The organism is Alkalibacterium sp. s-m-28 (assembly GCF_054658175.1).
This window is the reverse complement of record NZ_BAAGIQ010000001.1, coordinates 1-115,343: the sequence shown is the minus strand read 5'-3', so window position 1 is coordinate 115,343 and position 115,343 is coordinate 1. Positions and strand designations below refer to the sequence as shown.

The following is a 115,343-nucleotide window of genomic DNA, read 5'->3' as shown; positions in this document are numbered from 1 at the left end:
GAAGGATATGAAAAAGTACTTGCCGTGACGATTTCAAGTGGACTGAGTGGAACGAACAACATGGTCCGCATTGTGGCTGAGCAGTACGAAGGGCTGGATATATTTGTTTTTGATACTAAAAATATCGGTATTGGTGCAGGTTTTTCTGTTGTGGAAGCAGCACTTCAGGCAGCAAAAGATATAGAATGGGATACAATCAAGGCTAATCTCCAGAAGGGCATTGAAAAAGCGAAAGTTTTCTTTCATGTGCCTACACTTGAGTACCTTCAGAAAGGCGGACGAATCGGTCTGGTTCAATCAGTTCTCGGAAGCATGATGAACCTCAAACCGATCATTACGTGTAATGAAGATGGGATCTATCACACTGTAGCTAAAGTTAGAGGTAAAGCGAAGTCTGTGAACAAAACTATTCAGTTAGTTGAAGAGTTTGCTTCTACAGCTAAAAAGTACAATCTGGCAGTTGCTTACGGTGGGAGAACTGCTCTAAAAGAAGCTGAAGCAATCAGACAGGAGCTGAAGGCCAAGCTTCCTGATTATGAACAGTTCTTCTTTGATCAAGTCAGTCCAGCACTGGGTGTCCACACTGGACCAGGTCTGATTGGTATTGGCGTTCAGATCTTAGACTAATAGAAATATTATGAAACAGACGCAGTAAAGACTTCCTTTATTGTGTCTGTTTTTTTCTGTTATAATGTAGGAACGTGAATCAGACTAGGAGTGAATCGAGTGCTAGCAGAAACAATATGGCGAAATAATACAATCGGTGACGATCAGGCAATTTCAGATCTCGCTGCTGAAATGAACCAGTCAAAAACTTTCATACGCTTATGTATGGCTAGAGGACTGACGACTAAAGAAGACATCAGTCACTTTATGACGCCGACAGCGGAATGGTTTCATGATCCTTTTGAACTGAAGGATATGGACAGAACAATTGAACGGATTCAGAAAGCCATCGAGCTCCATCAGAAAATAACAATTTATGGCGATTATGATGCGGACGGAGTTACAAGCACAACTATTTTATATGAAGCGATCGAGATGCTCGGGGGGAATGTCGACTATTTTATTCCTAATCGGTTTGTTGAAGGGTATGGCCCGAATATCAATGCATTTGAACGCTTAGTTGAACAAGGTACTGAGCTGATCGTGACTGTTGACAATGGGATCGCTGGACACGATGCGATTAATAGAGCGAATGAACTAGGGATCGATGTCATCGTAACCGATCACCACGAATGCCCGGAAAATCTTCCACAAGCTTACAGCATTGTACACCCTAAGCATCCTGAAGGCAGTTACCCGTTTAAGGAACTCGCAGGGGCCGGTGTCAGTCTGAAAGTAGCGCACGCCCTTCTTGGAGAATTGCCCGAAGAAATGATCGAACTGGCTATGATCGGAACGATAGCAGATGTAGTGTCTCTAACTGATGAAAACAGGGCGCTCGCTTACTTCGGCTTGAAGTTGATCAGACAGACCCAGAGAGTTGGGCTTCAGAGTCTATTAAAACAAGCTGAAATCTCCAGGGAAGACATTGATGAAGAAACGATCGGCTTCAGGCTTGCTCCTCCTGTCAACGCCGTAGGACGTTTAGGGGATGCCACGATGGTTGTCGACCTTCTCACTACATATGATGAGAAAAAAGCAGAGGACCTAAGTAGAAAAGTGATGGAGAAAAATAGTGAAAGAAAAAATATAGTCAGTCAAATTACCGGCGAAGCATTATCTAGAGTTGATGCACAGCAAAATGATCAAGTTATTGTATTAAAAGACGAGAATTGGCATCAAGGGGTGCTGGGTATCGTGGCCAGTAAAGTGACTGAAAAGACTGGAAAACCAGCTCTCATATTTTCTGTTGACCAGGACACTGGGATAATGAAAGGCTCAGGTAGAAGCGTGTCCGGTTTCAATCTGTTCGACTGTATGCAGCAGACCAGTCATCTCCTGAGAAATTTTGGTGGACACGAAATGGCCTGTGGTGTCAGCCTTGAGTTGACCAATCTGGAAACCTTCTACGACGCACTCCAGAAAAGTGCGAAGAATCTAGCGGGAGATAGGGCACTGAAGACTGAACTGACAATTGATGTTACGGCAGAATGGGAAGATCTGTCCATCGACCTGATTACGGAACTTGATCAGCTCAGACCATTTGGCCAAGATAACAGAAAACCTCTATTTAATATTTCTTCTGTCGTCCCAGAAGGGGCTCGCTTGATAGGGGCGAATCAGGATCACTTAAAATCGCTCGTTACTAAAAATGATACTAAAATGGATATGATCGCATTTGGCGCTTCAGACTGGTTTGAAGTGTTCAAATCCCAGCCGGAAATAGATATTGCTGGATATGTGTCGATCAATGAATGGAATGGAAACAGAAAGGTTCAGATCCAGGCTGTCGACTTCAAATCCAGAGAAAAAATAGCCATCGACAGACGCCAGTCAACTTTAAAGTCGGAAGTGTTCCTCGATTCTGAAGGCCATTATGTATTCTTTCAGAAAGCAGTATATAATAAGTGGCAGGAACAGATTCATCCAGAAGCTACCTGTCAGTTGGTGGACATGAGCACTGAGTTATATTCGGTCAGCAAAACGACTAAAATAATTGTTGTTGATACTCCAGACCAACTCGAACTTTTCCGGACTGTGTACAGGAATTATGTGAAGCAGTCTTTCTACTTGTATCTTTATTCTCCAAATGAGTACTATTTTAAAGGCATGCCGAAACATTCAACGTTCTCATCTTTGTATAAATGGCTGCGAACAAAGGAAACAGTCGATCTGTCAAAAGACACCAGGGAACTGGTGACTAAGCTCAACATCGATAAAGAAGTCGCTAAATTCATGTTAATGGTGTTTTTAGAGAACGAATTTGTTACAATAGAGGATGGAAAGGTGAGAGTCGTTGCCGATCCGGACCCGAAAAAACTGGAAGACACCAAGACGTATAAAAGACGGCTGGAACAGATTGCTGTTGAAGAAAAATTGGTTTACAGCTCTTTTAACGAATTGATGACTGCCATAAATGACACAAACTAAGTATGTGTAAACATAACGGAGGATTATAAATGGATTTTAAACAATATATTGCTGATGTACCTGACTTTCCTGAAGGGGGGATTGTGTTTAGAGATATTTCTCCACTGATGGCCGATGGTGAAGCTTACAGAGAAGCAACCAGACAGATCGTTGAATACGCTAAAGGAAAAGGGGTCGAAATGATCGTCGGTCCTGAGGCCAGAGGGTTCATCGTCGGCTGTCCTGTTGCCAATGAACTGGGAATTGGATTTGCACCCTGCCGTAAAAAAGGAAAGTTGCCTAGAGAAACTGTCGAAGTGAGTTACGGACTTGAATACGGCAATGATATCCTTCAGCTCCATAAAGATGCGATCAAACCAGGTCAAAAAGTGCTGATCACAGACGACCTGCTTGCTACTGGAGGGACCATAGCTGCAACGATCGAACTTGTAGAAAAGCTGGGTGGAGAAGTTGTCGGTGCGGCATTCTTTATTGAACTTGCTGATTTAAAAGGTCGCGATAAAATTGAAGGCTATGACATTTTTAAATTAATGACTTACTAAATACTGAAAACCCCCTCTCGAGTGAGAAGGGGTTTTTTATTAGAATATATGGCTTCTATATAAAGAAATAACTTTTCCGAGAATTTTTACATCATTAAGGATGATAGGGTCAAGTGCATCATTTTCGGGCTGAAGTCTGATATGATTCTTTTCTTTGTAGAATCGTTTACAGGTTGCTTCATCATCTTCAGTCATGGCAATGACAATATCTCCATTACTTGCACTTTCCTGTTTTCTAACGATAACCTGATCGCCGTCTAGAATACCAACATTCATCATACTATCTCCACGGATAGTCAGCATGAACAGATTGCCTCTGTCTAGCTCCAGGTCATTTGGAATCGGGAAATAATCTGTAGCTTCCTCAATAGCAAGGATAGGTTCGCCGGCAGTGACTACTCCTAGTAGAGGTATTTTGTCCTCTTCATCTATTCCCAGTTTATCCAATCCGGCTTTAGTGAACTCGATCGCTCTTGGTTTCGAGGGGTCTCTTAGGATGAATCCATTTTTTTCAAGACGTGCTAAATGTCCGTGAACTGTTGACGTTGAAGAGAGAGCTGTCGCCATCCCGATTTCTCTCACAGTGGGAGGATACCCTTTCTTCTTCACCTGGTTATATATATATTGTAGAATTTCAATTTGTCTTTCACCTTTACGGCCTCTAGTGGTCATTACTCACCCTCACTTTCGGAATAATTTATATGAACAACTGTTCTATTGTTATCAGTATAGCATAGGGCAGACGCTAATTCAAACGGATGTTCGAATAAAGGAAGCAGGTTTCGATCGAATCTTATCTACCACTTTTTAATCATGAATGTTATGATATAAGGTGTAGGACTTGCAAGAAAAGAGAACTGAGGAGGATTCTATGTTAGAAAAGAAAAAACTTGACAGAATAAATGAACTCGTACGAAAAGAAAGAAGCGACGGTCTGTCTCAGGAAGAAAAAGATGAACAGAAAGGGTTGAGAGAAGAGTATATTCAAGCTTTCAGGTCCGGCATGAAGAATCAGATCGAAGGGATGAAAGTTGTGGATCCTGATGGAAATGATGTCACACCAGATAAAGTGAAAGAGATTCAGAAAGAAAAAGGCCTGCATGGCCGGGATGAGTAAAGAGCCTTATTGGTAATAACTGCAGAATAGATTGAAATAAAGCGCTAAAAATAGTACAATAACAGAGTAAGTTTAAATTTTAAACAAACGAAAGGGTTGAAGTTCATTGTTCGATAAAACAGATCAAATGGCTGTCGATACGATTCGTACATTAAGTATTGATGGAGTACAGGCAGCCAATTCAGGTCATCCTGGGTTACCTATGGGAGCAGCTCCTATGGCATATACATTATGGACCCGTCACCTGAATGTTAATCCGAAAAATTCGAGATGGTTCAATAGAGACCGTTTTGTCCTTTCAGCAGGACACGGCTCTATGCTATTATACAGCCTTCTTCATCTGTCAGGTTATAACGTGTCTATTGATGACCTTAAAAACTTTCGTCAATTGGGAGGGAATACACCAGGACACCCTGAAGTGCATATCACAGATGGTGTCGAGGCAACTACTGGTCCTCTAGGTCAAGGCGTAGCTAATGCAGTAGGAATGGCAATGGCAGAAGCACACCTGTCTGCTACCTATAATAAAGGTGACTATAACATCGTTGACCACTATACTTATGCACTGTGTGGAGACGGAGACCTTCAGGAAGGTGTTTCTCAGGAAGCTGCTTCTCTGGCTGGTCACTTGAAATTAGGCAAACTGATTATGCTTTACGATTCCAACGATATCCAGCTTGATGGACCGACTTCAAAAGCGTTCACTGAAAATGTCGGTATGCGTTTTGAGGCTTACGGATGGGAACATATCCTGGTTGAAGATGGAAACGATTTAGAGGCCATCGATGCTGCAATAACTAAAGCGAAAGAATCCACCGATAAACCAACACTTATCGAAATCAAAACAGTCATCGGATTCGGAGCAACAAATGCCGGTACGCACAATGTTCACGGTGCACCACTTGGACCTGAAGGGGTAAAAGCTGCTAAGAAAGCATACGGCTGGGAAGGCGAAGACTTCTACGTACCTGAAGAAGTCACTAAGCGATTCAAAGAGCACATGATCGATAAAGGTCAGGAGCTAGAAGATAAGTGGAACAGTCTACTTGATGAATACCGCAGTGCTAATGGTGAACTTGCGAATCAGTTCGACCAGGCTTTATCTGGAGAGCTTCCAGAAGGATGGGATGCTGAACTGCCTTCATTTTCTGAAGAAGATGGAGCAGATGCAACACGTAACTACAGTGGAAAAGTGCTGAATGCTATTGCTGAAGCTGTCCCTAACTTCTGGGGTGGATCTGCCGACTTGTCAGGATCGAACAAGACTATGATCAGTGGTGTTAAAGACTTCCAGGCTGGTCAGTATGACGGACGCAACATCTGGTACGGCGTAAGAGAATTTGCTATGGCAGCTGCTCTAAACGGCATCCTGCTTCATGGGGGAACGAAATCTTACGTTGCTACATTTTTCGTCTTTACAGATTATCTGAGACCAGCGGTACGTCTGGCTGCACTATCTGAAATTCCGGCTATCTATGTCATGACACATGACTCAATTGCCGTAGGTGAAGACGGACCGACTCACGAACCTGTAGAACAGCTATCCAGCTTCAGAGGAATGCACAATCTGACTGTTCTTCGTCCGGCTGACGGTAACGAAGTAGCTGCAGCTTGGGAAATTGCTGTGACATCAACTAACCGTCCAACTATGCTTGTGCTGACTCGTCAAAATCTTCCTGTTCTTCCTGGAACTAAGGAAACAGCGAGACAAAATGTCAAGAAAGGTGCTTATGTCCTTTCTCCGTCTGAAAGCGACACACCTGATGGTATCCTGATTGCTACTGGATCTGAAGTAACATTAGCTGTTGAAGCGCAGAAAGAGCTGAAAGCACAAGGGCACGATGTATCAGTAGTCTCCATGCCAAGTTTCGATCTGTTCGAACTTCAGTCTGATGAGTACAAGGAATCTGTTCTTCCAGCTGCTGTAAAAAACAGAGTAGCTATCGAAATGGGATCTCCATTCGGCTGGCACCGCTATGCTGGACCTGAAGGTAGGATTCTTGCGATCGACAAATTCGGAGCAAGTGGTAATGGTGAAGCTGTTGTTGAAGCTTACGGATTTACTTCTGAAAATGTTGTCAACACGTATCTTTCAATGAAATAATGTAACTGAAAAGTCTGAAAGCCACCTGTATTCCTGCTGGAGCACAGGTGGCTTTCAGCATGTTGTGAATAAAAACCGGAAGACGGGCTGGCCAGTACTTCCCTCTCTAAGTCAATTGATGGTATAAAATAGCTTTTTAACATATAAAGGTTTATTTCTCCACATTTATTGTGTAAAATAGTTCAGTGAGCAGATATGTCTATGTCTGCTGTATGGTTACAGTATCGATTTTTGAAAGGAGTGAACAAGATGAGCACAGGCCTTGCTATTGTACTAATTATTTTAGCTCTGATCGCCGGACTGGTCGGAGGATTCTTTATTTCCAGAAAATATATGATGGACTATTTTGAAAAAAATCCGCCAATCGACGAAAACATGCTGCGTATGATGATGCTTCAAATGGGACAGAAACCTTCTGAACGTAAGATCAATCAGATGATGAGTCAAATGAAATCTCAGCAGAAGAGCGCAAAGAATAAAAAGAAAAAATAAGTAAGGGACGGACAGAATAAAACGCTGTCCGTTAACATTTGACACAATATGACAATATGTCATATTGCTTTCACAATCGACTAAGCTAATGGGAGACGACGATATGGGGATATTTAAACGACTGAGCTGGTTTTTCAAACAGGAGAAAAAATCCTATCTGGTAGGAATAGGTGCACTGATCATCGTAGCGCTGCTCCAGCTGATTCCACCGAGAATTATAGGCATTGTAGTCGATGAAATAGATATGGGTATAATCACACAGGAATCGCTGCTTACGTGGCTGCTGATTCTGTCTTCCACTGCAATCGGTCAGTATGCTCTAAGGTATTTATGGCGGGTGCGTATCTGGGGAAACGCTGCTAAACTTGAACAGATCGTGCGTAAGCAGCTGTTCAATCATTTTACAAATATGGATAATGAGTTCTTCCAGAAATACCGTACAGGTGACTTGATGGCACATGCAACAAATGACCTTCGTGGTCTTAGAATGGTTGCAGGTGGAGGGATTCTTACGATGGCTGATGCAATCAGTGTCGGTCTGACCACTTTGCTGGCAATGATTTTTTTTGTAGACTGGCGCCTGACACTTCTGGCGATCATTCCACTGCCATTATTAGCCATGACGTCTCGTGTGCTCGGGAAAAAGCTTCACCTGCGATTCAGAGACGCTCAGGCTGCCTTTTCGCATCTGAATGATAAAGTTCAGGAGAGTATTCAGGGGATCAAGGTAATCAAGACGTTTGGACAGGAAAAAGAGGATATAGAGCAATTTTCAAAACAGACTGACAATGTCGTTGAAAAGAACAGATCAGTATACAAAATCGATTCACTTTTTGATCCGGCGATTACGTTTATCATGGGGATTTCATATTTCCTGACGATACTTGTAGGAGGCTGGCTGATTTCAGACGGAGAAATATCTGTCGGAGATTTCGTGACGTTCATCAATTATATCGGAATGCTCGTTTGGCCGATGTTTGCTATCGGACGTCTGTTCAACATTATTGAAAGAGGATCTGCCAGTTATGACCGGATCGAAAATCTGCTTAGAGAAGAGACATCAATAGTGGAACGTCAAGGGGCGATAGACAAACCGGTTTCAGGAGAGTTGTCTTTTGAACTTGATTCCTTTTCCTACCCTGATGAGGAAGGGACCACCCTTAAAAACATCCACTTCACGCTTGAAGCTGGCGGGACATTAGGTGTCGTTGGTAAAACGGGAGCAGGTAAAACAACGATTCTTAAGTTGCTTCTCAGAGAATATGATGGGTATAAAGGCAGGATCAGGTACGGGGGATATGACATACGTGATTATACCCTCGATGCGTTATTGAAACATATAGGCTATGTGCCTCAGGATAACTATCTGTTTTCAGATACGATAAGAGAAAATATCCGCTTTGCAGATCCGACCTTGTCTCAGGAAGCTGTCGAAGCGGCAGCTAAACTTGCCGATATTCATGATGATATTCTTGCGATGCCGAATGGATATGACACGGAAGTAGGCGAGCGGGGCGTGTCACTTTCCGGGGGGCAGAAACAGCGAATTTCAATTGCCCGGGCTATCCTCATCAATCCGGAACTGATGATTCTTGATGATTCACTATCGGCTGTCGATGCGAAGACTGAGGAAAGTATCCTGTCAGGGCTGAAAGAACTGCGCAGAGGACAGACGACGATCATTGCGGCTCACCGTATCAGCTCAGTCATGCACGCTGAAGAGATCATCGTTGTCGAAGACGGTGAAATTGTCGAGCGCGGGACGCACAATTCGTTGCTTGCACAGGATGGATGGTATAAGGATATGTATGAACAGCAGCAGCTGGTAAGGGAACTGGAAGGGGGAGAGGGCTAATGGAACAGCAGGAACTACAGAAAAGACGAACGATTCCGTTTAACGAACAGATGAGTATACTGAGACGCATCCTTACATTTGCCTCACCTTACAGAAATCAGTTTATACTGGCTATATTTTTCAGTGTAGCTCTTGCAGTAACTAATGCGGCACTCCCCCGAATCATTCAGGTTTTCATTGATAACCACCTGACAGTCGGTGGCGTGACGATTCAGACGATTCTCTTCTTCGCATCTCTTCACTTTGGTGTGACGATCGTTAGAATGACTGTCTGGTATTTCGAATTGTATATCTTTAATATGGCTTCAGAAAAAACAGTACAGAACATAAGAAATCAGCTGTTCACCAAACTTCATAATCTAGGCATGCGATTCTTCGATCAGACCTCTACTGGCTGGATCATTACGCGAGCTACAAATGATACTGAAGCAATGAAGGACTTCTGGCACGTATTTCTGACGATCATACAAGGGGTGTTTGGGGTCATCATCTCCCTTGGGGCAATGTTCCTGCTGGATGTAACTGTGACACTGTGGATCCTTATCTTTGCACCGGTCCTGCTACTGGTCATCAGATTCTATCAGGTCTATAGCTCACGCACTTACCATGAAATGAAATCCAAGCTGAGCCTGCTGAACACAAAACTTGCAGAAACCATTAACGGGATGTCAGTGATTCAGCAGTTCAGACAGGAAAAACGGCTTCAGAAGGAATTTGAAGAGACAAACCAGTCCTACTTCAATTCTCGTTTCTCCATGGTCAGAATCAACGCCTTGCTTCTGAGCCCGGTCATTAACATGCTGTATACTCTTGCTGTTGTTCTGATCCTGGCACTGTTCGGGTTCGACGCGTTGACCAGCCCGATTGAAGTAGGAATCATTTTTGCCTTCACATCATATGCAAATGATTTCTTCAGACCATTGACCCGGCTGATGGATAGTCTGAGTCTGTTCCAAGACGGAGTTGTTTCAAGCAGCCGCATCCTTACAGTTATGGATAACGAAGAGTATGTGCCGGAGCAGGACGACGATCCTGAAGCGCAGATCACTGACGGCAAGATAGAGTTCAAAAATGTAAGCTTCTCATATGACGACGAGAATTACGTTCTGAAAGACGTTTCGTTCACTGTAAATCCAGGAGAGACTATTGCGCTTGTCGGTCATACAGGGAGCGGAAAGTCTTCGATCATAAACGTGCTGATGCGTTTCTATGATTTCCAGAAAGGGGACGTGCTGATCGATGAGCAGTCCATCAGATCCTTCCCTATGCGGGAGCTGCGTCAGCGTATAGGTCTGGTCCTGCAGGATTCCTTCCTTTTCTACGGAACAATCAAGGACAACATCCGTTTGATGAACGAGGCTATTACAGATAGAGAGATAATTGAAGCGGCACGATTTGTTCAAGCCGATCAGTTTATCGAAGAACTTCCAGGTCAATATGATGCGCGGGTTGTTGAGAGAGGGGCCAGCTTCTCCAGTGGTCAGAAACAGCTGATCTCATTTGCCAGAACGATTGTAAGGGACCCTAAAATCCTAATCCTCGATGAAGCAACAGCAAATATCGATACAGAGACGGAGTCGCTCATTCAGGAAGGTCTGGAACGCATGCGTCAGGGACGAACGACTGTGGCGATCGCTCACCGACTGTCTACGATCAGAGATGCTGATCAGATCTTGGTACTAGATAATGGACATATTATAGAACGCGGGACCCATGACGAGCTGATTGAACGTGGCGGTTCATACAGAGATATGTACGAATTGCAGAACATCGGTCTGCAGTGATAGAAATATACTAGCAAATAAAAAAAGCCTTATCCACATCAGCCGGTAAACTGGTTGATCTCTGGATAAGGCTTTTTTCTTATTTATGGTCTTCAGAATCTAGAGAGACGAACGCATCCTGTATTTTTTCGGAATAATAAGCAGTGACGTCCTTGATGCCTTCTATTTTACGTTCAACCATGAACGGTTCTCCGAAGCGTACGGTTGCTTTCTGACGTTTCAGCAGGTCTTTGAATGTATACGGGCCGTGATAGACAACAGGTACAATCGGTTTTTTACTCATTTTTGCTATCGTAACAGCGCCACCTTTAAGTTCAGTGGAATGTCGTGTTCCTGTGGGGAAGATCACCAGGCCAAGATCGGTTTCCTTCAAAATCTTGACTGGGGTCTTGATGGCACTTGGGCCAGGATTTTTACGGTCAACAGGGAAAGCGTTCATTTTTGTAATCAGCCACTTAAAGAGTGGGTTCTTGAAAAGTTCTTTTTTTGCCATGAAACTGAATTGCTTGGGCGAGGCGGCAAGTACTAAATATACCGGATCGATCCATGAGCGATGAGGTGCTATAAGAATATAGTTATCGTCTTTAGGCAGGTTTTCCTTGCCCTGGACTTTATATCGTCCGTTTAAAGTCAGTATAAGCAACCTTACAATTAATCTTACAAATGAAAAAAACACTAGAGTCCACTTCCTTTTTAGGTTCTCAGTATAGTATGCGATAGAACTGGAAAATGTGCAAGAAAAAAATTAACTGAGAGTTGCATTTTAAGAGTATATGTAGTATACTTATAAGCGGTGCAAAAAGCACCAAATTTCACACCTGAGTGGATGGATTGAATGGTGCTCTATTGCCATGGAGTGTTCAAACAGATGAAGCTCGGGGAGGAAAAATATAAAACCAAATGGAGGAATGACAAATGGCAGTTGTATCAATGAAACAATTATTAGAATCAGGTGTTCATTTCGGTCACCAGACTAGACGCTGGAACCCTAAGATGAAACCATATATCTTTACAGAAAGAAACGGCATCTACATCATCGACTTGCAGAAGACTGTTAAGCTGATCGATCAAGCTTACAACTATGTCCGTGATATTGCAGAAGATGGCGGAACAGTTCTTTTTGTAGGAACTAAAAAACAAGCACAAGATGCGATCAAAGAAGAAGCTCAAAGAGCTGGCGCTTACTACATCAACCACCGTTGGTTGGGTGGGACGCTAACTAACTGGGATACAATTCAGAAGCGTATCAAGCGTCTGAAACAGATTGAAAAAATGGAAGAAGACGGAACATTCGATGTCCTTCCTAAAAAAGAAGTCGGTATCCTGATCAAAGAACGCGATCGACTTGAAAAATTCTTAGGCGGAATCAAAGATATGCCTAAGCGTCCTGACGTGTTATTCGTTGTTGACCCAAGACAAGAGCACATTGCTGTTAAAGAAGCTCAAAAACTTAATATTCCAATCGTAGCAATGGTAGATACTAACTGTGATCCAGATGAGATCGACGTTATCATCCCTTCAAACGACGATGCTATCCGTGCAGTAAAATTACTGACTAAAACAATGGCTGATGCTGTTATCGAAGGAAATCAGGGAGAAGAAGGCTTTGAAGAAGAAGCAAAATCTGATTCTCTAGATGAAATCGTTGAAGTCGTCGAAGGCGATAACGAGTAATCATCGCTTTTACCGGATCGATATACGACTAAGGAGGAATTTTTGTGGCAAACATTAAAGCAGCTCAAGTAAAAGAGTTACGTGATAAAACAGGCGTTGGAATGATGGATGCGAAAAAAGCATTAGTGGAAACTGATGGAGATTTAGACGCAGCTGTCGATTACCTGAGAGAAAAAGGTGTATCTAAAGCAGCTAAGAAAGCAGACCGTATTGCGGCTGAAGGACTGGCTAACGTTCACATCGAGGGTAACGTTGCGGCTATCGCAGAAATCAACTCAGAAACAGACTTCGTTTCTAAAAACGATAAATTCCAGAACCTTGTTAAAGGTATTACTAAAACTGTAGCAGCAAACAAACCTGCAACTATAGAAGAAGCACTTGCTTTGGATATGGGTGGAGACTCAATTCAGGATACAATTACTGAAGCGACTCAGACTATCGGTGAGAAGATCACTCTACGTCGTTTTGCTGTTGTAGAAAAAACTGACAATGATGTATTCGGCGACTACGAGCACATGGGTGGACGCATTACTGTTCTTTCTATTATTGAAGGAACCGATGATGTAGAAGTCGCTCGTAACGTATCTATGCACATTGCGGCAATCAATCCTAAATTCATCACTCGTGAAGAAATCTCTCAGGAAGAAAGAGATCACGAACTGAACGTGTTGACTGAACAAGCTAAAAATGAAGGAAAACCTGCAAATATCGTTGAAAAAATGGTACAGGGACGTCTCAACAAATGGCTAGCAGAAGTAAGTCTTGTTGATCAGCCATATGTTAAAGATCCAGACAAAACTGTTGGTGAGTACTTGAGCGAAAAAGGTGCATCTATCAAATCATTCATCCGTTACGAAGTGGGAGAAGGAATTGAGAAACGTACTGAAGACTTCGCTGCAGAAGTTCAAAGCCAATTAGGCAATAAATAAGTTTGTAGATATGGAGCAGGGGTATTTGATCCCTGCTCTTTTTTTGCAAGCTATCTCTATTACTAAATACATAAGGATTCTGACAGAACGGAGGCCATATGATTTCACATAAAGATCAGCTTAATACTCAATACGACGTAATTATCGTTGGTGCAGGTGCAGCCGGTTTATCAGCGGCGATTCAGGCAGATGATACAGGTGCCTGCCCTGTTATTTTTGAGAGCATGCCGGGTGTGAAAGGGAACAGCATTAAAGCATCTGCGGGAATGAACGCTTCACAGACAAAATTTCAGCAGGCCCAGGGGATTGAGGACAGTCATTCACTTTTTTATGAAGAGACACTGGCTGGCGGAAACCGGACAAACGATGTAGAGCTGTTGTCCTATTTTGTTGAAGAATCGCCGAAAGCAGTTGACTGGCTTGACTCAATGGACATTACTTTGTCCAGTCTCACAACTACAGGCGGAATGTCTGTTAAACGAACACATAGACCATCTGATGGATCTGCTATCGGAGGATACTTGATGAAAGGTCTGATGCGTATAGTCGAAGAACGAGGGATCCCTCTGTTTACTTCTGCAGAAGTCATTCGTCTGTCGACATCAGAAGATTCGAATCTGATCAACGGCGTTTATGTAGCTATAGACCGGCAAGGTGAAAACTTAGTCAGGGCCAGGGCTGTTGTCATAGCAACTGGTGGTTTTGGCAGTAATTATAAAAAAATAGAAGAAGTGGCTCCTGACCTTGTTAAGCTTATCACTACAAATCATGAAGGAAGTCAAGGAAGTGGGATCGACATGGTCAAGGCGGTCGGAGGAAGTATCAGAGATCTTGATCAGATTCAGATCCATCCCACCGTCCATCAGAGAAGTCGATTTTTATTGACAGAGGCAATAAGAGGCGAAGGAGCCATACTCATTTCTTTGTCAGGGAAACGGTTTGTCAACGAAATGGACCGTCGAGATGTGGTATCACACGCTATTATAAACTGTCCAGAACAGAAAGCGTTCCTGATTTTCGATGAACAGCTAAAAGAAAGAGTGCCCGCGGTCGGGTTCTACGAGTCAAAAGATATGGTGTTAAAAGCAGAGACGTTGTACGGACTGGCTGATCAGATCGGTGTACCAAAAGAAGTATTAGCAGCAACGATTACAGAATGGAATCAGGCCGTCGCCTATGGAACAGATGACCTGTTCGAACGGACTACTGCCATGGAACATCCCATTCAGACAGGTTCGTTTTATGCCATAGAAGTGGCTCCAGGAATTCACCATACCATGGGTGGTGTCAGAATCAATACAAGGTCTGAAGTGATTGATGAAGATGGCAGAAAGATCAGTGGCTTGTATGCAGCCGGAGAAACGTGCGGGGGACTGCATGGAGAAAACAGGATAGGTGGCAATGCAATTGCTGAAACCATCGTGTTCGGAAGGCAGGCTGGAAAGCAGGCGGCAGAGTACGTACAAAAAAGTGCAGGGGATTATGGTTTTTAATTTAACAAAATAGAACGCTAATTATTTTAAAACGTCGCATAGCTGCACGGAATAACTGTCAATTTTTAATGACCTTGCACTTGTTATGTGGTAGAATAAAAATGTATGAATTATGGAGGGAACGATTATATGGATGAACCGAAGTACAAGCGAATCGTACTGAAATTAAGTGGAGAAGCTCTTGCTGGAGATGCTGGATTCGGCATAGAGCCGCCAACTATACATGAAATCTGTCAGGAAATTAAAGATGTACATGAACTTGGCGTCGAAATCGCCATCGTAGTAGGCGGCGGGAATATCTGGCGTGGTCATGTTGGAGCTGAAATGGGTATGGAGCGCTCACAGGCAGATTATATGGGGATGATTGCTACGATCATGAATGCTCTGGCCCTACAGGATTCACTTGAAAATGCCGGTGTACCGACTCGTGTTCAGACGTCTATTGAAATGCGTCAGGTTGCTGAACCATATATTCGCAGAAAAGCTATGCGTCACCTTGAAAAAGGCCGTGTCGTCATTTTCGCCGGAGGTACTGGCAGCCCGTACTTCTCAACAGATACAACTGCAGCGCTTCGAGCCGCAGAAATGCAGGCTGATGTCATTATGATGGCCAAGAACAATGTCGACGGGGTTTATTCGGCTGATCCGAATATTGATGCCAATGCCGTTAAGTTCGAAGAACTGACTTATCTGGATATCATAAATAAATCACTTCAGGTAATGGATACCACAGCGTCCTCTTTAAGTATGGACAACGATATTCCATTAGTCGTATTTAATCTGAATAAAAAAGGTAACATTAAACGTGTAGCCCTAGGAGACACGATTGGGACAACTGTAAGGAGGAAAAAACAGTGACTGAAGCAATCTTAAAAGACACACAGGGAAGAATGAAAAAAGCGGAGCAGGCCTATGTAAGGGAACTTGGAAGCATCCGTGCAGGACGTGCTAACCCGAGTCTGCTGAATCGCATCAACATCGAGTATTATGGTGTACCTACGCCTTTGAACCAGATAGCGCAGATTTCAGTACCTGAAGCACGCGTTCTTCTTATCACCCCATACGATAAAAATGCACTCGGTGACATTGAAAAAGCACTGAATCAGTCTGATATCGGAATTCCGCCGGCAAATGACGGGAACGTCATTCGACTTGTCGTACCGGCACTTACGGAAGAAAGAAGAAAAGATATAGCAAAGCAGGTAGGCAAAGAAGCTGAAAATGCGAAAATTGCTGTAAGGAACATTCGCCGTGATGCAATCGATTCATTGAAGAAAGCAGAAAAAGATGGAGAACTGACTAAAGATGACCTTCATCACTATGAAGAGGAAGTTCAAAAGCTGACAGATGACAGTGTCAAAGCTATCGACAAGCTATCTGCAGAAAAAGAAAAGGAAATTTTAGAAGGATAAAAAAAGGAGAGTAGCTGAAGCACTTTTAAGGAATGTATCACATCATCCTTAAAGAGCAGAGCTGACTCTCCTTTTGCTTTATAGTTTACTGATAATGTATTTGTTCACTAATTTAGTAACAACTGAAGTAACGACTATGCTGATAATGTACTTTCTTAAGCGTCTCATATGCAGGTCCTCCTTAATATTAAATTAACACTTTTCTGTTAGCTTACTTATAGTATAGCAAATCTCCATAAATACAGAAAACAGAACATTTTAAAATATTCATAAACACCTTCTGAATTTCTGTAGCAATTTAAATAGATTTTTACTACAATAGAAGAGATGTATATTTATTTCTAGGAGGGTATGGTGCATCAGGCACCAATAAATATGGTTGAAAATGAAGAAACAAATGCACCTGCACACGTCGCCATGATCATGGACGGAAATGGACGATGGGCAGAACGACAAGGGAAAGCGCGGAAATTTGGGCACCAGGAAGGCATGGAAGCAGTCAGACGAGTGACTATCAGAGCCAGTGAACGTGGAATCAAAGTGCTCACACTTTATGCGTTCTCAACCGAGAACTGGAAACGTCCTCCCCAGGAAGTTCATTTTCTTATGCAGCTGCCGATTCGTTTTTTTGATCGGTTCGTACCGGAACTGCAGGAAAAGAATGTGAGAGTCAACATGATCGGTTTCGAAGAAAAAGTTCCTTCCTCAACAAGAAAAGCGATTCAGAAAGCAATGGATCAGACGAAAGATAATGATGGAATGATTCTGAATTTCGCATTCAATTACGGCAGTCGTGCAGAAATTGTCAGAGCGACTCAGTCATTATGTGAACGGGTTTTAAATGGCGAAATTAGTATTAGTGAAATAAATGAGGAAGTGATCGAGCATCATCTGCTTACGCAGTCAATTGCACCTTATCAGGATGTGGACCTTCTGATCAGAAGCAGCGGAGAACAGAGGTTAAGCAATTTTCTTCTCTGGCAGAATGCGTACAGTGAATTTTATTTTTCAGATCTTCTCTGGCCTGATTTCACCGGTGATGTACTGGACGAGGCCCTTTTGAGCTATATAAACAGACAGCGGAGATACGGGGCTGTCTAAACTACTATGAAAGCTGAGGATGAAGATGTCTAAACGTATATTAACTGCACTTATTGCACTAGTATTATTCATACCATTGTTTATATTTGGGTCATGGCCCTTAGAGTTGCTGGTGGGATTAGTTGCGCTTTTTGCACTGATGGAGTTTGTTCAGATGGAAAAGATGAGCATTCGCTCCTTTCCAGCCATTCTGTCGGGTCTTATTGTATTGAGTATGGCTCTCAGTCCGAGAGTGAACGAGCTTTTTTCAGGTGATATCCTTACGCCTATCATCATATTGCAAGGCTTGATACTGCTGGTATATTCTGTATGGAATCCTGATTTAAAAATCAGGCAGATCGGTTCTGTGTTATTGATGACGGTTTATATAGGAGTCGGTACTGCTTCGTTAGTATCGTTAAGACAGTATAGTCTGACCTTTGTCCTGCTTGTATTACTAGTAATCTGGGCAACTGATACTGGAGCTTATCTCATTGGTGGAAAAATTGGAAAAACAAAATTGGCGCCTAGTATATCTCCAAATAAAACAATTGAAGGATCAGCCGGTGGAACGATTGCTTCTGCCATAGTCAGCGCTATCTATCTTATTTATTTTCCGATAGCGGACTCTTACATCCTTTCTATTCTCTTTATGATGGTGCTCTCAGTAGTAGGGCAGTTAGGAGATCTGGTTGAGTCAAAGATAAAGAGAGAGTACGGTGTCAAGGACTCAGGAAAGATACTCCCAGGACATGGTGGGATACTGGACCGGATCGACAGCCTGCTTTTAGTACTTAATGTGTTATTTGTCATCAGATTATTACGATAGAAGAAGGAGACCTTTATGATTCAGACTATTCTTGCGTTTGCCCTTGTATTTGGGATTATTGTCATTATTCACGAATTTGGTCATTTTTATTTTGCAAAACGAGCAGGCATTCTAGTAAGAGAATTTGCTATCGGATTTGGACCGAAAATCTTTCATCATCGCAAAGGGGAAACAACCTATACCATCAGGCTGCTTCCTGTTGGCGGATATGTCAGGATGGCAGGATATGAAGAGGAAGCTGATATACGACCCGGCATGACCGTCAGTTTATCCTTGGATGATCAGGATAAGGTCGAAAAAATCGATCTACAGTCTAAAGACGCGTCGCTGGATACTGTACCTTTGGAAGTGACTGATTTCAATTTTAATGAAGATTTGTTCATAGCCGGACGTGTCGGATTTGATACTGAAGTTAAAAGATATGAAGTCAATCGGGACGCTCTTTTAGTAGAAAAAGACGGGACATTGCTTCAGATTGCTCCGAAAGATCGTCAGTTCCAGAGTGCGTCACTTGGCAACCGGATGATGACCAATTTTGCCGGTCCGATGAACAACTTCATACTGGCAGTCATTGCATTTACAGCCCTCGCTTTCTTGCAGGGTGGGGTTCCTTCTCAGGAGCCTCTTATCGGAGCAGTTGAAGAAGGTTCTCCTGCGGCTGAAGCCGGTCTTGAAGAAGGAGACCGTGTTCTTTCCATAGATGATGAAGAAGTCGGCTCTTGGAAAGAAATGCTCATGATCATTCAGGACAGTCCAGAAGAAGCTATGACTTTCGACATCGAAACAGCCGATGGAGAACGTGTCCAGCAGACGATCACGCCATACAGTTATGATTCAGGCAATGAAGTAGTGGGGCGAATTGGCATCGAGAGATTTGTAGACGACAGTCTGACTGCCAGATTGACCTTCGGATTCACAGAAACATGGTTTATCATTACTCAAATATTTACCTTACTTGGATCATTCTTTACCGGCGGTTTCAGTGTTGACCAGCTTGGTGGACCTGTTGCAATTTATGCAACAACTGAAGCTGTTGTTCAAGCGGGAATATTCGGACTCATCAGCTGGATCGGATTTTTAAGTGTGAATCTCGGTATCATGAACTTGCTTCCCATTCCCGCGCTTGACGGAGGGAAACTGCTGCTCAACCTCATTGAAGCGGTACGCAAGAAACCATTGAGTCAGGAAAAGGAAGGGTATATTACACTTATCGGTGTCCTGTTCCTTCTAATCCTCATGTTACTAGTTACATGGAATGATATTCAGACATTCTTTTTAAATTAACCACTAAAGGAGACAGTCGTTTATATGAAACAGTCAAAATTATTTGCACCTACATTAAGAGAAGTTCCAAATGATGCTGAAGTGATTAGTCATCAGCTGCTTTTGAGAGCAGGATACATCAGACAGGTATCTTCAGGGGTATACAGCTATCTACCACTGGCATACCGCGTCATCGAAAACATCAAAGCCATTATACGTGAAGAACTGGATGCGATTGAGGGTTCAGAAATGCTTCTTCCGGCACTACTTCCTGCAGATTTATGGAAGGAATCCGGACGGTATGAAACATACGGGGAAGATCTGATCAAGCTTAAAGATCGTCACGAGCGTGATTTTATTCTTGGACCGACTCATGAAGAAACATTTGCCAAACTGATCAGTGAAGAAATCAAATCTTACAAGAAGCTTCCGCTTCACCTCTATCAGTTCCAGACTAAATATAGAGATGAAAAGCGTCCCCGTTTCGGTTTGATGCGCGGAAGAGAATTCATCATGAAAGATGGCTACACATTCCACGATAATTATGAAAGTCTGGATGAAGCTTATGATCAGATTGCCCAGGCCTATACAAAAGCATTCGAAAGACTCGGGCTGAATTTCCGCTCGATCATCGGTGATGCAGGGGCTATGGGAGGAAAAGACTCCGTAGAATTTATGGCTCTAGCTGATGCTGGTGAAGATACCGTTGTGTATTCCGACGGCAGTGACTACGCAGCCAACCTGGAAATGGCGTCAAGTGCATACAAGCAGTCACCTAATACAGATGTTCTGCTTGAAATGAAAGAAGTGGACACGCCCGATACGACAACGATTCAGGAGCTTTCTGAGTTCCTTGATTTACCTAAAGCTCAGCTTCTCAAAAGTGTGCTCTACATGGCAGATAATGAGACGCCTGTTCTTGCGATCGTTAGAGGCGATCAGGAGGTTAACGATATCAAGCTTAGAAACGCTATCGGAGCTGAAGAGGTCGTGCCTGCAGAGGATGACCAGATCAAGTCTATCTTCAAGACAGTACCTGGTTACGTTGGACCGGTCGACCTCTCTGATGAAGTTCGAATTATCGCAGACCTGCATGTTCAGGATGTGGTCAATGGCGTAACTGGAGCGAATAAAGAAGGGATTCACCTAACCAATGTCAATCCAGGGCGAGACTTTTCGGTTGAAACATTTGCCGATATCCGTACAGTTAAGGAAGGCGACCCTTCTCCTGACGGGAAAGGCAGCCTGAAATTTACCAAGGGAATTGAAATCGGGCACATCTTTAAGCTGGGAACACGTTACAGCGACGCTATGAATGCTACCGTTCTGGACAGTAATGGCAGACAGACGCCAGTTATTATGGGAAGCTACGGCATCGGAGTCAGCCGACTGCTTTCAGCTATTGCTGAACAGTATGCCGATGATAAAGGACTGGTGTGGCCAGCCGCTGTTGCCCCGTTCGATCTGCATATTATCCCTGTCCAAGTGAAAAATGACGAGCAGAAAGAACTGGCTTTCCGCCTTTATGATGATTTCAAGTCTAAAGGCTATAAAGTTCTTCTGGACGACCGTAATGAGCGTCCTGGTGTTAAATTCACAGATGCAGAACTGATCGGTATTCCGGTACAGCTGACTGTTGGTAAAAAAGCAGCTGAAGGTATAGTAGAAATAAACATCCGCAAGACTGGTGAAATGGTCGAAGCCAGACTAGATGAAGTGCTGCAGACCATCGATATTCTGATGAACAATCAGAACTAATTAAATGATTAAAATGAAAACTGAGGCATTTACTGTCTCAGTTTTCTGTTCTATAATCGTAGGAAAGTGACAGGAGAAAGAAGGATTTACTTTGAGTTTAAATAAAACTGAACTGTTTCAGACACTTCTTAAACAGACAAAAGTCGAATTAAGTGATGAAGATAAAGAATGGATACATAAGGGTGAAGTTGAATCAGTCACCGTCTATAAACGAGAGAAGAAATGGGACCTTGTTCTGACATTTCCGAACATTCTGCCTTACCGTCTCTATCTGACCATCAGTCACGCCATCCGAGAATCGTTCAAGGCGATTTGTGAAGTGAACCTGACTGTCCGGACTAGCGAGCCAACTATCACTGTGGAAAAAGTGAGAGATTACTGGAATGAAGCGTGCAAGCAAAGTGGAGTGGATTCACCAATTTGCAACCAGGTTTTTTCAGAACGTTTTCCTGTTTTTAAAGATAAAAAATGGCTGTTCATAATTGACCAGGAGCTTGTTTTCGACAAATACGACAAAGATTTCCTGCCTCAGATCAGCAAGGCCTATCACAAACTGGGATTTCCTGAAACCTTTTCAGTCAGGGCTTTAGTAGATGCTCAGGCTAGTCAGGATAAGGTCAATGAATTCAAACTTAAAAAAGAAGAAAATGACCAGCTGATGGCTCAGGAGTATACGAAAATGATCGAAACTGCCGAAAAGAAAAAAGAGCAGTCCAGAGAAGACAGTCATAGTGGCCCGATCAAACTGGGACGGGCTATCCCAGCTAACGAAGAAGTCAAGCAAATGATCGAAGTTGTTGAAGAAGAGCGACGCATCACGCTTGAAGGATATGTATTCGACTCTGAAGTCAGAGAACTGAGATCCGGAAGAAAACTGCTTCTGATGAAGATTACCGATTATTCTTCATCTTTTACCTGTAAACGGTTCTCAAACAATGAATCAGACGAAGCTCTTTTTGATGCGATTAAACCCGGTATCTGGGTAAAGGTCAGAGGGAGCATTCAGGAAGACACATTCATGAGGGATCTTGTGATGAACGTACAGGATATTACTCAGACCTTCCATGCTGAAAGAGAAGATACGTTCGAAGGGGAAAGCAAGCGCATTGAGCTGCATGCCCACACAAATATGAGTCAGATGGACGCGATTTCCGGGGCGACTGCACTGATCGAACAGGCGGCCAAGTGGGGACATGAAGCCATTGCGATTACGGACCATGGAGGTGGTCAGTCATTCCCAGAAGCCCATGGTGCCGGTCAGAAAAATAATATAAAAGTCATTTACGGGCTGGAGGCAAATCTGGTCGATGACGGAGTGCCGGTGGCTTATAATGAAAGCCACCTTAACCTGAATGAATCGACTTATGTCGTATTCGACGTTGAAACTACAGGGCTCTCAGCTATTTATGACAGCATAATTGAACTTGCGGCTGTAAAAATGCACAAAGGAAATGTGGTGGAAGAGTTTCAGGAGTTCATCGATCCGGGTCATCCGCTGTCAGAAACGACCGTTCAGCTGACCGGCATTACCGATGATATGGTACGGGGATCCAAGACCGAAAAAGATGTCCTGGAGCGGTTCAGAGCTTTTTCTGAAGACACGATTCTTGTTGCTCACAATGCCTCATTCGATATGGGCTTTCTGAACACGGCATACAAGAAACACAAGATGGACGTATCGACCCTTCCGGTCATCGATACACTTGAATTTTCACGGTTCATCAACCCGACATTCAAAAGTCATCGACTCAATACGCTGGCCAAGCGCTTCAAAGTCAATCTTGAACAGCACCACCGTGCGATCTATGATTCGCAGACGACCGGTAATCTACTCTGGATCTTTGTCAAGAAGGCGCAGGAAGAACACAACATCCATTATCACGATGAATTAAATCAGTTCATGGGTGAGGGGGATGCGTATAAACGCTCCCGTCCGAGCCATGTGACCTTATGGGCAAGTTCACAGTCCGGACTGAAGAATCTATTCAAACTGATTTCAACGTCACTAGTGGATTATTTTTACAGAGTCCCCAGACTGCCTCGTTCTGTACTGGAAAAACACAGGGAAGGCATTATAGTAGGATCTGGCTGTTCAAAAGGGGAAGTCTTTGAAGCGATGATGCAAAAAGGCTATGAAGAAGCCCGAAGAGTTGCGGAGTTTTACGATTATCTGGAGATCATGCCCAAAGAAGTATACAGTGACCTGATTCAACGGGAGCTGGTCAGAAGTGATGCTGATCTGGAAGATATTCTGACCAACATGATCAAACTGGGTGAAGAGCTGGACAAGCCGGTCATTGCGACTGGGAATGTCCACTACATTCATCCGGAAGATGCTGTTTACCGTGACATCCTGATGGAGACACAGTCATCAGTTGCTTCGTCACCAGGAAATAATCCAGCTGTTCATTTCAGGACAACAAATGAAATGATGGACGCGTTCCGCTTCCTCGGAGAAGACAAGGCCCGCGAAGTCGTCATAGAGAACCCGCAGCTACTCAATCGTCAGATCGAAGACGGCATCACTCCAGTGAAGAAAGATCTCTTCACTCCTAAGATGGAAGGTGCGGAAGAAGAGATCAGACAGATGAGTTACGATAAGGCTCACAGTCTCTATGGTGATCCGCTTCCGGAAATCATCGAAGCCCGGCTTGAGAAAGAGCTGGACAGTATCATCGGAAACGGGTTTTCCGTTATCTATCTGATTTCTCAGAAACTGGTGCATAAGAGTATTGAAGATGGGTATCTCGTTGGTTCAAGGGGATCGGTTGGCTCGAGCTTCGTTGCTACGATGACGGGGATCACAGAAGTCAACCCAATGCCTCCACATTACCGATGCAACAGCTGTCAGTACTCTGAGTTCTTTACTGAAGGAGAAGTGGGGTCGGGGTTCGATCTTCCGGAGAAAGCCTGCCCGAACTGTCAGGCTGACTTATACAGAGACGGACAGGATATTCCGTTTGAAACCTTCCTGGGATTCAAAGGAGATAAAGTCCCTGATATCGATTTGAACTTCTCAGGAGAGTATCAGGCAACAGCGCACCACTATACAAAAGAGTTGTTTGGGGAAGAATATGTTTACAGAGCCGGTACGATCGGTACGATTGCAGACCGGACTGCTTTTGGATTCGTTAAAGGTTTCGAGAGGGATCATCAGCTGCATTATAGATCAGCCGAAATCGACCGTCTGTCCAAGGGGCTGACAGGTGTCAAACGGACAACTGGGCAGCACCCTGGTGGAATCATCGTTATTCCGGACTATATGGATGTCTATGACTTCAGTCCAGTGCAGTATCCAGCAGATGATCAGGAATCTAAATGGAAAACGACGCATTTCGATTTTCATTCCATTCATGACAATGTGCTAAAACTTGATATCCTGGGACACGATGATCCGACAATGATCCGTAAGCTGCAGGACCTTTCAGGAATCGATCCTCTGGATATCCCTGTCAACGATCCTGGCGTCATGAAACTCTTCAGCGGCACAGAAGTTCTCGGAGTCACTGAAGAACAGATCTATTCAAAAACAGGGACCTTGGGTGTTCCGGAGTTCGGGACACGATTCGTTCGTCAGATGCTTGAGCAAACCAATCCGACGACCTTTGCTGAGCTGCTTCAGATCTCCGGACTGTCACACGGAACGGATGTCTGGCTGGGCAATGCTGAGGAACTGATTAGATTGCATAACATCCCTCTGGCTGAAGTAATCGGGTGTCGTGATGACATCATGGTCTACCTTCAGCATCAGGGATTAGAAGATGACATAGCCTTCAAGATCATGGAGCATGTTCGTAAGGGTCGAGGGATACCGGATGAGTGGCAGGCCGTCATGCGTGAAGAAGACGTGCCGGAATGGTATATCGATTCCTGCCTGAAAATCAAGTATATGTTCCCTAAAGCCCACGCAGCTGCCTACGTCCTTATGGCACTTCGGGTCGCCTACTTCAAGGTGCATTATCCGCTTTACTACTATGCCGCATACTTTTCCATCAGAGCCAGTGACTTTGATCTGGAAGCGATGTGCCAGGGGAAAGACGGCATCAAGTCAAGAATGAAAGAAATTACGGATAAAGGGATGGATGCCAGTACGAAGGAAAAGAACCTGCTGACGGTACTGGAACTGGCTAACGAAATGGTCGAGCGAGGCTTTGAATTCAAGATGGTCGATCTGGACAAATCACACGCTACTGACTTTATCATTGAAGACAATGCACTGATCGCACCATTCAGAGCTGTCCCATCTCTTGGAGCAAGTGTAGCAGGAGCGATCGTAGAGGCTAGAGAAGACGAGCCTTTCCTTTCAAAAGAAGATCTTTCAAGAAGAGGGAAAGTCTCAAAAACCGTAATGGAATATCTAGAAACGAACCAGGCCTTAAAAGGACTTCCAGACGAAAATCAGCTTTCTTTGTTCGACATCTAGTCTGATGCCGTTAAAGTTGCCTTGTTTAGGCAGGTGTGGTACACTAGTAGACGAATCGAGCAAGATAGACCGTGTAAAGAGTGAGCGAATCCGCTCACTCTTTTTCACAGCCTTGACGAATGCTGCGACAACATCGTACTCATTTGAGAGGAGAGTGAAGTGTTTGAATACAATAGACAAAGTAAGAGAACTGTCAGAGCCATTGGCAGATGAATTAGGATATGAACTAGTTGATGTGGAATACGTTAAAGAAGGTAAAAACTGGTTTTTAAGATTATATATCGATAAAGAAGCAGGTGTCGATCTTGATGACTGTGCCCTGTTCAGCGAAAAAGTTGGAGAGACACTGGATGCCATTGAACCAGACCCGATTCCGCACGCTTATTATCTGGAAGTGTCCTCACCGGGAGCGGAACGTCCTTTAAAAACAGAAGAAGATTTCGAGAAAGCTGTCGGTAAGTACATCTATGTGGCATTAAATGGTGAAATTGGAGGATTCGATGCCTATGAAGGTCATCTGAAATCCTACGACGGCGATGAACTGGTTATGGAAGTTATGATCAAGACACGCCGGAAAGATTTGGTTCTGTCTAAAGGTCAGGTCGCTAAGGCGAGATACGCCATCGAATTTTAATTCAGATAAAAAGTAACTACTTTATAAAGGGGTATAAATATGAGTAAAGAATTGGCAGCTGCTCTTGAGACACTTGAACAGGAAAAAGGCATCTCCAAAGAAATCGTGATCGATGCACTGGAAGCTGCACTCGTTTCAGCTTACAAGCGTAACTATGGGACGTCCCAGAACGTTGAAGTGAACTTTGACGAAGATACCGGTACGATTACGGTCAACCAGGTTAAAGAAGTGGTAGAAGATGTGTATGACTCTCAGCTGGAAATCAGCCTGACAGAAGCACGTGAACGAAACAAAGCTTACGAAGTAGGAGATAAGATCAAGTTTGAAGTGACGCCTAAGAACTTCGGACGGATTGCAGCTCAGACAGCGAAGCAAGTGATCATGCAGCGAATGCGTGAAGCCGAGCGTTCAATAATCTACAACGAATATATTGCCTATGAAGATGATCTGATGACGGGCACCGTCGAGCGTCAGGACAGCAAGTTCATCTACATCAACTTAGGAAAAGTGGAAGCTGTTCTTTCTAAGCGTGATCAGATTGAAAATGAAACGTATGCAACACATGACCGTATCAAAGTATACGTCAGCAATGTAGAGAATTCGACAAAAGGACCTCAAGTCTTTGTCAGCCGGACACATCCGAACTTGATCAAGCGTCTGTTTGAACAGGAGGTGCCGGAAATCTACGATGGCATAGTAGAAATCGTATCGATTGCAAGAGAAGCTGGTGACCGTGCGAAGATTGCTGTGTCGTCCCGAGATGAAAATGTCGACCCTGTCGGAACGTGTGTTGGACCAAGAGGGTCTCGTGTACAAGCCATCGTTAATGAGCTGAACGGCGAAAACATGGATATCGTCGAATGGGACAAAGACCCTTCAGTTTATATCAAAAATGCTTTAAATCCGGCTCAGGTCATTGATGTTCAGTTTGATGAAGATCAGCATTCATGTGTGATCGTTGTCCCGGACTATCAGCTGTCACTGGCTATCGGTAAGCGTGGACAGAATGTTCGTCTGGCAGCTAAATTGACTGGCTTCAAGATCGACATCAAATCCGAATCTGATATGGAAGCTCTTGCCAAAGAAGCAGAAGAGCTTAAAGACGATTCTTTCTTTAATGCTTTGAACGATGACAGCGAAGAAGCAGTGCAGCAGGCAGATGCCTTAGCTGATGCAGATACACTGTTTTCTGAAGATGAGACGATAGAAGTTGAAGCACTTGATGAAGAAGAAGTCTCTGACGCAGGAGATTCTACTGTGTATGCTCAAGATAACGATCAGCCTGATGCACAGCCGGGAGAACCTGTCATGGAAACAGACTTTCAGTCTGGTGAACTTGACTCAAACGATGCAGAAGATCTGATCGAATTTGCTGAAGAAAGAGACGGCAGAGGCGAAGAGGATGCAACCGAAGCATCAATGGAAGAAATCGAAGAAGCGACATTCTCAGAAGATGATGAGAACCTGGGAAGTTAAGAGATCAATTAAGGTGGGCAGTCATGCAGAATCGTAAAGTACCAATGAGAAAATGCATTGCATCTGGAGAAATGAAGCCTAAGAAAGAGATGGTACGTCTGGTCCGAAGCAAGGACGGAGCCGTATCCATCGATCCTTCGGGCAAGAAGAATGGCAGAGGAGCCTACATCTCCCTCGACACTGCGCTGGTTCAGAAAGCGAAAGACAAAAAACTGATCAGCCAGGCGCTGAACGCAACGATCGAGCAGTCGTTTTATGATGAGCTGATCGAGTATATCGAGTACAGACAAGCGCGGATGGAAATTGAAAATGAACAATAAACAACGTGCATTAAATCTGATAGGCCTGTCCCAGAGAGCTGGTCAGCTGATATCTGGAGAAGCCTTGGTGCTTCAGGCAGTCAGATCTAAAAAAGCAAAAACAGTATGTTTAGCATCAAATGCAAGTGAGAACACGAGAAAGCAATTTTTGAATAAGTGTGAGCATTACGACGTCCCAGTTGTAACAGAGTTCTCCAGAGAAGAGCTCTCTCATGCTTTAGGGAAGGATCGGACAGTATGTGCCCTTTTAGATAAAGGATTTGTGCATTCCCTTCAAAAATTGCTGTAAAATGAATGGGAAGGTGATTAAATGGGCAAAAAAAGAGTCTATGAATTCGCGAAGGAAAATGATGTACCAAGCAAGAAAGTACTGGAAACAGCAGAAGGTCTAGGGATCAAATACAGCAGTCACATGTCGACAATGAACGATGGGGATGTGGACAAGCTGGCTAAAGCAATTAAAGAACCGGTTAAACCTCAGAAAAAAGCTGAATCTTCCCAGTCTGGGTCAAAAGTATCTGCTCAGAATACAAGCAGATCGGACAACAGTAGGACTGGCCAGGCGAATCAGAATGCAAACCGCAATCAGCAGAAAAAATCGACTGCTTCAAATAGGTCACAGCAGAACAACCGACCGGCTCAATCGAACAAATCGAATCAGTCTGCCAACTCAAACAGACCGAACAACCGACCAAACAGTAAGTCTTCTGACAACCAGCCAAGCAGCAAGTCAGAAACTAAATCCAACAATAGAAAAGGACAATCCAACATAAATAAGTCTAATACTAAACCATCATCACAAAATAGAAATACGAATAAGAAACCGGACGCTAACCGTGCAGGGGCAGATGCTCCTAAACGTACTACTGACGAGAAACAGAAACAGCAGTTCGACAATAAGAAAAAACGCAACTCGCGTCAGCACCGCGGGATTCATGGCGGACCTGCAGGACGCAAGCGTAAAGGAAAAAAGAATCAGAAGTCACAGACACCTGCGACCCCACGTAAATTCAAAGAGCTTCCAAAAGTTCTTGAATATACTGACGGCATGACGATTGTAGAGCTGGCTAAGAAGATTCACCGTGAACCAGCTGAAATCGTCAAGAAGCTGTTCATGATGGGAGTCATGGCTACTCAGAACCAGTCTCTGGATAAAGAAACAATTGAACTTCTTGCAGCCGAATACGGTATGGATACAGAAGAAAAAGTTCAGATCGATCTGACTGACTTCGATACCTTCTTTGAACAGGAACCAGTAGAAGAAAACCTTGTTACCCGTCCGCCGACTGTTACTATCATGGGACACGTCGATCACGGAAAAACGACTTTACTTGATACTCTTCGAGAAACTAATGTAACAGAAGGGGAAGCTGGCGGAATCACTCAGCATATCGGTGCCTATCAGGTTGACGTAAACGGCAAGCTGATCACTTTCCTGGATACACCAGGACACGCTGCCTTTACTACTATGCGTGCGCGAGGAGCAGACATCACAGATATCGCAATCATCGTTGTTGCGGCTGATGACGGGGTTATGCCACAGACGGTTGAGGCGATCAACCATGCTAAAGCAGCTGGTGTGCCGATCATCGTAGCTGTCAATAAAGTTGATAAGCCGGGTGCCAATCCGGACCGCGTGATGCAGGAACTCACCGAATACGAACTTGTTCCAGAAGACTGGGGCGGAGATACGATTTTTGTTCAGATTTCAGCACTATTCAACCAGAATCTGGAAGAACTGCTCGAAATGATCCTGCTTGTTGCAGAAGTAGAGGAGCTGAAAGCTGATCCTGAACGTCTGGCTATCGGTACTGTTATCGAAGCAAGACTGGACAAAGCTAAAGGACCTATTGCTACCCTGCTTGTTCAGGAAGGAACACTTAGACAAGGTGAGCCAATCGTTGTCGGGAATACGTTCGGACGTGTCCGTACTATGACAAACGATAAAGGGCGCCGAGTAAAAAGTGCTGGACCTTCTACACCAGTAGAAATCACTGGATTGAACGAAACACCACAAGCCGGAGACCGCTTCGTTGTCTTTGAAGATGAGAAGACGGCACGTCAAGTAGGTGAATCCAGAGCGTCTGCAGCAACAGAAGCGCAGCGTTCGACTACAAATAAAGTAACACTTGAGAATCTATTCGACAGTCTGGAAGAGGGAGAACTTAAATCAGTTAACGTTATCGTTAAAGCTGATGTACAAGGTTCGGTTGAAGCTCTGGCTGCCAGTCTTGAAAAAATCGAAGTTGAAGGCGTTAAAGTCAACATCATTCACACTGGAGTTGGAGCCATCAACGAAAGTGATATTACTCTGGCATCTGCAAGTTCTGCCATCGTTATCGGGTTCAATGTTCGTCCGACGATTCAGGCGAAAGAAAGTGCAGACCGCGAAGAAGTGGATATCCGTACTCACCGTGTCATCTATGATGCGATTGATGAAATCGAAGCTGCAATGACAGGGATGCTGGATCCTGAATTCGAAGAGAAAGTTACCGGTCAGGCTCAAGTACGTGAAACTTACCATGTGTCTAAAGTAGGAACGATTGCCGGATGTTTTGTTACTGACGGTGTGATCAAGCGTAACAGTTCAGTTAGACTGATCAGAAATGGTATTGTACAGTATGAAGGGGAACTTTCAAGCTTGAAACGATTCAAAGATGATGCAAAAGAAGTAAGAAACGGATATGAGTGTGGATTGACGATCGAAGGCTATAACGATATCAAGGTTGATGACGTAATCGAAGCGTACGAAATGGTTGAAATCGAAAGAAAATAAACATATCTCATCAGATCCGAAACTATTTAAAAAGGACAGGTGAATACATTGCCGAACTATAGAGTAGGTAGAGTATCTCAGGAAATTCAGAAGGAAGTAACAGACATTCTCCGTAAACGAGTAAGAGATCCCAGAGTTGATGGAGTGACTGTAACAGGTGTAGACGTCACAGGCGATCTTCAACAGGCTATGATTTTTTACAGCACATTGTCTGAAGACGAGAGTGAAATAAAAAGCACTCAGGAAGGTCTTGATAAAGCAACTGGACTGGTTCGTAAGGAACTGGGCAGCCGTCTGACTCTGTATAAGACACCTGAACTGAAATTTTCAAGAGATGAATCGATTGCTTATGGAAACAAGATCGACTCACTTCTCAATCAAATAAAAAAAGAACATGAGGAATAAGTTTCTCTAACCAAATAAGCGATCGACTGAGCAGTAAAGAAGAGAATCTTTGTTTTTAAACATCGATTCTCTTTTCTTTTGCCAGTACATAAACAAGCAGGTCAGAAGGAGGAAATCATGGAAGGGATACTGCCTATATGGAAAGAAGCAGGAATGACCAGTCATGACGTGGTATTCAAGCTGAGAAAGATTTTAAAGACAAAAAAGGTGGGCCATTCCGGAACCTTGGATCCAGATGTGGACGGGGTACTTCCAGTAGCAATAGGAAAAGCCACTAAAATGATCGAGTACATGATGGACTCTGACAAGATCTATACAGGAGAAATTACACTGGGTTACTCGACTACGACTGAAGACCGCTCCGGCGAGATTGTCGACACGAGACCAGTTACAGAAGGTGTTTCTCGCGAGTCAATCGATGCGGCGCTTGCTGCGCTGACCGGGGAGATTGAACAGACCCCTCCAATGTATTCCGCAGTTAAAGTCAACGGAAAAAGACTTTATGAGTATGCCAGAAAAGGGATCGAAGTCGAACGTCCGACACGGACTATTGAGGTGCATGATTATCAGAGGACGTCAGATCCAGTATTTGATGAAAAGGAACAGACTTTAAGTTTCACTTTTGAAGTCCGTTGCGGAAAAGGGACATATGTGCGTACATTAGCCGTAGATTTAGGCCAGGCCCTGGGTTATCCCTCGCACATGTCTCAGCTTACACGTATCTCCAGCGGCGGCTATTCCAGCGAACAGGCCTTAACTTTAGCTGAGGTAAAGCAGCTTATGGAAGACGATAAATTAGACGAGGCGCTGTTTCCACTGGAGAGTGCGCTGACCGAAATAAAGAAACACGACCTTACGGATGAAGAATATGCTAAGGTCAAGAATGGTGCACTACTGGATAAAGCAGACTATATACTGGATGAATCCGACCGACTTGTTTTTATGAAAGAGAACAAAGCGGTTGCTATTTATGGCTCACATCCAAGTAAAAGTCAGTTTATCAAACCGATAAAAGTCTTACGAAATGAATAGTAGGTGGAACTCATGGAAATAATTAACATTCATCACCCATATGATAAAAAAGATATATACTCTGGCGATATCGTTCTGATCCTGGGTTTCTTTGATGGAGTGCACCGTGGACATCAGGCCGTCATTAAAAAAGGCGTACAGATAGCTGCTCAAAAAGGAATGAAATCGGCAGTCATGACATTCAACAGACACCCGGCTTTCGTTTACCGCAGCTTCGATCCGGATAAGCATAATTATCTGACCCCGCTAAATCGAAAAGAAAAGATCATGGAAAATTTAGGCGTTGATATCCTCTATGAAGTCGATTTCACGTCCAGTTTCGGCCGCTTATCACCACAGGAGTTTGTAGATGAATATATCGTAAACTGGCATGCTAAAATCGTCGTTGCCGGGTTTGATTATACTTACGGCAAAGCCCACTTAGCCAATATGGATACCTTGCATGAGTATGCAGATGGGCGCTTTGATATTATTAAAGTTGAAAAAATGCAGGATGAACGGGACAAAATCAGTTCGACTCGCATCAGACGCTATATTGGTGAAGGACAAATCGAACGCGCGAACAATCTACTGGGATACGTCTATGAAACCAGCGGCTTCGTGATTCACGGGGATGCCAGAGGAAGAGATCTCGGCTATCCTACGGCAAATATCTATCCACACCCGTACGTCATGGTGCCTAAACGTGGCGTCTATGCTGTCAGAATGCTTGTCAATGAAAAATGGCATGACGGCATGGCTTCTATAGGTTATAATCCGACATTCGGTCATCGGCCGAGCTATTCGATCGAAGTCCATCTCTTTGACTACAGCGAAGAAATATACGGTGAGGATGTTTCTATTAAATGGGTCTCGTATCTGAGAGACGAAATCAAGTTCGATTCTGTCGATGCTCTTATTGAAAGACTGGACCAGGACGAGATAGAAGCAAGGGATTGTTTGGCAAAGGTCAAAATAAATCAGATTTAATTGTTGACAGACAAGTGTCTATTTGATAAATTATAAATGTGTTAGCACTCGGTTTGTTCGAGTGCTAATTTAATGAATGAATTGAAGCGGTGTGAGTGTTCAGCTAGTAAACCATTACGTTTGAAGTCTGTCTTCGTGCCAAGGAGTGATGCACATGTTGACAAAGAGGCAAATAAATATACTTGATGCTCTCATCAGACTCTATACGTCTACAGGGCATCCAATCGGGTCGAAAACAATCATGACTGAAACGGCTATCGATGCCAGTTCCGCAACAATCAGAAATGAACTGAGCTTTCTTGAAAAACTTGGATTCATCCAGAAAACTCATTCGTCTTCAGGACGTGTTCCGTCGATGAAAGGGTACCGGTATTACATCGATCATCTCGTGAAACCTCAGGAAGTAGCGAAGGACAAGCTGCAGATCATTAATGAAGTCCTTGGTAATCATGTCAGGCAGATGGATGATATCATGAATCAGTCAGCCAAGCTGCTGTCCGACTTGACCAGTTATACTGCGATCGTTCTTGGGCCGAAAGCCGAGTCCAGTCGCCTGACCGGATTCAGACTGGTTGCCTTGAATGATAATCTGATCATGGCAATCGTTCAGACAGATGGCGGACTGATCGAGAATAAAGTCTTCAGACTGCCGAAACCGATCGATGAGTCTGGTCTGGTCAAAGTGGCCAATATATTCAATCAGCATCTGGTCGGCCTGCCTTTAATGGAGGTCGCTAGAAAACTGGAACAGGATATTCCGTTCTTGATCAGAAAGTATGCGTCCAATGCGATGGATATGTATCTGTCGCTTGAATCGGCGTTCAATGCTTCTGCAGAAGACCGTTATCATGTTTCCGGCAAGATGAATCTGCTGGATTTCACTGAAGATATGGACAAACAGCAGCTTAAATCCTTATATTCTCTACTGGACAATAAAGGAAACCTCAATGTGCTGATCGATCCGATTCATGAAGATTTCGTCGTGAAGATAGGTGACGAATTCGACAACGAACTGTTTACCAACTTCAGTCTGGTGACCGCAGCATATCAGGTCAGCGGCCATGGCCGAGGGATACTTGCCGTGTTAGGTCCGACCAGCATGTCCTACGATGAGACATTCGGCGTGCTGGATGTATTCAGAAAACAGCTGACACACACATTATTAAATTACTACCTGGAATAATAAGGAAAAGAGGAATGTCACGTGGATGAAAAAGATGAAAAAGAGTTGAATGAAGACGTATCGTCAAAACAGGAAGAAACAGCTGACGAAGACGTTCAGCTTGAAAACGATGATCAGTCCACAGAAGAAGAGAGCAGCGGCTCTTCTGAACTGGAAGAAAAGCAGAAAGAACTGGACGACATGACAGACAGGTATTATCGTCTTCAGGCAGAACTGGCAAACATCCGCAGACGTAATCAGCGGGACCGCGAAGATCTTCTTCGCTACAGCTCACAGTCTCTGGCGAAAGAACTGCTTCCTGCACTGGACAATATCGAACGTGCTCTGAGTATCGAAGTCGATACTGAAGCAGGGGAGAACCTGAAAAAAGGTATTGAGATGGTATACAACAGCCTTCAGCAGGCGTTTGAAAAACAAGGCATCGAAGTGATCGATCCAGTTGGGGAACCATTTGATCCTAACTATCACGAAGCTTATACGCAGGTGCCGGCAAATGAAGGCCAGGGCAGCAATGAAGTGGCCCAGGTGTTTGAAAAAGGCTATAAACTGCACGATCGTGTATTACGTGCAGCCAAAGTATCAGTTACATTATAAAAAATTCTATAGAAAGCAAAAGGTGATTTGAATATGGGTAAAGTAATCGGAATCGACTTAGGAACAACAAACTCAGCTGTTTCTGTCCTTGAAGGCGGAGAAGCTAAAATTATTCCTAATAAAGAAGGAAACCGTACAACACCATCTGTTGTATCATTTAAAAATGGAGAAATTCAAGTAGGGGAAGTGGCTAAGCGTCAGGCTATCACAAACCCGAACACTGTCATCTCTATCAAACGTCACATGGGTGAAGATTTTAAAGTTGAAGCTGAAGGCAAGACGTATACTCCTCAGCAGGTGTCAGCATTCATTCTTCAGCACCTGAAAGATTATGCAGAAGACTACCTCGGTGAAGACGTAACTAACGCAGTCATCACTGTTCCTGCATACTTCAATGATTCACAGCGTCAGGCTACAAAAGATGCTGGTAAAATAGCAGGTTTAGAAGTTGACCGTATCGTAAACGAACCGACTGCTGCTTCACTTGCTTATGGTCTGGATAAAGTAGATAAAGACGAAAAAATCCTGGTATTTGACTTAGGTGGCGGAACATTCGATGTATCTATCCTTGAACTGGGAGACGGCGTATTCGAAGTTATGGCAACTGCCGGAGACAACCACTTGGGTGGAGACGACTTTGACGAAAAAATCATCGACTATCTAGTTGCTGAATTCAAGAAAGAAAACGGCGTTGACTTAAGTAAAGATAAAATGGCTCTTCAGCGTCTGAAAGATGCAGCTGAAAAAGCTAAAAAAGATTTGTCAGGTGTATCTTCTACACAAATTAGCTTGCCATTCATAAGTGCAGGAGAATCAGGTCCATTGCACCTTGAAATGACTCTGACGCGTGCCAAGTTCGACGAAATCACTGATGACCTGGTAACACGTACGAAGAATCCTGTTCGTCAGGCACTTAAAGATGCAGGACTATCCAAATCTGACATAGACGAGGTCATCCTTGTTGGAGGATCAACACGTATTCCAGCTGTTGTTGAAGCTGTTAAAGCTGAAACAGGAAAAGAGCCTAACCGTTCTGTAAACCCTGATGAAGTTGTTGCTATGGGGGCAGCTGTCCAAGGTGGAGTTATTTCAGGAGAAGTAAAAGACATCGTTCTACTTGACGTAACCCCTCTATCATTAGGAATCGAAACAATGGGCGGAGTATTTACTAAACTGATTGAGAGAAATACTACGATCCCAACAAGTAAATCTCAAGTATTCTCTACTGCTGCAGACAACCAGCCTGCGGTTGACGTACACGTGCTTCAAGGTGAGCGTCCAATGGCTAAAGACAACAAAACACTTGGCCGTTTCCAGCTGACGGATATTCCACCAGCACCACGTGGTGTGCCTCAAATCGAAGTTTCATTCGATATCGACAAGAACGGTATTGTAAATGTTTCTGCTAAAGATTTGGGAACAGGTAAAGAACAGAAAATCACAATCAAATCTTCATCTGGTCTTTCTGAAGAAGAAATTGAGCGTATGGTGAAAGAAGCAGAAGAAAACGCTGAAGCAGACAAAAAACGTAAAGAAGAAGTTGAACTGCGTAATGAAGCTGACCAGCTTGTCTTCCAGATTGACAAGACTTTGAAAGAGCTCGAAGGTAAAGCTGACGAAGCGGACATCAAGAAAGCTGAGGAAGCTCGTGACGAGCTGAAAACTGCACTTGAAAACGATGATATTGATGAAATCAAGACGAAGCGTGACGCACTGAATGAAATCGTTCAGGAAATGTCAGTCAAACTATACGAACAGGCTGCAGCTCAGCAGGCGGAAGCTGAAGGAGCAGAAGGCGATGTTCAGACAGACGACAACGTTGTCGATGCAGACTTTGAAGAAGTAGACGACGAAGAATAATTGAAGTAAGATTAGAAGAGAAGAAAGCACTTTTAAAGCACCACAAACAAGTGCTTTCTTTCTTTTTGAAAAGAGATACAGAGCCCCTGTAGCTGCTGTGCAAGAAGCCTAACAGTCGTAGGACTCAGCTCTACAGAGACGCGTGACAGTAGCAATGGAGGGATAGTATGCCTGAAAAAGAAGATTTTTATGACCTACTAGGAGTTTCTAAAAATGCTTCTAAAGATGAAATTAAAAAAGCTTACCGAAAGCTTTCTAAAAAATACCACCCGGATATCAGTGACGCTCCAGATGCCGACGAGAAGTTCAAGCAAATCTCAGAAGCCTATGAAGTGTTGAGTGATGACCAGAAGCGTGCAGCATACGATCAGTATGGACATGCCTCAACAGATCCGAACTTCGGTGCAGGCAGTGGCTTTGGTGGCGGGTTCGGCGGTGGCCAGGGTGGCTTCGGCGGCGGATTCGAAGATATCTTCGATCAGTTCTTTGGTGGGGGAGGTTCAAGACGCCGTAATCCGAATGCACCCCGTCAAGGTGAGGATCTGCAGTATGTCATGGATCTTAAGTTTGAAGAAGCTGTTTTTGGTAAAGAAACAACGATTCGATACAATCGTGAAGAAACGTGTGATACGTGTGCCGGATCCGGAGCAAAACCAGGTACCAGCCCGCAGACCTGTTCGCAGTGTCACGGTGCCGGTGCGGTAAACGTTGAGCGTAACACACCGTTCGGACGTGTCATGACTCAGCAGACCTGCCCGACATGTAATGGGTCCGGACAGGAAATCAAAGAGAAGTGTACGACCTGTCATGGAACAGGACACAATAAAAAACAGCATTCTGTTAAAGTGACTGTACCTGCCGGTGTTGAAGACGGCAATCAGATGCGCGTACAGAATCAGGGAGATGCCGGAGTCAACGGTGGACCTTATGGTGATCTGTATGTCGTATTCCGAGTCAAGCCTTCTGAACTGTTTGACCGCAGAGGATCAGAAATATATTACGAGCTACCGATCAATATCGTTCAGGCTACTTTGGGTGATGAGCTTGAAGTGCCGACTGTACATGGCAAAGTGAAGTTCAAGATCCCGGCTGGAACTCAGCCAGGTACAACGTTCAGACTGAGAGGCAAAGGTGCACCAAGACTGAGAGGAACAGGCAATGGAGACCAGCACATCAAAGTCCGTGTCGTTGTTCCTGAAAAAGTCACTGAAGAACAGGCTAAACACCTGAGAAGCTTTGCACAGGCCAGCGAGTATGAGGACGTGGTCGAGCAAGGGGATGGCTCGTTTTTTTCGAAAGTAAAGGACGCCTTTAAGGATAAGAATAAATAAAGTGATACGCGCTCTCATTAAAGCAGGCCAGTATGTCTGTATTAATGAGAGCGTGATTTTTATCGTATAAATGATATAATCGATCAGCTGAAGATGTGAGTCAATAAATGTGAAAGCATTCAGGTTATAATGTGTCACAACAGAGACCAAGATCATTCAGGAGGTCAGGCAGACATTGTACTCTCTTGCCATCGTTGGTATAATAGTAAGGAATGTTTTTAGAGGAATGAGGAAAATATAGCAATGGATAAAAAACAAGCAAGAGAACGACAGAAGAAAATCAGAAACTTTTCGATCATTGCCCATATCGACCACGGGAAATCTACGCTGGCTGACAGAATTCTTCAGTTGACTCATACAGTGGCTGACCGTGAAATGCAGGATCAGCTCCTTGATTCCATGGATCTGGAAAGAGAACGTGGAATCACGATCAAGCTTAATACAGTTGAAGTACAGTATCAGGCTAAAGATGGGGAAACTTATATCCTTCATCTGATCGATACACCTGGACACGTCGACTTCACATACGAAGTCTCACGTAGCCTGGCTGCCTGTGAGGGAGCCATTCTAGTGGTAGATGCGGCACAAGGCGTTGAAGCACAGACGCTGGCTAACGTCTATCTTGCACTGGATAATGAACTGGAAATCCTTCCGATCATCAATAAGATCGACTTACCTGCTGCAGATCCTGAGCGTGTAAGAAAAGAAATTGAAGACATCATTGGACTGGACGCAAGTGAAGCTGTCCCAGCCAGTGCTAAAAGTGGAATAGGGATCGAAGAGATCCTTGAACAGATCGTGGAGAAAGTACCTGCACCAGAAGGGGACATCGACAATCCGCTGAAGGCTCTGATCTTTGATTCTGCCTATGATGCCTATAGAGGGGTAGTCCTGAACATCCGAGTGATGGAGGGTACACTCAAAAAAGGTGATACGATTCAACTGATGAGTAACGGCAAGAAATTTGAAGTCACTGAAGTTGGTGTGCATTCACCTAAGCCAGTCGAAAGAGACGCGCTGATGGTTGGAGACGTCGGATATGTCACAGCTAACATCAAGACCGTCAAGGATACCCAAGTAGGGGATACGCTGACTTTAGCCAACAATCCGACAGACAAGCCGCTGCCTGGTTACCGTGAAATGGTGCCGATGGTATTCTGCGGCATGTACCCGACGGATTCTTCAAGATATGAAGACTTGCGTGAAGCGCTTGAACGTCTTCAGCTTAATGATGCAGCACTGAAATTCGAAGCAGAAACGTCTCAGGCTCTAGGATTCGGATTCCGTTGTGGATTCCTTGGCATGCTTCACATGGATGTCATCCAGGAACGTCTGGAGCGTGAATTCAACCTTGATCTGATTACAACAGCACCATCTGTTATTTATCACATCAACAAGACCGATGGCGAACAGATCACTGTTTCAAACCCTGCGGATATGCCAGAACCACAGGAAATCGAATCAGTAGAAGAGCCTTACGTCAAAGCGACGATTACCGTACCAAATGATTATGTTGGTGCCGTAATGGAAATCGCTCAGCGTAAGCGTGGCGACTTCATCACGATGGAATATCTAGACGACATTCGAGTCAACGTCATGTACTACATGCCGCTGTCTGAAATCGTTTATGACTTCTTCGACCGTCTGAAATCAAGCACTAAAGGCTATGCGTCACTGGACTATCAGGAAGCCGGATACCGCGTCAGTAACCTGGTCAAGATGGATATCCTGATTCACGGAGAAAAAGTCGATGCCTTGAGCTTCATTGTGCACAAGGACTTCTCTTACGCCAGAGGACGCTCAGTTGTGGAACAGCTGAAGCAGACGATTCCAAGACAGCAGTTTGAAATTCCAATTCAGGCTGCCATTGGTCAGAACATCGTGTCCCGCTCAACCGTTAAAGCCTACCGTAAAGACGTTACGGCCAAGTTGTACGGAGGAGACGTCACCCGTCGTCAAAAACTTCTGAAGAAACAGAAAGCCGGTAAGAAGAGAATGAAGAACGTCGGAAACGTGGAAATTCCGCAAGAGGCGTTTATGTCTGTTCTTAACTTGGATGACGAATAAGTGTATTGAAAAGTATATTAGTCACTTAACTGAATCAAATAAGCCTTCAACCTTTTGACAACAAAATGGTGGAAGGCTTATTTATTCATTTGTAAAAAATGTAAAATGTAAATTTCATATAGAGCAGTTTGAAGTTAAGGTTAGGAGTAATGTTATAACGGGAGAAAATAATTTATTACTTAACGATTATTATATACTTCTTCTTAATCAGAAAGACTCTTAAAAGATGTTGAAATATGGTACAATGGACAGGACATTACTGGAAAGTAGGGATAAAGATTTAATGGATAATGACAGCTTCAGGAGTATCATTCTGCTGGTTTTACTTGTATTGTGTTCAGCGTATTTTTCTTCTTCAGAGACAGCCTTTACGTCAGCTAATCGTATCAGGCTGAAGAATGAAGCGGAAAATGGGGATGAGCGCTCCAAAAAAACGTTGAAACTTTCGGAAAGTTTCGATTCTGTTTTATCGACAATTTTGATAGGAAATAATATTATGAATATTGCGATGTCAGCTATTGCGACCTTGTTATTTGTGGACTGGTTTCCGGTATACGGGCCAACTTTAGCAACGATTGTTATGACTGTCATCATTCTTTTGTTCGGGGAAATCACGCCGAAAACAATAGCTAAGGAAAAATCAGAGCAGCTGGCGAAAAGTTCTGCTCCGATGATTCATTTTCTTATGCTCGTGTTCAAACCTGTTCTGTGGCTTCTTCAGAAATGGAAAGTCATGCTGGACAAGATCTTCAATTTCGAAGGCGAAGAAGTTATCAGTGAGGACGAACTGCTTTCAATTGTAGATGAAGCCGAGAGCGGCGGAAGTATAGAAGATCATGAACATCAGCTAGTCAGATCTGCAATCGAGTTCGATGACCTTGAAGTGTCGTCAATTCTGATGCCTAGGGTTGATGTGGTCGGCTGTGATCTCGACACTTCAGATGAAGAAATCGAAGAATTGTTCATGACACACAATTACTCCAGACTGATTGTTTACGATGATACGATCGATAACATCATTGGTGTCCTTCATGAAAAAGATTTCAACCGGTATTTGAAAGCCAAGAAGCAGACTGGACGAAACCTTTCACTTCTGACCGTAGTGAAAGACGTGATCTTTGTGCCGCCCGTCATGAACCTGTCTAAACTGCTCAGAACCATGCAGTTGAAAAAGACGCATATGGCAGTTGTTACTGACGAACATGGTGGAACAATTGGTATTGCGACTATGGAAGATGTCCTGGAAGAACTCGTTGGAGAAATCTGGGATGAATACGACATTATTGAAGAAGAAGTTGAGGAGGTTATTGAGGGGACACGCTACAAGGTTAAAGGGACTGCGAATCTCGATAAGATCTTCGAAATCTTTGGCATTCAAGAAGCAGATCAGTACGTATCAAATACGGTGAGTGGCTTTGTTATTGAAGAACTCGGACAGTTTCCTGAAGAGGGAGACGAATTCGTCTATCACAACATGAAAATCACGGTCACTATGGTTAGAAACAGACGTGTGCTTGAAATCCAGATTGACTATACGCCAATTGAAGAAGACTAGACAGAGGGACAGGAGAGAGTAAAGCGTTTCTATGACATTTTTGAATAATCCTATGTTAACAACTGAAGAAGTTGCAGAGAAGCTTTTAGGCTGCTTGTTGATTAGTCAGCACGGTGAGACTAAGACATCCGGCTGGATTGTTGAGACAGAAGCTTATGTGGGAGTCATTGACGAGGCCTGTCACAGCTTTGAAGGCAAACGGACGCCTAGACTAGAATCCATGTACAAGGAAGCCGGCACGCTTTATGTGTATCAGATGCATACGCACAAGATGCTGAATGTTGTGACGCGGTCTTCTAAGGAACCTGAAGCTGTACTGATCCGGGCTATTGAACCTTTTGAAGGTGTATCCGTTTTGGAAGATCGCAGAAACAAGACGGGGGTTCAGGCTACCGATGGACCTGGTAAACTGACTAAAGCAATGGCTGTCAGTATGGCTGATAATGGGTCAGTAGCTGATGCACCTCCGGTATACATCGATCCGTCGACTAGACGTCTACCCGAACGAATTGAACTGTCCAGTCGTATCGGAATACCTAATAAAGGACAATGGACGGATGCTTTGTTAAGATATAGTGTAAGAGGGAACCCATATGTTTCACGTAGAAAAGGAAAGCCTGCGGATAACAACGGATGGTGCCCTGTATTAGACTAGAGGAGGAGCAGGAATGACTGACAGTTTGATTGACTATATTGATGATGAGCTGAAAAAACTATTACCTAATTTTAAGTGGAGACTAGTTAAAGACAGCAAGAAAAAGATGATCGAGTTATATGTGACCTTTCACGTAGAGACTGAAAAAGACATACAGGTTCAGGATGCCGTGGGTCAGAACAACGAGCCAGGGATCGTTCAATTCGAAGATGTCCTGTGTTTCTATGATCCTGCGTATTCTCACGTCAAACCGCAGAATTATCTGACGGCAATTTCGTTCGACAGCCATGTAGGTCTCGAAAAGGGCTATGTCGATGCCGTTCTTAGACAGATCAATTTGACTACAAAGCAGGGCATGGTCGATTTGAGAGAATTTCTAGAGGATGATTTTGCCGGTGAATTCAAACTGAACTGGAACGAGAAGAATACGCACAGCCTGATTCAGACCATGAAAGACACAGGCCGGTACGATGACACCAAACTTAAAATGATATTGGAAGATGACCAGTCATTTTTTGAAAAATTAACAGAGGATGATGAGCATGACGGAGTGGAAAGAGTTTAGTGTAGCGATAAGCAGTGAAGCATCTGAACCAGTTTCAGCTATAATGAGTGAACTGGGGTCGGCAGGTGTGTCGGTTGCCGATCGTAATGATTTTCTCACACTTCCAGAGTATGGATTTGATACGCTGTGGGAGCTTGACGAGTCGAAGTTTCCAAAAGATGGGGTCATTATTAAAGGCTACTTCAACAACCATGACGATCTGGAAGCTGTCGAGAAAGAATTGAACGCTCGAATCTCCAGACTTGAAGAATACGGAATTACTACGGGAGATTATACAATCGAAGTGGCAGATGTCGTGGAGGAAGAATGGGCCAATGCCTGGAAGAAGTATTACCATCCCGTTCCGGTTACACGTTTCATGACTATCGTACCGCAGTGGGAAGAATATACCCCTCAGTTCATCGATGAGCGGATCTGCTACCTTGATCCGGGCCTGGCTTTCGGAACAGGGACACATCCGACAACTCAGCTTTGTATTCAAGCTCTGGAAACTGTCATCAAAAAAGGGGATACAGTTCTGGACGTTGGTACAGGGTCTGGTGTCCTGTCGATCGCCAGCGCTTTGTATGGCGCAGGTAAAATCAAGGCGTATGATCTGGATGAAGTGGCTGTTACATCCGCCCGCTCGAACATCAAGCTGAATAATCTTGAAGAGAGTATTGATGTCAGAGCTAATAACCTGCTTCAAGGTGTCAATGAAAAAGCCGATATCATTGTAGCAAATATTCTAGCAGACATTATCCTGCTGTTTGTAGAAGATGCCTACGACAAACTTAATGATGATGGACTGTTCATCACATCAGGAATTATCTCCGAAAAGAAAGACCAGGTTGTTGAAGAACTCATTAAATATAACTTTGAAATCGTCCAGATCAATCAGATGAAAGACTGGGTCGTTATCATTGCAAAAAAAGAAAATAAGGACGTGTAATTACAATGGAAAACATTGAAACATTTATTGACCACACTTTGCTTAAACCTGAATCAACAGACTTAGCTATTCAGCAGGCGTGCCTGGATGCGAAAGAATACAAATTCAAAGCAGTATGCATTCAGCCAGTCTGGGTAAAATACGCTTCTGACTTACTTAAGGATTCTGATGTAAACACCTGTACGGTCATCGGTTTTCCTCTTGGAGCAAATTCAACTAAAGTCAAGGCCTATGAAGCTGAACAGGCTGTTAAAGATGGCGCGTCCGAAGTGGATATGGTCATCAATATTGGTGCGCTGAAGAGTGAAGATTTTGCAATGGTACATGATGACATTAAAGCGGTCGTCGATGCAGTTAAAGGCAAGGCAATCGTAAAAGTGATTATTGAAACAAGTTTACTTACTGACAATGAAAAAGTAAGAGCTTGCGAAATTTCAAAACGTGCTGGTGCTGATTTTGTCAAAACGTCAACTGGTTTCTCTACAGGAGGAGCAACAGTCGAAGACATCAGACTGATGCGCAAGACTGTAGGAAAAGAAATGGGTGTCAAAGCATCTGGCGGAGTCCGTACGATAGAGGATGCCAAAGCGATGATTGAAGCCGGAGCGACACGTATCGGTACGTCAAACGGAATCGCACTGGTTGAAGGAAACGAAGCAACAGAGTCTTATTAATTAAGATCAGCGACGTGTTCTTGAAGTCTTTTCTCAAAAACGATATACTAATAGAAGAAGCAACCAGCACTCACTGAGGTGCTGGTTTTCTTATCATTTAAATTGAATCATTTAAGAACCTAATATGGAATGAAGGTGAACGATGTGCCACAGAATAAAGATTATACGCCTCAGGAGGTCATTGCCCTCTGTCTGACATATATGAACAGCGAGCATGTAGCGTTTGTGAAGAAGGCTTTTGACCTTGCAGATAAAGCACACGAAGGCCAGATGAGAAAATCCGGAGAAGCCTATATCATGCACCCGGTTCAGGTTGCAGGCATTCTTGCCGAACTTAGAATGGACCCTGTCACGGTTGCCACAGGATTTCTCCACGATGTTGTTGAAGATACGGACTACACTTACCAGGATCTTTCAGAGATTTTTTCACCGGAAGTTGCCGACCTGGTAGATGGAGTAACAAAACTGGGTAAAATCAAATTCAAGTCGAAGCAGGAGCACCAGGCAGAGAATCATCGTAAGATGCTTCTGGCAATGGCTCAGGACGTACGTGTCGTATTGGTGAAACTGGCCGACAGACTTCACAATATGAGGACACTTAAACATCACCGACCAGAAAAGCAGAGAGAGATAGCTATAGAAACGCTGGAAATCTATGCTCCGCTAGCGGATCGTTTAGGGATCAACCGAATGAAGTGGGAACTGGAAGATACTTCTTTGCGCTACATGAATCCTCAGCAGTATTACCGAATCGTTCATCTGATGAATTCAAGAAGAGAAGACCGGGAAAATTATATTGATGATGCGAAGCAGGCTATTCAGGAATCCGTAGAAGAACTGGGTATAGAAGCTCAGATCACAGGACGACCGAAGCATATCTATTCAATTTACAAGAAAATGAAAAGCCAGAAAAAGCAGTTCAATGAAATATATGATCTGCTGGCGATTCGTATCATTGTTGAATCCATCAAAGACTGCTATGCGGTTCTGGGAGCGATCCATACCAGATGGAAACCGATGCCCGGACGTTTCAAGGATTATATCGCCATGCCAAAAGCCAACATGTATCAGTCCCTTCATACGACAGTTCTGGGGCCGAATGCAACGCCGCTGGAAGTACAGATTCGAACCATTAAAATGCATGAAATTGCTGAGTATGGGGTAGCTGCTCACTGGGCTTATAAGGAAGGTATTTCAACTAAACTGGATAATGATCAGTTGAGTGAACATATCTCATGGTTCAGAGACATCCTTGAACTTCAAAGCGAATCAAGAAATGCCAGCGACTTTATGGATTCGATAAAGCAGGATATCTTTAAGGATAAAGTCTATGTGTTCAGTCCTAAAGGGGACGTCATGGAACTCCCTTCAGGATCAAGTACTCTTGATTTTGCCTATCATGTCCATACCGAAGTGGGAAATAAATCGATGGGGGCTAAAGTGAACGGGAAGATCGTTCCGCTGAACTACAAGCTGAAAACCGGAGATATCGTTGAAATGCTGACGTCGTCAAATTCATTCGGTCCAAGTAGAGACTGGCTGAACTATGTCAATACGTCCAAAGCTAAGAATAAGATCAAGCGTTTCTTCAAGACACAGGAAAAAGAGCAGAATGTTGAACGAGGGAAAGAAATACTCGAAAAACTGCTCATCGATATGGGGTTCAATCCTAAGCAGGTTCTAAAGAAAGATAACATTCTTAAAGTTGCTGAACGCTTCAATTATCATAATGAAGAAGATCTGTTTGCTGCGATCGGTTATGGTGAGCTGAAAAGCACAACGATCGCCAACCGCCTGACCGATAAGGAACGCAGAGATAGAGAAAAAGATCAGATTCAACTGGATGATACCACTGGAACAATCGAGCTAAAGAACAAGAAAGAACCCGAAAAAATGAAAATCCGTCACGAAGGCGGGGTCGTGATTCAGGGTGCAGACAACCTGCTGATCCGTTTAAGCAAGTGCTGCAACCCTGTTCCTGGGGATGAAATCGTCGGATATATCACTCGAGGCAGAGGTGTATCGATTCATAGAGTCGACTGTCCAAACATTCAGGGGACAGATGATCAGGTCAATCGTCTGATCGATGTCGAATGGGAATCCAGTGATTCGAAAAAAGAATACAACGCTGAACTGCAGATTGAAGGATACGACCGTTCCGGTTTTCTTAATGAAATTCTACAAGTTATCAACTCTCAAACAAGCAAGCTTAGCAATGTCAACGGTAAGCTGGACAAGAGTGGGACAGCCATCATCAAACTGACACTGTCGATACAGAACCTGAAAGAACTGGAACAGATCGTAGATAAAATAAAAACAGTACCGGATGTCTATTCAGTCAAACGAATTACATCCTAAAAAAGCATAAAGACAACAGGAGGATTATTGTGAGAGCCGTCATACAGAGAGCATCGAAAGCACAGGTCACAGTGGAAGCAGAAACCGTTGGAGAGATTGGAAAGGGATTTGTCGTTCTTCTTGGTGTAGAAGACAATGATACAGAAGAAGATGTCGCTTATCTAGTCAGGAAAGTTGCCAATATGCGAATCTTTGAAGATGACGATGAAAAAATGAACCGATCTCTTAAAGATGTAGAAGGTGAGATTTTATCAATATCTCAGTTCACCTTGCATGCGGATACAAAAAAAGGGAATCGACCTAGTTTTACAGGTGCGGCAGGTCCAGAAAAGGCTGCTGCTTTGTATGAGTCTTTCAATAAGCAGCTCTCTGCTGAAGGGATAAATGTAGCAACTGGTAAATTTGGTGCTCACATGAAAGTCAGTCTAGTGAATGATGGACCTGTGACGATCCTCATCGATTCAAAAAATAAATAAGACAGCAAAGAACCCTGAGCCAATTATATGGATCAGGGTTTTTCTACTGCCTTGAGAAAAGTTCTGCCTATCTAAATGTTGCTGACAGTTTATGGAGCAAAGTATGCTGACAGGCCATGATAGATTGCTTCGGCCACTGTCTGCTGGTAGTTTGCAGTGTTGACGATGGTGATGTCGTGATCGTTATCCAGATAGCCAAGCTCAAGTAAGATGGATGGTTGAGCGTTGTTTCTCAGAACGTAATAATTACCGTGTCGGACGCCATTGTTTTTAAGTGGCCCTTGTTGAGTCAATTTTGTATTGATGGTATCTGCCAGATTTCTTTCCGACTCAGAATAATAATAAGTCGTGGTGCCGCTCATCGTGTTTGGGATTTCAACCGCATCATAGTGAATGCTGATAAAGGCATCGGCTCGAGCACGGTGGGCATAGTAGACGCGGTCATTCAAAGTAACAAACGAGTCATCGCTTCTTGTAAGGATGACATTTGCTCCAGATCTTTCAAGAATCTCTGCAAGTCTAAGTGATGTGCTGAGTGCGACTTCGCTTTCAGTAAAACCTGTTTTAGCAACAGCTCCAGGATCGTGTCCACCATGACCGGCATCGATCACTATCGTAGCCTCGGCTAGACTACTGGCCTGCTGGACTTGGGGCGCAGCAGTATCGGCAGTTTCAGCAGACTGAACTGTATAAGAGTCATTACTCTCAACTATTTCTGCCAGCCAGCTTGCGACATACACCAGTGTTCCATCTGTCAGTCTGATTCCATACCAGTCGTCTGTTTCTTCTATGACAGAGTATTCGGATACGTCACTAACTGTCGTGACTATAGGCGTGTCAGTACCCGGACCTTGTCTCAGATTAGTAGGACCCATGCCAATACGAATCTGTTTTCCTTCACTATCTGAAGATGCCAGTGCGGTAGGCGTTCCTTCAAGGCGTTCAACGTAATCGGAGTGTATCCAGGCTACCCGGTTATTGAAGAGGATCTGAATCCAGTTGTTCTCGCTATACAAGATTTCATATTCTTCTCCAGAATGGACGGTACCTAGGATAGGGGACTCTGTAGAGGAGAACTGACGAACATTCACTTTATTTCCGGTGATGCGCCCAGTCGCTCGATTATCTACAGTTACCTCCTCATTTTCTATAAGCCAACTGGCTACCCAGCCGATATCATTGTTCGACAGTCTGACTTTGTACCACTGATTATCTTCACCTAGAACATGAAGATGCTCGTCTTCATGAACCTGAGTCAGAATTTCATGGGACAGACCGGGACCGTATCTGACATTCAACGTACTGGCAAGTACGGTTACTCTGTTTTCATTCGCTAATGCTACAAGAGAGCCCATGAGAAGGGTAAGCAGGCCGATGATCAGAAAGATAAAAGTCCGTTTGCTTAATCGATTATGTATGTCTGTTTGATCCATTATTCACCTCTCCTTTCATCTGTTTTCTTATATTATACTCAATTTATGAAAATATTAGCAATATTTTTTAGAAAATAAGCGTAGCAATCGACAAAATTCGTTTCGGTCATTATACATTTTATCTAAGAAGAATGACATAACGGTTTGGAAAGGGTTACAACATCAAGCTGTATTGACATTCTTTAAGCTTTCTTGTAAGCTAAAAGAACAATTCAAATAGCATGATCCCCGAACTGAGGACTGAATACTGACCCGTCTCAAAGAGAGAATCTCCCTGGCTGAAAGAGATTTAGATCGACAGTTGGATGACACCTTAGAGGGATGACGAGGAGGCTCGTCACGTGAGAGCGATAAATCTGTTGAGTGAGAGTACGTCTTTGCGTACTGTCTGAATTAAGGTGGCACCACGTGATAACCTGACACGTCCTTTTTCTGTTCATTATCTGAACGGGAAGAGGTTTTTTTTATGGAAAAAAATAGGCATTAAGAGTGGAGGACTAGATAAAATGAATTATCAGAAGCTGAAAGGAACAGTTGATCTGTTGCCTGAAGAAACCAGAAAATGGCAGTTTATTGAAGATAAAGCAAGAGACTTGATGCGAGCATACCAGTTCAATGAAATCAGAACGCCAATGTTTGAACAGCTTGAATTATTTGCCCGTGGTGTAGGAGAAACAAGCGATATCGTCACTAAAGAAATGTACGATTTCAAAGATAAAGGCGACCGATACATTGCACTCAGACCCGAAGGAACTGCAGGTGTAGTCAGAGCTTATGTTGAGAATAAGCTGTATGGACCTGAATTCCACAAACCGACCAAGCTGTTTTACATGGGACCTATGTTCCGTTATGAACGACCTCAAAGCGGCAGACAGCGTCAATTCCACCAGATAGGTGTAGAAGTGTTCGGCAGCCGAAATCCATCAGTCGATGTGGAAACGATGGTTCTGGGAATGGATCTTTTCAAGCAGTTCGGTATTACTGATCTGAAACTGGTCATCAATTCACTTGGGAGTACAGAGACTCGACAGACTTACCGAGAGGAACTGATTGCCTATCTGGAGCCTCACCTAAACGAATTAAGTAAAGATTCACAAGTCAGACTATATAAAAATCCACTGAGAGTACTGGACAGCAAGGATAAGAAAGACAAAGAAATCGTCAAAGATGCGCCGTCAATTCTGGATTATCTGGACGAAGCGTCTAAAGCTCACTTTGAAGCAGTCAAGGGGATGCTTGAAGATCTGGATATTCCTTACATCATTGACACGAACATGGTACGCGGGTTGGACTACTATAATGATACGATCTTTGAAGTGATCACTACAAATCCGAAGTTCGGAGCCAATGCGACAGTGTGTGCCGGAGGACGATATGATGGACTTGTAGAAGAAGTCGGTGGACCGTCTACTCCAGCCTTCGGGTTCGGATGCGGACTGGAGCGCCTCGTTCTTCTTCTCGAACACATGGATTTTGATTATCCAGAATTAAATCCACTCGATGCGTATATTGTCACTATGGGAGATCGTGCTGACCGCGCTTCAAATAAACTGACACAAGTCCTGAGACAGAATGGTCTTTCCGTTGAACGGGAATTCATGAATAGAAAGGCCGGCAAGCAGTTCAAGACGGCAGATAAGCTGAATGCCGATTATGTCTTTACCTTAGGAGACCAGGAAATCGATAATGGGATCGTTCAGGTTAAGCGACTGAGTACAGGAATCCAGACAGAAGTGAGTCTGTCGGAACTGGCATTACGCTTCGATGAGACCTATTCATCATTGATCAGATCAACAGAAAAAGGAGAAGAATAACATGAAACGTACAGTATATTGTGGGGAAGTCAGACAGTCGCATGAAGACCAGACTGTCACAGTTAAAGGATGGGTCCAGAAAAGACGAGACCTCGGGGGCATGATCTTTGTAGACCTGAGAGACCGTGAAGGGATCGTACAAGTCGTATTTAACGGAGAAATTAGCGAGGAAGCACTGAAGACAGCTGAAACCATCCGTTCTGAGTATATTCTTGAAGTAACAGGAAAAGTCGTTTCCCGTGCCGAACGACAGAAGAACAAGGACCTTGCTACTGGAGACATTGAAATAGTAGCAGACAGCATTTCAATACTGAGTGAATCCAAGACGCCTGTCTTTGATATCAGTGATGCTGTGGACGTATCTGATGATATCCGCCTGAGATATCGTTACCTGGATCTGAAACGTCCACGTATGCAGAGGAACATGAAACTTCGTCACGACGTGAAGAAGTCATTCAGAGACTTCCTGGACGACCAGGGATTCCTGGATATCGAGACTCCTTACCTGACTAAATCTACACCGGAAGGCGCTCGCGATTATCTGGTTCCCGCTCGTACGAACCAGGGAAAATTCTTCGCTTTGCCACAGTCACCTCAGCTCTTTAAACAGCTCTTAATGAGTTCAGGCTATGACAAGTATTATCAGATCGTCCGCTGTTTCAGAGATGAAGATCTGCGTGGAGACAGACAACCTGAATTTACCCAGGTGGATATTGAGACCAGTTTTATTGAAAAAGAAGACATCCAGGCACTGATGGAAGACCTTCTGGTTCGTCTGGTTAAAGATGTAAAAGGAATCACAATTGAGAAACCATTCCCAAGACTGACTTATAAAGAAGCGATGGAACGTTTCGGAAGCGACAAACCAGATCTGCGCTTCGATATGGAACTTGTAGACTTGAAAGATATTGCCGAACAGTCTTCATTCAAAGTCTTTTCTTCTGCAGTTGAATCAGGCGGCATGGTTAAAGGTCTGACTGTCAAAGGTGCAGCAGACTCGTTCTCCCGTAAAAATGTCGATGCACTGGAATCAGTAGCGAAGATTTATGGAGCGAAAGGCTTAGCCTGGTTGAAAGTGACCGATGAAGGACTGACGGGTCCGATCTCAAAATTCTTCTCTGAAGAAGAGATGCAGTCAGCCTTGATGAGTAAAATGGATGCTGCTCCAGGAGACCTGCTGCTATTTGTTGCAGATAAAGATAAAATTGTCTACGATGCACTAGGTGCTTTAAGAAGTCATCTTGGAAAGGAACTTGATCTGATCGATCAGTCAAAACTGGCTTTTGCCTGGATTGTCGAATGGCCACTGCTCGAGTATGACGAGGAGGAAGGGCGATATAATGCAGCCCACCACCCATTCACTATGCCTGTAGAATCTGATGTCGAGCTGCTGAAAACATCTCCTGAAAAAGCAATGGCTGATGCCTATGATATCATACTGAACGGATATGAAATCGGTGGAGGATCGATCAGGATCCATGATCGAGCGGTGCAAGAAGATATGCTCAATGCACTCGGATTTACTAAAGAAGAAGCTCAGAATCAGTTCGGATTCTTACTTGATGCGCTGGAGTATGGCTTCCCGCCACACGGAGGTATCGCGTTCGGTCTGGATAGACTGGTCATGATCCTAGCTGGAGAAGAGAACATCAGAGAAGTGATTGCCTTTCCTAAGAACGGTAAAGCGATCGATCCATTAACTAGTGCGCCATCAGTGGTTTCAAAGGATCAGCTGGATGAACTGAAACTGTCACTTCAGACAACAGAGGAAAAAACGGAGGAATAAAATGGTTTTACTAGGGTCACACGTATCGATGAAAGGGAAAGACATGCTGCTTGGAGCTGCGAAAGATGCAGTTCAATACGGCGGATCCACCTTTATGATATATACAGGTGCGCCTCAGAATACACGACGCAAAGCGATTGAAGATATGAACATTGAGTCCGGTCAGGCATTCATGCAGGAAAATGCAATTAAGGTATCCGATATTGTCGTTCATGCGCCGTATATCATTAATTTAGGGAATACGATTAAGAAGGAAAACTATGCATTTGCGGTTGAATTCATGAAAGATGAGATCAGACGTGCGGAAGCTCTGGGAGCGACTCAGATGACGATGCATCCTGGCGCACACGTTGGAGCGGGCCCGGAAGCGGCTATCGATCAGATTGCTCAAGGGCTGAACGAAATCCTGCACAAGGATCAGACTTTGCAGATTGCTCTTGAAACGATGGCCGGTAAGGGAACCGAAATCGGTCGAACTTTTGAGGAACTAGCTCAGATCATTGAAAAAGTCGAATTGAAAGACAAGGTATCCGTCACAATGGATACCTGCCATATTCATGATGGAGGATATAACGTCAGAGAAGATTTTGAAGGGGTTCTGGATGAGTTTGACCGCATCATCGGTCTGGACAAGCTGAAAGTCATTCATGTCAATGATTCAAAAAATATTCAGGGTGCTGCGAAAGACAGACATGCGAATATCGGCTTTGGTGAAATTGGCTTTGATGCGTTGAGCCAGGTGGTTCATCATCCGAAACTGGCACATCTGCCGAAGATTCTTGAGACGCCATTTGTCGGCGAAGATAAGAAGAACAAGAAGCCGCCATACAAGCATGAAATCATCATGCTGAAGGAAAAGCAGTTTAATCCCGATTTATATGAAGATATTATTAACAGCTGATTACCCGAGAGGAGTTTGTGTAAAAGCAGACTCCTTTTTTTGTTATACTGATTGCAATACTATGCGGAAGGAGTCTGGACATGAATAAAGGATTAAGTGCAAAGCAGATCAAAGCAATCGATCGGTATACGATCGAGTCGGTTGGCATGCCTTCACTCGTGCTCATGGAACGAGCGGCTATAGCTACAGTAGAAGCCATGATGAAAGACTTTGAGTTCAAAAGCGCCCTCATTCTCTGCGGCACAGGGAATAACGGAGGGGATGGAATAGCTGTAGGTCGTCTGCTCCATCAGGCGGGAAAAGCGGTTACGATATGTGTTGTAGGAGACCCAGAGCGTGCTTCTGAAGAAACAGCTGCACAGCTTAAAATCGCTCGGAATTTGAATGTGCCATGTGTATACAGCCTGGAGAACAGCTGGCCGGATGACCCTGATACGCTGATTGTTGATGCTTTATTCGGGATAGGCCTTGACCGGGAGGTGGAAGACCCTTATCTGGAAGTGATCAGACGAGTAAATGATGGGACGTTCAGGACAGTAGCTATCGACATTCCTTCCGGTTTGTCTGCAGACAATGGTTATGTATTCGGGTCTGCGGTAATAGCTGACAAAACTTACAGTATCGGTTTCTTTAAAAAAGGCTTTTCCAGTCAAGAATCACCTGCCTTTACAGGAGAGATACAGATTCTGGACATAGGCTATCCCCCTATCTACGACATGTTCCATATAATAGAACTGGAGGATAACAATGGCAAACAGGTTTAATTTTAGAGGTGAAAATAAAAGAGAGAACTATTTTGAAGGGTGGTACATCAAGACGAATGATAAGGGAAAAGATTTATCGGTAGCGCTGATTCCCGGGGTCGCACATTTTTCCGATCAGGAATCCTTTGTTCAATATAATATCGTCTACAAGGATACTTATTATAGTGGGAAAATTACTTTCAGCAGAGATGAGTTCGATGTCGTCGGCAATCCTCAGACTGTCATGATGCCCAAGTTTATCTTTAACGAAAAAGGGGTCAAGGCAAGTCTGAAAGACGGGGATACTGACCTGCTCATCGATTTTGATTTTGGACTGTTTCTCCCCATCAGACAGAGCCTGTATACACCAAGTATTATGGGGCCGTTAGAATACTTAAATATGCCGTGTAACCATGACATTGTAAGTTTGAGACATACCGTAAAGGGCAAAATCGTTATTAATGGGGAAGTAATCGAATTGTCTGATGCTCTAGGTTACATCGAAAAGGATAGGGGGAGCACGTTCCCGAGCAGGTATGCCTGGGCACATGCCAATGGATTTGAGCACAATAGTGAAGCTACTCTGTTTATTTCTGCTGCTGAACTGGAAAAAGGCCAGTTGAAAAAAGAAGGGGCCATCGGCAGTTTTCATGATGGAGAAAAAGAGCATCGGTTCGCTACTTATTATGGAACGGTAACTAATATGACGGTCAGTTCAAATAAGGAGTCTTATACGATTATCATGAAGGACCCATTCAAAAAGCTCGAAGTAACGGTAAGTCTGAAGAACGGAGCATAGCTGATTGCTCCAATGAATGCCGGCATGGATTATCCGATTAAAGAGTCGGTCAAATCTGATATAACAATGACATTCATTCAAAAAAACGGACCAACCTATCAATTTAAAAGCTCGAGTGGAGCAGGGGAGCTGGTTAACTGGGAGAGTGTTGAGAGAGAATATATCTCAAAATAATTAAAAGGGCTTGAACAGTTGTCCAAGCCTTTTTGAATCTAATATTAAATTTTTTCTCTGTCAGGCAATTCCTTCAAATACTTAGTAGGGGTCTGACCTGTAATTTTTTTGAATACTTTTGTGAAATAGGAGTGACTGTTGAAGCCAGCCAAGTTTGCAACTTCACTTAACTGATGTTCTCCTAAATGGAAGTAATATTTTGCCAGATAAACACGCTGCTGGTTAACATAGCCGATAAATGTATTTCCCGTCTCTTGCTTAAATTTACGTGCAAGATGAACTGGATGCATCCCATAAATCGAAGCAATATTTGTCAACGTCAGTTCGCCTGTCAAATTTTCAGTAATATAACTGACAATCTCTTTCAGGACCGTAGAATAACTAGATGTAGAGAAGTGAATGACTGCGTGGCAGTATTCTCTGAAAATCTGGAAATAAACATGTTCAACTAGATAATCAATTGAATCAGCGTCGTTGATAATCATTGAAAACCGCTCAAAAATCAGATGTAAGTAAAGGGGCAACACCCCACCGTTTTTAGCAGCGATACGAGCATACGTATTGACAGTGACAAGATGACTTTTAAACCGATGAATGAGGTCATAGTCACTGGTCTGATCCAGATATTCCAGTACTTTCTCTACATCGATCAAATCAAGTGTTTTTTCAAGTAGTTGGCTATTACCGGCTGTTATGGCATCTGACAATTGATCCTGGATTAAATATCGGTAATTCATTGATTCACTTGTGAGCTCCTTGAGTTTGTTAATCCGTTCTTTCTTCAAGACTTCTTTTTTCTCATGACTCTTCATAAGATCTAATCCTTTCCCAATTGCTATAATCGATAACATCTCCCATGTTAAATATACCATAACACTGAAGAAAATAAACAATAATTGCATAAAAAACGGCTGTTTTTTGAGACTTTTTTTTGAAAAAGGGTAAAATATTAATTTTTTTAGCAGTAAAATACTATATTAGAATTATTATTTTATGATACTGACTCATTATTAAAATGTGCATATTATAATAAATATACATTATTAAATTTTATTTATCAGAAACTCACTGAAAAGCGTATTCTTTTACAAGTTATTAAGTCAATGATAACATTAAACATGTAAATAAGTGAATAAAATATGACGAAATTAATGACGAAAGGGTGATGAAATGGATCGTCACATCTTGGGAACATTTTCGGATGAAGAAGACACAATTAAAGAGGTTAATCGCCTGATCAGTGAGGAAGGTTATTCTTCCGATGAGCTTACTTTGGTTATGGACAGGCACAATTCGTACGACGCGAGGCTTAACAGCTTGAAGAATGTTCAAGTCGATCAAGTCACTGTCGAAGAAAGCGATGGTAACGTCTGGGAGAAGATTAAAGAAACCTTCTCTTTTGGTTCTTATGACAGTGAAGCTTCTCACTCAATTCTTGAGGATTACGGTGTTCCTCATGATCGAGCTGAACATTACATGGATGCATTGCAAGAAGGGGAAATCATACTTCTGGCCAACAGTGATGCACCACGAACAATAGAGTTATCAGAAGTAAATGAAGATATAGTAAAAGAGGAGAGAAATGACATGACAGATAAAGAAAAAAGAGATGCACCATTAGATGAGGTCAATTCTGAAGAAGAATCAGCGATAAAAGATGACAAAAGTCAGGATAAGGAACCTAAAGATATTGAAACATCTGAAACAGATGAGGAGTCAATGACAAATTCCATTGATCCGAGTCAGGTTGAACACACGCGTAAAGAAGAAGTTCAAACACCTCAATCATTTTCTGACGAAGAGCACAGTGGTGAAGATCTGAAACAGAACAAAGAAGAAGATCCGGATCTGACAGGAGAAGAAGAAACAGTAGAAATTGAAGAATCTGTACATGGATACGGCAACGACTTGGCAAAAGGGGTTGTCAAACCTGTGCCTAAGAGTCCTTTGAACACTGAAGGTAAACAGGAAAAAGATCCCTCAGAAAAATCAGATGCACCTGAATCAGATGCCAATTATCCGGAAGACTCAGAAGATGCTGGGATGAAATCCGAAAATTAAATCATTCAAGGAGCGAGATATATTGGGAGAACAGGACAAAGTAAAAACACAGAAGCCGAAAAAAGATTATTTCATGGTTGATGAGTCCAAGAATATGGATCGAAAACCTGTCATAGAATCAGACACCTACAAAGCTGCAGGTAAACTTGAAGGAAAAGTTACTCTAATTACGGGTGGAGATTCTGGAATTGGAGCAGCTACAGCAATTCTATTTGCTAAAGAAGGTGCAAATGTTGCGTTCACCTATCACTCATCTGATGAAGACGCCACCCGTACTGAAAATCGACTGAAAGAAATTGGAGCAGAAGTTCTCGTGTTTAAAGGTGATGTTGGTGACGAATCATTTGCTGATGAAGTGATCAGCAGTCTCACTGATAAGTGGGGAACTATTGACGTACTGGTGAACCATGCTGGTGAACAGAGATATCAGGCTAGCATTACTGATATCAAGGCGGAACAGATCGATCGGACCTACAGAACAAATATATTCAGTATGTTCTATTTTGTGAAAGCAGCATTGAATCATTTGTCAGAAGGCGCTTCGATCATTAACATTTCTTCAATCACAGCTTACAAAGGTAATCCCACACTTATGGACTATTCTGGAACAAACGGGGCCCGAGTTTCATTTACTCGTTCTTTGGCACAAAACCAGGAGATACTTGATAAGAAAATCAGAGTCAATTCTGTCGCTCCAGGACCGATCTGGACTCCGCTAATACCGTCAACATTCCCAGAAGAGGCTCTGGAAGAGTTTGGAAAGGACGGCGCACTTGGTAGACCCGGAGAAGCGTATGAACTTGCTCCTGCCTATGTTTACCTCGCTTCCGATGATTCCAGCTATGTTACAGGACAGACGATTCATGTAAACGGTGGAGTGATAGTGAACGGATGACAAAGTAAAGGATGATAGTATGTCAAAAGATAATGAATTAAAAAGACCTAACCATAATGAAAGAAATAATGGTGGAGACGACCCCGCATATAATCAGGTCGTTTCTCCTGATACTTCAGCTCCTCTTGGCTACATCAAAGATCGTCCCTTGAGAGACAAACTGTCAGAAGAAGAAGTGGACAGAAAAGCCAAAGGAGAGTCTCCCGGAAACGAAGTGGAGCTGGATTTAAACCCTAATCCAGATACTGAAAGTGAAGACGATACTGTTTAATAGCCTTAAGCTAGGATACTCCAGTTGAGAATGTTCTAGCTTTTTTTGCAGAATTCAGGACTGGCTGGCAAAGAGGACGAACTGAAATTTACAAATCCTGACTACGAGCTGAGCACCATTAAAAACTTCGGGCAAACATGCTATACTGGATGAAGATACTACGAGGAGGGGACATAATGACTCGTGAAGATGAAATAAAAAAAGCAGCTAAACTGATCGAACTGGGACCATCGAGGCCTAGAAATAGTGATTCTGATCCGAAACAGAAGAAAAAGTCTGCTGCTAGCAAAAAGATTAAATCAGGGAAAGATAAAAGTCAGAATAATAAAACATCAGAACCGGACACTTATATTATCACGAAAGTTCAGGCTCAAAAAGCCAAGAACCGATTCAACATATACATTAATGATGAATATGCCTTCCCAGTTGATGACAATCTACTGGTTCAGCATAGACTGATTAAAGGCAAAGAGCTGACTAAAGAAGAAATCGATACCCTCAGGGAAAAGGGAGAAATGAGTAAAGGCTATCAGGCTGCCCTTCATTATCTTAATTATAAAATGAGGTCAGAAAAAGAAATAGTTGATTATCTAATTGACAAGGAATACCAGACCATCGAGCCAATCATTGAAAAACTGAAAACTCACCGACTGATCAATGATGAAGAATATGCCAAGAGTTTCGTCCGCACAAATAGTCTGCTGAAACTGGAAGGTCCCCGAAAAATCGAGCGCGCTATGGGTGAAAAGGGGCTGAGCAAGTCAGACATTCTGACCGGACTGGATGAATACTCTCCTGAACTACAAGTCGAAAATGCTGAAAAGCTTGCAGAAAAAGTACTTAAACGCCAGCGCAACAAGTCAAGTAGAGAAATGAATCAGAAAGTACGGCAGCAGCTGATGACCAGCGGATTTGATTCGGATGTGATCCAACAGGTAATGGATGATCTGGAAATAGACCAGTCTGATGACGAGGAATATGAAGCGCTCAAGAAACAAGGAGAGAAAGTGTTGACCCGTTATGCGAGGAAATACAAAGGGTATGATCTCATCAGTCGGACTAAAGCTTTCTTATACTCAAAAGGCTATCCATCTGAACTGATCGATCAGTTTATCAATGAAAAAAGGAAGATGAGTGACTAATTGTATGAAGAATAAAGATGTGCTGAAAGAAAAAGGCATTATTATGTGGAACGAGGATAAGATAGAGGTGTTCCGGAAAACCCTTCTTGACTGGTATGATGCAAACAAGCGTGATCTGCCATGGAGACGAACATCTAACCCTTATTACATCTGGATTTCAGAGATCATGCTTCAGCAGACCCAGGTCGATACGGTGATTCCTTACTATGAGAGATTTATCGACACCTTGCCGGAGATCAGTGATCTGGCAGAAACTTCAGAAGATACGCTGCTTAAACTATGGGAGGGTCTCGGTTATTACTCGAGAGTAAGAAACATGAAGATAGCAGCTGGTCAGATTATGACAGACCACAACGGGATTTTTCCAGAGAAGTATGATGCCATTAAAAGTCTGAAAGGAATCGGGCCTTATACAGCAGGAGCGGTAAGCAGCATAGCTTTCAATCAGCCTCAACCTGCCGTCGATGGAAATGTCATGCGCGTGCTGAGCCGCCTGTTTGAAATCGAGCTCGATATAGGTAAAGCCTCCAGCCGAAAAGTTTTCGAAGAAATGATCCGCCTGCTGATCGATAAAAACCGGCCCGGCGACTTCAACCAGGCTTTGATGGATCTTGGGGCAACCATATGTACACCCAGAAATTATAAGCCTGAAATGAGTCCGGTCAAAGACTTCAATGCATCGTATTTAAATGAAACCTGGACTAGGTATCCTGTAAAAGCAGGGAAGAAAAAAGTCAGAGAAGAGTCTTACATCGTTCTAGCCGTTTCGAACGATAAAGGAGAATATCTGTTTCAAAAGAGAGAATCGGAGGGCGTTCTTTCTGGTATGTTGACGTTTCTCATGATTCCTGCAGACATACTTGATGAAGACGGATGGAAATCTTTCGCAGGGTCTTCTGAGTCTTTTACACAAATTCAGTCAGAGATAATCGTTGACTATATTAGAAAAGAGTACGGACTGATCATTGCTTTTGAAAATATTTTAAAAGGCACCTATACACACGTATTCTCTCACTTGAAGTGGAATCTATCTATATATGAAGCAAAAGTGATTAAAGAAATTGCACTAGGTCAAACGCTTTATCCAATCCATCCAGATGATTTTCCTGAAACAGCTTTTCCAGTTCCAACACAAAAAGTCTGGAACCTGGTCAATGCAATAACCTTATTTTAGAGAATAGATGTCCGAATTGCTTAAACATTATTCACTCAAGAGTATTTTATGATATAATTACTCTTGAGATTTGGGAAATAGGCTATACTTTTTCTAAAATGATTAGAGAGTTGGAACATAGATGAAATTTCCGAAAGAAGGGGAGTTCATCACAATCAAAAGCTATAAGCACGATGGCAGCCTGCACCGCACCTGGCGTGATACGATGGTTCTCAAAACTACAGAGAATGCTCTGATAGGTTGCAACGACCATACATTAGTCATTGAATCAGACGGCCGACGATGGAAAACGAGAGAACCCGCTCTTGTATACTTCCATAAACACTACTGGTTCAACATCGTCACGATGATTAGACAAAAAGGGACATCCTATTATTGTAACATGGCTTCGCCTTTTCTGATCGATGAAGAAGGAGTTAAATATATCGACTATGACCTTGATGTCAAAGTTTTTCCAGATGGTGAAAAACGTCTGCTGGATGTAGATGAATACGAAGAGCATAGCAAAAAATGGAACTATCCTGATGAAATCGATCTGATTTTAAAGGAGCACATCAAAATACTTGTTGAATGGATCAATGAGGGAAAAGGTCCTTTTACAGAAGGCTATGTCGACTTGTGGTATGACCGGTACAAGCAGCTGACCGGCAAAAAATGATTGTGAGGAACAGTACAGTAGAAAGGCAATTAAGCCTTCTACTGTTTCCTTATGTTTAAGCTCATATAAGTATAGTTATCTTACATAAGAAAGGACAACTGAATATGAAAAAGAGTATAATTAGTATTCCGATTCTTCTGGTCGCTTGTGTTCTGACTATTTTCTTCGGGCAACGCTACGCAGCCAATCAGAGAGAGGAAATGACCGAAGAGCAAGGGGAAACAATTCAGGAGGAACCTGTAGATGGAGAAGATGAGCCGACAGACGAACCTGTCGAACCTTCCGCCAACTTAGAAGATTACGAAGGGCGACTGGACACATTGTCGCATGTCGATCGGATTGATTACCTGTCATTAACTAATGACGAGGTTTCTGTGGCATTTTTTGGAGATATTGACTTAAATGCAGAGTGGATGAAATCAGTTACAGAAGCTATTGAATCTGCAGTAACAAATGGGGCTGATATTCTCGATTATACAGAAGCTGGTCTTGATTCTTACGAACTGTATATCAGACAGACCGCACAGCCTCTTGTTCAAGAGAATCCTGACATGATTCTATTCGGACTTCCGGCTCTTCCTGACAAAATTAGAGATATTGGACTTGATGAAACAGAACAGTATATGACTAGCATCTTGAACAGTTTTTCTGCTCTTGAAGAATCTGAACTCATCCTACTGGAACCTTATCCTGTCGTACAGGAAATTAATCAGCTCAATTCACGCTCACTGGACTACCGGAGCTACCTGAACAGGATGAGAGAACTGGCTCAAGTCAGAAATATCCCAGTTATTTCACTGCATTCGGAGTTCACAGAGAGAGCTCAGGAAAATGGTCTTGAGTCTTACTATAATCCTAACAATTTTTCACTGACTGCTGATGGTGAGCAGCTCGCTGCTGATATAGTGACTGATCAGTTAAATGAACCTGTCAGTCAGCCTTAAGGGGAATAACTTTGAGATAAATTCAATAAGCAACGAAAAGCCCATGAGGTGCAGAGCTAGTCCAGAGTAAACGGCATCATTTCTGCATCTCATGGGTCTTATTGCTTATTTAATGCAACGAATCAACGGTTGACACATTGTTTCTATGACTAGACTTGTATCTGCTTACCAGCTTATTAAGATGCTGGAGGTTTTCTTCATAAATCAGAACAACTGACATCAGATGAATGACCGTATTACTCTGTCCATAATCATTTTTAAGATATGACTCAAGGCTTGCTTCGTTAAAGAACGACTGCATAAAGGTGATCCGTAGATCTGACTTGTATGCGATGAAATTGACTTCCTGAGGTAAAACTCGGCCGTTCCATTTCAGGATGATCTGTTCATGAGCAGACATCAGTGTTTCAAGACGCTCTCTCAAGAGGACACGAAGCTCTTCTGGGAAATGATTGTAGACATTCTCTGACTGATGCAGAGTCTTGACCAGGTTATACGCTGCTTCTGTCGTCCGAATAAACTGACGGTAAACAACGAGAAGGCGGGTCAGTGACGTATCACCGTGCTTTCTCCAACGGCTCCATTCTGTGTCCTGTAGGAAGGTCAGATATTTTTTCATGTCACTGATGGACTCGTCAATCGAATTAAGATCAGATCTCATAAGAGAATACTGAACATTTTTCCTGAGGCTTACTCGTATGAAACGAGTAAGATCATCAGTCACCTGATTAGTCAGGTGGAACAATTTTTTTTCATAATTTGGCGGAAGGATAAAACGATTGATTATAAATGCAATCCCGACACCGATAAAGGTAGCAAGTACACGAATCGTCGCATTCGTATAGATATCTCCATCAGTCGACAGCATAATGATGATCAGGGTCATGGTAGACAGACCAATCACATTGTTCAGCTTCATTTGATGAAGGATGGCAATAAGTATAGCTGTTGCAAAGCTGATAATGACGATGGATGTTCCAAAAGCACTGGTCATGAGAACGGCAACGAAACCACCGATTGTATTGGCGACCAGACGATCCACTAGAGTCTGATACGATTTTTTTACTGACGGCTGCATGGAAGCAACCACGGAAATACCTGCAAGTGATGCGCCTTCTTCAAAACCTAAAGTAAGTGGGATGAGTAAGGAAAGGAAGACGGCCAGACTTGTCTTGAATGTTCTAGCTCCGATTTTCATATCGTTAATTTCACTCTTTCTAGTATGATTAGACTAAGTATACTACAAACACTAGAAAACTTTAATAAAAACCGAACATAAGGCTGACATCTTGTTGCAAAATACGATTTAAAACTGTATCATTTGTTTAGACAGTAGGAAATATACCAAAAGGATGGATAATTAATGAGTTACCTGGTTGAACAATCCATTGAACGATTAAAATTCAATAATATCAGAATCACCCCGCAAAGACATGCCATATTAGAATATCTGATCGATCAGGATAATCATCCTACCGCTGATGAAATTTACAAGGCACTCGAAAGCCGTTTTCCGAGTATGAGTGTGGCCACTGTTTACAATAATCTGAGACTATTTACCGAACTCGGTCTGGTCAAGGAAATGATGTACGGAGACAATTCAAGCCGGTTCGACTTCGCTTCCACTGAACATTATCATGCGATTTGCTCTGAATGCGGAAAAATCGAAGATATTTATTACCCTGGTCTGGATGATGTCGAAGTAGTGGCAAGCAACCTGACTGGTTTTGCTGTCAATTCTCATCGTCTAGAAATTTACGGACTCTGCCCTGATTGCCAGAGTAAAAAATAGTAATCCTGATATGCATAGTTAAGGACTGGAGTCGTGCTAAACGTCTTCAGTCTTTTTTTATTCTGTTAATATAATTATTTATAGTACAATAAGGACATAAGTGAAAGACAGAATAGAGGGATATAAATGAACGATATCATGATTATTGCAAACCCTTCTGCAGGAAAAAAACGTGCAGAGGAACTTGCCGAAAAAGCCCTTGTTGCCCTTGGTGAGCAAAATAGAGAAGCACAGATCAGACTAACAGAGAAGAAGGAGGATATCTCTAAATTCGCAATAGATGCAGCCCGTAAGCACTACCGCTTAATTATTGCACTAGGTGGTGACGGCACAGTCTCTGAACTAGCAAATGGGTTGATCGATCAGGAGTATAAACCGTCTATCGGTATCATACCGGCCGGAACCGTAAATAATATAGCAAGAGGGCTGAATATATCGGTAGACCCTGACGAGGCTGTAAGGGATTTGACTGCCTGTCGTGAGCAGATAGCAGATGCAGGGAAAATCAACGGGCAGCTCTTTTTGAGTTCCATTTCTGCCGGATCCCTGCCCGAAACCGTCTGGGAAGTCAGTGATGAACAGAAAGAACGTTACGGTACAGCTGCATACTTTATTGAAGGAATCAGGACACTTAGAGAAGAAGAGTGCTATAACTTTAATATGGAAGTGGATGGTGTCAGTCACAATAAAAAACTCAGTCTGCTGCTGATAGGGGCATCGCATTCTGTAACGGGCATACCGAATTTCTTCAATGATGCTGAAGTGGATGACGGATATCTATACATGCTGGGCATAGAAGAGTCAACTATCAGAGAAAAACTTTCAATTTTTTCACAATTGCTGAGCAGGAAAACAACATTGAATGAGTCACAGGAAAAAGCGTTTGTACTGCCGTTCAAACAGGCGGAGATAAAAACTGACCATCCTGATGTACATGTAGCCATCGATGGTGAAAAAGGGCCGTCTTTTCCGGCACATGTAGAAGTCCAGCCCGGTTTTCTGACATTTCTCGTTCCTTCAGGAAAAAGTTGAGTCCGTTATGACTGAGACACATCAATAAGACTATCTAAAACTGTTCTATTATTATAGTATTAAAGCAAGCTCACAATTCATTTGTAGAAATGATCAAATGTATAGAAAGTCATGGTTGGAAGATGCAATCATTTATCAGATTTATCCGATTCGTTTGATTTATACAACCGGTTTTCGACTTTCCTCTTAAATCATACATCTGGTCAGCACCCCCTTGGTTCAAAAGTGCCCTGAAAGGAAAAAATGATCCACACCGCGATTATTATATCTGGCCAGCCTCAGAAGGGGATCCGTAACCAAATAACTGGACGGCTGTCTTGGTGAACCGGTTAAATCAACTTTATTAGTAGTGTTTAATTTCTGAATTTACTGTCATTGTGACAGATCCGGGGATTTCTGTCTTTATAATACAGAAGCAAATTTTACGGCTATTAATCCGGTATTGCTTCTTTCTGTACAGATTGATATAATTATAGGAGAAGTAAGCGTATTTACTTCTTGTTACGAGTATCATCATTATATGATCAGCAAGATATTGTATTGACACTGTGGTAGACAGGTGTTATGATATAAGAGTTGCTGAACAAATTAACTATCCGCAATAGCTCAGTTGGTAGAGCGCACGACTGTTAATCGTGTTGTCGCAGGTTCGAGCCCTGCTTGCGGAGTTTTCTTATGGAGAATTGTCCGAGTGGCTGAAGGAGCACGCCTGGAAAGCGTGTATACGGTTTTTCCGTATCGAGGGTTCGAATCCCTCATTCTCCGTAGTTTTAATTTATCCACGGCCCCTTGGTCAAGCGGTTAAGACACCGCCCTTTCACGGCGGTAACACGGGTTCGAATCCCGTAGGGGTCATACATAAATAGGCGCTGTAGCTCAGTTGGTAGAGCAACGGATTGAAGCTCCGTGTGTCGGCAGTTCGACTCTGTCCAGCGCCATAGCATTTTGGAGGGATAGCGAAGTGGCCAAACGCGGCGGACTGTAAATCCGTTCCTTCGGGTTCGTAGGTTCAAATCCTACTCCCTCCATCGCTAGGGGTATAGTTTAATGGTAAAACTATGGTCTCCAAAACCATCGATGTGGGTTCGACTCCTGCTACCCCTGTTAGCGTGAATTTGCATGACATCTTACAACAATTATGCTATCCTTTTTATATGAATATGGCGACTGTGGCGAAGTGGTTAACGCACCGGGTTGTGGTCTCGGCATTCGTGGGTTCGATCCCCATCAGTCGCCCTTCAATGGGCTATAGCCAAGTGGTAAGGCAACGGGTTTTGGTCTCGTCATTCCTAGGTTCGAATCCTAGTAGCCCAGTTTTATATCAATCCTTGTACTGACTAAGTCATGCAAGTGCTGATCATATGGAACTCAATGCCGATGCATTGAGTTTTCTTTGTATATCACGTGCTTTTCCAGTTCGCGCGATTGACTGGGGTGCATAATCTAAACAGAAAAGGGTTTTTATCATGGGAAAGAAACATGGCATTTTTTTGCTGTCGATGGGAATCATCATTTTAGTGCTGTCTATTTATATAGTCTTTTTAGATCCGATTGTCGGTGGAGTAGGTCTTTTAATAGGAATCTGGAACATCTTTATAGGTATACGAACAATCAGAGGGAAATGGTTCTTTGGTTCACGATTCAATGATGAGGACGAGTAGAATAAGTAAGTAGGGCGTAATGACCTGTAAAAGGGTACACGCTCTTTTTTTGTGCGCTGATACGGGCATCAGCGTTGATCTTGAATCGATCGAAGTAGAAGGCGGTAAAATTCTAGGTAGATGCTCAGTATCAGATGACTATAACTTGAATTTCTAGGTAACGTCAGAACAGGGGGAGTCTGATGGTATTTTTATGCTGAGAGAGGGAAGTAAGGTATAACTAAAAGCAGTCTACTTATAGTTCAGTAAGGCAGTTAATTGGGGAGGTGTCGTTAGGTACCGTCTAGTTGCAGTTTATCATTCAAATTACATTAGATTCTTCAATTAGGAGCCTTCTAGCTGTAGCTCTGTACTTAAATGAGACTTGTACTGAAGCTAGAAGCCGTCTAGTTAAAGCAAATGAGAAAAAGTTAGAATTGAGCTACAATTAGAAACCTTTTTAATGACAACTCTTAGAGTAAATAACAAAGCAAAGTATAACTAGACGCTACAAGTGATACTTTAGTCTTTATTACACAACCATATGGTAGCTTAAAACTATTAAATTAGAAATCACATTACTAAAAAAAGCATCCGACCTGTCAGAGTATAGTCTACTCAAGACAGGTCGGATGCTTTTTACATTATTAGTTTGTATTCAATCAGAAGTTGAAAATAGACGATTGATTATTCTTCAGAATCTTCCTCAGTTTCGTCTTCTTCAGGTTCTTCCTCAGGCTCTTCTTCCTCAGGCTCCTCTTCCTCAGGCTCCTCTTCCTCAGGCTCCTCTTCCTCAGGCTCCGGTTCAGTTCCTGGCGGTTCTTCTTCTGTTTCTTCTTCCTCCTGAGGTTCTTCAGGTTCTTCTTCGATATCTTCCTCAGGTTCCTCTTCAGGCTCTTCTTCTTCCTCTTCTTCATCGATTCGTTCAGGTATCGTGATGGAGACAGATGATTCTGGCCCAGTGTTTCCATAAGCAGAAACAGAGAGGGTGATGGTCAATGAGCCGGAAGGGGGCTCGGTAATGACCGCTTCAGTGTCGCTTAGAGTAGTTGACTGACCGTCCACCGACAGATTATAAGTGACTGATTCATCTTCATTGTCTAAAGTGTACTCGTCCCAAGTGATAGTCAGTTCATCGGATTCCTCATCAAAATCAGCTGACAGACCAGTTGGAGCTGACAGTTCTTCACCAAATGAAGTGGATACTTCAGTCGGCTCAGTTCCAGTTACAAATAGTTCGTTCACAATGTGACTGTCCGGTGTGTTTGGTCCAGGCAGTTGAGCGGGGTCAGATCCATCCTCAACAGCCACTTCTGTAACGGAACTTGGCCTGGTCCATTCGGTGTTGTTTAAACCTTGTGATACATAAGACATCACTTCACGGTAAATGTGGCGTGGAATCAATCGCGAACCGTCTTCAAGAGACAAGTAATTCCCTTCCGCGTTTCTATCAAACCCAGTCCAAACTGAAAGGGAGTAGTTAGACGTATAGCCGACATACCATGAATCGGGCACACCATGTGATGGATGATTAAAGCGTTCGTAATCCTCTGGAGCAAAGTTGGTCGTTCCTGTTTTCCCTGCTTGAGGCAGGTTAGGGATACCTACAGTGCTGCTTAAATTAGAAGGAACACCTCTTAAGATATCTGTAATCATATACGCTGTATAATCAGACATTGCTCGGTTGGTTTCAGGTACCAAATTAATTTCTTGGCCATCACGTGTAGTGACCCTAGTAACTGCGTGAGGCTGAGTGAAGTTACCCCCATTGGAAAAGGCAGCATAAGCACCGGCAAGCTGAAGAGGTGTCATTTCTCCATTTATAGCGTTCTGAGGGAAAATACCTGGTGAATCATTCAATTCATCTGAATCGATTCCCAGATTTCCAAGAAACTCGTCAATCTGACTTGTTTCAAGATCTTCGTTCATAATCTTGGCAGCAGGTATGTTTCTTGATTCTACGAGAGCATCTCTAAGACTCATCTGACCGCGAAACTGCCTGTCAAAGTTTCGTGGTGTCCAGTCGGTTCCTGGCACGGTATATTCTTCATCTACAATTTGATGATACGTGGAATACTGCAAAAATTCGATAGCTGGTCCATAGGTTGTAAGTGGCTTGATTGTAGAGCCAGTGGTCTGTTTTTCCATAGCGTGATTAGTTTCACGAAGGCCTCCGGGATTGCGTGTACCGCCGAGAGCTCTAATCTTACCAGTTTCAACTTCGACAAGTGAAACAGCCGACTGTACATTGTCTTTAACGAAATCTACATACTCATCAGAGTTTAGTACATCAAAAACGCGCTGCTGGGCTTCCATATCCAAGTTGGTTTCAATAGTCAAGCCGGCAGTTGAAATGTCAAGTCCTGTTTTTTCTCTGATTTCGTGTCTGACCTGGGTCACAAAACTGTCAACAACTAGATCGTTTTGCTCAACGACACTCAGTTCTACTAATCCTTCTGTAACAGGCGTATTGATTGCCTGATCAGCTTCTTCTTCTGTAATCATACCTTCACTCTGCATGGCACGGATAACAATGTTACGGCGACGTTCTGCAAGATCCGGGTTAATGCGGGGGTTAAATCGGTTGGGTGCCTGGGCCATACCGGCAAACAGAGCTGCTTCATGAATCTCTAGATCACTGGCCGGTTTGCCAAAGTAATGCTCTGATGCTGCAGCTACACCATAGATATTGCCACCAAGGTTAATACGGTTTAAATACATCGTCATAATTTGTTCCTTGGAAAGTTGACGCTCTAGCTGAACAGCCAGCCAGGCTTCCTGTGCTTTACGCTCTAGCGTCTGGTCTTCAGGGGCTGTAGAGAACACGGACAGCTTAACAAGTTGTTGTGTAACGGTGCTTCCACCTCCCACAATCTGACCACGGGTTGTCACGAAACCAACAGCTGCCCGTCCAATACCAATCGGATCGATACCAAAGTGACTCTTAAAGCGCTGGTCTTCGATTGCAATCACAGCATCAACCATGATGTCGGGAATCTCTTCTGGAGCTGCAAAGTTTCGTGTTTCGGCTCCAATTGTATAAAAGACTTCACCATTTTTATCAAGAAGGTCGGACGAAAATGCGCCGACTAAATCTTCTTCGGTAAGATCCGGGGCACTAGAGACATAATAGACAAAAAGAGAGCCTCCAGCTACAACCGCAAGTGTAACAAGCAGAAATAAGGCTTGAATAATACGTTTAAACCAATGTTTGAATCCGCCTGACTGCCTGGATTGTTTTTTGTTTTTTCGATAATGTTGTCTTGATACTTGTTCTTTTTCAGACATATTGTACTCCTTCTCCTCTAAATGTATTTTATAATTGAAGATTCAGTATTAAAAATTAGGTTTATCAAAAAAGAACTTTACACTATTAAATAAAATCAGTCAATACTAGGGCCTGTTCTTAAGAGAGTCTTAACTATTTAAATGAATAGAGTGTGTCAATTAAATCAAGATAAGGCAGTCGTGGTGCTAGAGAATACTTAATTTCATAGCCTTCCTTGATTAAGGCCTTTATAGGAATAGATTTTTTCCCGTTCTCATCAAACTGTTGCTGCCACCAGTTTTTTAGCTGAGGAAAGTTGAGTAAAAAGACACGATTAATTGAACTGAAGCGAATCACAACAAAACAGATTCCACCGTGCTCAAAGCAGGCATTCATATGTTTAATTTGGTGCTCATGGAAATTTTTCAAAGGAAAAGAGGTTTTGTTTCGTGTTTCCTTTGCCTCAAAGTCGATGTATCGACCTCGATATACGCCATTATAATCTGTTGTAGAGGCCTTCTTATAATATGCTTCAGTTATTTTAGCGGCACTTCTTCTTGGGTAGTCAACATTAACTACCTGAATAGGGATCGGTTTTTTATGGATAACTGCTCTGTTTTTTAAGAGATAATACTCATTTGTCCGGGTTAAGTCATCTTCGAGGCTCATTCCTCTATTACTGTATGATACTTTTTTCTTATTCAGTTGCTTTTTGCTTTTCTTTTTGTCATCATGAACGAGATAAGCTTGTCCATTAGGGTAATGGAATGTCAATTTGTTCACACCCTTTTACTATAGATTAAGTATAGTTTACCAAACAATTGTTTTGAAACCTATGAAGGAAGGAAAAATTCATGAAAAATTTATATGTTACAGGCTACCGTTCATATGAAGTCTCTGTATTTACTCCAGATGACCCAAAGCTTAAGTATATTAAATTGTACATAAAGAAAAGACTGACAGATTACATTCATGAAGGATTGGAGTGGGTGATAATATCCGGCAACCTCGGGACAGAACTCTGGACAGGAGAAGTAGTTCTGGATCTAAAAAAAGATTATCCAGAGTTAAAACTGGCCATGCTGCTCCCTTATACTGGTTTTCAAAGCAAGTGGAATGAAAAAAATCAACTGCTTTTTAATTCAATTGTCGAAAAAGCTGATTACCTGAACTATACATCCAACAGTGACTACTCTAATCCAAGTCAACTTAAAAATCACCAGGACTTCATTATGAGAAATACAGAAGGGTGTTTGCTGTTTTATGATACGGAGCACGAAGGAAAGGTTAAGTTTTACTATGATAAAGCAAGACAATATCAGGAAAGCAGTACCTATGAAATTGATTTGATTTCTTTTGATGAACTGCAATGGTTTATTACCGACCTGGAAGAGGAAGAATTCCAGTAATATCCATTTGCTAAATTCAAACAACGTAGAAATAAGATTGAAATGAAAAGATAAAATACGGTTATCTTCACTTTTATCCGGGAATTTGGTATAATAAATGTGTATTAAAAATAGTACTCCATGGACAGTAGAATGATTAATGTAATCATAATTGACTGACATTAGATGAGGTGTAGGAATGGATAGTAGGGAGTTAACTCAGAAAGAAATTTTGGAAAAAGATTTTAAAACTAAGATGCGTGGATACGATCCAACCGGTGTAGATGAATTTCTTGATGTAGTCATTAGAGATTATGAATCATTTCAGAATGAAATCGATAAGCTGAAAGCTGAAAATAATCGTCTGCTTGATAAGCTGGATGATCAGTCGAAACAGATGAGCACTCAAAATCAGAACCAGAATCAGTCCGGTTCTAATGTCACAAACTTTGATATTCTAAAACGTTTATCAAATCTTGAGCGTCACGTTTTCGGTTCAAAACTGGACAATCAGTAAATAACATTTGAATAGTGTACATCACGGATAATCGCACAGCTATTTATTAAGCTGTGAGGAAAGTCCATGCTCACACAGGCTGCGATGCCTGTAGTGTTCGTGCGCAGCGAAACAATAAGCTGCGGCTCTCAAGTGATTGAGATGACGGCAGGAAAAAGAGCTAAGGGGAGACCTATGCTTGAGTACCCTTGAAAGTGCCACAGTGACGAAGCAGACGGGGAAACGCGTCTGGTGGAACGCGGTAAACCCCTCGAGTGAGCAACCCAAACATATGGTAGGGGCACTTTTCTCCTGGAATTGAACAGAGAGAAGAGGCCGGGCTTATTGCCCGTGCAGACAGATGGTTATCTCTGAGTGGACTTCACCGTCCATTCTAGACAGAACATGGCTTACAGTGATGTACATAGTGACTGAAATCCTCTCTTTTTAGGGAGGATTTTCTTTACGTCAATTGAAAAATCATTCATACTATAAGAAAAAGAGAGGTGTCGGATAAATGACGTATCAATTGCTGGCAACAGCGGCAAGCGGGATAGAAGCGCTTGTTGGAAACGAACTGAAAGACATGGGATACGACGTTGAAGTGGAGAACGGTCGTGCTCGCTTTGAAGGAGTTAAAGAAGACATAGCGAAAGCTAACTTGTGGCTCCGTACAGCTGACCGCGTAAAAATCATCGTAGGCGAATTTGAAGCCAAGACATTTGATGATTTATACGAACAGACTAAAGCCCTGCCTTGGGATGATTACCTGGCTATGGACTCAGCTTTTCCTGTCAGCGGAAAATCTATAAAATCAACATTGTACAGTGTGCCTGATGTTCAGCGTATTGTAAACAAGGCGATTGCTGACAAAATAAAGGATGTCTACCATCGTCGCGGAATGCTACCAGAAACTGGAGCAAAATTCCCCATTGAAGTGGCTATCCGTAAAGACAAGGTCCTTTTAACGATCGATACAACTGGACCGAGTCTGTTCAAGCGCGGCTATCGTATCGATAAAGGTGGCGCACCATTAAAAGAAAATATGGCTGCAGCTTTAATTATGCTGACGACTTGGCGAAAGGACCGCCCATTTGTCGATCCGACGTGTGGTTCCGGGACTATTCCTATTGAAGCCGCTCTGATCGGTCATAATATCGCTCCTGGCTTCAACCGCAGCTTCCTGTGTGAAGACTGGCACTGGATGCCGGAAGAGTTGTGGCAGAAAGTCCGCATGGATGCAGAAGAGCAGGCTGACTATGATATTGAATTGGATATTTTAGGAACGGATATTGACGGACGCATGATCGAAATCGCCAAAGCCAATGCTCTGGAAGCAGGCTTGTCTCATAGCGTAGAATTCAAACAGCTTCAAGTAGCAGACTTTAAGACAGACAAGGAATTCGGTATCATTGTCTCCAACCCGCCATATGGGGAACGACTAGGGGACCCTGAACAGGCTTATCAGATCTACCGTGATATGGGCCAGGCCTTCAGACCACTGACGACTTGGAGTAAGTACATTATAACCAGCGATCTGGACTTTGAAGAGCACTACGGTCAAAAAGCAACCAAGAAACGCAAACTTTACAATGGATACCTTAGAACGGATTATTTCCAGTATTGGGGGAAGCGCAAATAAGTAACAGGATACAAAAACGATCAAACTCATTAACTACCAGGATGTAAGACTGGCGGAAGGTGGGTTTTTTCGTATTTTCACTAGAAGTCATCTTTATAAAAAGCTATACTTCTGACATAGAGATTCTGACTGTTGAGGAGGGCAATAATGATTGAAGGATTGAGTCACATCACATTGGTCGTCACAGATCTTGACAGAACAGCCCGGCTGTTTTCTGATATATTTGAAGCTAAAGAAGTTTATGACAGTGGAGAAAAGAAGCATTCGCTTTTCAAGGAGAAATTTTTGCTTGTTGGAGGCCTCTGGGTTGCTATAATGGAAAGCGAAGATGTAAAGAATGAGACGTATCATCACGTCGCTTTCAAAATCTCGAATTCTGAATATGAAATCTATAAAAAGAAGCTGGAGGCTTACGATATCCGAATGAGAGAGTCCAGGCCGAGAATAGAGGGTGAAGGGCGTTCGCTTTATTTTTACGACTATGATAACAACTTGTTCGAACTGCATACCGGGACGCTTGAAGAACGCCTTGATAGTTATAATAAGGTGTAGGTCGATTTCTTACTTTTATATGCTCAGAAATCCTAGTGAAGACTCGTAAATGTTTTGAGAGGATGGATCATAATGGAAAAGACTTTAGTCATTATAAAACCAGATGCCGTGGAAAGAAATCTGATTGGACAGATAATAGATATATTTGAAAGAAACGATTTGAAGGTCATCCAGATGAACATGATGAAACCTACTTTAGAGCAGGTTCAGAAACATTATTCTGAGCATCAGGGGAAGTTTTTTTACAACAGACTAGTTGAGTATCTGACGAGCGGTGATGTTGTTGTCCTCTTGTTGGAAGGAAAAGGAGCTATCGAGCGTGTTAGAAAACTAAATGGAAAAACTAATCCACAAGAAGCAGAAGAAGGGACTTTAAGAAAGCGATTTGGCATTGACCTTACAAGAAATTCTGTTCATGCGTCAGATTCTGAAGAAAAAGTGGCATATGAGTCAGCAATCTGGCTTAATAAATCTTAAGAAATAAAGGTAAAACAAATAGAGCGCGGAAGACCTAATCCTTCTTCGTTCTATTTCTCTGTGGCTAGGAGTGGGCAGTACAAGTCTCCTCACATAAGATCTTTCTTTCTTGGACTGAGGATCAAAAAAAGAAAACTATGTATGAAAAATAGGACAAGCCATAAAATTCCTATCCAGAGATCCTCGATGACAAGAGGAATAATAAAAAACGGCATGCTCAGAAGTATGACCATTGAAATAAATAGATACAAAATTACTTTTCTTTCATGTCTGTCCCACCAGGTAGAGTGTTCAGGGTGGGGAATTTCAGATTTTGATTTCATCAATTATCAGCACCTTTAATATCAATTATATTAATTTACCTGTCAATAATTTCTGAGCCTATTAAAAGAATGACAAGTAGGTCAATATGCAATTTTTTCTCCTATTGACAGCTTATGTAAAGATAAGGCCGAGACAATTGCCTCGGCCTTTCTATAGTTAAGAATGATGATTGAAACTAATTATTATAAGATAACCGCTCCGATTATTCCGAAGATGATGATTGGAATATCAAAGTGGGTGAATGTTGCCACACAGGTGTCCCAAATGTGATCGTGCTGGCCGTCCACATTCAGACCGGCTGTTGGTCCGAGCGTACTGTCTGAGGCTGGAGAACCAGCGTCACCAAGAGCTGCAGCTGAACCAATCAGAAGAATAGTCGCTGCAGGACTGAAGCCTAATTCTAAAGCTAAAGGAACATAGATTGCAGCAATGATTGGAACCGTACCAAATGAAGTTCCGATACCCATTGTAATGAATAGACCTAAAACGATCATACCTGTAGCGGCAAGAAGCTGGTTGTCACCTATAATCCCTGTAACTGATCCAACTAACGTTTCAACGCCGCCTGTCGCACGGATGACATCTCCGTATCCTGAAGCAACCAGCATTACGAAAGCGATGAAGCCCATTATGCCAATCCCATCTTTAACCATGCCATCCAGATTTGTCCATTTGATTGCTCCACCGACAACCATGATCGCCAGCCCGACGATAGCGCCTAGAACTAGTGACCCAACAGCGAGTTGAACAACCAGGGCAGAGATTGCACCAATAAGGGCAAAGATGTGTGTACGATTAAGTTTAACTTCTTCCTCAGACTCATCTCGGTCTTTATACCCAAACTTGTTGCCTGAATGCTCATCGTATTCACGAGGTTTACGATAAGTAATAAGAACGGCAATCAACAAGCCAACGAGCATAGCCAGTCCAGGAATCCATAGAATCTGCCAGATCGAAATATCGCTGACGTCCATTCCGCTTTGAGCCATTTCATCACGTATGATATTGTGGAAAATCAGCCCATAACCTACAGGAATTGTAATGTATGCTGATTTCAAACCGAAAGTCAGCGCAGTGGCGACAGCTCGTCTATCTATTTTCAGTTTATTGAAAACAGAAATAAGCGGGGGGATAAGGATCGGAATAAACGCGATGTGGACCGGAATCAGGTTCTGAGAAAACATGCTGATAAACGCAATAATAAATATTAGTGTGCGTCCAGTTCCTCTAATACTTCTCGACAATCGTTGGGTCACGATTTTTGCTGCACCAGTCTGGTGAATAGCTGCAGCTAAGGCACCAAGTAATATGTAGTTCAGTGCAGTTTCTGCATTTCCACCCATACCACCTATCAATGTTTCCAGCGTTTCGATAAGGGGCATTCCTGAAACCAGGCCACCTACGATCGCCGCAACAATAAGCGCGAGAAGTACGTTCAGCTTGAATAAAGATAATCCAACCATGACAACTACTGAAATTAAAACAGGGTTAGTTAACACTTTCTCACTCCTCTAATTATAATCATACCAATTTTTAACTTAACTAAAATAATACCATAGATTTGCTTCAAGTAGAAAATATTTTAATTCGAAGTATTATTTGAGTGTCAACTATTACTGAGAAATATAAAGCATTTATATACTGGTAGTCGGACTGTCCATATCTTATGGTTCAAAAAAAGAGGCCTGCGTTTAGACCAGCCTCAGTCCAAAATTTTAAGTTTCCTTTATCGATTTGTTCGGTTATTATCACGATATCCCCCAGGACCATACATAAAATATTTAATGCAATATAGTGCTGCAAGACCAACGATCACATAGACGATACGGGCAATTATATTATTCTGACCTCCAAATATAGATGCAACCAGATCAAACTCAAAAAGTCCGACTAACAACCAGTTGACTCCACCAATGATTAAAATGGCTAAAGCGACTCTGTCTAATGTTTTCATTTTTTTATTCCCCTCCTTTCTCTTCTATATTTAAGACACCTAGAGTATAGTTCAAACCCTTTGATATAGCGAGTTATAAGCCCCGAAATATGGAGTAATGTCTCTCAAAAGTTTTAGTCTTTGAATTGACTATCAGACAATTACTTATTTACGATTATGTGAAATTAATAAATGAAACTGATATACTGTTTGTATAAATGTGAGTATTTTAAGAAAAGATTATTGCAGTTTTAAAATAGGGAGTGTTTAAATGAGCGAACAAGTCATCCTTACCAATATGTGTCTGATACGTAACCCTGAAAACCAAGTCGTTGTTCAGGATAGACGAGATAAGAACTGGTCAGGAATAACTTTTCCAGGTGGGAAAATTGAATATGCTGAATCTTTCAAGAAGGCTGTTATAAGAGAAGTTTATGAAGAAACCGGACTGGTCATTTCTGACCCTGTCCTTGTCGGTACCAAGCAGTTTCAGACTGACAAAGACGAACGCTACATCGTTCTATTATACATAGCAACGCAGTTTACTGGTACATTGAGGTCATCCGAAGAAGGAGAAGTATTCTGGTTAGACGTATCGGAACTCCAAAATTATAAGCTGGCTCCTGACCTGATGGATATGTACAAGGTGATGATTTCAGATGAACTAAGTGAATTTTATTATGTGCGTAATCAAAACGAAGAGTCAGACTGGGAGCTTCAATTATTATAAATGCATCTAACAGAAAAGCCGGCTGCTGTCATGGATACTTTAATTAAGGAGAAGAAGATGAGAATTCATTGTACTAAAAAAATGCTTAAAGCGATAAAAAATAGTGATGGTAACTTTGGAGATTCAAAGGTTACAATCGATATGGATTATGATCATGCGATAGATTCGGATGAACTTTACGACTGGCACGCCAATGTAGTGGAGCTTACAAGGGCGACTGTATTGGTTGTCCTGATGAATGATAAAACATATTATCCTATAGTTTGCGGGCCAATCAGATTAAGCAAAATAAATAGATTTTTAGCTGATTTCCAGTCCAATCTGCTTCAATTAATGCAGGAAACTAAAATTCCTGAAAGGATTAGGGAGGATTACGTTAATAACTGTAAGAATGTAACCTTTACTAAGACTTTGAACCATAGTAAAGTCAGCCAACTTAGCTCAATAGGATCGGACGCGCTCCACTACGTCTATTACGAAGATTTAAATATAAAGGATATAGATCCTATTAGTATAAGTGTTTGGTTAAGTGATATCTATCGAACAAAAGATGGTGTATTTCAAAAGCCTATTGATCTGTGGTTAGAGGAATGGTAAAGGCGGACACATTAAGTGTAGGGTAATCGTATTTTACTGACTCTGAAAGCTGAAAGTATCAAAGACACCAAGTATCTCGATTAGGTATCCATTCATTGAACTAGTATCATTTAAATCAAGAAGGAGGGGTTGGGGGACCCCAACCTACAAAAGCATTGGAAACAATGAACAACTGTCTGGGTACTATAGGCGGCTTTTCTTTGTTTTTTTTGTGGGAGCATATAACGGTCTTGTTTTGCGACGAACTGAGCGCCCTCAATCCAACTGAGTGGGTTCCAAGATCCATCTTTCGACCAACTGAACGCCTTCAGTCCAACCGAGTGGGTTCCAAGATCCATCTTTCGACCAACTCGATGGCACGATCACAACTCAGTTGACTGCTCGCGACATCTTTCGACCAACTCAATGACACGATCACAACTCAGTTGGCTGCTCCCACCATCTTACGACCAACTCGATGACACGATTACAACTCAGTTGGCTGCTCGCGACATCTTTCGACCAACTCAATGGCACGATCACAACTCAGTTGGCTGCTCGCGACATCTTTCGACCAACTCAATGGCACGATCACAACTCAGTTGGCTGCTCCCACCATCTTACGACCAACTCGATGGCACAATCACAACTCAGTTGGCTGCTCCCACCATCTTTCGACCAACTCAATGGCACGATCACAACTCAGTTGGCTGCTCGCGACATCTTACGACCAACTCGATGGCACGATCACAACTCAGTTGGCTGCTCCCGACAGAGTGAGTCCTTGTCCTCATCAACCATTATCCGATTCCCACCCGCTAAGCCTGTCACTTACTGAAGAGGGGACCAAACAACTTAGATGATTAGGCACCATATATCATCACCCTTAATTCGCGCCTGCAACGCTGCTTCATTTCAAAAAAAGTTGACTTTAAGTAAGTATAGATTGTATCCTTTATATTAGTGCGTTAAAGGAGACGATTATATTGAACGTTATTAATGGTGTTTTAAATGTGATATACAATGTCAGTTATTTTACCATGCCGATTTTCATTTTACTCCTGGTATTCAATTCAGGATTAAGTGAACACCCAATAACTATTCTCAAGACAGTCAAAGATAACTGGGCCTTCTTCTTAAGGCTGGTGGCGTTTAACAATGTCATTCTCTCCCTCATTCTCTGGCAGCTTCTCAGGATCATCCCAATTGATCCGGTTTATTCTGCAGCGTTTGTTATTCTATTCTTATGTGCAGGTGCCTCGACAGTCATTGCATTTGTGCAGGAAACAGGCGAGAAGATCACTTATGCTGTTTCAACAATGATCCTGTTGACCTTGTCAACAGTTCTGATTTTACCTATTCTTTTGCCGATAATGATTGAAGGGGTAGAAATCACTTCTCTTGACCTTGTCGGAAGTCTTATTGCGAGTATCCTACTTCCTTTATCGGCGGGGTCTTTCATGCGACTGTTTTTCGAAGACTTGGCATTGAAGATTAAGCCTTATACGTTGAAAACACAGAAGGTCATGATGAATATAGCAGTATACGGCATGATGCTGGGGCTTCTACCTGAATTGGTTCAGCTTATCGGGAGTGGTGTGATTACATCAAGCATTCTTATTGTACTAGCATCAGCAGTAATCGGGTATTTGATTGAAATGAAAAATCCCGACCGTGCGATGCAGCTTACTTCCGGATTTGCAGGGGGACAGAGGAATGGTGCAGTTGCATTTGCAGTAGTTTTAAATAACTTTTCTGATCCAGGCATTTTTCTTACGATTGCTGTGACAACGATGATCAGTACAGTGTTGTTCAGCACCTTATCCACTTATATAGGAAAATCAAGACTTAAAGAGGCCGAAACTAGATAAGGTTTCAATTTAAAAAATTACTTGCTGGCCGTGATACCCACGGATTCGGTATGAAGGAGATTAATAATGAATTGGATTACATTTTTTATCGATAAAGCCGTACCTGTAGTTATGCAATACTTACTTTAATTATTGGATCAAGTCTGATTAAGGTTTTCAACAGACTATTGACGAGACAAGTTAAGAAATCAAAAATGGACGAAAGTCTTAAGCCATTTCTTCTGTCTGTTTTTAGTGTCGTAATGAAGATTCTTCTTATTATTGTTGTAATCGGTATTCTAGGCATACCAACAGCGTCGTTTGTTGCTGTTCTAGGTGCAGGAAGTCTGGCGATTGGTCTGGCTTTTCAAGGCGCTCTGTCTAATCTGGCTGGAGGGGTTCTACTTCTGACCATGCGACCGTTCAAGGTAGGGGATTATATTGAAGGATCCGGATACAGCGGAACAGTCAAAGCCATCCAGATTCTTTATACCGAACTGATTACTCCGGACAATAAAATGATCTACATTCCTAACGGGACACTGTCAAATGCTGGAATCGTCAATTATTCTGTTCATGACACCCGACGAGTCGATTTCACTTTCGGAGTTGGATACGAGACAGATACTCAGCATGTGCTGAATGTATTGGAAGGTATTTTAAATAATCATGAGTTGGTCATGTCTGATCCTGAACCGTTTATTCGCCTGTCTGCACATGGAGACAGTGCCGTCGAATATGTTGCGAGAGTATGGGTCAAATCCGAAGATTACTGGACGGTATACTTTGATGTCCTGCAGGAAGTTAAGAAATCCTTTGACCAGGAAGGGATTTCAATTTCTTACCCTTAAATGGATATTCACATGGAAAATTAAATGATAAAGGAAATACTTAAACTAATAAGGGTCTCCTTTTTTCGTCCGATCAATACGGGATCAATTCCTCCAGTGTCATACTACCCTTTGCATTAAGACAAACATTATTCATCATCCTTCCGTTTGGCGAGAACCTTGCATTAAAGGTACTTGCTGGCTTCCCGTATGCTCAAAGAAGCCGTGTCCTGTCAGTGTGTTTCGATGAATTGAGGGACCCATTCAGGATCAGTTTTGCTGTAGTCTCTTAAACTTCAGCCGATTGCTTTATTAATAAAGAATTCATTCTGGTTCAGGTTATTCACTATAATTTCTTCCAGAAGTACAGTGTCTGTTGACTATTACAACGAACTAGAAGATGTGCTATGTACGAGTCTCGACCACGTTGTAAAAGGAGATATTCTCCTGATCACAGGAGCTCGAGGAATGGATTATGGGGCAAAAACTGTTCTTGAAATGCTGCTGGAAAAGAAGACATTGGTTAAAAGGGATGCAGTCATAGATGTATTGAACAAAAAAATAGTGGGAATGGATGACCTGAAACTTGTCGAGTGATTTTCTTTTTAAGAATTTAATAAAATTTCTAAGATGTCCTCCTGTTTAATGCTATAATGATTCAGATAATGGACAAGTTACAGGAGGAAGAAATGAAGACAATCGGTTTTGACACAGAAAAATATTTGAAGGAACAGTCTGCCTATATTCTTGAAAGAGTTGAGAACAGTGACAAATTGTATCTTGAGTTTGGTGGGAAATTAATTGGCGACAAGCATGCCAAACGTGTGCTGCCTGGTTTTGATGAAGATGCCAAGATGAAACTGCTGGCAACATTGAAAGATCAGTCTGAAATTATCATTTGTGTGTATGCAGGAGACATTGAGAGAAACAAGGTGAGAGGGGACTATGGGATTACATACGACCGGGATGTGTTAAGACTCATCGATGAGTACCGGGCATATGGCATTCCAGTGAACAGCGTACTGATTACTCGATACCAGAATCAGCCTAACGTTGATATCTTCATGACCAAGCTTAAACGCAATGGCATAAATGTTCATACGCATAGAGCCATTGACGGTTATCCTACCAATGTCGAAGCAATTGTTGGAGAAAACGGCTTTGCTAAAAATGCTTACATTGAGACTACAAAACCGCTAGTCGTCGTTACAGCTCCAGGAGCTGGAAGCGGAAAACTGGCTACCTGCCTGAATCAGCTCTATCATGAATATGCTAGAGGAAATGAAGCGAGTTATGCAAAATTCGAGACGTTTCCGGTATGGAACCTTCCGCTCAAGCATCCGGTCAATACAGCATACGAAGCAGCTACTGTGGACCTTAAAGATGTTAATATGCTGGACAACTATCACTATGAAGCATACGGGGAAGTTGCGGTCAACTATAATAGAGACACGGAAATGTTCCCAGTTATTAGACGGATTATTGAAAAAATATCCGGAAAATCTTCAGTTTATCAGTCTCCCACAGATATGGGTGTAAACCGGATTAAATCTGGTATTATTAATGATGAAGTAGTCTGTGAGGCGTCCAGACAGGAAATCATCCGCCGCGCATTTTCTATTGAAAATGACTATATAAAAGGTCTGGCTGATGAAGATTCTCTGCGACACATGCAGCTGATCCTTGAAGAAACAGATTTAAAGAAAGAAGATAGAAAACCTGTCTTGATTGCAAGGCAGTATGCAGAAAAGGTACAGAGCAGGATGGATGATACGAGCCTTCAAGCAGTCGTTGCAATCGAGCTGCCTAATGGCAAAGTAGTGACTGGACGCACGACCAGTCTGATGGATGCAGCTGCGGCTGCAATCGTCAACAGCTTGAAATCTTTGGCCAATATTTCTGATGAAATTGATTTGCTGGCTCCTATGATCCTGCAGACGATTCAGACATTGAAAAAAGATGATCTGAAAAGCAAGGTACCTACCTTATCTGCCAACGAGCTGCTTATTGCACTGGCGATCAGTGCGGTAACTAATCCGACCGCAGATCTGGCTTACAGGCAGCTTGACAAGTTGACTGATGCTCAGGCGCACTCAACAGTTATTCTGAACAGCGAAAATGAACAGACAATCAGAATGCTAGGAATAGATATTACGAATGATCCCGTCTATCCAACAGACAATCTGTATTACAATTAAGATTAAAGCTGCCGTCCGCTTATCTCAACTGAGATAGACGACGAGCAGCTACTTTTTTAATTTTTTTGTTTAAGCTGCTTGACGATGGCCTGTTTAGCCAGATTGTCCGCGCCTTTGTTCTGTTTTTCAGGGATCCATTTCACTTCATAAAAACTAAGCTGGGACAACAATTGCTGTATATCATTGAAAATCTCAACATAAACAGGATTCTTCATATGATTCTTTCGGATCGACTGGGCGACAAGCTGACTGTCCGTATGGAATACAGTCCATTCCTGAGTTCGGTCATGATCATGAACCCACTTGACTGCCAGGTAGAAAGCTTTTAATTCTGCCAAGTGATTGTCCAGACAGTTTTCGAGAGGTGCATTAAGCTGTTCATGAAGACCGTCCCCAGCCACTACCAGGCCAGCGCCAGCACATTGGTTTTTCTGAGATACAGCCGCATCACTGTATATTTTAAGCATCCCTGGATTCTCCTTAATTATTATTTGTTTAAAAATGACGTAGAAAAAAGACCAGTTTCTCTGTGCAACTGATCCTCATTTCTATGTATAAGTAAAATGTGTTACTCAGCTTCCACGACTGTAACATTTGTAGCTTGAGGACCGCGTGACCCTTCAACGATATCGAACTCGACTGTCTGGCCTTCATTAAGAGCTTTGTACCCTTCCATTGTGATGCCTGTGAAGTGAACGAACACTTCTTCCTCATCACCAAATTGAATAAACCCGTAGCCTTTTTGATTGTTAAACCATTTAACGGTACCTGTAGTCATCGTTTTCCCCCTAAGATTACTCATTATAGTCGGTTATATCCCTCAGTATAAAGGATACGGTAAACCTAGTCAATCATTGCTACAAGGGAGTCACCGGTGTCCTCGTTAATCCATGCTGTTTTGACCTGTAAAATATGCTAAAATGATTAGGAGAAAAGGTGAGGAGATATGTAATGAAAGAGTGGAAAATAGAACAGCTGACACATTCTTATGGAATAAAAACATTATTTGACGATCTGTCTTTTTCTATCCGTGAAGCACAGCGGGTAGGGCTGATCGGAGTCAATGGGACTGGGAAAACTAGTCTGATCAGAATTGTAGCAGGCGAATTAAAACCTGACAGCGGGCTTATATCAAAACCAGGGGAGTATGAGATCGGATACCTCAGTCAGAAATCGGAACTTGATGAAGAGAAAACTTTGTTTGAGACAGTTTTTGATGGAGATTCACCAGTCGTGCAGGCCGCAAGACATTATGAAGAAGTCCTTCAGAAACTGTCAGACGATCCCCTGAATCCTAAATTTCAGCAGGCATTCACAGAAGCTGAAAAACACATGAATCAGGAAGATGCCTGGACAGTCAGCTCCAGAGCCAAGTCTATTCTTAACCAGTTAGGGCTCTCAGACAGTTCAAAAAAAGTCAGTACTTTGTCAGGTGGACAGAAAAAAAGAGCAGCCCTAGCTCAAGTTCTTATTCAGGAACCGGATCTGCTGATTCTTGATGAGCCAACGAACCATCTCGATTTTCAGATGATCAAATGGCTCGAGGATTACCTTGCGGGTTATAGAGGGGCTTTACTGATGGTTACCCATGACCGGTACTTTCTTGACCGGGTTTCTAATGAGATACTTGAGCTTGAGAACGGAAAGATACAGTCTTATTCGGGAAATTACCAGCAGTACGTGCAGTTAAAAGCTGAGCGGGAAGAAACTGAAGCCAAGATGGCTCACAAACAGAAACAGCTGTATAAACAGGAACTGGCTTGGATGCGCGCAGGTGTACGGGCTCGAGGGACTAAGCAGGAAGCCAGAAAAGAACGGTTTGCTGGTATTGAAAAACAAGTCAAAAGTCAGGTCACTAAATCTGACCTTGAACTGAATTTATCAGGATCCAGATTAGGCAAAAAGGTGCTGGAACTTGAGAACGCGACTAAACGTATGGGTGATTTAACGATACTGGATCAGTTCAACTTGCTTGTTCAGCAGACAGATAGGATAGGAATCACTGGTGTAAATGGCGCGGGTAAAACAACTTTTTTGAATATCCTTGCACAGGAAACAGAACTGGACTCAGGAGAACTCATAATAGGAGATACAGTAAAAATAGGCTACTACAGGCAGTTGAATGAAGCATTTGATGAAGACAAGCGTGTTATAACTTACTTGAGAGAAATTGCTGAGGAAGTAAAACTTGCCGATGGTACCAGCGTCAGTGTGTCTCAACTGCTTGAAAGATTTCTTTTTGACCGTTCAATGCACGGCTCGCCTATCAATAAACTGTCAGGTGGGGAGAAGCGACGCTTATATCTGCTCAAAATCCTAATGCAGCAGCCGAATGTCCTGATTCTGGATGAGCCGACAAATGATCTGGATGTTCAGACGCTGACTATTCTAGAAGAGTACATCAGTCAGTTCTCCGGTGCTGTGATTGCCGTTTCCCATGACCGGTACTTTATTGATAAAATTGCCAGTAAGCTGCTGATTTTTAACGGCAATGGAAGGATCGAAGAAAGTTACGCAACATTAACTGAGTACCTGGAACAGACTAGAGAAATAAAGGAAGAAAAGCCCACAGTCATTAAGAACAAAACTGCACCTGAAAAGAGAAAAGAACCGAAAGAAAAGACGTCACTGACTTATATGGAGAAAAAAGAGTGGGAGTCCATAGAAAGTGACATTGAGCAGCTGGAAATGGAACTTGAAGCCATTCAGGAAGAAATTAGTCATGTGGTATCAGATCACGTCAAGCTGAGTGAATTAACTGATAAGCAGACTGAATTAAGTGGACAGCTTGCCGAAAAATATGAACGATGGGAATATCTCGCACAATACGTATAGAGGAGAGAGTAAAGTGGAACAGGAATACCTTGATTTAGCTAAGAGAATTATAAACGAAGGATCAGTAAGGGAAGACAGAACAGGTACAGGAACACGTTCAGTTTTTGGACACCAGATGAGGTTCGACCTTCAAAAAGGGTTTCCACTTCTGACAACAAAGCGCGTGTTCTTCAAGCTGATAAAAAGTGAACTGCTATGGTTCTTAAAAGGCGATACAAACATCCGGTTTCTTCTGGAAAACAACAATCATATCTGGGACGAATGGGCTTTCGAACGCTTTGTTAAGAGCGAAGATTATAATGGTCCAGACATGACTGACTTCGGTATCAGAAGTCAGAAGGATCCGGAGTTTAAAATACAATACGATAATGAAATGGCACAGTTCAGAGAAAAAGTCCTGACGGATGATTCATTTGCAGAAAAGTACGGGTCATTAGGGAATGTTTACGGTGCTCAGTGGCGGGCGTGGAAAACAGCCGATGGCGGGTTTATTGATCAGATCAAAGAAGTGATTGAGTCTATTAAAACTAATCCTAATTCAAGAAGACACATAGTGTCAGCGTGGAATCCTGAAGAAGTCCCAACGATGGCTCTGCCTCCTTGCCACACACTTTTCCAGTTTTACGTGCAGGATAACAAACTGAGCTGTCAGCTCTATCAGAGAAGTGGAGATGTCTTTTTAGGTGTACCATTCAATATTGCCAGCTATGCTCTACTTACTCACCTCATAGCTCAGGAAACGGGCCTGGAAGTCGGAGATTTTGTGCACACTTTAGGAGATGCTCATTTGTATCTGAATCATATGGAGCAGATTAATGAACAGTTATCCAGAGACGTCCGGGATTTTCCAACTCTTGAACTCAATAAAGAAAAAAGTATCTTTGATTTTGAGATGGATGATATTAAAGTGAAAGACTATCATCCACATAAATCAATCAAAGCACCAATAGCGGTATAAGAGAACATTGTTGCGTGTTACAACTTATAAGTTGTAACACGCAAATATATAACAGGAGGACTGACATGATAACATTTGTATGGGCAGAAGACGAAAACGGGCTGATAGGCAAGGATGGGCAGCTCCCATGGTCGTTGCCGGCAGATATGGCCTTCTTCAAGAAGGTCACTTTGACAGGTAACGTGGCTATGGGACGTAAAACTTTAGACAGTATTCCGAATCCTCCTTTAAAAGAGCGAATCAATTATGTGATGACACGCAATTCAGATTTTCAAATGGAAGGTGTAGTTGTCACACACTCAAAAGAAGAGCTGCTGGATGTGGCTGCGACTGACAAGCCTCTCCATATAATCGGAGGCGTGTCACTTTTTGAGGCCTTCGTAGGAGAAGTCGATAGACTTTACCGGACAGTGATCCACGAGTCATTTGAGGGCGATACTTACATTCCAGAAATTGATTACAGTAAGTTTAAGCTGATTGAAGAGGTAGACGGAACTGTAGATGAGAAGAACCGTCATCCACACACATTTCAGATTTTTGAACGGATAAAAGACTGATTCCTGCTACGAGCATTTATCTGATATAAAAAAAGTCACACCGACTGATCGGGGTGTGACTTTTTCTGTATCTAGAAAAATTACTTACTGTGCAGAGTATTGAATTTAGCTTGAGATTGTCTTAAGTGTAAAGATAAATTGAAAAGAACATGCATACAGTTCCTGTCAGTACGAACAGATGCCAGACAACATGCATATATTTAACATGTTTCAGTCTGTAGAACAGTGCACCGACTGTAAAGGAAACTCCTCCAGCCATTAACCAGATGAATCCTCTAGTGCCAAGTCCCTGGTACAAGTAGTTGAGGAAAAATAAAGAGATCCAACCCATTGCAATATACAACCAGACTGAAAGACCTTGGAATTTTTTGAACCAGACCGTTTTATATACAACACCCAGCAAGGCAATCAGCCATATGACTGATGTCAGTATTGCTCCAAGCCTTCCTCCGATCGTAATCAGAGTATAAGGTGTGTATGTTCCGGCAATGAGCAGAAAAATACTGCAGTGATCGATCACTCGAAAGACTTTTCTTGCTCGAGTAAACGTAAGACTGTGATAAAGCGTACTGGACAAGTACAGCAGGATCAGTGTAGATCCGTAAACAGTATAGGATGTCACTTCAACTGCACCGCCATATTCCAGCCCTTTCTGAACAAGAAACACTAGACCGACAATACTCAAAATTACTCCTATTCCATGAGTAATTGCGTTCAGTACTTCATTAAATACCAGATATTTTTTTGAAAATACTGGGTGATCTGTAAAATTTGACATAGACGCCTCCTTTGTCTCTCACATTCTGTACGACCAATCAAATATTTGGTATACTACTTTAGAAAGACTACTTCTATCTTGTAGTCGGAATTATAACATATTTACAGCACTCAGTTAAATGAAATAACACAACTGAAATTAAAATGCTCGAAAGGAGACAGCAAGTGGCAGAATCACGTGGAAATAGAAATAGAGGAACAAACGGATGGATGTGGGCCTTCCTTATTCTGCTGGGTATCATCATCTCATTAAGCATTTGGATTATTGTTGGTCTGCAACCGTCCAATTCAGACTATACAGGAGAACAAGCTGGAGACTTGACAGTAATCGAAGACAGTTTGAGCTTCGAAGTTGTAACAGATAAAAATCAACTTAATCGGGTCATCAATCTTTATCTGGAAGAAGAGCTGGATGAACAGTTTGCCGGGTACAATGTAGTGATTGATGAGGATGTACAGTTGAGCGGGGCTCTCCAAGTCTTCGGTTTTGATGTAGACTTTTTATTGAGAATGGACCCTTATGTTGTCGATGACGGCAATTTACAGCTTAGGGCAACTTCGATACAATTAGGGTCATTCGATTTACCTATTGGGATCGCAATGAATGTTCTCGGCCAGCAGCTTGATCTTCCTCAATGGATAAGAGTAGATAGTGAGCAGCAGATGATTCTGGTAGCATTGAACGAGTTTCAGCTCGAAAATGACCTTCAGTTCGCTATGCAGCGTATCGATCTGCAGGAAGATGATATCAGATTGAATATTATTTTGCCTGAAGAGGCTGTAAGATGATATACTGATAATCATTTATCATGATGTGTGAAAGGATTGAATACGATGGAAAAAGCTTTACTAGCTGGGGGATGTTTCTGGTGCATGGTCCAGCCTTTTGAAGAAATGGAAGGTATACTGAATGTAGAGTCCGGATATACTGGCGGCCATGTCGAAAATCCAACTTATGAAGAAGTGAAAAGCCAGAAGACAGGGCATACTGAAGCTGTACTGATCGAGTATGATGAAAAACGTGTGTCGTTTGACGATCTGCTGGAGATGTACTGGCAGCAGACTGATCCTACCGATGCTATGGGTCAGTTCATGGACCGCGGGGACAGTTACCGACCGGTTATCTTCTATTATAATGAAGCGCAGGAAAAAGCTGCACGGGACTCAAAAAGACGTCTGGAAGACAGCGGAAAGTATAAAGATCCTATTGTGACTGATATTGAACAGGCACAGACGTTTTATCGGGCGGAAGATGAGCATCAGCAGTTTTACAAAAAGAATCCAAGGTTATATGCAGAAGAAAAAAGACAGCGCCAGGAATGGGTCAACGACAGAAAACAGGTGGGCACTGAATGAGACGCTCATTTTATCATTTTGTCAAAACGCTGGCAGATCCTTACAAAAAAGATGACTTCACGCTGTTCGCCAATGCCGTTTCCAGAGATGGCACATTTCCCAAGCAATCTGAGGATTATGACGAGCTGTCAGACTACCTTGAGTTGAATGCAGACTACGTGGAGTCAATGACCTTGTTCGATGAAGTATTTCAGGAATATAGAGAAACAAACAGATAGGAAACTATAACAGTCAAAGGAGAATTTATCATGAGTACACATATTGGAGCAAAACAGGGAGACATTGCTAAAACAGTTTTAATGCCGGGGGATCCGCTTCGTGCTAAATACATCGCGGAAACATTCCTGGAAGATGTTAAGCAGTATAATGCCGTCAGAAATGCGTTTGGTTATACTGGAACCTACAAAGGCCAGGAGATATCTGTTCAGGGAACCGGTATGGGCATCCCTTCCGTTATGATTTACGGTGAAGAACTGATTCAGGAATACGGTGTGGAGAATCTGATTCGTGTCGGATCAGCTGGCGGGATGAAAAAAGAAATCAAGATCCGTGACGTCGTACTCGCACAGGCAGCGACTACAGATTCCAGTCTACACCGTCAGATATTCAATAATCAGGTCGACTTTGCACCGATCGCAGATTTCGATCTGCTTAAACACGCCTACGATATCGGAATGGATAAAAACATGAGTATCCGTGTCGGTAATGTGTTGAGTGCTGACCGTTTCTATAATGCTGAACTGGACAAGCAGAAGCTTGCTGACTATGGTGTGCTGGCAGTTGAAATGGAAGCAGCAGGACTCTACTCATTGGCCGCTAAGTACAATAAGAGAGCTCTCGCATTACTGACTATTAGTGATCACCTTCTGACAGGTGAAGAAACAACTGCAGAAGAAAGACAGACAACCTTTAACGACATGATGATTATTGCACTGGAGGCTGCTTTAAGAATGGAAGCACAAGCTAACTAAGCTATAAGAAAAGGGGACTCTCATGCAACATGAACCTGATTCACAAAAAGAGACAAGAAAAGTCAGTTTATCTTTATATATCGGATCACTTATAATCGTACTCGTTGTTGCTATAGCAAGTACTGCTCTTGGGCTGAGCTATTTCGGAGATGCAGCTGAGGAAAACGATCATTCAGAAACTGAAACGGTACTTGATTTTACTGATGAAGAGACCACACAGCCGGTAGATTTTCAGCCTATCGAAGAAATGTATTCTATACTCATGACTCAGCATCTTGAAGAAATAGACTCACAGACGTTGATAGAAGGCGCACTGGAAGGCATGGCTGATGCTGTAGGTGATCCATATACAGAATATCTTGACGCAGTAGAAGCGACTTCAATGGATGAGGATATTCAAGGCTCCTTTGAAGGAATTGGAGCTGAAGTCATGAAGGAAGGCGAATACGTGCGTATCGTTTCCCCGATTGCCGGTTCCCCTGCTGAAGAAGCAGGCTTGATGCCGAATGACTATATTGTTGAGGTCGATAATGAGTCGGTCGCAGATTTAAATATCAATGAAGCTGTCTCTCTTATAAGAGGGCCACAGGGGTCTGAAGTCGAGCTTCTCATTTTACGGGGAGAAAACATGTTCAACATCACACTGACGAGAGATTCGATCCCTGTTGAGTCAGTCCGGTACGAACTGGACGAAGACAATCCGACCATTGGATACGTACACATTACCAATTTCAATTTGCCTACCTACGAAGAGCTGGTCGAAGCGATTGAAGAGCTTGAGGACCAGGGCGCGGAACAGTTCATATTCGACGTCCGCGGGAATCCAGGTGGACTGCTGAACTCAGCTATTCGCATCTCTAATATCTTTGTTGAAGATGGAGAACCGATCATGCAGTCTCAGGGAAGAGATGAAGAACCCTTCATTTACGTGGCAGATTCGGGAGAATACGGTGACTTTAAATTTGATCAGCAGGCCGTTCTGCTCATAGATGGAGGAAGCGCCAGTGCTTCAGAGATTCTAGCTGGAGCGATGAGTCAGTCTGCTGATATTCCTCTTATCGGAACACCTACCTTTGGAAAAGGAACGATTCAGAACATCCTTCCTCTGTCAGGCGATGGAGAAGTGAAGTTCACTGCCGGCCGCTGGCTGACAGCTGATGGTGACTGGGTCACTGAAGAACCGATTCAGCCGGATATTGAAGTGGAAATGCCTGAATATCAGAGTTTCCTGTTCATCAATCCTGAAGAAACGTATCAGGTAGGAGATGTTTCTGAAGAAATCGAAAACATCAACGGCATTCTTGATGCACTGGGTTATGATATCGGGGAAGTGGATAATTCCTTTGATACTGAGACTCAGGCTGCTGTTAAATCTTTCCAGGAAGAAAACGATCTGGATGCTGACGGCGTTGTATCCGGTACGACAGCTAGTGTTCTTATCGAGGCACTTCGCGAACTGATCAATGAGAACGACACACAATATGATAGAGCTGTAGACTTTTTATTAAATAATGAATAAAATCTATAGAGGAAGAAAGTAACGTGTGGAAGTTAATCACCTTATTTTCTTTCTCTATCTTTTTTAGTGTAGAATAGAGCTACAGAGTGAAAACACGAAGAAAGCAGGGATGACTGTGAGCGACACATCATTTGAACCTCGCAACGAACGGCATAATACAGGCAGAAACAGAAAAAAAAGTTACAAAAAGAAAAGTTTTGCCCAGGAGTTAGTCAGTACATTCTTATATATTATCGTCATTACAGGAATTTTTGTTGCTATTCGAACCTTCCTGTTCGCGCCGGTAAGTGTAGAAGGGGACTCTATGAATCCGACACTTGAGCATGAAGACAGACTTCTCCTCAACAAAGTCTCCAGTGTCGACCGGTTCGATATTGTTGTTTTTCCAGCTCCCGAAGACCCGGATAAACAATATATTAAACGTGTGATCGGTATTCCCGGAGATGAAATCTCTTACCGAGATCAGGTCCTTTATCTTAACAGCAGACCGGTGGAGGAGGCTTACGTTGACTTATCACAGGAAAGTGATGAGGTTGCGGCTTATTATAATAGTGACTTCAGCCTTCAGACGCTTGAAGGCGTTGAAAGAGTTCCTGAGGGATCGTTCTTCGTTATGGGGGATAATCGGGTCAACTCTAAGGACAGTCGCTCCTTTGGCTTTATCGATATCGATTCTGTCATAGGAGAAACAAGTTTACGGATCTGGCCGATCGACCGCATCGGTGGTCTGGATTGAGCAATGGTATGAAAGAGGATTGATAATGTGGTAATACAGTGGTACCCCGGCCATATGGCCAAAGCAAAAAGAGAATTTACTGAAAAACTGAAGATGGTCGATATTGTCTTCGAACTCGTCGATGCTCGTATCCCTTATTCAAGCAAGAACCCTGATATAAAAGAGATGATCGGAGACAAGCCTCACGTTATGGTCCTGATGAAGAGCGATCTGGCTGATCCTAAGCGAACAGCTGAATGGATCAGGTACTATGATGAGCAGGGTATCCCTGCTGTTTCGATCAACGCGCAGCAGGGACAGGGTCTAAAAGAAGTGATGCAGCTGGCTAAGAAAGTACTGCAGCCTTTCTTCGATAAACGTGAGCAGAAAGGTCTGAAAATGCGAGCGATTCGTGCAGTCTGTGTAGGAATTCCAAATGTAGGAAAATCGACGCTTATCAACCGCTTTGCACGCAAGAATATTGCCAGAACTGGTAATAAGCCTGGTGTGACTAAAGCACAACAGTGGATCAAATACGGAAAAGAACTGGAACTTCTTGATACACCAGGTATTCTCTGGCCGAAGTTCGAAGATCAGGAAGTCGGCAAGCGTCTGGCTGTTACAGGAGCAATCAAGGATACGCTTCTTCACCTGGATGATATTGCTATATATGCTATGGAATATCTGAAAGATAATTATCCAGGAGCTCTTGCTGCTCGGTATAAGCTTGAGGAAGACCTTGAGACGAGTGAATCGATGCCGGAGCTGCTCATGACAATTTCTCATAAACGTGGTTTTCGAGATGACTATGACCGGGCATCAAAAACAGTCATATACGAAATACGAAACGGACAGTTAGGACGGTTTACTTTTGAACGACCATCAGATATCAAAGAAAAAACAGACGATTAAAGAAATCAAGGACATGCTGGCTAGCAGCAGGACTCTTTCAGATGAAGCACTGACTGCACTTGAATCTGATGAGCGAGCTGGTGTGAAGCAGGCTGTCAGTAGCTGGAAACGCCAGGCAGCGAAACAGGCAGAGCTTTTAGCTCAGTTTGAGACCATGCAGGCATTTGAAAACCGTGCCTATGAACAGGGTGCTTCTTATATTGCCGGTGTGGATGAAGTAGGTCGAGGCCCTCTGGCAGGGCCCGTTGTATCTGCCGCAGTTATTCTCCCGCCGTCACCCGATCTGATCGGAATCAATGATTCCAAGCAGCTTAGTTTGAAGGAGAGAGAGTACTGGGTAAGTAGAATCAAAGAACAGGCTCTGGCAATCAGTTATTCGGTTGTTCCAGCAGAAGACATCGATCGTCTGAATATTTATCAGGCCACCCGTGTATCGATGACCCGTGCTGTCACAGACTTGTCGATCAGGCCGGATCATCTGCTTATTGATGCAATGCAGCTTGATTTGCCTATTGCTCAGGAGAAGATCGTAAAGGGAGATGCCAGAAGCATTTCGATCGCTGCGGCGTCGATTATCGCAAAAGTGACTCGAGATGAGCTGATGTCAGATTATGATACAATTTATCCAGGTTACGGATTCGGTAAGAATGCTGGATACGGAACTAAACAGCACTTGGAAGGTCTTGAAAAATATGGGCCAACGCCTATTCATAGGCGCTCATTCAAGCCTGTCAGTACCTATTTTTAATTTATTCCAACTTTTTTCATGAGTTTTTATCTATTTCATCAATGAGATAGATAGAAACTTTTTTTATTGGAGGAAGATAAATGATAATTGATCCGAAAGACCGTCTGTTATTCAGTCTGGCACATTGCCCATTTCTCACCTTGTCAGAGAAATGGCAGCTGGCAGCTGAAAGGATACCGGAACTGAATAAATTTGAATGGGTAGGGAAGAAAAGACGGATGGTGTCAGAAAACAAACGAACTTCATTTTTGCATTATGACAGGGATTTGCCTATAATGCAACTAAATGATCGCTATAAAGCCTCATCGGTTTATTTACTCTCTATATTATCATCCGACTACCCCCATAATCTAAAAGAGATCTTTGACCCGCCACTTGTCCTTTTCTGTAAAGGGGACAGATCACTCCTAACCGGTAGATTACTTGGAATAGTAGGAGCTAGAGACAGTACGGCTTATGCTTCAAGAGTTCTCGAGATACTGATTCCCGACTTAAGCAAGGCTGGAATCACTGTCGTCAGTGGCCTCGCAAAAGGTGTGGACGCTGCTGCACACAGTTTGACTATGACAGCCAACGGAAAAACGGTCGGCGTTGTGGGAACAGGGTTGGATCGCGCTTATCCTGCAACTAACCGGACAGTACAGAAGAAGATGGGAGAAGAGCAGCTGGTGATCAGTGAGTATCCGTTCGGCACGCCTCCCAGGAAACACCATTTTCCGGCACGTAACCGTATTATAGCCGGGCTCTCCAGAGGAATTCTCGTAGTTGAAGCGAAAAGTAGAAGTGGTAGTCTGATCACTGCACGACTGGCCCTTGAAGAGGGAAGGGATGTGTTTGCAGTGCCCGGATCTGTACTGAGTGAGCTGTCTGTCGGATGCAATGAGCTGATCAGAAGTGGAGCTATTTCCTGTCTAAAAAGTTCAGATATTTTAGAAGAGTGGGACAATTATTAGTGAAAATAATTACAATTTTTAATATTCTAAGTTGACAAATCCATTTAAGATGACATATGATGGTAAACGATTCTTTGATTGTGAAGACACTAAGTCGTGCAGTTACTTGAATACCTTGTAAAAATGGAACACAAAAGGGAGGAGCCATCAGTATGGCTTTCAAATATCTGGTGATCGTCGAATCACCTGCTAAAGCAAAAACTATAGAAAAATATTTAGGACGAAATTATAAAGTCGTTGCCAGTTTAGGGCATATACGCGATCTGCCGAAAAGTAGGATGGGTGTCGATTTCGAGAATGACTACCAGCCGGACTACATCACGATTCGCGGAAAAGGACCGGTTATCAAGGACCTGAAGAAGCACGCTAAAAAAGCGGAAAAAGTCTTTCTCGCAGCCGACCCGGACCGCGAAGGTGAAGCGATTGCCTGGCATCTGAGTTTTCTGCTGGACTTGAATAATGAAGAGAAAAATAGAGTGGTATTTAACGAGATCACTAAAGATGCCGTGAAGAATGCTCTGAAGAACCCACGTCATCTGGATGAAAACCTGATTGACTCTCAACAGGCCAGACGTGTCCTTGACCGGATCGTAGGATACCACATCAGCCCTCTTCTATGGAAGAAAGTCAAACGTGGACTGAGTGCCGGGCGTGTCCAGTCGGTTGCTCTGAAAATGATCTGTGACCGTGAAAAGGAAATTAAAGATTTCAAACCTGAAGAATACTGGTCTCTGGAAGCCAATTTTTTGAAGAAAAGAAGTAAATTCAAGGCCAATTACTACGGCTTGAATGGTAAAAAAGCAGATCTACCGAATAATGAGGCAGTCCAGGCTGTACTTGAAAAAATAGACCAGTCCGGTGAGTTCGACGTCAAAAAAGTCGTCAGAAAAGAACGCCGACGTAACCCGCATCCTGCTTTTACAACCAGTAGTCTCCAGCAGGAAGCTGCCGGCAAGATCAATTTCAGGACTCGTAAAACGATGATGGTCGCCCAGCAGCTGTATGAAGGAATCTCTTTAGGGAGAGGCGGAGCTGTCGGTCTGATCACATATATGCGTACAGATTCAACTCGTCTGTCAGAAACAGCAAAAGCTGAAGCCAATGAACTGATCGTCAGTGAGTTCGGAGAAGAATATGCGGCGTCCAAGCCGAAAAAACAGCAGAATAAAAGTGGGGCTCAGGATGCGCACGAAGCGATCCGTCCAACTAGTGCCTCAAGAAAACCTGAAGACATCAAGCAGTATTTAAGTAAAGACCAGTATAAGCTGTATCAGCTGATCTGGTCCAGATTTATTGCCAGTCAGATGAAACCTGCTGTTTACGATACGATGCGTGTCGATATCGAGCAGAATGACGTCATGTTCCGTGCGAATGGATCAAAAGTGAAATTCAAAGGGTATCAGATGGTCTACTCTGAGAGCAAGAAAGAAAAAGACAACATGCTGCCGGAACTGGAGGAAGGCGATTCAGTTAAACTGGACTCTCTGGAGCCGAATCAACACTTCACTCAGCCGCCTGCACGCTACAGTGAAGCGACACTGATCAAGACCCTGGAAGAAAACGGAGTGGGCAGACCGTCCACCTATGCACCGACACTTGAAACGATTCAGCGCAGATATTATGTCACGTTGAAGAACAAACGATTCGAACCGACTGAATTAGGCAATATTGTCAATCAGATCATCGGAGAATTTTTCCCTAATATTGTGGACGTCAACTTTACAGCTGATATGGAGAAAGACCTGGATGCCGTCGAGGAAGGGAAAAAGGAATGGATCGAAGTCATTGATCAGTTCTATCGTCCGTTTAAAGAAGAAGTCACTCATGCAGAAAAAGAGCTGGAAGAAGTTGAAATCGAAGACGAGCCAGCCGGGTTTGACTGCGAAAAATGCGGCTCGCCAATGGTCATAAAAATGGGACGTTACGGCAAGTTCTATGCCTGCTCGAATTTCCCTGACTGCCGCAACACGAAACCGATTGTGAAAAAACTGGGTGTTACTTGTCCGAAGTGTAAAAAAGGTGAAGTAGTTGAACGTAAATCCAAGAAGAGCCGAATTTTCTATGGCTGCGAACACTACCCTGATTGTGACTTCACGTCATGGGATAAACCCATCGGTCGTGACTGTCCGAAATGTGACCACTATCTTGTTGAAAAGAACACCAGGAAGCAAAGTCAGGTCAAATGTTCAAATTGTGATTACGAAGAAGCCCCGCAGAAATAAATAGATAAACTCACCTATTTAAGGCCGTTCAGATCTGATATCAGATCCTGAGCGGTCTTTTTATCAATTAAATATGCTTATCTGGAGTAATTATCCGACGTATGAGAGGGACATCTGAATCTAAACAAAGGCGTTAGAGCTTCATGCGCATTGGCCCACAATGTGTTAAAATAGGGATAGCGGAGGGTGAAGAGACATGACAAAAAAATGGCTGAATCTGTTTTCAGATTACTTGAACAATGAAAGACACTATTCGGAACATACTAATCAGGCTTATATCGATGACATTAAAGCATTTACTGTCTTCCTAAATGAAACAGGTGAAGCGGACCTTCTAGCTGTAGAACTGTCGGATGCCCGGATTTATTTGAGCTACCTGACAGACAGAAAATACTCGAGAGCTTCCATTTCACGTAAGATCTCCAGTCTTCGCGCATTTTATCAGTTTCTTTTAAATAACGAAATTGTCAGTGACAATCCCTTCTCATATCTACACGTGAAGAAAAGGGGATCCAGACTGCCGACCTTTTTCTATGAGAAGGAAATGGATGCGCTCTTCAAGGCTGCAGAAGGAGATACACCACTTGACTACAGGAATCAGGCGCTTCTGGAACTGCTGTATGGAACGGGGATTCGTGTCAGTGAATGTCAGGGGATTCAAGTAGATGACGTGGACTTCACCATGGGCATGCTCTTTGTTAAAGGAAAAGGAAACAGAGAACGCTATATCCCATTTGGACATTATGCCGGTGAAGCAATGAAAGCCTATCTGGTCAGTGGACGTGAGGTACTGATGACCCGGTACAATAAAACACATGATCATCTTTTCGTCAATCATCATGGTGAGCCGATTACACAAAACGGGATTCATTTTGTCCTGACCCAGCTGATTAAGGAAAGCAGTCTGACGAACAAAATTTCCCCGCACATGCTGAGGCATACCTTTGCTACTCATCTGCTCAACAATGGAGCGGATATTCGAACTGTACAGGAGCTTCTGGGGCATAAAAGTCTGTCGTCTACTCAAGTGTATACGCATGTAACGACTGAACACCTGCAGAAAGATTACAATGCCTTCCATCCTAGAGCCTGATGAATCATTCTTATAAAATGGCTTACCTAATCAGACAGGTTAGACCTTTCAGCATCTTGCTCTTTACAATGGAAAGAAAAGGTTATACATTGGTTAGTGGAACGACGAGAAATCAAAAAGTAAAGAAAGATAAATACGGAGGTTTGAACATGACACAATTTCATGCAACAACGATTCTTGCAATCCAGCATAATGGTGAATGCGCAATGGCTGGAGATGGTCAAGTCACAATGGGTGAACAAGTTGTGATGAAAGGCAAAGCACGTAAAGTTCGAAAAATTTATAACAACGAAGTTCTCGTTGGATTTGCAGGCAGTGTGGCAGATGCCTTTACTCTTGAAGAAAAGTTCGAGGGCTATCTGAATCAGTATAATGGTCACCTGATGCGTGCTGCTGTTGAACTGGCACAGGAGTGGCGTACAGACAAGATGATGAAGAATCTTGAAGCTCTTCTTATTGTAATGAACAAGGAACAGATGCTGCTTATTTCAGGTAATGGAGAAGTGATCCAGCCTGACGATGGTATTCTGGGAATTGGTTCTGGAGGGAACTTTGCTCTCTCGGCTGCACGTGCACTGAAAAAGTACGGCGATGGTCTGTCTGCTGAAACGATTGCGAAAGACAGCCTGACAATTGCAGCTGACATCTGCGTCTATACCAACCATAATATCGTAACGGAAAAACTGTAAGGAGACGGATTATATGAGAACAAGAAAAGATTTGACCCCTAGAGAAATCGTTAGCCGCCTGGATGAGTACATTGTCGGACAGAATGATGCTAAAAAAGCCGTAGCTGTTGCCCTGCGTAATCGCTACCGTCGCCTGAAGCTGGATGATGACATGCAGAAGGAAATTACCCCTAAGAATATTCTGATGATAGGTGCTACCGGTATAGGTAAAACTGAAATTGCCAGACGTCTGGCTGCGATTGTGGATGCACCGTTTATCAAAGTTGAAGCGACTAAGTTTACAGAAGTGGGTTATATTGGCCGCGACGTCGAATCCATGGTTCGCGACCTGACTGAATCTGCCGTTCAGCTTGTCAAAGAGGAATACCGCAAGAATGTTAAAGGACGTGCTGAAAAAAGAGCAATTGACCGTGTTGCTAAAGTATTGGCACCGGGCATCAAGAAAGAAAAGAGTGCGTATGACAATAATCCTCTTGCCGGCATGTTCAGAGGTATGGGCATGGACCCTAACCAGTTTCCTCATAACCAGGAAGACGAAGAGGAAACCGTCACTTCAGAAATCTCTTCCAAACGTGATGAATTGAAGGAACAGATTTCTAGAGGAATGCTGGATAGCCGTGAAGTAGAGATCAAGATCGAAGAAAAGAAAAAAACGCCTAACAATCCAATGAGTGCACCGATGGAATCCATGGGTATCGACTTATCTGAGACATTTGGAGCACTTACACCAACGAAGAAAGTCAAACGCAAGGTGACTGTCAAGGAAGCAGTCAAGATCTTCACTGAAGAAGAGGCGGACAAGCTGATCAATCAAGAAGACATTAATGCAGAAGCGGTTCACCTGACAGAAAACAGCGGCATCATCTTTATTGATGAGATCGACAAAATCACGTCCAAAGGTCAGCAGAACAGTGGCCAGGTATCGAGAGAAGGCGTACAGCGAGACATCCTTCCAATCGTTGAAGGATCAAGTGTCCGTACAAAATATGGAACAGTTAACACTGACCATATCCTCTTCATCGGTTCTGGAGCTTTCCACCTGTCCAAGCCAAGCGACTTGATTCCTGAACTGCAGGGACGTTTCCCGATCCGTGTCGAGCTGAACGATCTGACTAATGAAGATTTCGTCAAGATCCTGACCGAACCTCAGAATGCACTGATCAAGCAGTACCGTCAACTGTTAGGTACAGAGAATATCGATGTGGTGTTTACAATGGATGCGATTGAAAAGATCGCCGATATTGCCTTTGAAGTGAACGAATCAACAGACAATATCGGAGCACGCCGCCTGCATACGATTCTGGAACGCCTGCTTGAAGACCTCCTGTTCGAATCACCGGATATGAGCATGGGCGAAGTCAAGATCACTGAGAAATATGTAGAGGATAAAATCGGCCACATCGTCGAGAACAAGGATCTGAGCCGTTATATCCTGTAATAAGTCAATTATTCGCTTCTATAAGGATAACTGGTAATCAAAAAGCATTGAAGCTGTTCGGAAAGTCCGGCAGCTTCAATGCTTTTTTCAGTTAATTATCGTCTGATGAAGATTGATCGTGTCATAGTGATAGTTTAACAGGTAATCTCCTTGCTGAACTACAATTAGAGCGGACTCTAACTGAATCTCCGAATCCTATTAACCGACTGAACTATAACGAGAGGATGTTTAACAGCATCTTAGGTTGATTATTTAATCAAATCTACAACTAGGAGGCCTCTAAAAGTACTTCAATTTATTTGAAACTATTAAACTATAACTAGAAGAGGTCCAGCGACAGTTTACTGCAAGTCAGCCAGTCTAAAGTATAAGTATACCGGTTCTAACGGCATGAGTCCCAGTTCAAGCCATCCACCACTGTAGCTAGCCGAGCATCGATAGAATCTTTAGACTAATTGACAATCCATCGATCACCTCCAGTCAGGAATAGAGATTTTAGATCTAATAATGAAACGATTCGCCGAGCGAATCGCACATCTTATGAAAACCTTAAACAGTTCAAAAAATAAAATCGGTCAGACGAGTTTTTCACATGTCTGACCGGTTTAGTATATATGCTGCATGTCCAAGCTTATGAACACTGACAGCCTAACTGTTTTTAGATTTCTTTGAACTGTTGCGACCGAACGGCACGCGGTTTTCTTCGCCTTTTCTAATGCGTTCAATATTTGAGCGGTGTCTGACTAGGATAATGATCATGGCTACCCAGACGGTTACTGCAAAAATCCAGTCTCCGATAAACAGTGAAGCCACTGCAGCAACCACTAAGGTGATGATGCTCGCCAGGCTAACCATGCTGGAAAGGTACAGTATACCTGCCCACAAGCCAATCAGGATCGATACAAACAATGGCTGAGCGCCTAATGCGATGCCGGCAGTCGTCGCTACGGCCTTGCCACCCTTGAATCTAGCAAATATAGGGTATACGTGACCAAGTACTGCAAAGATGCCGGTGATCATTGGATGAAGTTCCAGCCCCAGCCAGACCGGCAAGAGAGCAGCTATCGTTCCTTTGGCGATATCAAGAATCATAACGATTGTCCCGGCTTTTACTCCAAGGACACGAAAGGTATTAGTCGTTCCCATATTACCGCTTCCGTGTTCACGGATGTCAATTTTAAAGAATAGATTGCCAACCCACACTCCAGACGGGATGGAACCCAGAAGATAGGCAATTACGATAATGAGTATGTTACTCAACTTGTTTCCTCCTTAACTCATGTCCTGCACTAGGAATTATTTTACCATGTCCAGAGACCGATCGACAGTAGAATTTATTGAAACAAGCTCAGTGAAGGATATTTGGACATAACAGGAACAAATGTTTTTAACAAAAAATGCCTCAGGTATGGTAATATTAATAATGCTTGTACTTTTCATATTGAAAAGTATAATGAGTCTGGAGCCACGCATGCTTTACCAGCAGTAAGCGAATGCATAAAGGAGACTGTAAGGAATGGCAATGAATAAATACGATGATAATGCAATTCAAGTACTGGAAGGCCTGGATGCGGTAAGAAAGCGTCCGGGTATGTATATCGGGTCAACCGATTCAAGAGGGTTACATCATCTGGTCTATGAGATCGTTGATAATTCCGTGGATGAGGTCCTGGCCGGTTACGGGTCGAAGATCGACATCACTATTCATAAAGATAACAGCATAACCGTAAAAGACAACGGACGAGGTATGCCGACTGGGATGCATCAGTCTGGTGTTCCGTCTATCCAGGTCATCTTCACTGTCCTGCATGCTGGAGGAAAGTTCGGTCAGGATGGGGGTTACAAGACTTCGGGAGGCTTGCACGGCGTTGGTGCATCAGTCGTCAATGCACTGTCAGAATGGCTGACGGTCACTGTCATACGCGACGGATTTGAATACACTCAGCGTTTCGAAAATGGCGGCAAGCCGAAAGGTAAACTGACGAAAAAGAAAGCCGCCAAAAAAGAAACAGGAACGACTGTCCACTTTAAGCCAGATCCTGCTATCTTTTCTACCACTGACTATTCGTTCAGCCTGTTGAGTGAACGGCTTAGAGAATCTGCCTTCCTGCTGAAAGGCATGACGATATCAATCACAGATGAACGCAAAGATGCTCAGGAGACTTTTCATTATGAAGAAGGAATCAAAGAATTCGTTCATTATTTAAATGAAGAAAAAGATACTTTGACGCCGATCGCCTACTTTGATGGCGAATACAACGGGATCGAAGTGGAATGTGCGTTTCAGTATAACGATGGCTATTCTGAAAACGTCCTGAGCTTTGTCAATAACGTCCGCACAAAAGATGGCGGAACCCATGAAATCGGTGCAAAATCAGCAATCACCAAGACTTTCAATGAGTATGCCAGACGAGTCGGTTTGCTGAAAGAAAAAGACAAGAATCTGGAAGGAACGGATGTCAGAGAAGGAATCGCGGTTATTCTTTCTGTGCGTATTCCTGAGAATCTGCTTCAGTTCGAAGGGCAGACGAAGGGTAAACTGGGAACCACAGAAGCCCGTACCGCCTGCGATACAGTTATTTCTGAGCAGTTCAACTTCTATCTGGCTGAAAACGGCGAAATGAGCCAGCAGATCGTGCGTAAAGCTATTAAGGCTAGAGAGGCTAGAGAAGCCGCCAGAAAAGCCAAGGAAGACTCCAGAAACGGCAAAAAGCGCAAACGCAAAGAGACCCTACTGTCCGGCAAACTGACTCCTGCCCAAAGCAGAGACGCCAGCAAAAATGAACTTTATTTGGTTGAGGGAGACTCAGCGGGTGGTTCAGCCAAACAGGGACGGGACAGAAAGTTCCAGGCCATACTGCCACTTAGAGGGAAAGTCATCAATACTGAAAAAGCAAATATGCAGGACATTCTGAAGAACGAAGAAATCAGTACAATGATCTATACGATCGGCGCTGGTGTCGGTCCCGAATTCGATTTGAAGGACTGTAATTATGACAAGATCGTGATCATGACAGATGCTGATACGGACGGAGCCCACATTCAGGTGCTGCTTCTGACATTCTTCTATCGGTACATGAGACCACTGATCGAAGCAGGAAAAGTCTATCTTGCACTTCCTCCTCTTTACAAAGTATCTAAAGGTAAAGGGAAGAGTGAAGTTATCGAATATGCCTGGACTGATGAAGAACTGGACAAGCTGCTGAAGTCATTTGGCAAGAACTACATGATCCAGCGATATAAAGGACTGGGAGAAATGAATGCCGACCAGTTGTGGGAAACCACGATGGATCCCGCTACCCGGACACTGATCAGAGTAACGATCGACGATCTCGCCCAGGCAGAACGCCGCGTGTCTGTCCTGATGGGGAATAAAGTCGATCCGAGAAGAAAATGGATCGAAGACAATGTCGAGTTTTCTCTGGAAGAAGAAGGAAGCATTCTCGAAACGAACGAGGTTATGGATGAACTCGAAAATCCAATCCAATAGCAAGAAAGGTTTGAATGACTGACATGACAAAAGATCGAGCAGAAGTACAAGAACTGACCTTGGAAGAGGTCATGGGTGACCGGTTCGGCCGGTACTCAAAATATATTATTCAGGAACGGGCCCTTCCGGATATCAGAGACGGACTTAAACCTGTTCAGAGACGTATCCTTTACGCCATGTTTTCTGAAGGCAACACTCAGGATAAAGGGTTCAGAAAATCTGCCAAGACTGTCGGTAACGTCATCGGTAACTTCCACCCGCACGGAGACAGCAGTGTGTACGAAGCAATGGTAAGAATGAGTCAGGACTGGAAGATGAAGACCCCACTTATCGATATGCACGGGAACAACGGAAGCATGGATGGCGATCCGCCTGCAGCTATGCGTTACACGGAAGCTAGACTGTCAAAAATTGCGTCCGAATTGCTTAAGGATATCGATAAGGAAACGGTCGAGCTGGTACTCAACTTCGATGATACGACGAATGAGCCGACTGTACTTCCAGCACGTTTTCCAAATCTCCTGGTTAATGGAGCAACAGGGATTTCTGCAGGTTACGCGACGGACATCCCGCCACATAATCTCAAAGAAGTGATCGATGCCTGCGTGTATCTGGTGTCTCATCCTAATGCATCAATAGATAAGTTGATGGACTTCATCAAAGGCCCTGATTTTCCTACTGGTGGCATCATTCAAGGAGTCAAGGGGCTTAAGTCTGCTTATAAGACTGGCAAGGGGAAAATAGCCGTCAGGAGCAAGACTGAAATCGAGTCTTTGAGAGGCGGAAAAGAACAGATCGTCATTACAGAGATCCCGTATGAAGTCAACAAAGCGACCCTTGTGCGTAAAATGGACGAGATACGTTTAAATAAAAAAATTGAAGGCATAGCTGACGTCAGAGATGAAACGGACCGTACTGGCCTGCGTATCGTAATCGAGCTGAAAAAAGATACACCAGCAGCGGGAATCCTGACTTATTTGTTCAAGAACACAGATCTTCAGGTCTCCTATAATCTGAACATGATTGCCATCAGTGACAGACGGCCTCAACAAGTTGGCATTAGAGAAATACTGAATGCCTATCTGAAGCATAAGCGTGATGTCATTATTAAACGTACGAAATTCCTGTTAAGCAAAGATAAGAAACGGGCCCACATCGTTGAAGGTCTGATCAAGGCTATTTCCATTCTAGACCAGGTGATCAAGACGATTCGACAGAGTGCCAACAAAGCTGATGCCAAAAACAATATCATCAAAGCCTATGATTTTACTGCCATGCAGGCAGAGGCGATTGTCAGTCTGCAGCTTTACCGCCTGACTAATACAGATATCACACAGCTGCAGAAAGAGGCAGAAGAACTGAATACCCGGATCGATGAATACAATAAGATCCTGACTGACGAAAAGACACTGAACAACGTCATTCGAAAAGAATTGAAGGAAATCGGTAAGACTTATGCCCAGGACCGTAAAACAGTCATTGAAGAAGAAATTGAAGAATTAAAAGTAGAAAAAGAAGTGCTGATTGCTGAAGAAGAAGTGATTGTTTCTGTCACCAGAGATGGCTACCTTAAGAGAACCAGTCTGAGATCTTACGGAGCATCTACTCCCGAAGAAATTGGACTGAAAGAAGGAGACTACTCGCTCTTTACAGAAAAGATGTCGACGCTCGAGCAGGTTGTCCTGTTTACTTCCAGAGGGAACGTGATCAACCGACCAGTCCATGAAATTCCAGATATTAAATGGAAAGATCTTGGTCATCACATATCTCAAAGCATAGGCCTGGAACCAAACGAGAAAATCATTGCAGCCTACGGACTGGATGACTTCAGCGACAAGCAGCGTTTCGTCTTTATCACCAAGGAAGGCTACATCAAGCAGACCTTAGTATCTGAGTACGAACCAAAACGGACTTACCGCTCGCGGTCTGCTACAGCAGTCAAACTAAAATCAGCAACTGACGAATGTCTGTCCGTCTATCTTATTGATGATGACAGTAAACTGGACGTCTTCCTGATTACTCACCTTGGATTCGGCTTACGTTATAATTTAACGGAAGTGTCTACAGTAGGTGCCGGAGCTAGTGGAGTAAAATCGATCAATTTGAAGAAAACTGATCATGTGGTAAACGGAATCGTGTTCAACCCTGAAGAAGGGAACAAGAGCATCATGTTGGTAACACATAGAGGTGCAGTCAAGAAAATGAATGCGAAGGATTTCGACCTGATTTCTAGAGCGAAGAGGGGACTGCTGGTTCTAAGAGAACTGAAGAACAAACCTCATCGAGTGTCTCTTGTAATCGATGTAGATGACGATCAGAATGAATGGACGATCGTCACGGACAAGAATGCCAGACAGCTTCTTGTGCCGAATGATTATTCCTACAGTGACCGTTACAGTAACGGATCCTTTATTTTTGATGAAGATTCTGACGGAACACCAGTGGACGCCTACAAGGCAAAAACAGTTGAAATCGAAAAAGATGAAAAAGATAGTTAAGTAATTTATGCATGACGTGAAATAAGGCTGGATACCAGATATATCTTTGGTTTTCTGAGCGACTACAAAAGACGAGCGGCTTTTCTATTGATGAGGAAAGCGGCTCGTCTTTTGTTTTGATAAAATCTACCAGTGGTCATTTAAATTATTCAGTTTTTTACTAATTTCTTAAGCTTGTTCAGATGAGCGTCTTCTCCCAAGACAATCAGTGTCTGAACCGGTTTGAGCATATACTCTTTCGTCGGATTGAATAGGATTCCGTCCGTCACATTGTCATTTTCCTTGACTGCAACGATGATCAGATCTGTCTGTTCAGGGATATTGGCAACCATCAGTATTTTATGACTCAGCCTTGAGCCCTCATAGGAGCGACTTCCTGAAAACCGACAGTGGACATCGTTATTAAAGTCATGTAGATGGCATCCATCAGACTGATATTCAGAAGAAGCGAATAGCCGATCGTTTCAACGATAACAATAGCTATCAGAAGATAAAATATAAGAAATATCCGTTTGCGCTGCTGCAATGGGTCAGCTCCTTTCTATGGTCTTTTTATCATTTTAACATGTCTATCAGAGAGTGAATAACCGGAAAGCGGAAAATCATCCCTGTTAACATAACTTTCAGCAATCAGTTGTACAGTCTAGATCTACCTCAAGCAGTCAATCCAAAGATGAAGTAGAAGTAGAAAGATTCTCTTTCTACTTTGATCCAACAATTCAGCCTTGAAATGAAGCTAGACGACGGCTAGTTCCAGTTTACTGTAAAGGATCATGCGGTAGTTTCCATTAGGAGAGGTCTAAGAGAAGGATATCAATCATGAAATAATATAAGCTACATGTAGAAGGGGTCTAGTTGTAGCATACTTACTTGACGACTAACTAAGCTATAACTAAAAAGTCTTTATTTATATTTGAGATATCTGAATAAGCACGAAACTGTCATTACCGCTCCTTTAATTGAAGCTTAAGTCATGGCTGATTAATATGCTCTCGTTAGAAAGACCTGCTCAATAATAAAGTTATCTGTCAGCAGACCAGGGGAGACAATTGAAACTGACTGATCTAAAAAAAGACAAGACCGAGTGATCAGTCTTGTCTTTTGAATTATATTTAACTAAGCAATGATTTAACCTCTAAAAGCTGCACGGTAAACTTCTGCGAGCTCTTTGACTAAAGGCATTTTAGGATTAGCTGTTGTGCATTGATCTTCAAATGCACGCTCAGCCATGTCGTCAACAACTGCTTCGAAAGCTTTTTTATCAACGCCGTTATTTTTGATACCCATTGGAATCTCCAGTTCTTTAGCAAGATCATAGATTGCTTTGATCAGACTTTCGACACCTTCTTCAGTCGTACTGGCTGGAAGATCAAGTGCTTTTGCGATCTCAGCATAGCGTACATCTGCGATAAAGTGCTCATATTTAGGGAAGGCAACGAATTTAGTTGGCTTCTTGGCATTGTAGCGGACCACGTGTGGCATAAGGATCGCATTGGCGCGTCCGTGAGCGATGTGGAACTGAGCACCCAGTTTGTGCGCCAGACTGTGGTTGATACCCAGGAATGCATTCGCAAAGGCCATACCGGCCATCGTTGATGCGTTGTGCATCTTTTCTCTAGCTACTTCGTCATCACCATTGTGATAAGCAGCAGGCAGGTGCTTGAATACCAGCTGGATCGCTTTGATTGCCAGACCGTCAGTGTAGTCGTTGGCCATGTTTGACACATAAGCTTCGATCGCATGAGTCAGGACATCCATACCTGTATCAGCTGTAACCACTTTTGGCACACTCATGACAAACTGAGGATCAATGATCGCAACATCCGGAGTCAGCTCGTAGTCTGACAAAGGATACTTGGTTGATTTTTCAGTATCAGTAATAACGGAGAATGACGTTACTTCAGAACCAGTACCAGATGTTGTAGGGATTGCTACGAACTGTGCTTTCTCTCCAAGAGTAGGGTACTTGTAGACACGTTTTCTGATATCCATGAATTTTTGCTTGATGCCGTTGAAGTCTGTATCTGGGTGCTCGTAGAACAGCCACATTCCTTTAGCTGCATCCATTGGAGACCCTCCACCTAAGGCGATGATGACGTCCGGCTGGAAAGCAGCCATTGCTTCTGCTCCTTTTAGAACTGTCTCTTTAGATGGATCCGGTTCAACATCTGAGAATATTTCACAATGAACATAATCCTGACGGTTACGCAGGTGATACAGTACACGGTCAACATAGCCCAGTTCGACCATCATAGGGTCAGTTACAATGAAAGCTTTCTTGATGTCGGGCATTTTAGCCAGATACTGGACAGAGTTACGTTCAAAGTACACTTTTGGTGGGATCTTGAACCATTGCATGTTGTTTGTACGTTTCGCACGTTTCTTCACATTGATTAAATGCATAGTACTGACGTTAGTTGACACTGAGTTTCCTCCAAACGATCCGCATCCTAGAGTTAGGGAAGGGAGATAAGCATTATAGATGTCACCGATAGCACCTTGAGATGACGGTGCGTTGACAATCAGACGGCCTGCTTTCATGCGGCGGTCAAACTCGCTGATAACCTGATCGTCGTTGGAATGGATAACTGCTGAGTGACCTAAACCACCATACGCAAGCATTTCTTCAGCACGTTTGATTCCTTCTTCAGAACTGCTGACTTTGTAGGCAGCCAGTACTGGGCTAAGTTTTTCTCGTGAGAGAGGGAAGTCTCTTCCGACACCAGGGTATTCAGCTATAAGAATTTTTGTATCTTCAGGCACTTTTACGTTTGCCATTTTAGCAATCTGATATGCTGAACGTCCGACGATATCCGGATTCAAGTGATTATCTTCTGATACCATCAGCTGTTCCACTTTAAGGCGCTCCTCTTTAGTCAGGAAGTGGCATCCGTTGTCGATCATCTGTGATTTCACTTCTTCATATACTTCTTTATCAGCGATGACAGCTTGTTCAGAAGCACAGATCATTCCATTATCGAATGTTTTGGAAAGAATCAGGTCGTTAGTGGCTCGTTTGACATTTGCAGTCTTTTCAATGTAGCAAGGGACGTTTCCGGCACCTACACCAAGAGCAGGTTTTCCTGAGCTGTATGCTGATTTAACCATGCCTGATCCGCCAGTTGCGAGAATAGTAGCTACTCCGTCGTGCTTCATCAAGGTCTGTGTCGCTTCAACAGACGGTTTTTCGATCCACTGGATACAGTTTTCCGGCGCACCCGCTTTAACAGCTGCTTCGTAAACAGCACGGGCTGCAGCTGAACTGGATTTCTGAGCAGAAGGGTGGAAAGCGAAAATGATCGGGTTACCTGTTTTAATAGAAATCATAGATTTAAAGATTGTTGTGGAAGTAGGATTGGTTACTGGTGTAACTCCGGCAATGACCCCGACCGGTTCAGCAATTTCAACTGTGCCTTCATGAACGTTCTCATTTATTACACCGATTGTTTTATCATGTTTGATGCTGTGGTAGATGTATTCTGAAGCAAAAAGGTTTTTGATGATTTTATCTTCATATACACCACGACCAGTTTCTTCTACAGCCAGCTTAGCTAAAGGCATATGCTGATCAAGACCAGCCAGAGCCATTTCCTTCACGATGTTATCGATTTGTTCCTGATCAAGTTTGTACATATTATCGAGAGCTGTTTTAGCCTTCGTGACTAACTGATCGATATCTTTCTGTACATCTGTTACTTTATTAGTTTTGTCTAATACTTTTACCATAATGGGTTCCCTCCATTTAGTTAGTGAAGTATTGAGCAAGTTTAGATTAAAATAAGTCTTTCTCCAATTTTACCGTCTTATAAAGATGAAAAATGAAGAAAGCTTGTATGCTCAACACTTGGATTGTTTTTATCTTTTTACAAGCACATCATAACACAGTGAAATCGCTTGCTAGAAATTGAAATTGTGTCCATTTTGTAACACATTGTGATAAATTGAACAAGTGTAACGGGACAACCATCTCCTTACTAATCGTCATTAAATGTTCAAAGATTCACTTGTATAAAGTGAGCTAATGTGATAAAATGGACATGTAGAAAACGTGAAAGACAAAGGAGAATCGACTATGGAAAAGCAACGCACAGATGAGATGACTTTGGAAACTTTATGGGAAGGGTTCAAAGGAAAGAAATGGAAAGATGCCATTGACGTCCGTAACTTCATTCAAAGTAACTACACACCGTACGATGGTGATGAGTCATTCCTTGAAGGCCCAACTAAACAGACGGAAGAGTTGTGGGAACAAGTGATGGATCTTAACAAAAAAGAACGTGAAGCAGGCGGAGTTCTTGATATGGATACTTCTGTTGTTTCAACAATTACTTCTCATGGACCGGCTTACCTGACTAAAGATAAAGAAAAAGTTGTCGGGTTCCAGACAGACAAACCATTCAAACGTTCACTTCAGCCGTTTGGCGGCATCCGAATGATGGAGCAGGCTGCTGAATCATATGGTTTTGAAGTAGATCCTTATCTATCTCATATCTTCAGAGACTGGAGAAAGACTCATAATGAAGGAGTGTTCAATGCATACACGCCTGAAATGCGAGACGCAAGACGCACTGGTGTCATTACAGGCCTCCCTGATGCATACGGTCGCGGAAGAATCATCGGTGACTACCGTCGTGTGGCGCTATATGGAGTCGACCGTTTACTAAAAGAAAAAGAAGCAGATAAAGCACAGTCAGATACTGCTATGATGAGCGAAGATATTATCCGTAAACGTGAAGAATTGAGCGATCAGATTAAGGCTCTTCACGAATTGAAAGAACTGGGTAACATTTACGGATTTGATATCTCACGCCCTGCCAAGACTGCTGTAGAAGCGTTCCAATGGCTGTATCTTGGTTATCTGGCCGCAATCAAGGAACAGAATGGTGCCGCAATGTCATTAGGCCGAACATCGACTTTCCTTGATATCTACATTGAAAGAGATCTTAAAGATGGCATCATGACTGAAGTAGAAGCACAAGAGCTCGTCGATCACTTTGTCATGAAACTGCGTCTTGTAAAATTCGTTCGTACGCCAGAATACAATGAACTGTTTTCAGGGGATCCGACATGGGTAACTGAAGCGATTGCCGGTGTGGGAATCGATGGGCGTCACCTGGTCACTAAGAACAGCTACCGCTTCTTAAACACGCTGAGCAACCTGGGTCCTGCACCTGAACCTAACTTGACTGTTCTGTGGTCAACTAAGCTTCCGTCAGCATTCAAGAACTACTGCTCTAAAGTATCTATCATAAGCAGTGCGGTACAGTACGAAAATGATGACATCATGCGTGAAGAGTGGGGCGATGACTATGGTATTGCCTGCTGTGTGTCTGCTATGCCGATTGGTAAACAGATGCAGTTCTTTGGAGCTCGTGCAAACCTGGCAAAAGCTTTACTTTATGCCATCAATGGCGGCGTAGATGAAATGAAGAAAACCCAGGTCGGACCTAAATTCCGTCCGATCACTTCTGAAGTACTGGATTATGACGAAGTAATGGAAAAATACGACGATATGCTTGACTGGCTTTCAGGCATGTATATAAATACTCTGAACATCATCCACTACATGCATGATAAGTACAGCTATGAAAGTATCGAAATGGCTCTTCATGATTCCGAAATCGTCCGTACTATGGCTACTGGAATTGCCGGATTCTCAGTTACAGTCGATTCTCTGTCCGCCATCAAGTATGCAACCGTGAAAACAGTAAGAGATGAAAGTGGCCTAGTTGTCGACTATATCATCGAAGGCGATTATCCTAAGTACGGAAATAATGATGATCGTGTTGACCAAATCGCTGTAGATCTGCTTAAAGCATTCATGAGTAAAGTTAAGAAACACCCAACTTACAGAAATGCAGTACACACAACATCGATCCTGACCATTACTTCAAACGTCGTATATGGTAAAAAGACAGGAAATACACCAGACGGACGTAGAGCAGGCGTGCCATTTGCACCTGGCGCCAATCCGCTTCACGGAAGAGACACAAACGGTGCTCTTGCAAGTCTGAACTCTGTGGCGAAACTGCCATACGATCAGTCGCTTGACGGTATTTCAAATACCTTCTCTATCGTTCCTAAGGCATTAGGAAAAGAAGAAGAGACTCAAAAACGTAATCTCTCAGCAATGCTGGATGGATACGTCAAAAAAGGTGGGCACCACCTGAACGTCAATGCGCTGAACCGTGAGACGCTTGAAAATGCTATGAAGCATCCGGAAGAGTACCCGCAGCTGACGATCCGAGTATCTGGTTATGCGGTAAACTTTATCAAACTGACGAGAGAACAGCAGCTTGATGTACTGAGCAGAACATTCCATGACAATATGTAAGACAAGTCGGTAAGGGACTTATTTATAGGGGGAACAACAAATGGCAGAAAAAACAGTAGGATATGTACACTCGATCGAGACATTCGGTTCACTGGATGGACCAGGCATTAGATTCGTGGTGTTTATGCAGGGGTGTCGTATGCGCTGTGAATTCTGCCATAACCCCGATACATGGAATATGGGAGGCGGCACGCCGTACACTCCCGAAGAAATGCTCGAAAAAGCGATCGACTATAAGGACTATTGGGGTGAAGAAGGCGGAATTACAGTAAGTGGTGGAGAACCCCTGCTGCATATCGACTTTCTGATTGAGTTTTTCAAGCTCGCGAAGGCAGAAGGCATTCATATTTCTTTAGACACTTGTGGTCAGCCCTTCACTTATGATGAGCCTTTCTTCAGTCGCTTTCAGGAGTTAATGAAGTATACCGATCTTGTTCTGATGGATATCAAGCATATCGACAATGAGATTCATAAAAAATATACGATGCATCCGAATACAAGCATACTGGATATGGCCAATTATTTGTCAGAAGTAAATGTGCCTATGTGGCTGAGACATGTCTTAGTCCCTGAACGCTCCGATTATGATGAGTATCTGCAGCGGTTGAGCGACTTTATAGATCAGCTGGACAGCGTTGAGAAGGTTGAAGTCCTTCCGTACCATAAACTGGGTGTATACAAGTACAAGGAACTCGGTATTCCCTACAAACTGGAGCATATCGATCCACCAACGGCAGAACGAGTTGAAAATGCCAATCGTATTCTTAAGACTTACAAATATCAGACAAACTGAGTAAAAAGAACTTTGCCTGTCTAAGATTCGTTAGACGATCATGGCAAAGTTCTTTTTCTATGTGTAAAATTAATGTCGGAAGAGGGGAAATTCGACCTAGACAAAAAGAAAGAAGACCCTTAATCTAGAGATAACGACAACGCTAGAGAAAGAGGTCTTCTTATGAATCAAATTATATCAGAAATCATCACAACTTTAAAGGATTCTTCTTCCCTTTTAGAAGCAGAATTAGCCTTAGAAACGGTTTTTCAACGTATCACTCAACAGTTACTCAGTGCCGCTATTAAACAGATTGATTTAGAATTACTTCATGATTACAAAGAACAAGGATATGAGATTGACAGTGTGCCTGACCGTACGCTTCAATTTACATTCGGAACCGTTGAATTTGAACGCCACCGTATGCGAAAAGAAGGCGAAAAAAGTGTGATTCCTTTTGATAAAGCCGTCGGCTTAAAGCCTAGAATCCGTAATTCTCCTCTTGTAGAGATGAAAGCAGCTCAAATAGCTTCAGATGGAACGTACCGCAAAGCAGAAGAAGCTATTAATCTTCTTACATCTTTTTCGCTGAGTCATACGACCATTCATACTATCACTCAAAAAGTCGGTGAAACCATTCAAGAATGGACAGAAACAGCACCTCTTCAAGACGAGACATCTCAGAAAGATAAGAAAAAAACGCCTGTCTTATTTATTGAAGGTGACGGGTTAATGCTTACAAAAGGCAAGGAGAAAAAACGTCCTGAGATTCATCGTGTTCAGTTTCATGAAGGGGTAGAGTATAAAGGAAAACAGAAAAGACCTGTCTTAATTAATTCTAAAATGTTTGAGAGTACTGTATCAAGTAAAGAAGCTTTTAAACGTGCAAGCCTTTGGTTAGAGTCGCTGTATGATATACGCGAGACGATCGTCATTTCAAACAGTGATGGAGGCAGTGGTTACGACAAAGATAAATTCCATCAAATCATTGGCAAATGCCAGCGACACGAACATTTTAGAGATGCTTATCATGTAAACGAGAAAATCAAACAACGAATGTATTTTGATAAAAAGATGGAAAAGAAAATGAAAGAAGCTGTGCGTACATACGATTGGGATCGTATTGAAACCATAATCGCTACAACGGAGAGTCGCATTGAAATTAACAATGAAAAAGCAACTGAATATCAGGAAGAACTTACCATGTTAAAAGCTTATCTATATAGAAATTGGGAAAGTCTTAAACCATTTAAAATGAGGGATTTACCCGTAAATAAAGGGATTGGTGTTTGCGAAAGTAATCATCGTCCTTATAGTTATCGTATGAAACG

101 protein-coding genes, 8 tRNA genes, 1 other RNA gene and 1 pseudogene (1 of these 111 running past the window's edge) are annotated in these 115,343 nt (G+C 42.9%); 94 read left to right on the top strand and 17 right to left on the bottom strand.

Translation table 11 applies throughout. From position 1 onward, the window contains the following. From ACYQ4S_RS00555 to ACYQ4S_RS00545, 3 genes are all read left to right on the top strand, one after another. Positions 1 to 627: the 3' portion of a DegV family protein gene (locus ACYQ4S_RS00555; RefSeq protein ID WP_459768652.1), read on the top strand. Its footprint begins 237 nt before the window's first position; 627 of the gene's 864 nt are visible here — the last part of the coding sequence; the start codon falls outside the window, past its left edge; its stop codon occupies positions 625 to 627. A 99-nt stretch (positions 628 to 726) separates the two neighbouring features. Further along, positions 727 to 3,036: a single-stranded-DNA-specific exonuclease RecJ gene (gene recJ / locus ACYQ4S_RS00550; protein ID WP_346024042.1), complete on the top strand. Its 2,310-nt coding sequence runs from the start codon at positions 727 to 729 to the stop codon at positions 3,034 to 3,036. Between the two features lie 29 nt (positions 3,037 to 3,065). Then, positions 3,066 to 3,578, top strand: a complete 513-nt coding sequence (locus tag ACYQ4S_RS00545) for an adenine phosphoribosyltransferase (protein WP_346024041.1) — start codon at positions 3,066 to 3,068, stop codon at positions 3,576 to 3,578. Positions 3,579 to 3,617: 39 nt separating this feature from the next. On the opposite strand, the gene lexA is transcribed toward ACYQ4S_RS00545, so the two are convergent. After that, complete coding sequence (gene lexA, locus ACYQ4S_RS00540) at positions 3,618 to 4,250, bottom strand: transcriptional repressor LexA (RefSeq protein WP_459768650.1); 633 nt, start codon at positions 4,248 to 4,250, stop codon at positions 3,618 to 3,620. Between the two features lie 199 nt (positions 4,251 to 4,449). On the opposite strand from lexA, the gene ACYQ4S_RS00535 reads away from it, so the two are divergent. The 5 genes from ACYQ4S_RS00535 to ACYQ4S_RS00515 all read left to right on the top strand — a co-directional run bounded on the left by ACYQ4S_RS00535 (position 4,450) and on the right by ACYQ4S_RS00515 (position 10,930). Beyond that, a complete protein-coding gene (locus ACYQ4S_RS00535; RefSeq protein WP_091264505.1) occupies positions 4,450 to 4,695 on the top strand; it encodes a DUF896 family protein in 246 nt (81 codons plus the stop codon). 106 nt (positions 4,696 to 4,801) lie between these two features. After that, positions 4,802 to 6,799, top strand: coding sequence for a transketolase (gene tkt / locus ACYQ4S_RS00530; protein ID WP_459768648.1), 1,998 nt, complete (start codon positions 4,802 to 4,804; stop codon positions 6,797 to 6,799). Between the two features lie 249 nt (positions 6,800 to 7,048). Beyond that, positions 7,049 to 7,291: a YneF family protein gene (locus ACYQ4S_RS00525; RefSeq protein ID WP_091264501.1), complete on the top strand. Its 243-nt coding sequence runs from the start codon at positions 7,049 to 7,051 to the stop codon at positions 7,289 to 7,291. A gap of 103 nt (positions 7,292 to 7,394) precedes the next feature. Beyond that, a complete protein-coding gene (locus ACYQ4S_RS00520) occupies positions 7,395 to 9,146 on the top strand; it encodes an ABC transporter ATP-binding protein (RefSeq protein ID WP_346024038.1) in 1,752 nt (583 codons plus the stop codon). After that, positions 9,146 to 10,930, top strand: a complete 1,785-nt coding sequence (locus ACYQ4S_RS00515; protein WP_346024037.1) for an ABC transporter ATP-binding protein — start codon at positions 9,146 to 9,148, stop codon at positions 10,928 to 10,930. Before ACYQ4S_RS00520 ends, ACYQ4S_RS00515 begins: the two co-directional genes overlap by 1 nt. A 79-nt stretch (positions 10,931 to 11,009) precedes the next feature. On the opposite strand, the gene ACYQ4S_RS00510 is transcribed toward ACYQ4S_RS00515, so the two are convergent. Beyond that, a complete protein-coding gene (locus ACYQ4S_RS00510) occupies positions 11,010 to 11,606 on the bottom strand; it encodes a lysophospholipid acyltransferase family protein (RefSeq protein ID WP_346024036.1) in 597 nt (198 codons plus the stop codon). Between the two features lie 239 nt (positions 11,607 to 11,845). Between ACYQ4S_RS00510 and rpsB the strand changes: the two genes are divergently transcribed. The 30 genes from rpsB to dtd all read left to right on the top strand — a co-directional run bounded on the left by rpsB (position 11,846) and on the right by dtd (position 47,652). Beyond that, the gene (rpsB, locus tag ACYQ4S_RS00505) at positions 11,846 to 12,604 is read left to right on the top strand and encodes a 30S ribosomal protein S2 (protein WP_459768645.1); all 759 of its coding nucleotides are present in this window, start codon (positions 11,846 to 11,848) and stop codon (positions 12,602 to 12,604) included. A gap of 44 nt (positions 12,605 to 12,648) precedes the next feature. Then, a complete protein-coding gene (gene tsf / locus ACYQ4S_RS00500) occupies positions 12,649 to 13,533 on the top strand; it encodes a translation elongation factor Ts (RefSeq protein ID WP_346024034.1) in 885 nt (294 codons plus the stop codon). A gap of 98 nt (positions 13,534 to 13,631) precedes the next feature. Beyond that, complete coding sequence (locus ACYQ4S_RS00495; RefSeq protein WP_459768643.1) at positions 13,632 to 15,026, top strand: flavocytochrome c; 1,395 nt, start codon at positions 13,632 to 13,634, stop codon at positions 15,024 to 15,026. A gap of 129 nt (positions 15,027 to 15,155) precedes the next feature. Next, entirely contained in the window at positions 15,156 to 15,884 is a 729-nt protein-coding gene (pyrH, locus tag ACYQ4S_RS00490; protein ID WP_346024032.1) for a UMP kinase, read from the top strand. A gap of 32 nt (positions 15,885 to 15,916) precedes the next feature. Then, complete coding sequence (frr, locus tag ACYQ4S_RS00485) at positions 15,917 to 16,438, top strand: ribosome recycling factor (RefSeq protein ID WP_346024045.1); 522 nt, start codon at positions 15,917 to 15,919, stop codon at positions 16,436 to 16,438. A gap of 375 nt (positions 16,439 to 16,813) precedes the next feature. Continuing rightward, the gene (locus tag ACYQ4S_RS00480) at positions 16,814 to 17,539 is read left to right on the top strand and encodes an isoprenyl transferase (RefSeq protein WP_428830584.1); all 726 of its coding nucleotides are present in this window, start codon (positions 16,814 to 16,816) and stop codon (positions 17,537 to 17,539) included. Positions 17,540 to 17,564: 25 nt separating this feature from the next. Then, entirely contained in the window at positions 17,565 to 18,347 is a 783-nt protein-coding gene (locus ACYQ4S_RS00475; protein WP_459768641.1) for a phosphatidate cytidylyltransferase, read from the top strand. Between the two features lie 15 nt (positions 18,348 to 18,362). Next, positions 18,363 to 19,631: an RIP metalloprotease RseP gene (gene rseP, locus ACYQ4S_RS00470; protein ID WP_459768639.1), complete on the top strand. Its 1,269-nt coding sequence runs from the start codon at positions 18,363 to 18,365 to the stop codon at positions 19,629 to 19,631. A 24-nt stretch (positions 19,632 to 19,655) separates the two neighbouring features. Beyond that, complete coding sequence (locus tag ACYQ4S_RS00465) at positions 19,656 to 21,368, top strand: proline--tRNA ligase (protein ID WP_459768637.1); 1,713 nt, start codon at positions 19,656 to 19,658, stop codon at positions 21,366 to 21,368. Positions 21,369 to 21,459: 91 nt separating this feature from the next. Further along, the gene (locus ACYQ4S_RS00460) at positions 21,460 to 25,791 is read left to right on the top strand and encodes a PolC-type DNA polymerase III (protein WP_459768635.1); all 4,332 of its coding nucleotides are present in this window, start codon (positions 21,460 to 21,462) and stop codon (positions 25,789 to 25,791) included. A 163-nt stretch (positions 25,792 to 25,954) separates the two neighbouring features. Next, the gene (gene rimP / locus ACYQ4S_RS00455) at positions 25,955 to 26,425 is read left to right on the top strand and encodes a ribosome maturation factor RimP (protein WP_459768633.1); all 471 of its coding nucleotides are present in this window, start codon (positions 25,955 to 25,957) and stop codon (positions 26,423 to 26,425) included. 39 nt (positions 26,426 to 26,464) lie between these two features. Beyond that, the gene (gene nusA, locus ACYQ4S_RS00450; RefSeq protein ID WP_459768631.1) at positions 26,465 to 27,901 is read left to right on the top strand and encodes a transcription termination factor NusA; all 1,437 of its coding nucleotides are present in this window, start codon (positions 26,465 to 26,467) and stop codon (positions 27,899 to 27,901) included. A 23-nt stretch (positions 27,902 to 27,924) separates the two neighbouring features. Beyond that, positions 27,925 to 28,221 carry an RNase P modulator RnpM gene (gene rnpM, locus ACYQ4S_RS00445; RefSeq protein WP_346024024.1) on the top strand — a complete coding sequence of 99 codons (297 nt, stop codon included), beginning with the start codon at positions 27,925 to 27,927 and terminating at the stop codon, positions 28,219 to 28,221. Beyond that, the gene (locus ACYQ4S_RS00440) at positions 28,211 to 28,510 is read left to right on the top strand and encodes a L7Ae/L30e/S12e/Gadd45 family ribosomal protein (protein WP_346024023.1); all 300 of its coding nucleotides are present in this window, start codon (positions 28,211 to 28,213) and stop codon (positions 28,508 to 28,510) included. The genes rnpM and ACYQ4S_RS00440 overlap by 11 nt, the downstream gene beginning before the upstream one ends. A gap of 21 nt (positions 28,511 to 28,531) precedes the next feature. Then, positions 28,532 to 30,997 carry a translation initiation factor IF-2 gene (gene infB / locus ACYQ4S_RS00435; protein ID WP_459768628.1) on the top strand — a complete coding sequence of 822 codons (2,466 nt, stop codon included), beginning with the start codon at positions 28,532 to 28,534 and terminating at the stop codon, positions 30,995 to 30,997. A gap of 48 nt (positions 30,998 to 31,045) precedes the next feature. Next, entirely contained in the window at positions 31,046 to 31,402 is a 357-nt protein-coding gene (gene rbfA, locus ACYQ4S_RS00430; RefSeq protein WP_459768626.1) for a 30S ribosome-binding factor RbfA, read from the top strand. A gap of 117 nt (positions 31,403 to 31,519) precedes the next feature. After that, the gene (gene truB, locus ACYQ4S_RS00425) at positions 31,520 to 32,434 is read left to right on the top strand and encodes a tRNA pseudouridine(55) synthase TruB (RefSeq protein WP_459768624.1); all 915 of its coding nucleotides are present in this window, start codon (positions 31,520 to 31,522) and stop codon (positions 32,432 to 32,434) included. Between the two features lie 12 nt (positions 32,435 to 32,446). Beyond that, the gene (locus ACYQ4S_RS00420; protein WP_459768623.1) at positions 32,447 to 33,403 is read left to right on the top strand and encodes a bifunctional riboflavin kinase/FAD synthetase; all 957 of its coding nucleotides are present in this window, start codon (positions 32,447 to 32,449) and stop codon (positions 33,401 to 33,403) included. A 154-nt stretch (positions 33,404 to 33,557) separates the two neighbouring features. Beyond that, positions 33,558 to 34,586, top strand: a complete 1,029-nt coding sequence (gene hrcA, locus ACYQ4S_RS00415) for a heat-inducible transcriptional repressor HrcA (RefSeq protein WP_459768621.1) — start codon at positions 33,558 to 33,560, stop codon at positions 34,584 to 34,586. A 21-nt stretch (positions 34,587 to 34,607) separates the two neighbouring features. Then, complete coding sequence (grpE, locus tag ACYQ4S_RS00410) at positions 34,608 to 35,180, top strand: nucleotide exchange factor GrpE (RefSeq protein WP_459768620.1); 573 nt, start codon at positions 34,608 to 34,610, stop codon at positions 35,178 to 35,180. A 33-nt stretch (positions 35,181 to 35,213) separates the two neighbouring features. After that, a complete protein-coding gene (dnaK, locus tag ACYQ4S_RS00405) occupies positions 35,214 to 37,040 on the top strand; it encodes a molecular chaperone DnaK (RefSeq protein ID WP_459768618.1) in 1,827 nt (608 codons plus the stop codon). Positions 37,041 to 37,207: 167 nt separating this feature from the next. Continuing rightward, positions 37,208 to 38,371: a molecular chaperone DnaJ gene (dnaJ, locus tag ACYQ4S_RS00400; protein ID WP_459768616.1), complete on the top strand. Its 1,164-nt coding sequence runs from the start codon at positions 37,208 to 37,210 to the stop codon at positions 38,369 to 38,371. Positions 38,372 to 38,614: 243 nt separating this feature from the next. After that, on the top strand, positions 38,615 to 40,438 hold the full coding sequence (gene lepA, locus ACYQ4S_RS00395; protein ID WP_459768614.1) for a translation elongation factor 4: 1,824 nt from the start codon (positions 38,615 to 38,617) through the stop codon (positions 40,436 to 40,438). A gap of 226 nt (positions 40,439 to 40,664) precedes the next feature. Beyond that, the gene (locus ACYQ4S_RS00390; protein ID WP_459768612.1) at positions 40,665 to 41,993 is read left to right on the top strand and encodes an HlyC/CorC family transporter; all 1,329 of its coding nucleotides are present in this window, start codon (positions 40,665 to 40,667) and stop codon (positions 41,991 to 41,993) included. 31 nt (positions 41,994 to 42,024) lie between these two features. After that, positions 42,025 to 42,648 carry a DNA-3-methyladenine glycosylase gene (locus tag ACYQ4S_RS00385; RefSeq protein ID WP_459768610.1) on the top strand — a complete coding sequence of 208 codons (624 nt, stop codon included), beginning with the start codon at positions 42,025 to 42,027 and terminating at the stop codon, positions 42,646 to 42,648. A gap of 13 nt (positions 42,649 to 42,661) precedes the next feature. Next, the gene (locus tag ACYQ4S_RS00380) at positions 42,662 to 43,213 is read left to right on the top strand and encodes a DUF3013 family protein (RefSeq protein ID WP_459768608.1); all 552 of its coding nucleotides are present in this window, start codon (positions 42,662 to 42,664) and stop codon (positions 43,211 to 43,213) included. Next, positions 43,191 to 44,144 (top strand): 50S ribosomal protein L11 methyltransferase, encoded by a 954-nt coding sequence (gene prmA, locus ACYQ4S_RS00375; protein WP_459768606.1) that lies wholly within the window; start codon positions 43,191 to 43,193, stop codon positions 44,142 to 44,144. Before ACYQ4S_RS00380 ends, prmA begins: the two co-directional genes overlap by 23 nt. 5 nt (positions 44,145 to 44,149) lie before the next feature. Continuing rightward, a complete protein-coding gene (deoC, locus tag ACYQ4S_RS00370; RefSeq protein WP_346024009.1) occupies positions 44,150 to 44,818 on the top strand; it encodes a deoxyribose-phosphate aldolase in 669 nt (222 codons plus the stop codon). Between the two features lie 144 nt (positions 44,819 to 44,962). Then, complete coding sequence (locus ACYQ4S_RS00365; RefSeq protein WP_459768604.1) at positions 44,963 to 47,176, top strand: RelA/SpoT family protein; 2,214 nt, start codon at positions 44,963 to 44,965, stop codon at positions 47,174 to 47,176. A 29-nt stretch (positions 47,177 to 47,205) separates the two neighbouring features. After that, positions 47,206 to 47,652 (top strand): D-aminoacyl-tRNA deacylase, encoded by a 447-nt coding sequence (gene dtd, locus ACYQ4S_RS00360; RefSeq protein ID WP_459768602.1) that lies wholly within the window; start codon positions 47,206 to 47,208, stop codon positions 47,650 to 47,652. A gap of 89 nt (positions 47,653 to 47,741) precedes the next feature. Here dtd and ACYQ4S_RS00355 read toward each other — a convergent pair whose 3' ends face one another. After that, complete coding sequence (locus tag ACYQ4S_RS00355; RefSeq protein WP_459768600.1) at positions 47,742 to 49,085, bottom strand: N-acetylmuramoyl-L-alanine amidase; 1,344 nt, start codon at positions 49,083 to 49,085, stop codon at positions 47,742 to 47,744. A 506-nt stretch (positions 49,086 to 49,591) separates the two neighbouring features. Here ACYQ4S_RS00355 and hisS point away from each other — a divergent pair. From hisS to ACYQ4S_RS00330, 5 genes are all read left to right on the top strand, one after another. Continuing rightward, the gene (gene hisS / locus ACYQ4S_RS00350; protein ID WP_459768598.1) at positions 49,592 to 50,899 is read left to right on the top strand and encodes a histidine--tRNA ligase; all 1,308 of its coding nucleotides are present in this window, start codon (positions 49,592 to 49,594) and stop codon (positions 50,897 to 50,899) included. Position 50,900: 1 nt separating this feature from the next. Then, positions 50,901 to 52,685, top strand: a complete 1,785-nt coding sequence (gene aspS / locus ACYQ4S_RS00345) for an aspartate--tRNA ligase (RefSeq protein ID WP_459768596.1) — start codon at positions 50,901 to 50,903, stop codon at positions 52,683 to 52,685. A 1-nt stretch (position 52,686) separates the two neighbouring features. Further along, positions 52,687 to 53,586: a deoxyribonuclease IV gene (locus tag ACYQ4S_RS00340; RefSeq protein WP_459768594.1), complete on the top strand. Its 900-nt coding sequence runs from the start codon at positions 52,687 to 52,689 to the stop codon at positions 53,584 to 53,586. 80 nt (positions 53,587 to 53,666) lie between these two features. Then, the gene (locus tag ACYQ4S_RS00335; protein ID WP_459768592.1) at positions 53,667 to 54,350 is read left to right on the top strand and encodes an NAD(P)H-hydrate epimerase; all 684 of its coding nucleotides are present in this window, start codon (positions 53,667 to 53,669) and stop codon (positions 54,348 to 54,350) included. Then, positions 54,334 to 55,128: a tocopherol cyclase family protein gene (locus ACYQ4S_RS00330; protein WP_459768590.1), complete on the top strand. Its 795-nt coding sequence runs from the start codon at positions 54,334 to 54,336 to the stop codon at positions 55,126 to 55,128. Before ACYQ4S_RS00335 ends, ACYQ4S_RS00330 begins: the two co-directional genes overlap by 17 nt. A gap of 218 nt (positions 55,129 to 55,346) precedes the next feature. On the opposite strand, the gene ACYQ4S_RS00325 is transcribed toward ACYQ4S_RS00330, so the two are convergent. Next, a complete protein-coding gene (locus tag ACYQ4S_RS00325; protein ID WP_459768588.1) occupies positions 55,347 to 56,114 on the bottom strand; it encodes a helix-turn-helix transcriptional regulator in 768 nt (255 codons plus the stop codon). Positions 56,115 to 56,472: 358 nt separating this feature from the next. On the opposite strand from ACYQ4S_RS00325, the gene ACYQ4S_RS00320 reads away from it, so the two are divergent. The 7 genes from ACYQ4S_RS00320 (at position 56,473) to ACYQ4S_RS00290 (ending at position 62,447) form a co-directional block, all read left to right on the top strand. Continuing rightward, positions 56,473 to 57,363, top strand: a complete 891-nt coding sequence (locus ACYQ4S_RS00320) for a general stress protein (RefSeq protein ID WP_459768586.1) — start codon at positions 56,473 to 56,475, stop codon at positions 57,361 to 57,363. A gap of 22 nt (positions 57,364 to 57,385) precedes the next feature. Further along, positions 57,386 to 58,258, top strand: a complete 873-nt coding sequence (locus tag ACYQ4S_RS00315) for an SDR family oxidoreductase (RefSeq protein ID WP_459768585.1) — start codon at positions 57,386 to 57,388, stop codon at positions 58,256 to 58,258. A 19-nt stretch (positions 58,259 to 58,277) separates the two neighbouring features. Next, the gene (locus ACYQ4S_RS00310) at positions 58,278 to 58,529 is read left to right on the top strand and encodes a hypothetical protein (RefSeq protein WP_459768583.1); all 252 of its coding nucleotides are present in this window, start codon (positions 58,278 to 58,280) and stop codon (positions 58,527 to 58,529) included. A 176-nt stretch (positions 58,530 to 58,705) separates the two neighbouring features. Continuing rightward, positions 58,706 to 59,671 carry a recombination regulator RecX gene (gene recX / locus ACYQ4S_RS00305; protein ID WP_459768581.1) on the top strand — a complete coding sequence of 322 codons (966 nt, stop codon included), beginning with the start codon at positions 58,706 to 58,708 and terminating at the stop codon, positions 59,669 to 59,671. Positions 59,672 to 59,675: 4 nt separating this feature from the next. Further along, entirely contained in the window at positions 59,676 to 60,845 is a 1,170-nt protein-coding gene (gene mutY / locus ACYQ4S_RS00300; protein ID WP_459768579.1) for an A/G-specific adenine glycosylase, read from the top strand. A gap of 121 nt (positions 60,846 to 60,966) precedes the next feature. After that, entirely contained in the window at positions 60,967 to 61,503 is a 537-nt protein-coding gene (gene ntdP / locus ACYQ4S_RS00295; RefSeq protein WP_459768577.1) for a nucleoside tri-diphosphate phosphatase, read from the top strand. Between the two features lie 104 nt (positions 61,504 to 61,607). After that, positions 61,608 to 62,447, top strand: coding sequence for a hypothetical protein (locus ACYQ4S_RS00290; RefSeq protein WP_459768575.1), 840 nt, complete (start codon positions 61,608 to 61,610; stop codon positions 62,445 to 62,447). Between the two features lie 109 nt (positions 62,448 to 62,556). On the opposite strand, the gene ACYQ4S_RS00285 is transcribed toward ACYQ4S_RS00290, so the two are convergent. Continuing rightward, entirely contained in the window at positions 62,557 to 63,645 is a 1,089-nt protein-coding gene (locus tag ACYQ4S_RS00285; protein ID WP_459768573.1) for an FUSC family protein, read from the bottom strand. A gap of 165 nt (positions 63,646 to 63,810) precedes the next feature. On the opposite strand from ACYQ4S_RS00285, the gene ACYQ4S_RS00280 reads away from it, so the two are divergent. The 11 genes from ACYQ4S_RS00280 (at position 63,811) to ACYQ4S_RS00230 (ending at position 66,932) form a co-directional block, all read left to right on the top strand. After that, positions 63,811 to 64,239: a Fur family transcriptional regulator gene (locus ACYQ4S_RS00280; RefSeq protein ID WP_346023992.1), complete on the top strand. Its 429-nt coding sequence runs from the start codon at positions 63,811 to 63,813 to the stop codon at positions 64,237 to 64,239. Positions 64,240 to 64,365: 126 nt separating this feature from the next. Further along, a complete protein-coding gene (locus ACYQ4S_RS00275) occupies positions 64,366 to 65,271 on the top strand; it encodes a diacylglycerol/lipid kinase family protein (RefSeq protein WP_459768571.1) in 906 nt (301 codons plus the stop codon). Between the two features lie 595 nt (positions 65,272 to 65,866). Beyond that, positions 65,867 to 65,939: transfer RNA gene (locus ACYQ4S_RS00270), tRNA-Asn, on the top strand. 9 nt (positions 65,940 to 65,948) lie between these two features. Then, positions 65,949 to 66,036, top strand: a tRNA-Ser gene (locus tag ACYQ4S_RS00265). An 18-nt stretch (positions 66,037 to 66,054) separates the two neighbouring features. Continuing rightward, positions 66,055 to 66,126 (top strand) — tRNA-Glu (locus ACYQ4S_RS00260). Positions 66,127 to 66,136: 10 nt separating this feature from the next. Beyond that, positions 66,137 to 66,209: transfer RNA gene (locus tag ACYQ4S_RS00255), tRNA-Phe, on the top strand. Between the two features lie 9 nt (positions 66,210 to 66,218). Next, positions 66,219 to 66,299: transfer RNA gene (locus ACYQ4S_RS00250), tRNA-Tyr, on the top strand. A 5-nt stretch (positions 66,300 to 66,304) separates the two neighbouring features. Next, positions 66,305 to 66,375, top strand: a tRNA-Trp gene (locus ACYQ4S_RS00245). A gap of 59 nt (positions 66,376 to 66,434) precedes the next feature. After that, positions 66,435 to 66,507, top strand: a tRNA-His gene (locus ACYQ4S_RS00240). Positions 66,508 to 66,513: 6 nt separating this feature from the next. Continuing rightward, positions 66,514 to 66,585 (top strand) — tRNA-Gln (locus ACYQ4S_RS00235). A 152-nt stretch (positions 66,586 to 66,737) separates the two neighbouring features. Beyond that, on the top strand, positions 66,738 to 66,932 hold the full coding sequence (locus ACYQ4S_RS00230) for a hypothetical protein (RefSeq protein WP_091478621.1): 195 nt from the start codon (positions 66,738 to 66,740) through the stop codon (positions 66,930 to 66,932). Between the two features lie 666 nt (positions 66,933 to 67,598). On the opposite strand, the gene ACYQ4S_RS00225 is transcribed toward ACYQ4S_RS00230, so the two are convergent. Both ACYQ4S_RS00225 and recU read right to left on the bottom strand, forming a co-directional pair. After that, positions 67,599 to 70,199: a transglycosylase domain-containing protein gene (locus ACYQ4S_RS00225; protein WP_459768569.1), complete on the bottom strand. Its 2,601-nt coding sequence runs from the start codon at positions 70,197 to 70,199 to the stop codon at positions 67,599 to 67,601. 133 nt (positions 70,200 to 70,332) lie between these two features. Beyond that, positions 70,333 to 70,953: a Holliday junction resolvase RecU gene (recU, locus tag ACYQ4S_RS00220; protein WP_091268587.1), complete on the bottom strand. Its 621-nt coding sequence runs from the start codon at positions 70,951 to 70,953 to the stop codon at positions 70,333 to 70,335. A gap of 80 nt (positions 70,954 to 71,033) precedes the next feature. Here recU and ACYQ4S_RS00215 point away from each other — a divergent pair, with 80 nt between their 5' ends. The 6 genes from ACYQ4S_RS00215 to ndk all read left to right on the top strand — a co-directional run bounded on the left by ACYQ4S_RS00215 (position 71,034) and on the right by ndk (position 74,734). Then, positions 71,034 to 71,588, top strand: a complete 555-nt coding sequence (locus ACYQ4S_RS00215; protein ID WP_091268585.1) for an SLOG family protein — start codon at positions 71,034 to 71,036, stop codon at positions 71,586 to 71,588. A 178-nt stretch (positions 71,589 to 71,766) separates the two neighbouring features. Further along, positions 71,767 to 72,084: a cell division regulator GpsB gene (gpsB, locus tag ACYQ4S_RS00210; RefSeq protein WP_091268583.1), complete on the top strand. Its 318-nt coding sequence runs from the start codon at positions 71,767 to 71,769 to the stop codon at positions 72,082 to 72,084. 19 nt (positions 72,085 to 72,103) lie between these two features. Next, positions 72,104 to 72,481, top strand: an RNA gene (gene rnpB, locus ACYQ4S_RS00205) — RNase P RNA component class B. A 99-nt stretch (positions 72,482 to 72,580) separates the two neighbouring features. Then, complete coding sequence (locus ACYQ4S_RS00200) at positions 72,581 to 73,705, top strand: THUMP domain-containing class I SAM-dependent RNA methyltransferase (protein WP_459768566.1); 1,125 nt, start codon at positions 72,581 to 72,583, stop codon at positions 73,703 to 73,705. Between the two features lie 147 nt (positions 73,706 to 73,852). Next, a complete protein-coding gene (fosX, locus tag ACYQ4S_RS00195) occupies positions 73,853 to 74,257 on the top strand; it encodes a FosX/FosE/FosI family fosfomycin resistance hydrolase (protein ID WP_459768564.1) in 405 nt (134 codons plus the stop codon). Positions 74,258 to 74,329: 72 nt separating this feature from the next. After that, positions 74,330 to 74,734 (top strand): nucleoside-diphosphate kinase, encoded by a 405-nt coding sequence (gene ndk, locus ACYQ4S_RS00190; protein WP_459768562.1) that lies wholly within the window; start codon positions 74,330 to 74,332, stop codon positions 74,732 to 74,734. 506 nt (positions 74,735 to 75,240) lie between these two features. Here ndk and ACYQ4S_RS00185 read toward each other — a convergent pair. Next, complete coding sequence (locus ACYQ4S_RS00185; protein WP_459768560.1) at positions 75,241 to 76,557, bottom strand: Na+/H+ antiporter family protein; 1,317 nt, start codon at positions 76,555 to 76,557, stop codon at positions 75,241 to 75,243. Positions 76,558 to 76,784: 227 nt separating this feature from the next. Then, the gene (locus tag ACYQ4S_RS00180; RefSeq protein ID WP_091478606.1) at positions 76,785 to 77,012 is read right to left on the bottom strand and encodes a DUF378 domain-containing protein; all 228 of its coding nucleotides are present in this window, start codon (positions 77,010 to 77,012) and stop codon (positions 76,785 to 76,787) included. Between the two features lie 250 nt (positions 77,013 to 77,262). Between ACYQ4S_RS00180 and ACYQ4S_RS00175 the strand changes: the two genes are divergently transcribed. The 4 genes from ACYQ4S_RS00175 to ACYQ4S_RS00160 all read left to right on the top strand — a co-directional run bounded on the left by ACYQ4S_RS00175 (position 77,263) and on the right by ACYQ4S_RS00160 (position 80,998). After that, the gene (locus ACYQ4S_RS00175) at positions 77,263 to 77,721 is read left to right on the top strand and encodes an 8-oxo-dGTP diphosphatase (RefSeq protein ID WP_091478604.1); all 459 of its coding nucleotides are present in this window, start codon (positions 77,263 to 77,265) and stop codon (positions 77,719 to 77,721) included. A 30-nt stretch (positions 77,722 to 77,751) separates the two neighbouring features. Further along, positions 77,752 to 78,318, top strand: coding sequence for a DUF6933 domain-containing protein (locus ACYQ4S_RS00170; RefSeq protein WP_459768558.1), 567 nt, complete (start codon positions 77,752 to 77,754; stop codon positions 78,316 to 78,318). A 965-nt stretch (positions 78,319 to 79,283) separates the two neighbouring features. Beyond that, complete coding sequence (locus ACYQ4S_RS00165) at positions 79,284 to 80,168, top strand: bile acid:sodium symporter family protein (protein WP_459768556.1); 885 nt, start codon at positions 79,284 to 79,286, stop codon at positions 80,166 to 80,168. Positions 80,169 to 80,362: 194 nt separating this feature from the next. Continuing rightward, complete coding sequence (locus ACYQ4S_RS00160; RefSeq protein ID WP_459768554.1) at positions 80,363 to 80,998, top strand: mechanosensitive ion channel family protein; 636 nt, start codon at positions 80,363 to 80,365, stop codon at positions 80,996 to 80,998. A gap of 212 nt (positions 80,999 to 81,210) precedes the next feature. Here ACYQ4S_RS00160 and ACYQ4S_RS00155 read toward each other — a convergent pair. Further along, positions 81,211 to 81,354: pseudogene (locus ACYQ4S_RS00155) on the bottom strand (DNA alkylation repair protein); the annotation flags it as partial. Here ACYQ4S_RS00155 and ACYQ4S_RS00150 point away from each other — a divergent pair. Next, a complete protein-coding gene (locus ACYQ4S_RS00150; RefSeq protein WP_459768552.1) occupies positions 81,347 to 81,574 on the top strand; it encodes a hypothetical protein in 228 nt (75 codons plus the stop codon). The pseudogene ACYQ4S_RS00155 and the gene ACYQ4S_RS00150 sit on opposite strands and share 8 nt — an antisense overlap. A 92-nt stretch (positions 81,575 to 81,666) precedes the next feature. Continuing rightward, positions 81,667 to 83,175: a DUF1846 domain-containing protein gene (locus tag ACYQ4S_RS00145; protein ID WP_346024984.1), complete on the top strand. Its 1,509-nt coding sequence runs from the start codon at positions 81,667 to 81,669 to the stop codon at positions 83,173 to 83,175. A 56-nt stretch (positions 83,176 to 83,231) separates the two neighbouring features. On the opposite strand, the gene ACYQ4S_RS00140 is transcribed toward ACYQ4S_RS00145, so the two are convergent. Both ACYQ4S_RS00140 and ACYQ4S_RS00135 read right to left on the bottom strand, forming a co-directional pair. Further along, a complete protein-coding gene (locus tag ACYQ4S_RS00140; RefSeq protein ID WP_459768550.1) occupies positions 83,232 to 83,642 on the bottom strand; it encodes a ribonuclease HI family protein in 411 nt (136 codons plus the stop codon). Between the two features lie 101 nt (positions 83,643 to 83,743). Next, positions 83,744 to 83,953 (bottom strand): cold-shock protein, encoded by a 210-nt coding sequence (locus tag ACYQ4S_RS00135; RefSeq protein ID WP_091268131.1) that lies wholly within the window; start codon positions 83,951 to 83,953, stop codon positions 83,744 to 83,746. A 173-nt stretch (positions 83,954 to 84,126) separates the two neighbouring features. Here ACYQ4S_RS00135 and ACYQ4S_RS00130 point away from each other — a divergent pair, with 173 nt between their 5' ends. The 3 genes from ACYQ4S_RS00130 (at position 84,127) to ACYQ4S_RS00120 (ending at position 87,525) form a co-directional block, all read left to right on the top strand. Continuing rightward, positions 84,127 to 86,010: an ABC-F family ATP-binding cassette domain-containing protein gene (locus ACYQ4S_RS00130; RefSeq protein ID WP_459768548.1), complete on the top strand. Its 1,884-nt coding sequence runs from the start codon at positions 84,127 to 84,129 to the stop codon at positions 86,008 to 86,010. Between the two features lie 13 nt (positions 86,011 to 86,023). Further along, on the top strand, positions 86,024 to 86,968 hold the full coding sequence (locus tag ACYQ4S_RS00125) for a thymidylate synthase (RefSeq protein ID WP_346025419.1): 945 nt from the start codon (positions 86,024 to 86,026) through the stop codon (positions 86,966 to 86,968). Positions 86,969 to 87,033: 65 nt separating this feature from the next. Then, entirely contained in the window at positions 87,034 to 87,525 is a 492-nt protein-coding gene (locus ACYQ4S_RS00120; protein WP_346025420.1) for a dihydrofolate reductase, read from the top strand. A gap of 121 nt (positions 87,526 to 87,646) precedes the next feature. On the opposite strand, the gene trhA is transcribed toward ACYQ4S_RS00120, so the two are convergent. After that, positions 87,647 to 88,303, bottom strand: a complete 657-nt coding sequence (gene trhA / locus ACYQ4S_RS00115) for a PAQR family membrane homeostasis protein TrhA (protein WP_346025421.1) — start codon at positions 88,301 to 88,303, stop codon at positions 87,647 to 87,649. 164 nt (positions 88,304 to 88,467) lie between these two features. Between trhA and ACYQ4S_RS00110 the strand changes: the two genes are divergently transcribed. From ACYQ4S_RS00110 to hslU, 13 genes are all read left to right on the top strand, one after another. Next, the gene (locus ACYQ4S_RS00110) at positions 88,468 to 89,091 is read left to right on the top strand and encodes a YpmS family protein (protein ID WP_346025422.1); all 624 of its coding nucleotides are present in this window, start codon (positions 88,468 to 88,470) and stop codon (positions 89,089 to 89,091) included. 45 nt (positions 89,092 to 89,136) lie between these two features. After that, entirely contained in the window at positions 89,137 to 89,658 is a 522-nt protein-coding gene (msrA, locus tag ACYQ4S_RS00105) for a peptide-methionine (S)-S-oxide reductase MsrA (protein WP_459768545.1), read from the top strand. After that, positions 89,655 to 89,876, top strand: coding sequence for a YozE family protein (locus ACYQ4S_RS00100; protein ID WP_346025423.1), 222 nt, complete (start codon positions 89,655 to 89,657; stop codon positions 89,874 to 89,876). Before msrA ends, ACYQ4S_RS00100 begins: the two co-directional genes overlap by 4 nt. 30 nt (positions 89,877 to 89,906) lie before the next feature. Continuing rightward, positions 89,907 to 90,629, top strand: a complete 723-nt coding sequence (gene deoD / locus ACYQ4S_RS00095; RefSeq protein WP_346025424.1) for a purine-nucleoside phosphorylase — start codon at positions 89,907 to 89,909, stop codon at positions 90,627 to 90,629. A 22-nt stretch (positions 90,630 to 90,651) separates the two neighbouring features. Further along, complete coding sequence (locus ACYQ4S_RS00090) at positions 90,652 to 92,148, top strand: S41 family peptidase (RefSeq protein ID WP_459768543.1); 1,497 nt, start codon at positions 90,652 to 90,654, stop codon at positions 92,146 to 92,148. A gap of 115 nt (positions 92,149 to 92,263) precedes the next feature. After that, positions 92,264 to 92,884 carry a signal peptidase I gene (lepB, locus tag ACYQ4S_RS00085; protein ID WP_346025427.1) on the top strand — a complete coding sequence of 207 codons (621 nt, stop codon included), beginning with the start codon at positions 92,264 to 92,266 and terminating at the stop codon, positions 92,882 to 92,884. 27 nt (positions 92,885 to 92,911) lie between these two features. Beyond that, a complete protein-coding gene (gene ylqF / locus ACYQ4S_RS00080; RefSeq protein ID WP_459768541.1) occupies positions 92,912 to 93,775 on the top strand; it encodes a ribosome biogenesis GTPase YlqF in 864 nt (287 codons plus the stop codon). A 13-nt stretch (positions 93,776 to 93,788) separates the two neighbouring features. Continuing rightward, entirely contained in the window at positions 93,789 to 94,523 is a 735-nt protein-coding gene (locus ACYQ4S_RS00075) for a ribonuclease HII (RefSeq protein WP_459768654.1), read from the top strand. 80 nt (positions 94,524 to 94,603) lie between these two features. Beyond that, positions 94,604 to 95,476: a DNA-processing protein DprA gene (dprA, locus tag ACYQ4S_RS00070; protein ID WP_459768539.1), complete on the top strand. Its 873-nt coding sequence runs from the start codon at positions 94,604 to 94,606 to the stop codon at positions 95,474 to 95,476. Between the two features lie 152 nt (positions 95,477 to 95,628). Continuing rightward, positions 95,629 to 97,698, top strand: coding sequence for a type I DNA topoisomerase (gene topA / locus ACYQ4S_RS00065; protein ID WP_346025430.1), 2,070 nt, complete (start codon positions 95,629 to 95,631; stop codon positions 97,696 to 97,698). Between the two features lie 196 nt (positions 97,699 to 97,894). Continuing rightward, positions 97,895 to 98,791 (top strand): tyrosine recombinase XerC, encoded by an 897-nt coding sequence (xerC, locus tag ACYQ4S_RS00060; RefSeq protein ID WP_346025431.1) that lies wholly within the window; start codon positions 97,895 to 97,897, stop codon positions 98,789 to 98,791. 149 nt (positions 98,792 to 98,940) lie between these two features. After that, positions 98,941 to 99,480: an ATP-dependent protease subunit HslV gene (gene hslV / locus ACYQ4S_RS00055; RefSeq protein WP_091268314.1), complete on the top strand. Its 540-nt coding sequence runs from the start codon at positions 98,941 to 98,943 to the stop codon at positions 99,478 to 99,480. Positions 99,481 to 99,493: 13 nt separating this feature from the next. After that, a complete protein-coding gene (gene hslU, locus ACYQ4S_RS00050) occupies positions 99,494 to 100,918 on the top strand; it encodes an ATP-dependent protease ATPase subunit HslU (RefSeq protein ID WP_459768536.1) in 1,425 nt (474 codons plus the stop codon). A 648-nt stretch (positions 100,919 to 101,566) separates the two neighbouring features. Here the strand turns inward: hslU and plsY are convergent. Beyond that, the gene (plsY, locus tag ACYQ4S_RS00045) at positions 101,567 to 102,178 is read right to left on the bottom strand and encodes a glycerol-3-phosphate 1-O-acyltransferase PlsY (protein WP_459768534.1); all 612 of its coding nucleotides are present in this window, start codon (positions 102,176 to 102,178) and stop codon (positions 101,567 to 101,569) included. Between the two features lie 256 nt (positions 102,179 to 102,434). Here plsY and parE point away from each other — a divergent pair, with 256 nt between their 5' ends. Both parE and parC read left to right on the top strand, forming a co-directional pair. Then, positions 102,435 to 104,408 carry a DNA topoisomerase IV subunit B gene (gene parE / locus ACYQ4S_RS00040; protein ID WP_459768532.1) on the top strand — a complete coding sequence of 658 codons (1,974 nt, stop codon included), beginning with the start codon at positions 102,435 to 102,437 and terminating at the stop codon, positions 104,406 to 104,408. A gap of 14 nt (positions 104,409 to 104,422) precedes the next feature. Next, the gene (gene parC / locus ACYQ4S_RS00035) at positions 104,423 to 106,906 is read left to right on the top strand and encodes a DNA topoisomerase IV subunit A (protein ID WP_459768530.1); all 2,484 of its coding nucleotides are present in this window, start codon (positions 104,423 to 104,425) and stop codon (positions 106,904 to 106,906) included. A 149-nt stretch (positions 106,907 to 107,055) separates the two neighbouring features. On the opposite strand, the gene ACYQ4S_RS00030 is transcribed toward parC, so the two are convergent. The 3 genes from ACYQ4S_RS00030 to adhE form a co-directional block, all read right to left on the bottom strand. After that, positions 107,056 to 107,238: a TrkA C-terminal domain-containing protein gene (locus tag ACYQ4S_RS00030; protein ID WP_459768528.1), complete on the bottom strand. Its 183-nt coding sequence runs from the start codon at positions 107,236 to 107,238 to the stop codon at positions 107,056 to 107,058. A 14-nt stretch (positions 107,239 to 107,252) separates the two neighbouring features. Further along, entirely contained in the window at positions 107,253 to 107,432 is a 180-nt protein-coding gene (locus tag ACYQ4S_RS00025) for an ion channel (protein ID WP_346025441.1), read from the bottom strand. A gap of 602 nt (positions 107,433 to 108,034) precedes the next feature. Beyond that, the gene (gene adhE, locus ACYQ4S_RS00020; RefSeq protein WP_459768526.1) at positions 108,035 to 110,632 is read right to left on the bottom strand and encodes a bifunctional acetaldehyde-CoA/alcohol dehydrogenase; all 2,598 of its coding nucleotides are present in this window, start codon (positions 110,630 to 110,632) and stop codon (positions 108,035 to 108,037) included. Positions 110,633 to 110,978: 346 nt separating this feature from the next. Between adhE and pflB the strand changes: the two genes are divergently transcribed. The 3 genes from pflB to ACYQ4S_RS00005 all read left to right on the top strand — a co-directional run. Next, positions 110,979 to 113,240, top strand: a complete 2,262-nt coding sequence (gene pflB, locus ACYQ4S_RS00015) for a formate C-acetyltransferase (protein ID WP_459768524.1) — start codon at positions 110,979 to 110,981, stop codon at positions 113,238 to 113,240. 40 nt (positions 113,241 to 113,280) lie between these two features. Continuing rightward, on the top strand, positions 113,281 to 114,033 hold the full coding sequence (pflA, locus tag ACYQ4S_RS00010; protein WP_459768522.1) for a pyruvate formate-lyase-activating protein: 753 nt from the start codon (positions 113,281 to 113,283) through the stop codon (positions 114,031 to 114,033). A 162-nt stretch (positions 114,034 to 114,195) separates the two neighbouring features. Further along, positions 114,196 to 115,343: ISLre2 family transposase (locus ACYQ4S_RS00005; protein WP_459768520.1), on the top strand; the 1,148-nt coding region annotated here is incomplete at its 3' end.

Coding starts and splice junctions, on each gene's coding strand:
- ACYQ4S_RS00545 (WP_346024041.1), top strand. CDS start 3,066: ATGGATTTTAAACAATATATTGCTGATGTACCTGACTTTCCTGAAGGG.
- lexA (WP_459768650.1), bottom strand. CDS start 4,250: ATGACCACTAGAGGCCGTAAAGGTGAAAGACAAATTGAAATTCTACAA.
- ACYQ4S_RS00535 (WP_091264505.1), top strand. CDS start 4,450: ATGTTAGAAAAGAAAAAACTTGACAGAATAAATGAACTCGTACGAAAA.
- ACYQ4S_RS00525 (WP_091264501.1), top strand. CDS start 7,049: ATGAGCACAGGCCTTGCTATTGTACTAATTATTTTAGCTCTGATCGCC.
- ACYQ4S_RS00520 (WP_346024038.1), top strand. CDS start 7,395: ATGGGGATATTTAAACGACTGAGCTGGTTTTTCAAACAGGAGAAAAAA.
- ACYQ4S_RS00515 (WP_346024037.1), top strand. CDS start 9,146: ATGGAACAGCAGGAACTACAGAAAAGACGAACGATTCCGTTTAACGAA.
- rpsB (WP_459768645.1), top strand. CDS start 11,846: ATGGCAGTTGTATCAATGAAACAATTATTAGAATCAGGTGTTCATTTC.
- ACYQ4S_RS00495 (WP_459768643.1), top strand. CDS start 13,632: ATGATTTCACATAAAGATCAGCTTAATACTCAATACGACGTAATTATC.
- pyrH (WP_346024032.1), top strand. CDS start 15,156: ATGGATGAACCGAAGTACAAGCGAATCGTACTGAAATTAAGTGGAGAA.
- frr (WP_346024045.1), top strand. CDS start 15,917: ATGAAAAAAGCGGAGCAGGCCTATGTAAGGGAACTTGGAAGCATCCGT.
- ACYQ4S_RS00480 (WP_428830584.1), top strand. CDS start 16,814: ATGGTTGAAAATGAAGAAACAAATGCACCTGCACACGTCGCCATGATC.
- ACYQ4S_RS00475 (WP_459768641.1), top strand. CDS start 17,565: ATGTCTAAACGTATATTAACTGCACTTATTGCACTAGTATTATTCATA.
- rseP (WP_459768639.1), top strand. CDS start 18,363: ATGATTCAGACTATTCTTGCGTTTGCCCTTGTATTTGGGATTATTGTC.
- ACYQ4S_RS00465 (WP_459768637.1), top strand. CDS start 19,656: ATGAAACAGTCAAAATTATTTGCACCTACATTAAGAGAAGTTCCAAAT.
- nusA (WP_459768631.1), top strand. CDS start 26,465: ATGAGTAAAGAATTGGCAGCTGCTCTTGAGACACTTGAACAGGAAAAA.
- rnpM (WP_346024024.1), top strand. CDS start 27,925: ATGCAGAATCGTAAAGTACCAATGAGAAAATGCATTGCATCTGGAGAA.
- ACYQ4S_RS00440 (WP_346024023.1), top strand. CDS start 28,211: ATGAACAATAAACAACGTGCATTAAATCTGATAGGCCTGTCCCAGAGA.
- infB (WP_459768628.1), top strand. CDS start 28,532: ATGGGCAAAAAAAGAGTCTATGAATTCGCGAAGGAAAATGATGTACCA.
- truB (WP_459768624.1), top strand. CDS start 31,520: ATGGAAGGGATACTGCCTATATGGAAAGAAGCAGGAATGACCAGTCAT.
- ACYQ4S_RS00420 (WP_459768623.1), top strand. CDS start 32,447: ATGGAAATAATTAACATTCATCACCCATATGATAAAAAAGATATATAC.
- hrcA (WP_459768621.1), top strand. CDS start 33,558: ATGTTGACAAAGAGGCAAATAAATATACTTGATGCTCTCATCAGACTC.
- dnaK (WP_459768618.1), top strand. CDS start 35,214: ATGGGTAAAGTAATCGGAATCGACTTAGGAACAACAAACTCAGCTGTT.
- dnaJ (WP_459768616.1), top strand. CDS start 37,208: ATGCCTGAAAAAGAAGATTTTTATGACCTACTAGGAGTTTCTAAAAAT.
- lepA (WP_459768614.1), top strand. CDS start 38,615: ATGGATAAAAAACAAGCAAGAGAACGACAGAAGAAAATCAGAAACTTT.
- ACYQ4S_RS00390 (WP_459768612.1), top strand. CDS start 40,665: ATGTTGAAATATGGTACAATGGACAGGACATTACTGGAAAGTAGGGAT.
- ACYQ4S_RS00385 (WP_459768610.1), top strand. CDS start 42,025: ATGACATTTTTGAATAATCCTATGTTAACAACTGAAGAAGTTGCAGAG.
- ACYQ4S_RS00380 (WP_459768608.1), top strand. CDS start 42,662: ATGACTGACAGTTTGATTGACTATATTGATGATGAGCTGAAAAAACTA.
- prmA (WP_459768606.1), top strand. CDS start 43,191: ATGACGGAGTGGAAAGAGTTTAGTGTAGCGATAAGCAGTGAAGCATCT.
- deoC (WP_346024009.1), top strand. CDS start 44,150: ATGGAAAACATTGAAACATTTATTGACCACACTTTGCTTAAACCTGAA.
- ACYQ4S_RS00355 (WP_459768600.1), bottom strand. CDS start 49,085: ATGGATCAAACAGACATACATAATCGATTAAGCAAACGGACTTTTATC.
- hisS (WP_459768598.1), top strand. CDS start 49,592: ATGAATTATCAGAAGCTGAAAGGAACAGTTGATCTGTTGCCTGAAGAA.
- aspS (WP_459768596.1), top strand. CDS start 50,901: ATGAAACGTACAGTATATTGTGGGGAAGTCAGACAGTCGCATGAAGAC.
- ACYQ4S_RS00340 (WP_459768594.1), top strand. CDS start 52,687: ATGGTTTTACTAGGGTCACACGTATCGATGAAAGGGAAAGACATGCTG.
- ACYQ4S_RS00335 (WP_459768592.1), top strand. CDS start 53,667: ATGAATAAAGGATTAAGTGCAAAGCAGATCAAAGCAATCGATCGGTAT.
- ACYQ4S_RS00330 (WP_459768590.1), top strand. CDS start 54,334: ATGGCAAACAGGTTTAATTTTAGAGGTGAAAATAAAAGAGAGAACTAT.
- ACYQ4S_RS00325 (WP_459768588.1), bottom strand. CDS start 56,114: ATGAAGAGTCATGAGAAAAAAGAAGTCTTGAAGAAAGAACGGATTAAC.
- ACYQ4S_RS00320 (WP_459768586.1), top strand. CDS start 56,473: ATGGATCGTCACATCTTGGGAACATTTTCGGATGAAGAAGACACAATT.
- ACYQ4S_RS00310 (WP_459768583.1), top strand. CDS start 58,278: ATGTCAAAAGATAATGAATTAAAAAGACCTAACCATAATGAAAGAAAT.
- recX (WP_459768581.1), top strand. CDS start 58,706: ATGACTCGTGAAGATGAAATAAAAAAAGCAGCTAAACTGATCGAACTG.
- mutY (WP_459768579.1), top strand. CDS start 59,676: ATGAAGAATAAAGATGTGCTGAAAGAAAAAGGCATTATTATGTGGAAC.
- ntdP (WP_459768577.1), top strand. CDS start 60,967: ATGAAATTTCCGAAAGAAGGGGAGTTCATCACAATCAAAAGCTATAAG.
- ACYQ4S_RS00290 (WP_459768575.1), top strand. CDS start 61,608: ATGAAAAAGAGTATAATTAGTATTCCGATTCTTCTGGTCGCTTGTGTT.
- ACYQ4S_RS00285 (WP_459768573.1), bottom strand. CDS start 63,645: ATGAAAATCGGAGCTAGAACATTCAAGACAAGTCTGGCCGTCTTCCTT.
- ACYQ4S_RS00280 (WP_346023992.1), top strand. CDS start 63,811: ATGAGTTACCTGGTTGAACAATCCATTGAACGATTAAAATTCAATAAT.
- ACYQ4S_RS00275 (WP_459768571.1), top strand. CDS start 64,366: ATGAACGATATCATGATTATTGCAAACCCTTCTGCAGGAAAAAAACGT.
- ACYQ4S_RS00230 (WP_091478621.1), top strand. CDS start 66,738: ATGGGAAAGAAACATGGCATTTTTTTGCTGTCGATGGGAATCATCATT.
- ACYQ4S_RS00225 (WP_459768569.1), bottom strand. CDS start 70,199: ATGTCTGAAAAAGAACAAGTATCAAGACAACATTATCGAAAAAACAAA.
- ACYQ4S_RS00215 (WP_091268585.1), top strand. CDS start 71,034: ATGAAAAATTTATATGTTACAGGCTACCGTTCATATGAAGTCTCTGTA.
- gpsB (WP_091268583.1), top strand. CDS start 71,767: ATGGATAGTAGGGAGTTAACTCAGAAAGAAATTTTGGAAAAAGATTTT.
- ACYQ4S_RS00200 (WP_459768566.1), top strand. CDS start 72,581: ATGACGTATCAATTGCTGGCAACAGCGGCAAGCGGGATAGAAGCGCTT.
- fosX (WP_459768564.1), top strand. CDS start 73,853: ATGATTGAAGGATTGAGTCACATCACATTGGTCGTCACAGATCTTGAC.
- ndk (WP_459768562.1), top strand. CDS start 74,330: ATGGAAAAGACTTTAGTCATTATAAAACCAGATGCCGTGGAAAGAAAT.
- ACYQ4S_RS00180 (WP_091478606.1), bottom strand. CDS start 77,012: ATGAAAACATTAGACAGAGTCGCTTTAGCCATTTTAATCATTGGTGGA.
- ACYQ4S_RS00175 (WP_091478604.1), top strand. CDS start 77,263: ATGAGCGAACAAGTCATCCTTACCAATATGTGTCTGATACGTAACCCT.
- ACYQ4S_RS00170 (WP_459768558.1), top strand. CDS start 77,752: ATGGATACTTTAATTAAGGAGAAGAAGATGAGAATTCATTGTACTAAA.
- ACYQ4S_RS00160 (WP_459768554.1), top strand. CDS start 80,363: ATGGACGAAAGTCTTAAGCCATTTCTTCTGTCTGTTTTTAGTGTCGTA.
- ACYQ4S_RS00145 (WP_346024984.1), top strand. CDS start 81,667: ATGAAGACAATCGGTTTTGACACAGAAAAATATTTGAAGGAACAGTCT.
- ACYQ4S_RS00140 (WP_459768550.1), bottom strand. CDS start 83,642: ATGCTTAAAATATACAGTGATGCGGCTGTATCTCAGAAAAACCAATGT.
- ACYQ4S_RS00135 (WP_091268131.1), bottom strand. CDS start 83,953: ATGACTACAGGTACCGTTAAATGGTTTAACAATCAAAAAGGCTACGGG.
- ACYQ4S_RS00130 (WP_459768548.1), top strand. CDS start 84,127: ATGAAAGAGTGGAAAATAGAACAGCTGACACATTCTTATGGAATAAAA.
- ACYQ4S_RS00120 (WP_346025420.1), top strand. CDS start 87,034: ATGATAACATTTGTATGGGCAGAAGACGAAAACGGGCTGATAGGCAAG.
- trhA (WP_346025421.1), bottom strand. CDS start 88,303: ATGTCAAATTTTACAGATCACCCAGTATTTTCAAAAAAATATCTGGTA.
- msrA (WP_459768545.1), top strand. CDS start 89,137: ATGGAAAAAGCTTTACTAGCTGGGGGATGTTTCTGGTGCATGGTCCAG.
- ACYQ4S_RS00100 (WP_346025423.1), top strand. CDS start 89,655: ATGAGACGCTCATTTTATCATTTTGTCAAAACGCTGGCAGATCCTTAC.
- deoD (WP_346025424.1), top strand. CDS start 89,907: ATGAGTACACATATTGGAGCAAAACAGGGAGACATTGCTAAAACAGTT.
- ACYQ4S_RS00090 (WP_459768543.1), top strand. CDS start 90,652: ATGCAACATGAACCTGATTCACAAAAAGAGACAAGAAAAGTCAGTTTA.
- ACYQ4S_RS00075 (WP_459768654.1), top strand. CDS start 93,789: ATGCTGGCTAGCAGCAGGACTCTTTCAGATGAAGCACTGACTGCACTT.
- dprA (WP_459768539.1), top strand. CDS start 94,604: ATGATAATTGATCCGAAAGACCGTCTGTTATTCAGTCTGGCACATTGC.
- topA (WP_346025430.1), top strand. CDS start 95,629: ATGGCTTTCAAATATCTGGTGATCGTCGAATCACCTGCTAAAGCAAAA.
- xerC (WP_346025431.1), top strand. CDS start 97,895: ATGACAAAAAAATGGCTGAATCTGTTTTCAGATTACTTGAACAATGAA.
- hslV (WP_091268314.1), top strand. CDS start 98,941: ATGACACAATTTCATGCAACAACGATTCTTGCAATCCAGCATAATGGT.
- hslU (WP_459768536.1), top strand. CDS start 99,494: ATGAGAACAAGAAAAGATTTGACCCCTAGAGAAATCGTTAGCCGCCTG.
- parE (WP_459768532.1), top strand. CDS start 102,435: ATGGCAATGAATAAATACGATGATAATGCAATTCAAGTACTGGAAGGC.
- parC (WP_459768530.1), top strand. CDS start 104,423: ATGACTGACATGACAAAAGATCGAGCAGAAGTACAAGAACTGACCTTG.
- ACYQ4S_RS00030 (WP_459768528.1), bottom strand. CDS start 107,238: ATGGTTGCCAATATCCCTGAACAGACAGATCTGATCATCGTTGCAGTC.
- adhE (WP_459768526.1), bottom strand. CDS start 110,632: ATGGTAAAAGTATTAGACAAAACTAATAAAGTAACAGATGTACAGAAA.
- pflB (WP_459768524.1), top strand. CDS start 110,979: ATGGAAAAGCAACGCACAGATGAGATGACTTTGGAAACTTTATGGGAA.
- pflA (WP_459768522.1), top strand. CDS start 113,281: ATGGCAGAAAAAACAGTAGGATATGTACACTCGATCGAGACATTCGGT.